This window comes from Streptomyces pseudovenezuelae, assembly GCF_029892565.1.
Lineage (GTDB): Bacteria > Actinomycetota > Actinomycetes > Streptomycetales > Streptomycetaceae > Streptomyces > Streptomyces pseudovenezuelae_A.
In genome coordinates this window covers 288358-374460 of the sequence record NZ_JARXVH010000010.1, presented here as the reverse complement: position 1 = coordinate 374460, position 86103 = coordinate 288358, and the positions used below count along the sequence as shown (strand labels likewise).

Below are 86103 nucleotides of genomic sequence, written 5' to 3'. Positions count from 1 at the left end.
GGCGGGGGGGGGCGGTGGGGGGGCGGGGGGCTCCGGCCAGCCCCCCCCCGGGGGGGGGGGGGGGCCCGCCGGCGGGGCGGGGGGGGGGGGGGGGGCCCCACCCCCCCCCCCCCCACCCCCGATCCAGATCCATCGACCACCGAAGGCCGGGATCCGCCGACCGCCGGAGGCCGACGCACAGGGCCCCGGAACCGGCGCAGGGGTCCCGGGGCCCGGTCAGGGAGCGGGCCGTCAGGGCCCGCCCGTCGCGGCCGTCACACGCGCCGCAGGACTGCCACCACCTTGCCCAGGATGGTCGCGTCGTCGCCGGGGATCGGCTCGTACGCCGAGTTGTGCGGGAGCAGCCAGACGTGGCCGTCCTCGCGCTTGAAGCGCTTGACGGTGGCTTCGCCGTCGAGCATCGCGGCCACGATGTCACCGTTCTCGGCGACCGGCTGGCGGCGGACCGTGACCCAGTCCCCGTCGCAGATCGCGGCCTCGATCATCGAGTCACCGACGACCTTGAGGACGAACAGTTCACCGTCACCGACCAGTTGGCGCGGGAGGGGGAAGACGTCCTCCACCGACTCCTCGGCCAGGATCGGGCCACCGGCGGCGATACGGCCCACAAGGGGGACGTACGACGCGGCGGGCTTGCCGGCGGTGTCGGTGGGCTGCGCGGAGGCGGCCTGGTCGGAACCGCGCACCTCGTACGCGCGCGGGCGGTGCGGGTCACGGCGCAGGAAGCCCTTGCGCTCCAGTGCCATCAGCTGATGTGCGACCGAGGAGGTGCTGGACAGGCCCACGGCCTGTCCGATCTCCCGCATCGACGGCGGGTATCCGCGTCGCTGCACCGAGTCCCTGATGACCTCGATCACCCGGCGCTGCCGGTCGGTGAGCCCTGAACTGTCGGCCCGGATGCCTGGCGGTCGCCCTGGTAGGGAACGCTTGTGTCCCTCGGGATTCACGGCTTCGTTCATCGCATGCACCGGCTCGAGTCGGCCCTGGGAGCGGTCCTGGGCAGTGATGGTGGCACTGTCTGCGGTGGTGGTCACGTCGGCCCCTCTCGATGGTCTCCCTGCTGGACAACGGTAGTTGCTTTCGAAAGGTTGCGCCAAACACACGTTCGAGTGAAAAACCGTGGATAACCTGACTTGATCATGTGTCTGGGTGTATGGCTGACGCGCTTCCTGGCGGACCAAGGGCCCGAGTTCGTGCTCTTCACCGCCGGGGTGGTGACCTCGTGGGTTGTTGGCCCAGTCTGCCACCCGGCATCCCGTCAACCGGGTACCGGCCCCCATCTGTGCGGGAGTCGCACGTCCTCTCCGTGTGGCGCCCACGGTATCTCCGCATGTGTCGCAGCGGTACGGTCGTGCCCGCCCGTTTCCGGCGTGGCGGGTACAGGCGTACGGCACATGCCAATACGTCCGCGACACGCGCGTTCGGCGTGTTTGGCGAGCCAATCCCCACATCTAGTGGTTGGATTGCGACAGCAGCCCAGAAGTTGTGGTCCCCGGGGTCCTCGAACGCTTGGCGATCGCCTATGCTTGGGGCTGCTTCGAGGGTCCAAAGGGCCCGGCGAGGCCATTGAGTCTGCTGTGAGGAGGGTTGGGAGAACCATGCACTGCCCCTTCTGCAGGCACCCCGACAGCCGTGTCGTCGACAGCCGTACGACCGACGACGGCACGTCGATCCGCCGGCGCCGCCAGTGTCCGGACTGCTCCCGTCGTTTCACGACCGTGGAGACGTGTTCGCTCATGGTGGTGAAGCGGTCCGGAGTCACCGAACCTTTCAGCCGTACCAAGGTCATCAACGGTGTGCGCAAGGCATGCCAGGGACGACCTGTCACCGAGGACGCACTCGCCCAGCTCGGCCAGCGGGTCGAGGAAGCGGTGCGGGCCACCGGAAGTGCCGAACTGACCACCCATGACGTCGGGTTGGCCATACTCGGCCCGTTGCAGGAGCTCGACCTCGTCGCCTATCTGCGATTCGCCTCCGTCTACCGGGCGTTCAACTCGCTCGAGGACTTCGAGGCCGCGATCGTGGAACTGCGGGAAGAGACGCCAGGCCCCGACGCGGACGACGAAGACGCGGAATCGGGGAGCCAAGAGGACGACGGCGGGTCCGGAGGGACTGTTCAGGTCCCCGTGCCCGCCCACTCCGCCGACTGACCGGCGGGCCGGAACCGGGCACAGACCCCGGGTCCGGCCGGGCGGCGGTGGACCAGGACTTGTCGCGGAGCCATGAGCGTTTTGGCGGCCGCGACACCAGACAAACACTCTGCCACGGGAACATCGTGGCATTTCAGGGCGTTTTTGCCTGTACAGGGAGGCGGCATGACAGAGACGGCGAGCGGTCCGGCGCGAGGTTCCCGCACGAAGGGCACCAAGACCACCAAGGGACTGCGCATCGAGCGTATTCACACCACCCCCGGCGTGCATCCCCACGACGAGGTGGAGTGGGAGCGTCGTGACGTCGTCATGACCAACTGGCGCGACGGCTCGGTCAATTTCGAGCAGCGTGGCGTCGAGTTCCCCGCCGAGTGGGCGGTGAACGCGGTCAACATCGTCACCAGCAAGTACTTCCGCGGTGCCGTGGGCACCCCGCAGCGCGAGGTGAGCCTCAAGCAGCTCATCGACCGCATCGTGAAGACGTATCGGAAGGCCGGCGAGGACTACAAGTACTTCGCCTCGCCCGCCGACGCCGAGATCTTCGAGCACGAGCTGGCGTACGCGCTCCTGCACCAGATCTTCAGCTTCAACAGCCCCGTGTGGTTCAACGTGGGCACCCCGCAGCCCCAGCAGGTGTCTGCCTGCTTCATCCTGGCCGTCGACGACTCCATGGAGTCGATCCTCGACTGGTACAAGGAAGAGGGCATGATCTTCAAGGGCGGCTCCGGAGCCGGTCTGAACCTCTCCCGGATCCGCTCCTCCAAGGAGCTGCTGTCCTCCGGGGGCAACGCCTCCGGTCCGGTCTCCTTCATGCGCGGCGCCGACGCCTCCGCCGGAACCATCAAGTCCGGTGGCGCCACCCGCCGCGCGGCCAAGATGGTCATCCTGGATGTCGACCACCCCGACATCGAGGACTTCATCCAGACCAAGGTCAAGGAAGAAGAGAAGATCCGCGCCCTGCGTGACGCGGGCTTCGACATGGACCTGGGCGGCGACGACATCACGTCGGTGCAGTACCAGAACGCCAACAACTCGGTCCGCGTGAACGACACGTTCATGAAGGCCGTCGAGAACGGCGACAAGTTCGGCCTGACGTCCCGCATGACCGGCGAGGTCATCGAGGAGGTCGACGCCAAGCAGCTGTTCCGCAAGATGGCCGAGGCCGCCTGGGCCTGCGCCGACCCGGGCATCCAGTACGACGACACCATCAACCAGTGGCACACGTGCCCGGAGTCCGGCCGCATCAACGGCTCGAACCCGTGCAGCGAGTACATGCACCTGGACAACACGTCGTGCAACCTCGCCTCGCTGAACCTGATGAAGTTCCTCAAGGACGACGGCAAGGGCCACCAGTCCTTCGAGGTCGAGCGCTTCGCCAAGGTCGTCGAGCTCGTCATCACCGCGATGGACATCTCCATCTGCTTCGCGGACTTCCCGACCCAGAAGATCGGCGAGAACACGCGCGCGTTCCGCCAGCTCGGCATCGGCTACGCCAACCTCGGCGCCCTGCTGATGGCGACCGGCCACGCGTACGACTCCGACGGCGGCCGTGCCCTCGCCGGTGCCATCACCTCCCTGATGACCGGCACGTCGTACAAGCGCTCCGCCGAACTCGCCGCGGTCGTCGGCCCGTACGACGGCTACGCGCGCAACGCGCAGCCGCACCTGCGGGTCATGAAGCAGCACTCCGACGCCAACACCACAGCCCCGCGCGCGGACGACCTGGACACGCCGATCTGGGCCGCCGCCACGGAGTCCTGGCAGGACGTGCTGCGTCTTGGCGAGAAGAACGGTTTCCGTAACTCCCAGGCGTCCGTCATCGCCCCGACCGGCACCATCGGTCTCGCGATGTCCTGCGACACCACCGGACTTGAGCCCGACCTCGCGCTGGTCAAGTTCAAGAAGCTGGTCGGTGGCGGCTCGATGCAGATCGTCAACGGCACCGTCCCGCAGGCCCTGCGTCGCATGGGCTACCAGGAGGAGCAGATCGAGGCGATCGTCGCCCACATCGCCGACAACGGCAATGTGATCGACGCCCCGGGCCTCAAGCACGAGCACTACGAGGTGTTCGACTGCGCCATGGGCGAGCGTTCCATCTCCGCGATGGGCCATGTCCGCATGATGGCCGCCATCCAGCCCTGGATCTCCGGCGCGCTGTCCAAGACGGTCAACCTGCCGGAGACGGCGACCGTCGAGGACGTCGAGGAGGTCTACTTCGAGGCCTGGAAGATGGGCGTCAAGGCGCTCGCGATCTACCGCGACAACTGCAAGGTCGGCCAGCCCCTCTCCGCCAAGACCAAGGAGAAGGAGAAGGTCGAGGTCACCGAGAAGGCCGAGGCGACCATCCGCGAGACGGTCCAGAAGGTCATCGAGTACCGCCCGGTCCGCAAGCGCCTGCCCAAGGGCCGTCCCGGCATCACGACGTCCTTCACGGTCGGCGGGGCCGAGGGATACATGACCGCCAACTCCTACCCGGACGACGGTCTCGGCGAGGTCTTCCTGAAGATGTCCAAGCAGGGCTCAACCCTCGCGGGCATGATGGACGCCTTCTCGATCGCCGTCTCGGTCGGCCTCCAGTACGGGGTGCCCCTGGAGACGTACGTCTCGAAGTTCACGAACATGCGCTTCGAGCCGGCCGGCATGACGGACGACCCGGACGTGCGGATGGCGCAGTCGATCGTCGACTACATCTTCCGTCGCCTGGCGCTCGACTTCCTGCCCTTCGAGACGCGGTCCGCGCTCGGCATCCACTCCGCCCCGGAGCGCCAGCGTCACCTGGAGACGGGTTCGTACGAGCCGTCCGAGGACGAGGTCGACGTCGAGGGCCTGGCCCAGTCGGCGCCGCGGACCCAGGAGCTGAAGGCCGTCGCCACGCCGAAGGCCGAGGTCGAGGCGGCCGAGCCCGCTCCGCAGCAGGCGCACACCAGCGCCGAGCTGGTGGAGATGCAGCTGGGCATCCAGGCCGACGCCCCGCTCTGCTTCTCCTGCGGTACGAAGATGCAGCGGGCCGGCTCCTGCTACATCTGCGAGGGCTGCGGCTCGACCAGCGGCTGCAGCTGACGGAGGGCGGGACCCGTCCCGCCTGACAGGCAGTCCGTGACACCACATCTTTAAAGAGGAGGGGCACCGGCCACCTGGCCGGTGCCCCTCCTCTTTGCGTCGCCGTTCCTCGGTCAGGGCTGGTGTGCCTGGCCCATGCTTCTGATGAACGTCGCGGGATCGTCCTCGAAGCCATGGATCCCGGGGCGGAACGTCCAGGTGCCGGAGTCCTCACGCACGAACTCCCCGACGGCCGCCGCCGTCGACCCGAGGACGTCACCGAAGTCGTCCTCGGCAAGGACGGTGTAGCCCTCGCGGATGCGCAGCCCCGGATTGATCACGCCGACGAAGGTCCGGTGCGTCGAGGGCTGTTGGATGACGATGCCGACGACCACGCGCGTGTAGCGGCTGTTGAGCCGGTCGAGCTCCAGCGTCATGACCTCGTCCCAGCCGAAGCCCTTGCCGTCCTTGCTGTCCCGGTTGAGATAGATGGTGCCGTCGGGGGACCTGCTGTCGAAATACACGACATAGGAGGGAACGCCGTACGGATCGCTCTCCAAGTAGGTCGCGGCAACGATGTCCAGATCGGTGGGTGGCTCCCCAGTGGGACTCGGATCCCATTTCAGCCCGACCTCGACCTTGCGGATGCCCTTCTTGAGGCCGTTCACCAGACTTCCCCTTCCCCGTTTCCCGTGTGCCTTCTGCGGCCCGAACTACCGGGCGGACAGGGCCGATTGTCCATCCTGCCACGCGCGCGTGTCCGTGTGCGGACGAGCTGTCCGCCCGAGCGTGACCGGCGCCACGCTCCGTGGCCTTACGATGGCGCGGTGCTGGTCAAGTGGATTCGCTGCACCGTGGTGGACCGCCGCGGCTTCGAGCGCGGGCAGCGAAAGTGGGCGGGGCTTCTGGGGGAGCCGGGGTTTCGGGGACAGGGTGGTGGGTGGAGTCGGCAGAGGCAGGGCGTGGCGCACGTTTTCGCGTTCTGGGAGAGCCGCGCCTTCTACGACTCCTTCATGGCCCGTTCGCACGATCGGCTGGCGTCGGCCCAGGCGGGGACTTTCAAAGATGCCCAGGTCAAGCTCTTCGACTACCGCTTCGATGTGAAGACCGGCTTCGAACCGCGCTTCACGGACGCCGATCTGGTGCGGGTGGCCCTGGCCCGTATTCACGAGGAGCGCGTGGAGAACTTCACGCTGATGCAGGAGAAGGTCTGGAACCCCGCCATGGCCGGCTCGCCGGGCATGATCCGCGGGCTGTTCGGCGAGGCGCCCGGGCACGAGTTCCTGGTGCTGTCCATGTGGCGGCAGGCCGCCGAACACGGCAAGTACCGCACCGAACGGGTGGAGCGGCTTGCTTTGCGCGCCCAGACGGAGGCGGACGTGGCGGCCCTCACGGGCGACATCGTGGAGCTGGAGCCGACCTGGACGGTCTGAGACTGGACGCGTGACACACGCACTCTTGTGGGGCGCATGGTGCGGGAATTGTGTGACCTACGCCGTATGGAGCCCGTACGAGTGCTCGATCTGCTCCCATCCGATCTAGGGTTTTGGCATGGCACGACCACGGCGGATCATCCTTGTCCGGCACGGAGAGTCAACGGGCAATGTTGATGACACCGTGTACGAGCGCGAGCCCGACCATGCGCTCGCGTTGACCGAGCGCGGCTGGCAGCAGGCGGAGGAGACCGGCAAACGGATTCGCGAGGTGCTCGGCCGGGAGCGCGTCAGCGTGTACGTGTCCCCGTACCGCCGCACGCACGAGACCCTGCGCGCCTTCCACCTCGACCCCGACCTCATACGGGTGCGCGAGGAGCCCCGGCTGCGCGAGCAGGACTGGGGGAACTGGCAGGACCGCGACGACGTACGCCTCCAGAAGGCCTATCGCGATGCGTACGGTCACTTCTTCTACCGCTTCGCCCAGGGCGAGTCCGGCGCCGACGTGTACGACCGGGTCGGCGGGTTCCTGGAGAGCCTGTACCGCAGCTTCGAGGCCGCCGACCACCCGACGAACGTGCTGCTGGTGACGCACGGGCTCGCCATGCGGCTGTTCTGCATGCGCTGGTTCCACTGGACGGTCGCCGAGTTCGAGTCGCTGTCGAACCCGGGGAACGCGGAGATGCGGATGCTGGTGCTCGGGGACGACGGCAAGTACGTGATGGACCGGCCGTTCGATCGATGGCGGGATCCGGAGCCGTACGGGGTCACCGGATAGGGTCAGAGGGACATGACCTCTGACTTCTCTCCCAGCGGGCGCCTGGATCGCGCCCTGAACAGTCTGCGCGGCCTGGCGGTCGGGGATGCGTTGGGTTCGCAGTTCTTCGTGCCGGAGAACTACCCGCTGCTGCAGCGCCGCGAGCTGCCCTCCGACCTCTGGCAGTGGACGGACGACACGGAGATGGCGTGCTCCGTGGTCGCCGTCCTGGCCGCCCACCACCGCATCGATCAGGACGCCCTGGCCCGTTCCTTCGCCGTGCACCACGACTTCGACCGGGGGTACGGCCCCGCCGTCAACCGGCTGCTGCGGCTCGTGCGGGAGGGCGGCGACTGGCGCGAGCTCTCCGCCCAGCTCTTCAACGGACAGGGATCCTGGGGCAACGGTGCGGCGATGCGGATCGCCCCCTTGGGCGCCTGGTACGCGGACGACCCGGAGCAGGCGGTCCACCAGGCGGAGATCTCGGCGTACCCCACGCACCAGCACCGTGAGGCCGTGGTCGGCGCCATGGCCGTCGCCGCGGCCGCCGCGCTGGCCGGCGCCCCGGACGGCCCGCCGGGCCCTGAGAAGCTCCTGGACGGCGTCGTGGCGCTCGTCCCGAAGAGCGCCGTCGGCGCCGGACTGCGCCGTGCCCGGGACATGCTCGACTACCGCGACGCGGGCACCGTCGCGGCGGTACTGGGCTGCGGCCGTCGTACGTCCGCCCACGACACCGTGCCCTTCGCGCTCTGGTCGGCGGCTCGGGGCCTCGGGAACTTCGAGCGGGCGTTCTGGACGACCGCACAGGTCGGCGGTGATGTGGACACGACCTGCGCGATCGTGGGCGGGGTGATCGCCGCCGGGAAGGCGGGGGCGCCGCCCGTCGAGTGGGTGGAGCGGACGGAGGCGCTGCCGGACTGGGCGCCGGCGGCGGAATAACGGCTGCCGACGGATCGGGTGGTGGCCTGTCGAGTGGCGGCGCCCTGCAGTGTCCCGCGTCCCTCTCCGGTCGTGAAAACTCTCTGTGTTCGTCGGGAACTCTCCGTGACCGGCCGGGCGTTGTGCTGGCAGATGCTGTGCGGCGTATGGGTCCGCACATGCGGGTGATGTGCCAGGGGTCAGGGGCCGGGGGGTGGTCATGGAGTTTCTGCGCGTGTTGCTTGTGTTGCTCGTGCCGTTGTGCCTGTTGTTCCGGCTGGGGCGGTTGGCCGGACCGGCGTCCTCGCCGTCGGTCCCCCGGACGAGGTCCGGCCATCCGCGGTCCTTCGCGGGCTCGGCCGGGTCAGGCGGCCGTGGGACCCGCCGTTCCGGAGAGTGCTTCCAGGTCGCTCTTGCGGACCCGGATCACGAACCAGGCGGTGGCCAGGGCGAGTACGGCCATCGCGGCGGCCGGAATGAAGGCCGTCGAGATGCCGTGGGCGAGGACCTCGTGCCCCCAGGGCGCCGGGAGTTGGTGCGTCTTGGTGAACTCCGCCTTCTGTTCCGGCGAGCTGTCGGTGAGGAAGGAGGGCAGTTGCTTCTTCGCCTCGTCCCTGCTGGCCGAGCCGAACACCGTCGTCAGAATGGACAGACCGAGCGAACCGCCCACCTGCTGCATGGCGTTGAGAAGTCCGGAGGCCGCGCCCGCCTCGTGCGCGGAGACTCCGGAGACCGCGGTGACCGTCAGCGTCACGAAGTTCAGGCCCATGCCGAAGCCGAACACCAGCATCGGTCCGAGCACGCCGCCGACGTAGGAGCTGTCGGAGCTGATGAGGGTCTGCCAGGCGAGCCCGATCATCGCGAGCGTCGAGCCCACGAGCATGAACGGCCTGGGGCCGAGTACGGGCAGGAACCGCTGCGACAGCCCCGCGCCGAGCGCGATCACGACCGTCACCGGCAGGAAGGCGAGACCGGCCTGGATCGGGGTGTACCCCAGCACGTTCTGCACGAAGAGCACGATGTAGAAGAACATGCCGAACATCGCCGCGGCCAGGCACAGCATGATCACGTACGTCCCCGAGCGATTGCGGTCGGTGAACATCCGCAGCGGGGTGATCGGCTCCTTGGCCCGGGACTCGACGAGCCCGAAGCCGACCAGCAGCACCACGGCCGCCGCGAAGGAACCGATCGTCACGGTGTCCCGCCAGCCCTGGTCCGCCGCGCGGATGAAGCCGTAGACGAGGGCTGCCATGCCGGACGTCGAGGTCAGCGCTCCGGGGAAGTCGAAGCGGCCGGTGTGCCGTTCGGACTCGTTGATGTACATCGGCGTGAGCACGGCGATCAGTACGCCGATGGGCACGTTGACGAAGAGGACCCAGCGCCAGTCGAGCCACTCGGTGAGCATGCCGCCGGCCAGCAGGCCGATGGCGCCGCCGCCCGCGGAGACCGCGGCGAACACACCGAACGCGCGGTTGCGCTCGGGGCCTTCGGGGAACGTGGTGGTGATCAGCGCCAGCGACGTGGGCGAGGCGATCGCACCGCCCACGCCCTGCAGGACGCGTGCGGCCAGCAGTTGCCAGGGTTCCTGGGCGAGACCGCCGAGCAGGGAGGCGAAGGTGAAGAGCAGGATGCCGGACATGAAGACCCGGCGGCGGCCGAGGATGTCGCCGGCCCGGCCGCCGAGAAGCAGCAGGCCGCCGAAGGTCAGCGTGTAGGCGCTCACGACCCAGGTGAGGTCGGTGGTGCTGAACTTGAGAGCGTTTTGAATGTGCGGGAGTGCGATGTTCACAATCGTCGCGTCGAGGACCACCATGAGTTGGCAGGCCGCGATGACGGCGAGCGCTATGCCGGGATGCCCGTCCCGGCGAGCGGCACCGGGCTTCCGTTCTTGGAGCACAGGAGAGGTTGTCACTATGGGTCCCCCACGAGAGTTTTAGTGAACGCTGGCGTTCACTGTCGTGGCAACGGTAGTGAGTCCCCACTAGTGAACGCAAGCGTTCACTTATCTTGGAGTTATGTGGCGGGTCCCCCGTCGCTGCCACATGGCGCACACCCGCACCCAACCCGCGCCCCCGTCTGCACGCACCCGCAGCCGAAATCCCCGCTCCCCTTTTTGCTGGAGAAACTCAGATGGTTACCTCGCGCTGGACGGCCGCCCCCGCTCAGGCGGCCTCCCTCCGTCGGCGCGGAGCTGTGCTCGAACGCGCGATCCTCGAGGCCGCGTTGGAGCAACTCGGCACGGTCGGCTGGAACGGCCTCACCATGGAAGGCGTCGCCGCCGGCGCCCAGACCGGCAAGGCCGCGGTCTACCGCCGCTGGCCGTCCAAGGAGGATCTCGTGGCCGACGCGCTGCGGGCCGGGCTGCCGCGCTTCGAGGACGCCCCGGACCTGGGCAGCGTGCGGGAGGATCTGCTCGCGCTGTGCCGGGCGGCCCGGAACGCGATGTTCTCGCGGCCCGGGTTCGCGGTCCGGTCGGTGATTCACGAATGCGATCCGGTGCAGGCGGAGCGCTTCCACAGCGTGATCTTCGACGGGATCGTGGAACCGACCGTCAACCTGCTCCGGGAGGTCATCACCCGTGGAATCGAGCGGAAGGAGGTGCGGGCCGACGCGGCGAACAGCTACGTCATCGATGCCATGCCGGCCATGATGATGTACCGCTCCAAGATGAGCGGAAGCGAATGGGGCGATCGTGATCTGGAGGAAATGGTCGACCAGTTGATGGTTCCGCTGCTGCGGCCCGACGCCGGTTGAGCATGTGCCGAGAGGGCCGTGCCGCCACTTGGGGAAACCGGGGTGTCGCAGGGTGATCCCGGCGGCGTACGCTTAGCTCGCCATGCCGTACGAACCCCCTACTCACACTGTCGAGCGCTCTCTTCGCGCCACGACCGGAGCCAAGGTCATTGCCGGTGTCGACGAGGTGGGGCGCGGCGCGTGGGCCGGCCCCGTCACCGTCTGCGCGGCCGTCACCGGACTGCGCCGGCCCCCCGATGGACTCACCGACTCCAAGTTGATCGCCGTCAAGCGGCGGACCGTGCTCGCCGAGACACTCCGGCAGTGGGTGACCTCGTACGCGCTGGGTCACGCCTCTCCGGAGGAGATCGACCAACAGGGCATGACGGCGGCGCTGCGGTTGGCCGCGGTGCGTGCTCTGGAAGCCCTGCCCGTCCGACCCGACGCGGTGATCCTCGACGGCAACCACGACTACCTCGGGGTGCCTTGGAAGGTCCGTACCGTGATCAAGGGCGACCGGTCCTGCGTGGCCGTCGCGGCGGCGTCGGTGATCGCCAAGGTTCAGCGCGACAAAATGATGGCCGAACTGGGTATGGACCATGCAGACTTCGGTTTTGCGGACAATGCCGGGTATCCGTCACCCGTGCACAAGGCCGCACTGGAGGAGCGGGGCCCCACCCCGTACCACCGGTTGTCGTGGGCGTATCTTGATGCGCTGCCCCAGTGGCGGCACCTGAAGAAGGCCCGCAGTTGGGCGGACGGAAGCGTTCCGGAGATCGAGGGGCAACTCGGCTTCGACTTCTGATGATTCCGCTCGTACTCGTGTGCCACCCGCTGACGCGAGTCGCACCAACGTTTGATAGAAATCAGCCCATGCCTCTCATTCCCGAGGAGCCTCAGATTCACGAGAGTGCCCAGGGTCCCCGCGCCACGCCGGCCAGCGGCCGTACCGCGCAGACCCCTCGTCCCGTACCCGGTCCCCGTCCCATGGGATCGGCGCGCCCCGGTCGTCCCGGTCCGCTCCGGCCTGCGCCGCCGGCGCAACGTACGCCGCGAGACGTGGCCGCGCCGAAGCCCGACCCCTCGGGGCCGGTCGCTCCGGTCGCGCCCGTCGCGTCTTCGGCGACCCCCCAGATCCAGCTGATCCCGGCCTCGGCGGAGGGCGCGCTCGACGCCGCCGAGGAGGCCGTGGACCTTCTCCTCGACGCCGGCCGTGCCCCTGGTGACGTGCTGGTGATCACCACCGGTGAGCAGCATCCGTGGGCCGCCCACGAGCTGTCCTTCGGTGAGGCCGCCTACTGGGCGCAGCACGACGCGGGTGACGACGTCTTCTACGCGGACGCCTCCGTCGCCGAACGTGCCGTGTCGCGTCCCGTGGTCGTGGTCGCCGTCAACGGCGGTTCCGCCGCGACCGCAGCCACCGCTCTGCCGCTGGCCCGTGCCCGGGCCGGTGCCCTGCTGGTCGTCTGCGGTGACCCGCAGCAGATCAACTCGCTGCTGGGCGCGGGCCTCTGAGTCCGCTCCGGTAGGTCCGCGAGGACACATACCGGAGCGGCGAGGGCGTCGTTGTGGCGGTATCGCACGGTGGGCGCTTCGGCGTGCACGGACGGTCGACGGGCCGTCCCGTGTGAGATGGGCGCTGGTGTGAGGTGCGCGAGGGGGACGTGCCGTGCGATCGGCACGGCCCGTCGGTTTCCTCGGCGTTCAGCGGGCCGCCGCGCGCCGCAGTACCTCCGAGGCGGCACCGCCGGTGCGCGGCAGCGGGGGCGGCGCCTCGGACAGGGCGAAGGGCTCCGGCGTCGAGTCCGCGTTGGGGCGGCGACCACCGCGCCCCTCACCCAGGACCTGCCAGCCGTCCCGGGTCAGGGTGATGTACGCCCCGCAGCGCAGACCGTGCAGCGTGCAGGCGTCCCGCAGGCCCCACATCCACGCGCCGTCCTCCTCGGTCCACCGGGCGTCGCCGTCGCGGCAGTAGAGCAGCACGGCCGTGCGGATCGGGGTGCGGCGCCGCAGGTCGTGGGGGATGACCCGGCGCAGCTGGGAGAGCAGCGCGTTGCGGAACATCCAGCCGTCTGCCGGGGCCGGGCGGCGGGTGAAGGAGGCGCTGGCCCGCAGTCGCTCGTCCGGGTCGAGCACGGCAACGATGGCGGTCGCCGGCCCCGGGCGATGCCGGGAGTGGAGGCCGCTGACGACCTCCCGGGGATTGCGCAGCAGGGGGATTCCGGCGGCAGTCCACTCCGCCGGTTCCAGCATGCGGGCGAGGGGGTTGGCGGAAGCGGCGGACAGGTCGGCAGACGTCGACGTGGATGCCGCGGAGGACGGAGCGAATCCGAAGGTCACGGTCCTCCCTTCGGCTACGCGCCCACACTGCGGGCGGGGTCTGAATCGGGGGAGCGCACACCGCGGCAGAGCCCTACCGGATCACGGGCGAGCCATGCGGGGAGCGGAGTTCAATTCTTGCTGTCGAACTGGGATGCGGCAACGAGCAATTGGGGCCAGAGACCGAAATCTGGCGGGATGCGACTTAGATCCCTACCCGGTGATCCCCTACGCGATGCGTGAGACGACCGTTCATCATGTGTTCGTACACCGTTCGACTGTGGCAGGTCCAGAGCGGTGCGGTCGCCGATTGTCAGTGGCATCGGGTTGCATGGGGGTATGGACGAACTGGAACTGCGCGCCGAAGCCGATGCCATCCTCGCCGAGCTGGTCGGCGACCCGGGGGGTTCCGCGCGGTTGCGGGAGGACCAGTGGCAGGCGGTGTCCGCTCTCGTGGAGGACCGCCGACGAGCGCTGGTGGTGCAGCGGACCGGCTGGGGCAAGTCGGCGGTGTACTTCGTGGCCACGGCGCTGCTGCGCCGGCGCGGCTCCGGCCCGACGGTCATCGTCTCGCCGCTGCTGGCGCTGATGCGCAACCAGGTCGAGGCGGCGGAGCGGGCCGGCATCCGGGCACGCACCATCAACTCGGCCAACCCTGAAGAGTGGCACACCGTGTACGAGGAGGTCGAGCGCGGCGAGACCGACGTGCTGCTCGTGAGTCCGGAGCGCCTCAACTCCGTCGATTTCCGCGAGCAGATGCTGCCCAAGCTCGCGGTCACCACCGGCCTCCTGGTGGTCGACGAGGCGCACTGCATCTCCGACTGGGGGCACGACTTCCGGCCGGACTACCGCCGGCTGCGGGCGATGCTCGCCGAACTCGCCCCGGGCGTCCCGGTGCTGGCCACCACCGCGACCGCCAACGCCCGGGTCACCGCGGACGTGGCCGAGCAACTGGGCACCGGCGCGGGGGAGGCCCTGGTGCTGCGCGGTCCGTTGGAGCGGGAGAGCCTGCGGCTGGGCGTGGTCCAACTGCCGGACGCGGCGCACCGGTTGGCCTGGCTCGCCGAGCACCTGGAGGAGCTGCCGGGCTCCGGGATCATCTACGCCCTCACGGTCGCCGCCGCCGAGGAGGCCACCGCCTTCCTGCGCCAGCGGGGCTTCCCGGTGGCTTCCTACACGGGTCGCACGGAGAACGCCGACCGGCTGCAGGGCGAGGCCGACCTGCTGGGAAACCGCGTCAAGGCGCTGGTCGCGACCTCGGCGCTCGGCATGGGCTTCGACAAGCCGGACCTTGGCTTCGTGGTCCACCTCGGCTCGCCGTCCTCGCCGATCGCCTACTACCAGCAGGTGGGCCGCGCCGGCCGCGGGGTGGAGCACGCCGATGTGCTGCTGCTGCCGGGCAAGGAGGACGAGGCCATCTGGCGCTACTTCGCCGACACCGCCTTCCCGCCCGAGACGCAGGTACGACAGACCCTCTCGGCCCTCGCCGACGCGGGACGGCCGCTGTCCGTGCCGTCCTTGGAGGCCCAAGTCGATCTACGGCGCACCCGGCTGGAGACCATGCTCAAGGTGCTCGACGTGGACGGGGCGGTCAAGCGGGTAAAGGGCGGCTGGATCTCCACCGGCGAGTCCTGGGCCTACGACGCCGAGCGGTACGCGTGGGTGGCGCGGCAGCGGGCGGCCGAGCAGCAGGCCATGCGCGACTACGTGAGTACGGACCGGTGTCGGATGGAGTTTCTGCGCCGTCAACTGGACGACGAGGGCGCGGTTCCGTGCGGCCGGTGCGACAACTGCGCGGGTGTGTGGGCAGATCCCTCCGTCTCGGCCGAGTCGTTGACGGGAGCGGCCAAGGAGCTGGACCGGCCGGGTGTGGAGGTCGAGCCGCGCCGGATGTGGCCGACGGGGCTGCCCGCGCTGGGCATCAACCTCAAGGGCCGTATCGCGGCCGGAGAGCAGTGCTCCACCGGGCGGGCCCTGGGGCGGCTCTCGGACATCGGCTGGGGCAACCGGCTGCGCCCGCTGCTGGCCGAGCACGCCCCCGACGGGCCGGTCCCCGAGGCCGCGCTGCGGGCCGCGGTGGACGTCATCGCCGACTGGGCGCGTTCTTCGGGCGGTTGGGCGTCGAACGGTCCGGACGCCTCCGCGCGGCCCGTGGGAGTCGTCGCCGTACCGTCGCTGGCCCGCCCGCAGTTGGTCGGTTCGCTCGCCGAGGGCATCGCGACCGTCGGCCGCCTCCCCTTCCTGGGCGCCCTCGCGTACACCGGACCGGGCGGTGAGCACGCGGCCCGCCGCAGCAACTCCGCGCAACGCGTCAAGGCGCTGTCCGGCGCCTTCGCCGTACCTGATCAACTGGCCGAGGCGCTGGCCGCTTCGCCCGGTCCCGTCCTCCTCGTGGACGACTACAGCGACTCCGGCTGGACCCTCGCGGTAGCCGCCCGACTGCTGCGGAAGGCGGGCAGCGGGCCGGTGCTTCCGTTGGTCCTCGCGGTGGCGGGCTGAGCTTCGGCGCGCAGGGGGAGGGGGCGAGGCATTGAACAGCCAGGAGATCGGCCCTAGTTGGGCTGGTGGATCTGGTGGATCTGGTGGGCCTGGCGGTCCCGGTGGACCGTCAGCCCGCCGACGGGGTCTCCAGGGAGCCCGGTGTGATCAGGCCCGTCTCGTAGGCGGCGATGACGGCCTGGGCGCGGTCGCGGAGTTGGAGTTTGGCGAGGATGTGCGTCACGTGGGTCTTCACCGTCGCCTCGCTCAGGTGGAAACGGGCGGCGAGTTCCGCGTTGCTCAGACCGCGGGCCAGGGACTCGAGGACCTCCAGTTCACGGCGCGTGAGCGTGGACAGGTCGCGGTGCATCGTGGTCGTACGCCCCGTGGGCATGGCGAAGCGCTCCACGAGACGGCGGGTGATCGACGGCGCGAGCAGCGCGTCGCCGGAGCGGACCAGGCGCACGGCGGCGGAGAGGTGCTCCGGGGTGACGTCCTTGAGCAGGAAGCCGCTGGCGCCGACCGCGAGGGCCCCGTAGACGTACTGGTCGAGGTCGTATGTCGTCAGGATGATGACGCGCGGCGGGGTCGAGGGGGAGTCCGGGCCGAGGATGCGGCGGGTGGCCTCCAGGCCGTCCGTGCCCGGCATGCGGATGTCCATCAACACGACGTCGGGGAGCGTGCGTCGGGCGACGGCCACGGCCTCCTCGCCGTCGGTCGCCTCGCCGACGACGTCGATGCCGTCCGCGGCGAGGATCATCCGGAAGCCGGTGCGGACGAGTGCCTGGTCGTCGGCGATCACCACCCGGGGCGGCCCGATGCCGTCGTCGGTGTGCTGTGCCTCGGTGCTCACTCGACCTCCACCGGGATGATCGCCAGGACCGCGAAGCCCCCGTGCGGGCGGCTGCCGGCGGACAGCGTACCGCCGTACAGGGCGAGCCGTTCGCGCAGTCCGATCAGGCCGCGACCGCTGCCTCCGACCCGTGACCTGCGCTGCCCGCCGGTGTCCTCGACCGCCACCCGCAACTCGCCCGGAGCGTGCTCCACGGACACCGTGACCGTGGCACCGGCGGCGTGTTTGACGGCGTTGGTCAGCGCTTCCTGCACCACCCGGTACGCCGCGAGGTCCACGCCCGCGGGCAGCGGGGTCGGGGTGCCGGTGACGGACAGTTCGACGGGTACGCCGGTGCCGCGCACCCGCCCGGTCAGTTCGGTCAGTTGGCCCAGGCCCGGCTGTGGCGCCAGGTCCGCCGTCGCGGCCGGGTCCGGCCCGTCCGACGCCATCGTCAGCAGCCCCATGACGTGCCGCAGTTCCGCCAACGCGGCCCGGCCGCCCGCCTCGACGGCCTGCAGTGCCTCACGGGCCTGGTCGGGGGAGGCGTCGAGGGTCTTGCGCGCGGCGCCGGCCTGGATCGTCATCATGCTGACATTGTGGGTGACGACGTCGTGCAACTCCCGTGCGATACGCGAGCGTTCCCGCTCGACCGCCAGCCGGGTCGCCTCCTGCTGGGCGCGGCCCCGCTGCTGCCAGGCGTGCATCAGGTTGGCGGCGAGCGCCACCGGCAGCAGCACCAGCAGCGGGATCAGACCACGGTCTATCTCCGGCAGCAGGGACAGCGTGCCGAACGCGATACCGCCCGCCGCCAGACTGACCAGCGCCGGCACGCGGTAGGGGCTGTACGTGGCCGCGCTGTACGCCGCGATCAGCGCGCTCGCGAAGGTGAACACCGCCGCGTCCTCGGTGATCTCGCCGAGGTGGAACAGCCCGGTGGCGGCCAGCACCGCCCAGAACGCGGCCAGCGGATACCGCCGGCGCAGCGCCAGCGGGGCCGCGGAGAGCACGGCGAGCGCCAGCTCCCACGGCTCGGCGGGGGGCAGTTTCCGGTCGGTCTGCTGAGCGGGCGTGGAGTCCTGCTCGCGCGGAGGGATCGGGGGAGCCGGCGCCGCGGAGGCCGGAGTCGATGCCGATGCCGATGCCGAGGTTGTGACGCGCGGCGCCCGCGGCCGGTCGTCGTAGGTCGAGCGGCCCAGGTCGGCGGAGACCGTACCCACCGCGAGCACCACGGCCAGCAGCACATCGGCGATCCAGGTCCAGCGTGAGCGCCGCGGCGGCATGCCGGTGGCGCGCAGCACCGAGGCTCCTCGGCCACCGTACGACTGCATGACGCCTGTCCGCAGCCCCCTCCCGGGGAACGGCCGGCGTCGAAGGATCCGCCTCGCTGAATTCACGGCTCCATTGTGGCAAGCGGGCGCACTCCGGGGATCAGTCCACGAGTCGGTCAGGTCTCAACCTCTCGACTACGTCGCTGGGATGAGGCCGCCGGGTCTCCGCCACACACGGTAGGAACCTTCGACACAGCGGCCGACGCGGCGCGGGCCCCCTCACACCTAGCTTTCGGGTACTGGCCGAGATCTGGCACACCTGGAGACGCCGTGAGGGACCTGATCGACCCGCTCATCGAACTGCGTGACGTGAGCAAGGCGTATGACGAGGGCCCGCCCGCGCTGTCCGGGCTGACACTGGACGTGCAGCCCGGCGAGGCGGTCGCCGTGCTGGGCCCGTCCGGCAGCGGCAAGTCGACGCTGCTGAACCTGGTCGCGGGCCTCGACCGGCCGACCCAGGGCGGCGTGACCGTCGCCGGAGTACGGGTGGACGAGCTGAACGAGACCGGCTCCGCCAAGTACCGCAGGGCCTGGATCGGCATGATCTTCCAGTTCTTCAACCTGCTGGACGACCTGACCGTCGCCGACAACGTCCTGCTGCCGGCCCAGCTCGCGGGCATGCCCCGCGCTCGGGCCGCGGCCCGAGCCGACGAACTGCTCGGCTACCTCGGCATCGCCCGGCACCGGCACGCCTACCCCGGCCGGCTCTCCGGCGGCGAACGCCAGCGGGTGGCGGTGGCCCGGGCCCTGATGAACAGTCCCGCGCTGCTGCTGGCCGACGAACCCACCGGCGCACTCGATTCCGCGTCGGGGGCGGACGTACAGGCGCTGCTGCGTGAACTCAACGCGGACGGACAGACGATGATGCTCGTCACCCACGACCTGTCGCTGGCGGAGGCCTGCGCGACCCGGACCGTCGAACTGGTCGACGGACAGGTCGCCCGGGACACCGCGCACAGCATGCCGAAGGTGGCCCGATGAGTGCGCTGGGGCCGGAGGGCCCGACGAGCACCCGACTCGCGGAGCCCGGCGCGATCGCGTCCCCGCCCCCAGGGGGCGTCCAGGACGGCAGAACCGGGCCGAGCGGCGGCGGAGGCGGTGCGCTTGCCCGCGTGGTCCGCGCGGGCGTGGGCCGGCGCCGGGTCCAGACCGTCGTGATGGTGCTGACCACGCTGCTCGCGGTGGCGGCCTCGGTGCTCGGCGCCGGGCTGCTGGTGGCCTCGCAGGGGCCGTTCGAGCAGGCCTTCTCCAAACAGCACGGAGCGCATCTCAGCGCGGAGTTCGACGCGACGAAGGTGTCGTCGGCGCAACTGGCGGCGACCGCGGACGCCGACGGCGTGGCCGCGGCGGCCGGTCCGTTCCCCGTGGCCTCGCTGCGGCTGGAATCGGCGAGCGGCGGGCCCCCGGGCATCGACCCGCCGCCGGTGACGGTGGTCGGCCGCGCCGAGGCGGACCAGCCGGTGGACCAGGTGAACCTCGTCGAGGGCAAGTGGGCCACGAAGTCCGGCGAGATCGTGCTGGAGACCAGCGCGCGCACCCCGGGCATCGCGGCGGGCAGCAAGGTGGAGGCCACCGGCCCGGACGGTAAAGCGGAGTTGACCGTGACGGGGATCGCCGAGTCGGTCGGCGAGAGCGCCGATGCCTGGGTGCTGCCCGCACAGCTGAGCCGACTGGCCGCGTCCGGCGCGGACTCGAGCTACCAGATGCTGTACCGCTTCGACGACGCCGACAGTCAGTCGGCGGTCGTGGCCGGCAAGAAGGCCGTCTCCGCGGGGCTGCCCGACGGCGCCCTGCGCGGTGCGCAGTCGTGGCTCGACGTCAAGCAGATCGCGGACAACAACGTCTCGGCGTTCGTCCCGTTCGTGAGCGCGTTCGCGCTCATCGCCCTTGCGATGTCGGTGCTCATCATCTCCATCGTGGTCAGCGGCGCGGTCGTCGCGTCCACCCGGCGGATCGGCATCCTCAAGGCCATCGGCTTCACGCCGTCGCAGGTGGGCCGGGCGTACGTCGGACAGGCCCTGATCCCGGCCTCGCTCGGCGCGCTGCTGGGCGTGGTCGTCGGCAACCTGCTGGCGATCCCGATGCTGAACGAGGTCGAGACCGCGTACGGCACGAGCGCCCTGCCCATCCCACTGTGGATCGACATCCTGGTACCCCTCGCGGCACTGGCGCTGGTGGTGGCCGCCGCACTGGGCCCGGCCATGCGCGCGGCCCGGCTGCGTACAGCGGTGGCCATCAACGTCGGCCGCACACCGAGCGAGGAGCGCGGGCGACACGTCCGTGGACTGCTGGCCCGGCTGCCGGTACCGCGCTCCGTCAGCCTCGGCCTCGCGACACCGTTCGCGCGACCGGCGCGTGCGGCGACCACCGCGGCCGCCGTCGGCTTCGGCGCGCTCGCGATCACCTTCGCGGTGGGCCTCGGCAGTTCGCTGTTCGCCATCCAGACGCACGGCAACCCGGACTCGGTCGGTGACGTCACCGTCAGCACCATGGGACGGCCCGGGGCGCCGGAGCGCGGCGGAGCCGGCGACCGTCAGGCGCCGACGCGCGGCGACGAAGGCACGGTGCCCGGGACGGACTCCCGCGCGGACGGCGGCGCCACCGCCCGCGACGACCAGGACGGCCGCGGCGCGCCGGGGACGACGACGGGTCCGCAGGACGATGTGAAGCCGGCCGACCCGGCCAAGGTCGCGGCGGCGATCAAGGCGCAGTCCGGCACGGGGTCGTACTTCGGCACCGGCAAGACGTATGTGAGCGTCGCCGGCATCAAGGCCGGTACACCGCTCGTGGTCTACGAGGGTGACGCGAAGGGCGCCGGTCAGGTGATGGTGTCGGGGCGCTGGTTCTCCGCACCCGGCGAGGCGGTGGCGCCGGCCCGCTTCCTGCAGGCCACGGGGGCCAAGATCGGCGACACCGTGACACTGACCGACCAAGGCCACAGCGTGCGCCTCAAGCTGGTCGGCGAGATCTTCGACCTCGGCGACCAGGGCATGGCGGTACGGGCCGACGCCGCGTCGGTGGCGCAGATCGTGCCGGACGTGAAGCTGGATCACTTCACCGTCGAACTCGCCTCGGGCAAGGACAAGGGCGACCATCTCGACGGGCTCAACACCCAGTTGAAGAAGATCGGCGGGGTCGCCACGAGCTCCGACGACGCCCGTACCTCGACCGTCATCGTGGTGATGCAGTCCCTGATCGCGATGCTCACGGCGATGCTGGTGGTCGTGGCCTGCCTCTGCGTCCTCAACACGGTGGTCCTCGACACCAGCGAACGGGTCCACGACGTCGGGGTGTTCAAGGCGCTGGGGATGAGCCCGCGCCAGACCGTCACCATGGTGCTCACCTCGGTGGCCGCCACCGGTCTGGTGGCCGGCGCCATCGGCGTCCCGCTCGGTGTGGCCCTGCACCACCTCGTCATGCCGGCGATGGGCCGCTCGACCGGCACGGAGATCCCGACCGCGGACATCGACGTCTACGGTCCCGGCATCCTGGTGCTGCTCGCCCTGGGCGGCGTGGTCATCGCGGCGGCGGGCGCGCTGCTGCCGGCGGGGTGGGCGGCTCGGACGGGGACGGCTCGGGCGTTGCGGACGGAGTGAGCGGGACGGCGTACGGGGTGAGTTGGAGGCGAATGGCCATTTCGGGGCCGTTGACGCCGGCCGCCAGGCTTGCCGCCGATGCGGCCGCGCTCGCGGCGTCGTCCGCGACCTCTTCAATCAGGTGCAGGGTCAGGGTTCCACCGCGTCGACCGGGGTGCCGAACAGGGTTGCGCGGCGGATGGAGGCGATGCCGGGGGCCTGTTGGGCGAGGCGGTGGAGGGCCATGCCGGGCCAGGTCGTGGCGTCCAGGGCGGGCAGGCGGAGGGAGGAGCGGGTCGCCACTCGGAGATCCGTGGCCAGGAGTGCGTCCAAAGCGGCGCGGCAGCACGCGCCGTCGGCTATGGCGGCGGTGACCGCCGGCAGCCGTTCGAACCGGCGCAGAGAGCGCGCCACTTGCTGACGAGCCCGACCGTCACACCGTCTGTCCAGTCGGGGCCCGGCGGGACTGCCGGTCAATTCGAGGACGACCGGGCCCGCGCCCCGCCGTCCTCCGCAGCGTCGCACACGGAGCCCACCGCGGCGACGGTCTCCGCGCTCAGCGGCCGGCTGCCGTCGATGCGCAGTCTCAGGTGGTCGTTCACCGGATTCTCCTCACCACTGACGAGCGATGCCTCGATGTTGGAGCCCGGTCCCATGGACATCAGGACCCCGAACTCGCCCGCCCGCACGACGCGTTCACGCATCAGCCGCTCGAACGAGAACAGGAAGGAGCCGCCCGACAGGTTGCCGTAGTCGCGCCGCACGCCGCTGGTATGGCGCAGGTCGTGCCGGGTGAGCCCGAGGTTGAGCCGCACGGCGTAGATGACCTTCTTGCCGCCCGAATGCACCAGGCAGTGGGCGATGTTGGAGCGGCGCAGCCCCTCGGCGGACAGCAGGCGGTCCACCACCTGCTCGGCACAGCATGACGGCGGCCCGCCCGGGATTGGCCGTTGCCCAGGGCGAAGGGCGTTGAGCCCCTCGTTGGACATGACTCGCATCCGGCCCGTCGAACAGAATCGCCGGGCGGGGTTCAACTGCGTATTACCGATCTGGAGGCGATCCGGAAGTGACCTGGAAGTGATCTGGAAGTGCGGCTCAGTCCTCGACCCAGCCGTGGCCCTCGCTGAACTTCACCAGCGCGGAACGGATGCCGAGGATCTGTTCCGCGGTCAGCAGCGGACTCGCGGCCAGCAGCAGCTCCGTCACATCACGCCGATACTCCTCGGCGCTGAGCACGTCGCACATCCCGTGGCCGCCCTCGTCGGTCATCGCCGCCCTCGGCGCCGCCTCGTGCGCCCGTCGCGGCACCGGCGGCGCGGCGCCGTCGGGGAGGCGGATGTTCGACGCCTTCAGCCCTCGTTCGCCGCTCTCCACGTCGAATTCCACGACGAGACCGGAGCGCACGTACTCCTCCGGAATGAGGAGATCGTTCACGTGCAGGAAGATGTCCTCGCCGCCGGCTTCCGACGCGATGAACCCATAACCACGCACACTGTCGAAACGCAGTACACGACCCGCGACCATGCGGACCCCCAACTCTTGTAAACCACACCCGTCCGGGGCCCATCCCCGGACACACAGGTCCAGCATGTCAGCCCCGCGGCGCAGGTCAACGCTGCGGCCGGCCCCGACCGACTCCTGACTCCTCCAACCCCCGACCGCGGTCCCCTGCGCGACGGTGAGGCGCACCAGACCGGTCGGCTGCCCCGTGGAGTGCTCCAGACGTACGTTCTCCATGTCGACCCCCGGCCCGGCCGGCATCGGTGAACGACGAGCGCGGCTCGACAAGGCACTGGGCGAGCCGTTCGTGTCGTAGGAGGACACCCTCTAGCGGTCGCCGGAGGGAGCTGTCGCCACGGGCGGTAAGTGGCGTGGGCTCCCTCCGGCCGGACCGGGTTTGTGGTGGGCGGTGTCGCTGTGACTGGTGGCGCCGTGGGCGGTGTTGGCCTGGCCTTGTCGTGTCCCTGGCCCGAGTTATCCACAGGACAAAGCGGAACATCAAGATCCGCGAGATCGTCTGCGCATGACGAATCACGGCGAAACCGCTGGATCCCCCGAAAACGGAACACCACCTCTCGAACCGAGCGCATACGACCATCACGGCGCCGACCACCAGGTCACCCTGCGCACCCCGGCCGAACTGGCGGACGCCCTCCCGTATCTCCTCGGGTACCGCCCGGAGGACAGCATCGTGCTGGTCGCCCTGCACGACAAGGACGCCCGCGGCAGGTTCGGCGGCCGGGCCAGGCTCGGCATTCCGACCGGCGCGGACGACTGGGCGTCCGTGGCCCGGCAGTTGGCCCACGGCCTGGTGACGGGCAGCGAACGCAGGGGCGCCAAGCCCGAGCAGATGGTCGCGTACCTCTGCCAGGAACCGGCGGACGGCGAGTCGGGCCGCCAAGTCATGGAGCGGCTGCGCCCGTTGGCCCAGAAGTTGCGCGTCGAGTGCGGCAACCTGGACGTGCCGGTGATCGAGGCCCTGTGCATCTCGGACGGCCGCTTCTGGTCCTACTGCTGCGCGAACGAGGCCTGTTGCCCGCCCGATGGTCTGCCCATGGGCCTGCCCGGCACCTCCGTACTGGCGGCGGCCGCCACCTACGCCGGCCTCCAGGTGCGCGGCACCCTTCGCGAACTGCGCGCCAGGCTGCTGCCCTGGGAGACCGCGGCGGCTCTGGAACAGGAAGTCGCCCTGGACGCCGCCAACATGGCCGTGGTCCCCAGGATCCTCGACGAGGTCAGCCGCACGGAGGTGGGCAGGGAGACCCTGGAACTGGCCGGCCGAATCATCTGCCGCCTGGCCGAAGTCCCGTCCATGTCCGGCCCGTTCACCTCGGACCTCCGCGACGACGAACTGGTCGGACACGACGAAGCGGCCACTCTGATCCTCGGCTTGCAGGACCGCGCCACTCGCGACCGCGCGGCCGAATGGATGGAGGGCGACGACGCCGCCCAGGCACTCCGGCTCTGGCGCACCCTCGCCCGCCGCTGCGTCGGCCCGTACCGCGAACACGCGGCGGCACCCCTGACCCTCGCGGGTTGGGTCGCCTGGTCCACCGGCGACGAACTGGAGGCCCGCGAAGCCCTCGCCATGGCCCTCGGCGCCGACCCCGACTACCTCTTCGCCCGCCTGCTCCACCAGGCCTGCAACGAGGGTCTGGACCCGGAGTCGATCCGCCGCTGCTTGCGCGCGGAACGGCATGAGCGGGGGCGGGTGGTTGCGCGAGGGCAGCGGGGCGAGCCCGAGGTTTCGTTCGAGGGGGATACGGCGGGGCCTGTGCCGGTGACTGGATCTGCGCCGGCGGCCGGGCCGGGGGCGGCGTCAGCATCCGGGCCTGCGTCGGCATCGGCACCCGCACCCGCTCCCGCACCGGCAGGTTCCTCCCGCTCCCGACGCCGTGTCCGTACGTCCGGCGCCCGCTCCCGCCCTCGCCCGGCGCGGTCGGTCGGCCGCGGAAGCGGGGCTAACGTTCCGCGCCCCCGGGCACCGTTGGCGGACGACGGCGTCGAGGGCAAGGGGTGAGCAACTGCCAGGTGGGCAACGGGTGGTTTCTGGGCAAAGGGCGGTGCTGTCGAACCGACGACAATCGTGGAGCGATGGGCGATCGGCGAGGGGGAGTGGACGGAGGCGTCCCGGGCCACCGCCGCCATTCGGTCGGCTGGGGCCGCTCCGGGCGTGACCAGGAGGAGCCCGGGTCCGTTCACCTGAGTGGCGGAACGCCTGGATGGGCCCTGCCGCAGTACCGCCCACGTCCGTCCGGATCTCCTACGGCGCCGTACACGCCCGAGGTGCACAGAGAGCAGAAGAAGCCGCCCATGTATGAGCCGACTCCGCCCTCATCCTCCGCCGCCGACCGTTCCGGCATCGACCGATCCGAGCTGCCCTCCGGAACGGACGCCGACTTGCCGACGCACGCGGCCCGTTCCGACCGTCCCGAACCCGAACCCGAACCCGAACTGCGGCCCGCGAGCTCGGGCGGGCCCCCACACCCACTCCCGCCCGCACCCCCGCCCCCTCTCTCGCCGCCACCTCCGTCCACACCCCCGCCCCTGTTCCCTCCCCGAGCCGCAGACCAGAGGCGGCACTCACCAGCGTTTCGGTCCGCAGGAGTTGGCGCCGGGCACCCACCCCGCGGCGGTCCGCCACCGCCCGGCCCATCCGGTCTGTCCAGGCCATCCGGCCCGTCCGGTCTCCCGGCTCCCCGCCGACCCTTCGACCTACCCCCCACCCACACCACCCTGATCTGCGTCGCCCTCCCCGCCCTCGCCATCTCCACAGACCAAGGACAGTTGACCGGCCAGGGACTGGAGGGGTTCTACCGAGCGGGCCGGCGCGTCCTCTCCCGTTGCCAGGTCCGGGTCGCCGGACGCGAACCACTCGCGGTCCAGGCCCGGATGACCGCCGCCGACCAGGCCCGCTTCGTGGGCACGCTGCGCGCGTCCCCGCAGGCGGGCCCGGACCCGGACGTCGTCGTCGAACGCATCCGGCACGCGGACGGCACCGAGCGGATCACGCTGCACAGCGCGTCCCTCCGCCCCTTGCGCGTGCCGGTCGAGGTCGCCCTCGCCACGGACCTGGCCGACCTGGCCGCGATCGCATCCGGCGCCACAGGACCCGAACTGCCCGCCAGCGTCCACGACTCGGGCCTGCGCTGGACCGGCGCCACCGGGCGCTCGTCGGTCACAGCGGATCCGCCGCCCGCCGACATGCTGGCCTCGGCGGGGCTGCTGCGCTGGGAGTTCGAACTGCCCGCGGGCGGCAGCCGGAGCCTGGAGCTACGGGTGCGCTCGGACGCGGCGGGGCCCGTCCGAGCCGTGGGCCGCGCCGCGACGAGCCCGCTCGCCACCGCCCGCGCCTCGGGCGACGACCCCAGAGTCGAGCCGCTTCTACGGACGAGCATCGAAGATCTCCAGGCCCTGCTGTTACGGGACTCCGCCCACCCCACCGACACACACCTCGCGGCAGGAGCCCCGTGGCGCTGCGGTCTCGCCCCGGCCGAGGCGCTCGCCGCCGCCCGAATGACCCTGCCTCTCGGCACCCGACTCGCCTCGGGCACCCTGCGCACCCTCGCGCGCACCCAACTCCGGGACGCGGGACCGCGGTCCGGCATGATCCCGGGACCGCGCCGGGACGCGGGCCCTCATCTGCCGCCGGGCTGCACCGGCACGGAAGCCACGCTCCTCTTCCCCGCCCTGCTCGCGGAGGCCCGCCGCTGGGGGCTCCCCGAGCAGGAGACGGAGGAGTTGCTGCCGGCGGCGGAGCGCTGTCTGACCTGGCTGCTGACGACCGTGGGCGACGGCACCTACCTGCACGACCCGCACCCGGGCGGCCCCGTCCGCTGTGAGACCCAGGCCCACGCACACCGCGCGGCACTGCTGGGCGCCGATCTCCTTCAGAGCTTCGGAAGACCGGGCGGCGCCGAACTGCGGCGGTGGGCACAGGCGCTGCGCGGGGCGTTCCGGGAGGAGTTCTGGATCGACGACCTGGGCGGAGGCAGGCCGGCGGCCGCCCGCGCGCCCGACGGAAGCCTGGTGCCCTACCTGGGCGCGACCGTCGTCCACCTCCTGGACACCGGCCTGCTGGGCGGGGGCGAACTGGCCCCGGGCCTGCTCGACAAGGTGCAGACCGAGCAACTCGCGCGCCTGCTCGGCGGCCCCGCCATGGACTCGGGCTGGGGCCTGCGCGGACTCGGCGCGAAGGAAGCCGGATACAACCCCTTCGGTCACCGCAGCGGCGCCGTACGGGTCCACGAGACGGCGATCGCGGTCGCAGGACTTGCCGCCGCCGGCTACGAGAAGGAGGCGGCCTCCCTACTGCGGGGCACCTTGGCGGCGGCCGAGGCCTTCGGCCACCGGCTGCCCGAGATGTACGCCGGCGCGCAGCGCACCGACGGGAGCGCTCCCCTCCCGCACCCGGCGGCCTGTCGACCGGCGGCCACCTCGGCGGCGGCCGGCGTGCTGCTCCCCACCGCGCTCGCGGGCATCCGCCCCGACGCCCCGGCGGGCACGATCACGCTCCGCCCCGTGCACAGCGCACCCCTCGGCGAGCTCGTCCTGACGGGCCTGCGGGTCGCGGGCGCCCCCTTCTCCGTCCGGGTCAGCAGGCTGGGCCTCGCCATGGTCGAGGAGGCGGCCGACGGCCTGCAATTGGGAGTGTGACCTCGAACGACGCACCGGCGCACGCCGGGCGGGAGCGGACCGGAACGGGCAGGAGCGGCCGACGAGACCCATACCGGACCGAAGTGGATCAGCCACCGAAGCGACCGACGAAGGGAGTGTTTATCGTCAGGCAGACGACTATGATCGCCGCATGCCCTACGACCCGTCAGCCTTTCCGCCCTTCGCCGTCACCGTGGACCTGGTCGTGCTGACCGTGCGCCGCCATGCCCTGTGCGCGCTGGCGGTACGGAGGGGCGAACCACCCTTCCAGGGGCGTTGGGCGCTACCCGGCGGATTCGTCCGGGCCGACGAGGATCTGGCGCAGGCGGCGGCACGCGAACTGGCCGAGGAGACCGCGCTGCGCGCCCACGACCAGACCGTCCCCGCGCCGGACAACGGGGCTCACCTGGAACAGCTGGCGACCTACGGCGACCCCAAGCGGGACCCCCGGATGCGCGTGGTCAGCGTCGCCCACCTCGCCCTCGCCCCAGACCTGCCCGCACCCCGGGCCGGCGGCGACGCGAGCTACGCACGCTGGGCGCCGGTCGACGAACTGCTGCAACAGAGCGGCTACGGCCGTGACGAGGAGCCCGTGGCACCGCTCGCCTTCGACCACGCCCAGATCCTGGCCGACGGCGTCGAGCGCGCCCGCTCCAAGATCGAGTACTCGTCGCTCGCCACGGCGTTCTGCCCCACCGAGTTCACCGTCGGCGAGCTGCGCCGCGTCTACGAGGCGGTGTGGGGCGTGGCACTCGACCCCCGCAACTTCCACCGCAAGGTGACCGGCACACCGGGCTTCCTGGTCCCCACCGGCGGTACCACCACCCGCCAGGGCGGCCGCCCCGCCCAGCTCTTCCGAGCCGGCGGCGCCACACTGCTCAACCCCCCGATGCTGCGGCCCGAGGTCTGACGACGGGAGCCCGGGGACAGCGCCGCTCCCCGTTCGTGGGGCGGGCCATGCGATGCCCGGAAAACCGGATATAGCACGCTATCTTGCTACGGGTGATCCAGGCCTTCGGACTGACCAGCAACCCCCGCAAGGACCTTCCGCCCGCCATCGACGACGTCTCGTTCGAGGCACGCGCGGGCCATGTCACCGCGCTGCTCGGAGCGTCGGGGGCGGGCAAGACGACGGCGCTCAGACTCATGCTCGAACTCCAACAGGGCCGTGGCCTCACCTACTTCAGAGGCCGCCCCCTGCACCGCATCGCCCACCCGTCACGCGAGGTCGGCGTGCTTCTGGGCGACGTACCGGGCCATCCGTCCCGCTCGCTCCGCGGCCACCTCCGCATGCTGTGCGCCGCAGCCGGCGTGCCAGGTCGCCGCGCCGACGAAGTGCTCGAAGTCGTCGGCCTGGTCAGCCTGCGCGACGAACGCCTCGGCACCCTCTCGCGCGGCATGGACCGCCGCCTCGGCCTGGCCTGCGCCCTGCTCTCCGACCCGCACACCCTTGTCCTCGACGACCCGGCCGACGGACTCTCCACCCGTGAGGCGCACTGGCTGCACGGCATGCTGCGCGCGCACGCGGAACAGGGCGGAACGGTCCTGCTGACCACGACCGACCCCAAGGAGGCCGCCCGTGCGGCCGACCGGGTCGTCACCCTGGAGCAGGGCAGGCTCGTCGCCGACCAGGAGGCCACGGAGTTCGCCCGCACCCGACTGCGCCCCCGAGTCGCCGTCCGCACCCCGCACGCCGCCCGCCTCGCCGCCCTCCTCGCCAAGGAAGCCCGCACCACGCAACGCTCCGTAGAGGTCGTCCGCGAGAGCGGCAACCGCCTCTCCGTCTACGGCAGCACCTGCGCCGACGTCGGCGAGACCGCGTTCCGTCACAGCGTCCTCGTACACCAACTCGCCGACGAGATCGGAGACATGGGCCCGGGATCGGACGCCGGCCCGTCGCCGCTGCCGCGGATCGCGGAGGTCCCGTACGGTGCCGACGAGTCAGCTGACGTTGACGAACTGCGCGAACCCGAGGCTGAACCGCAGCGTTCGTGCTCGGACGAGCCCAGGGGCCCGCAGACCACCCGGGCCAAGCCGAAGTCTCAGCCCACCGAGCCCGTCGAGCCCATCGGCCCTGCCAGCCCCACCGGTCCTGCCACCCCTATCGGTCCTGCCACGCCTACCGGCACCGTCGAACCCGCCACCACCCCGCGCCCGAATCCCCCGACACCGAAGGCGACCCTCGCGCGAACCCCAACCCCCCGCCCCACCCGAGCCCGCACCCTCGACGCCCTGTCCCCCCTCCCGCCCCCTATCTCGGTCCGCCCCGCCCCCAGCCCCCTCCGGCCCCTGCGCTACGAAATCCGTCGCGCCGCCGGAATCGGCACCGGGTTCCTCACCGGCGCCGCCGTGCTCGTCGTGTCCGCTCTCACCGCCGTACTCCTGGCACGGATCGGCCACACCCCGCAGTCGCGCCTGCTGGCCGCGTGGCCGAGGGAACTGCCGCTGCCGCCCGCCGCACTCGGTGCGGGACTGCTCGGCGCGCTGGCCTTCGGCGACGAGTTCCGCCACCCCGCCCTGGCGGCGGACCGCGGCACCGTGCCCCGCCGACTGGGGCTGCTCGCCGCGAAACTCCTCGTCGCCGCGGCCACCGCGCTGATGCTGGCCTTCCTCACGGTCGGCTGCGACGCCGAAGTGCTCTATCTCGTCTACGGACGGGAGCTCGCACAAGTTCCCGCCGACTGGCTGCCGCTGAGCGCGAGTTGGCTCGGGCTGGTGGTGGGCTGTTCCTGGGCCGGAGTGCTGGCCGCCGGGGTCTTCCGGTCCACGACTGCGGGACTCGCGGCGGTGGTCGCGGTGCCGGTCCTCGTCGTTCCGCTCGTACACAAGGCCTTGGAGGGACCGTCCGTGCGGACGGCGGCCGGACTTCCACTGCGGCTGCGCGAGGCGCTCCTGCTGCAGTGGCCGTTCGGTGGAGAGCGCTATCTGTCCGCCATGGCGCGCGTGGTCGGTCAACCCGTGGGCGGCGCACTCACGTTGTCGCTGACCGCGCTGCTCTGCGCGTATCTGCTCACGACCCTGCGCAGCAGGGTCCGATGACGACCGCCCGCGCTCTTCCGACACACCTTGCGCACAACTCCCCGGGGAAAGCCCATTTCTTTCCGATAAGGCGTCAATTGCGACGGGGTGAGCGATCACCCTTTCGTGTGCTTTTCACCAAAGACCTCAAGGGAGTTGGGGAGAGAGCCGACAAAGGATCCGTGAGTACCCTTGCGCACACCATGATGACCGCCGCCCGCTCCGCAGACTCCGGCCTCGCCGGCCCGGGCGAACTCGACCGCTACCCCTTTGCCGAGGCCCCTGTCGCCGACCGTGTCGGCACCTCCGTCTGGGACGGCGCGGACCACCAGGAGCTGGGCCGCGTGGGCCGGCGTGCCGCGGGCAGCCGCGGACGCGGGCTGCACGGCCAACTCGTCCAGCAGCTGGGGCAGATGATCGTCTCCGGCGACCTGGGCGCCGACCGCCCGCTGGTGCCCGAGGAGATCGGCCAGCGCTTCGAGGTCTCCCGTACCGTCGTCCGCGAGTCGCTCCGCGTCCTGGAGGCCAAGGGCCTGGTCAGTGCCCGGCCGAACGTCGGCACGCGCGTGCGTCCCGTCAGCGACTGGAACCTCCTCGACCCGGACATCATCGAGTGGCGGGCCTTCGGGCCGCAGCGCGACGACCAGCGCCGTGAGCTGAGCGAGCTGCGCTGGACGATCGAGCCGCTGGCCGCCCGCCTCGCCGCCGGGCACGGGCGCGAGGACGTCCAGCAGCGGCTCACCGACATGGTCGAGATCATGGGGCACGCGATGGCACAGGGTGACGCGCTGACGTTCTCCCGCGCGGACGCCGAATTCCACTCCCTGCTCATCCAGGTCTCCGGGAACCGCATGCTGGAGCACCTCTCCGGGATCGTGTCGGCCGCCCTGCAGGTCTCCGGCAATCCGGTCACGGGTTGTGACCGGCCGACCGAGGCGTCGCTGTCGTACCACGGCCGGATCGCCGACGCGCTCGCCACGGGCGACGGCGGAGGCGCCGAGGCGGCCATGCGTCAACTGCTGACCGTCCACCCCGAGGTGGAGCGCGTGGTGCCCGCGCCGCGCGAGCACTGACCGCGATCCGAGGGCGGCGCGGCCGGGGGATGCCTCCCCCTCCTGGGCATCGCTCGGCCGTCGAACCGTCTTCCGTCGGACCCCGCGCGATCCCCGGATCCCGCGGGGTCCGACGGTGCGACGAGGCCGCCCGAGAGCCGCGGACATCCCGGTCGGGGTCATACGTGACCTCCTCTGCCCGTGTCTGACCGTTTTTGAGTGCTTACGGGGTGTGACTCGGGCCACGCAGATTGGGCGTAACGCTCGCGGGAACAGCACGATGACCTAAGAGGTGACTGCCGAGGAGGGAATACGGACGCCGTTCCAGGCGCTGTGTATCTCCCCGGCCCCCGCCCGCGCCGTCGGCCCAATCCCCAAGCCGGCGGTCGGCACCTGTCCTCATGGACGGGGCCGGAAGCCGTTTTCCAACGTTCCGAGAGGTTGTTCGTGTCGGCCAGCACATCCCGTACGCTCCCGCCGGAGATCGCCGAGTCCGTCTCTGTCATGGCTCTCATTGAGCGGGGAAAGGCTGAGGGGCAGATCGCCGGCGACGATGTGCGTCGGGCCTTCGAAGCTGACCAGATTCCGGCCACTCAGTGGAAGAACGTACTGCGCAGCCTCAACCAGATCCTCGAGGAAGAGGGTGTGACGCTGATGGTCAGTGCCGCGGAGCCCAAGCGCACCCGAAAGAGCGTCGCAGCGAAGAGTCCGGCCAAGCGCACCGCCACCAAGACGGTCGCGGCGAAGACGGCGACCGCCAAGAAGGCCACCGCCACCGCCACGCCGGCGGCGCCCGTCGCGGACCCGTCCGTCGAGGACGACTCCGCCCCCAAGGCCGCTGCCAAGAAGGCGGCCGCCAAGAAGACCACGGCGGCCGCGAAGAAGACCGTCGCCAAGAAGGCAGCACCCGCGGCGGCGAAGAAGACCGGTGCCAAGAAGGACGACGCCGAGGTCACCGAAGAGGAAGCAGCCGAGGAGACCCCGAAGACCGGCGACGAGCCCGAGGGCGCCGAGAGCGCGGGCTTCGTGCTCTCCGACGAGGACGAGGACGACGCGCCGGCGCAGCAGGTCGCCGCCGCCGGTGCCACCGCCGACCCGGTCAAGGACTACCTCAAGCAGATCGGCAAGGTCCCGCTGCTCAACGCCGAGCAGGAGGTCGAGCTCGCCAAGCGCATCGAGGCCGGTCTGTTCGCCGAGGACAAGCTGGCCAACGCCGACAAGCTCGCCCCCAAGCTCAAGCGCGAGCTGGAGATCATCGCCGAGGACGGCCGCCGCGCCAAGAACCACCTCCTGGAGGCCAACCTCCGCCTGGTGGTCTCCCTGGCCAAGCGCTACACCGGCCGCGGCATGCTCTTCCTGGACCTCATCCAGGAGGGCAACCTCGGTCTGATCCGCGCGGTCGAGAAGTTCGACTACACCAAGGGCTACAAGTTCTCCACGTACGCCACCTGGTGGATCCGTCAGGCGATCACCCGCGCGATGGCCGACCAGGCCCGCACCATCCGTATCCCGGTGCACATGGTCGAGGTCATCAACAAGCTCGCGCGCGTGCAGCGCCAGATGCTCCAGGACCTGGGCCGCGAGCCCACCCCGGAGGAGCTGGCCAAGGAACTCGACATGACCCCCGAGAAGGTCATCGAGGTCCAGAAGTACGGCCGTGAGCCCATCTCCCTCCACACCCCTCTGGGCGAGGACGGCGACAGCGAGTTCGGCGACCTCATCGAGGACTCCGAGGCCGTCGTCCCGGCCGACGCCGTCAGCTTCACGCTCCTGCAGGAGCAGCTGCACTCCGTCCTGGACACCCTCTCGGAGCGCGAGGCAGGCGTCGTCTCCATGCGCTTCGGCCTCACCGACGGCCAGCCCAAGACCCTCGACGAGATCGGCAAGGTCTACGGCGTCACGCGTGAGCGCATCCGCCAGATCGAGTCCAAGACCATGTCGAAACTGCGCCACCCGTCGCGCTCGCAGGTGCTGCGCGACTACCTCGACTAGGTCGCGGTCGTACGACACCGAAGGCCCGGTTTCCCGTGAGGGAGCCGGGCCTTCTCGTGCTGTCGCGCGGGTGCGGCACGCCGCCAGCTGGATCACTCTGGGTGTCTCATGACCACCCCAGAGTGAGGAACGTGCATGCGCCGTCCTTTTGTCCGGGCCCTCGCCCGGCCGTTGGTCCTTGTGGCCGCGGCGACCGCAATACCACTGCTTTCGGCGGCCCGGGTGGCCGCCGACGACATCGTCGTAGGAGGTTTCCCGGTCGACGTGTCCGAGAGCCCGTGGACGGTGGCACTGTCCAGCCGTGACCGGTTCGGGGGTACCCGTGCGGGGCAGTTCTGCGGCGGAGTGGCGGTCGGTCCCACGACCGTGCTGACCGCGGCCCACTGCCTCGGTGACGACGTCCTCGGGGCGCCGCCGAACAGGGTGCGCGACCTCAAGGTCATCACGGGCCGTACGGACCTGCTGTCGAACCAGGGCCGCGAGATCGCGGTGCGCGACACCTGGGTGAATCCGGACTACGACAGCGGCAGCAATGCGGGGGACTTCGCCGTACTCACCCTCGTCGAGTCCGTTCCCCGGAGTTCGGTGGTCGGGATGGCGGCCGCCGGTGATCCTGCCTACGCGCCGGGGACGAGCGCCGTCGTCTACGGGTGGGGTGATCTCACGGGCGGTGGCGACTACGCGCGCAGTCTGCGTGCCGCGCGCGTGCACGTGCTGCCTGACGCTCAGTGCGAGCGGGCGTATCCGGGCAGCGCCGACGGGGCCTACGCCGCCGACAGCATGCTGTGCGCCGGTGAGACGGCGGGCGGCCGGGATGCCTGTCAGGGGGACAGCGGAGGGCCGCTCGTCGCCCAGGGGAAGCTCATCGGGCTGGTGTCCTGGGGGAGCGGCTGCGGCCGTGCGGGCAGTCCTGGCGTCTACACGCGTGTATCCGCCGCCGTACGGGCCGTGGAAGGGGTTGGAGGGGGCGCCGGGCCAGCGGGCCCGGAGCGGGCCGCTGACGGCGGCTGAGAGCTTTCCCGCCTACGAGCGCGGGCGGCGCGGCCCCTGTGGAAGGGGCCACGCCGCCCGTAGACCGGCCTGGACCGGAGCTGGCTCGTCGTTGACGCGAGTTGTCAGCGCTCTTCTTCGTTGGAGGTTGCCGGCACGGTCGTCAGCCGCTCCGTCTCGTCCTGTATCTCAGCGGCGATCTTCTTGAGTTCCGGCTCGAACTTGCGTCCGTGGTGGGCGCAGAAGAGCAGTTCACCGCCGCTGAGCAGGACCACGCGCACGTACGCCTGGGCACCGCAGCGGTCGCAGCGGTCAGCGGCCGTCAGCGGGCTCGCGGGGGTCAGAACAGTAGTCACGTCGCCTCTTCTCTAGCTCGACGAGCTGTCGTACCAGGGTCAACATCCAACCAGCCCCAAAACGTTCCCGCTCGGGGCTTTCCCTCGAAAAAATCTTTCGAGGCCGGCTGTCTGCTGCCGGTTGGCGGCGAATGTGCCGTATTGCGTGTCTGTGTGTCTTACGGGTTCGCACGGTCTGTCAATGTCTGTCCTCCCGGCTGGGTTGCCGGTTGTTCTTGAGGACGTGCCCGGAGCCTAAATGGTTCATGCCCCGAAGGGAACGTGATATGTACTTCACTCCATCGAGGGATCGAACACTCATGCGACTCTGGACTAGTGTGAACTCAGACGAGGGTGGCGTTACAACGGCTCTACCAGGCCTGGGTACCCTCTTGGCGGCGACCGAAGCCGCGCCCTTACCCCAAAGGGCCCCACTTGAAATTCAGCGAGGAGCGAACCGCGTGACCGCCGAGACGTCCGTGCCGTCCACAGCGCTGCTGGCAGGAGCAGACCGGGACGGTTCCAACTACACCGCGCGGCACCTGCTCGTCCTCGAAGGACTCGAGGCCGTGCGCAAGCGCCCGGGCATGTACATCGGCTCCACCGACAGCCGCGGTCTGCTGCACTGTCTGTGGGAGATCATCGACAACGCGGTGGACGAGGCCCTCGGGGGCTACGGCGACCACATCGACGTGATCCTCCACGACGACGGCTCCGTCGAGGTGCGGGACAACGGCCGGGGCATCCCGGTCGACGTCGAGCCCAAGACCGGTCTGTCCGGCATCGAGGTCGTCATGACCAAGCTGCACGCCGGCGGCAAGTTCGGCGGTGGCTCCTACGCCGCCTCCGGCGGTCTGCACGGCGTCGGTGCATCCGTGGTGAACGCGCTGTCCGCCCGCCTGGACGTGGAGGTGGACCGCAGCGGCCACACCCACGCCATCAGCTTCCGGCGCGGTGTGCCCGGCGCGTTCGCCGGGAACGGCCCCGATGCCAAGTTCGAGGCCGCGAGCGGCCTGCGCAAGACCAAGAAGGTCCCCAAGAACCGCACCGGCACGCGCGTGCGCTACTGGGCCGACCGGCAGATCTTCCTCAAGGACGCCAAGGTCTCCCTGGACACGCTGCACCAGCGCGCCCGCCAGACCGCCTTCCTGGTGCCCGGCCTGACCATCGTCGTCCGTGACGAACTCGGTCTCGGCGAGGGTGGCAGCAAGGGCGAGGAGTCCTTCCGCTTCGACGGCGGAATCAGCGAGTTCTGCGAGTACCTGGCCACCGACAAGCCCGTCAACGACGTCCTGCGCCTCACCGGCCAGGGCACCTTCAAGGAGACCGTCCCGGTCCTCGACGACCACGGCCAGATGACGCCCACCGAGGTCACGCGCGAGCTCGCCGTGGACATCGCGCTGCGCTGGGGGACCGGCTACGACACCACGCTCAGGTCGTTCGTCAACATCATCGCCACGCCCAAGGGCGGCACCCACGTCGCGGGCTTCGAGCAGGCGATCACGAAGACGATGAACGAGGTGCTGCGCGTCAAGAAGCTGCTGCGCGTGGCCGAGGACGACATCGTCAAGGACGACGCCCTCGAAGGTCTCACCGCCGTCGTCACGGTCCGACTCGCCGAGCCGCAGTTCGAGGGCCAGACCAAGGAGGTCCTGGGCACCTCGGCGGCCCGCCGGATCGTGACCAACGTCGTCTCCAAGGAGCTCAGGGACTTCCTGACCTCCACCAAGCGCGACGCGGCCGCACAGGCCCGGGTCGTCATGGAGAAGGCGGTCGCCGCGGCACGCACGCGTATCGCGGCCCGGCAGCACAAGGACGCGCAGCGCCGCAAGACGGCTCTGGAGTCCTCGTCCCTGCCCGCGAAGCTGGCGGACTGCCGCAGCGACGACGTGGACCGCAGCGAGCTGTTCATCGTCGAGGGAGACTCCGCGCTCGGCACCGCGAAGCTCGCCCGGAACTCCGAGTTCCAGGCGCTGCTGCCGATCCGCGGCAAGATCCTCAACGTCCAGAAGTCGTCCGTGACCGACATGCTCAAGAACGCCGAGTGCGGCGCGATCATCCAGGTCATAGGAGCCGGCTCGGGTCGTACCTTCGACATCGACGCGGCCCGCTACGGCAAGATCATCATGATGACCGACGCCGATGTGGACGGCTCCCACATCCGCACCCTGCTGCTGACGCTCTTCCACCGCTACATGCGCCCCATGGTCGAGGCGGGCCGGGTCTTCGCCGCGGTGCCGCCGCTGCACCGCATCGAGCTCGTTCAGCCGAAGAAGGGCCAGGACAAATACGTCTACACCTACTCGGACCGCGAGCTGCGCGACAAGCTCCTTGAGTTCCAGAGCAAGGGCGTCCGGCACAAGGACTCCATCCAGCGCTACAAGGGTCTCGGTGAGATGGACGCCGACCAGCTGGCCGAGACGACGATGGACCCCCGCCACCGCACCCTGCGCCGGATCAACCTCTCCGACCTGGACTCCGCCGAGACGGTCTTCGACCTGCTCATGGGCAATGACGTAGCCCCGCGCAAGGAGTTCATCTCCAGCTCGGCGGCGACGTTGGACCGCTCCCGCATCGACGCGTAGTCGCTGCGCTGGGCTTTGGCGGGGGAGCGGGTTGGCGTCGCGCCGGTGAGTGAGTGAGTGGGGCGGGGTCGGATCGGCGGGGTGGGGTGACTCGGTGTCACCTCACCCTGGCCAGGGTCGACGGCGGCTGTGGCCAGGGCCAGGGTGTCTGGCGTGGCCGAGGCGCCATCGTTGACGAGCGGCGCTGCTGCCGCGTAGGGCTCCGACGCCCGGCCAGCTGGTCCGGGTTGCAGCGGTGCCAGCGGGGGCGCACCTGCAACCGTGCCTCGCGGCCTCGCGGTGCCGGGGCGCAGGGGTACTCCACCCGTGGGTGGAGTCGGCCCGTGTCGAGGATCCACCTGTGATCCACCCCCGCTCCGATCTGCCGGCCCGTGAATTTCCGTAGCTTCGAAGACGTCGGCGGCGCTCGCTGCCGGAATCGTCTTCTCGCACACGGAGGCTCTGATGTCCGGGCTGGTCAACGCGCTGGTGATCGCGGCCGTCGTTTGTCTCGTGATCGTGCGGCAGTTCCGCGCGCAGCAGGTCGGCACCGGGAGGCGCTGGTGGCTGGTGCCCGTGGTGCTGGCCGTCGTGGCGTTGCGCGAACCCGGCATAGTCGACGCCCACCACCGCACGGAATCGGTCGCCCTGCTCTCCGTCGAACTGCTCGTGGGCCTAGCCATGGGAGCCGGCTGGGCCTGGACCACCCGCATATGGGCGGAGCCGGACGGTGTCGTGTGGAGCAAGAGCACCAAGGCGAGCGTGACCGTCTGGGTCGTCGGCATCGCCCTGCGCGTGGGACTCTTCGCGCTCGGCGCCGCCCTCGGCGTGCACCAGGACAGCTCCGCCCTGCTCCTCGCCCTCGCGGGCACCCTCCTGGTCCGCTCCGGGATTCTGGTCTGGCGGGCCCAGTCGTTCGCCCCGACCGCAGGTGTGGCCACGGCGTACGGTGACCACCTGGCCCGGCCCGCGCGGAAGGAGCGCGTGTGACGCGGAACGCCTGGACAAGCTGGCCCTCGCCGGAGGCTCTCGGGCGCAACGGGCTCTCCCGGCCCCGGCGGGTGCTCGCCTGGGTCGTGCGGGGCCTCGTCCTCAGCGTTCTGCTCTGGGGAGCGTTCACCAGCACCCGCGTGCACGGCTGGGACGTGCTCGTGGGCGTCGGGGTCGTGATCGTCGCGGCGGCGCTGGCCTGGACCGTGTACCGGACCACGTTCGCGCACCGGTTGTGGCCGTCGCTGGCGTCGCTCGCGCTGCTGGAGGGGCTCGCCTTCGTCGGCCAGGCCGCGGGGTTCCAGACGCTCGGCCTTGTCCTGTGGTGCGGCTGCGCGGTCACCGCGCTGGAGCGGCTGCCCCTGATGGCGGGAGTGCCCGCAGCCGGGTCGGCGCTCGTCCTCTACGGGATCGTCAACAACGACAACCTGCTGACGACGGCCGTCACAGGCGTCGGTCTCGGCCTCGCCGGCTACACCTTGCGGTTGGACGCCGAGGCCCGGGGCAACGCCCAGCGACTGCTGGCCCAGGAGCGGGCCGCCCGGGCGGCGGAGGCCGAGTCGGCGGCGCTGGGGGAGCGGGCCCGGATCGCGCGGGAGATCCACGACGTACTGGCGCACAGCCTCTCGGCGCAGATGGTGCACTTGGAGGCGGCGCGGCTGATGATCGAGCGGGGAGCCGACCGGGAGCAGATCCTCGACCGGGTGGTGGCCGCCCGGGGCATGGCCCGTGACGGTCTCGACGAGACAAGGCAGGCGCTCTCCGCGCTGCGCGGCGAAATGACACCGCTGGAGGACTTCCTGGGACAGCTCGTCGAGGTGACGGCCGGAGCCGAGGTCACCATTACGGGTGAGCGCAGGCGACTCCCTGCCGAGGCCTCGCAGGCGGTACGCAGGGTCGCGCAGGAGGCGCTGACGAACGTCCGCAAGCACGCGCCGGGGGCCAAGGTGCGGGTCCGGCTCGACTACGGGGCGCACCAAGTGACGCTGGACGTGAAGGACTTCGGCGGTTCGCCGGGCGAACTCGCGGGCGCGGGTGGCGGGTACGGTCTCCTGGGCATGCGCGAGCGTGCCGAGCTGCTGGGGGGCTCGCTGCGGGCGGAGCCGGACGAGGAGGGGTTCGTGGTGACGCTGAAGGTGCCCGTATGACGGAAGGGGCGGAGAAGCGGACCGCGCGGGTGGTGGTGGCGGACGACCAGACCGTCGTCCGTGAGGGCATCGTGATGCTGCTGGGCCTGCTGCCGGGGATCGAGGTCGTCGGCGCCGCGGGGGACGGGGACGAGGCGGTGAAGCTCGTCGGCGAACTCGCCCCGGACGTGGTGCTGATGGACCTGCGCATGCCGCGCTGCGACGGGGTCGAGGCGACCCGGCGTATCCGTGCCGAGTACCCCGGGACGCAGGTCGTGGTGCTGACGACGTTCGGGGACGACGAGTCCCTGTTCCCGGCGCTCCGGGCGGGAGCGCGCGGCTATCTCACCAAGGACGCCGGAGGCGACGAGATCGTCCGGGCGGTGCACAACGTGCTGTCCGGGGACGCGGGACTGTCGCCGAGCATCCAACGCCGGCTGCTCGAACGGCTCTCCGAGCCCGAGCCGCAGCCGACCGCGCCGACGGACGAGCCGCCGGACGGGCTCACCGCGCGGGAGACCGAGGTGCTGGTGCTGATCGCGGACGGCCTCAGCAACCAGGAGATCGCCCGCCGGCTGCATGTGTCCACGGCGACCGTGAAGACCCACATCAACAACCTCTTCGCCAAGACGGGGCTCAAGGACCGCGCCCAGGCGGTGCGTTACGCGTACGGCAAGGGGCTTGTGCGGCCACCAGCGGGTTAGGGTCTGTCATTTCGGATCAGCTCGGTGTCACGCACGCTGCACCGGGCCTCGCAGCCGACCTGATCAGAAAGACAAGCCCTGGTCACCTGATGGGGTGAAGCGGGTGGCGAAGAAGAGTCGGGGATCTTCCCGTTCTGTCCATGCTTGGGCATGCAGTCAAGCAACGGTCGTCCCCGCGGAGGCGGGGGTGGTCCCGAGAGTTCGGCCGGGCACCACGAGGGCAGTGCCCCGGCACCAGCGCCCGAAGGGGTGAGGTACGACGACCCGTGGTACGACGCGCTGGCCTCCGGCTGGGGTGAGTCGGCCGGTGTCGGTGCGCCGGAGCCGGTGCCCGTCCCCGCGGTCGCGGCGCAGCGCAGGACGGGCGCGGGGGAGCGGATCGCCGCGGCCGACGTCTACCTAGAGGTGCAGCGCAGCGCGGCCTTCCAGGAGGTGCGCAGCCGGTACCGGAGGTTCGTGGTGCCGGGCTTCGCCGCCTTCTTCGCCTGGTACGTGGGGTACGTGGTGACCGCGACGACCGCGCCGGGGCTGATGGCGCGGCCGGTGGCGGGAGCGGTGAACGTGGCGATGGTCGCGGGGCTCGGACAGTTCCTGACCACCTTCCTGCTCGCCTGGGCCTACGCCCGCCACGCGCGGCTGCGCAGGGACCGTGCCGCGCTCGAACTGCGCTGGGACACCCAGGAACTGACCCGCGGCATCCGGGGTGGTAGGTCGTGACGGGCAATCACCAGACGTTGGCGTTGCTCCTGTTCAGCGCGTTCGTCGCCGTCACGCTGGCGATCACCACGTGGGTGAGCCGCAACCGGCGTGGTTCGGCTGAGGAGTTCTACGCGGGCGGGCGCCTGTTCTCGCCCATGGAAAATGGTTTTGCCATCGCGGGCGACTACATGTCGGCCGCCTCCTTCCTGGGAGTCACGGGGCTCATCGCGCTGTTCGGCTACGACGGGCTGCTGTACGTGGTCGGCTTCCTCGTTGCCTGGCTGGTGGTGCTGTTCCTCGTCGCCGAACTGGTGCGCAACTGCGGGCGTTTCACGCTCGCGGACGTCATCGCGGCACGGATGAGCGAGCGGCCGGTCCGGATCGCGTCGGGAACTTCCTCGGTCACCGTGTCCGTTCTTTACCTGGTGGCGCAGATGGTGGGCGCGGGCAGCCTGGTCTCGCTGCTGCTCGGTGGGACGAGCGTGGCGGCGCGGGCCTGGACCGTGATCGGTGTCGGCGCGCTGATGGTGATCTATGTGTCGTTGGGAGGGATGCGGGCCACCACCTGGATCCAGATCGTCAAGGCGGTTCTGCTGCTCAGCGGTACGGTCGCGCTGACCGTGCTGGTCCTGGTGCGGTTCCACGGCGACTTCGACCAACTGCTGCTGACGGCGGCCGAGCGCAGCGGGCACGGGAACGCGTTCCTGGTACCGGGGTTGAAGTACGGCGGGGACTGGACCGCCCGCCTCGACTTCATCAGCCTGGGCCTCGCCCTGGTGCTGGGCACGGCAGGCCTGCCGCACATCCTGTCCCGCTTCTACACCGTGCCGACGGCCAAGGCGGCCCGGCGTTCGGTGCTCTGGGCGATCGGGCTCATCGGCGGCTTCTACCTGATGACGATCGTCCTCGGCTTCGGTGCCGCCGCGATCGTGGGACCGGAGGCGGTCCGCGGGTCGAACGCGGCCGGGAACACGGCGGTTCCGCTGCTCGCCCTCGACCTGGGCGGCGGCTCCGACTCCACTGGCGGAACGGTTCTCTTCGCGATCGTGGCCGCCATCGCCTTCGCCACGATCCTCGCGGTGGTCGCCGGCATCACGCTCGCCTCCTCCGCGTCCGTGGCCCACGACCTGTACGCGTCCCTGCGGCACAAGCACGCCAAGCCGCACAGCGAGGTGGCCGTGGCACGGATCGCCGCGGCCGGCATCGGCGTCGTGGCGATCGCCCTCGGCCTGCTCGCCCGCGACCTGAACGTCGCCTTCCTGGTGGGCCTCGCCTTCGCCGTCGCCGCCTCCGCGAACCTCCCGGTGCTGCTCTACTCGCTGTTCTGGCGTGGCTTCACCACGCGCGGCGCCGTGTGGGCCGTATACGGCGGTCTCGTCCCGTCACTGCTGCTCGTGCTGCTGTCCCCGGTGGTGTCCGGCAGCCCCGAATCCCTGTTCCCCGGCGTCGACTTCCAGTACTTCCCTCTGGAGAACCCCGGCCTGGTCTCGATCCCGCTGGGCTTCCTCGCGGGCTGGCTCGGCACGGTCACCTCGGCCGAGGTCCCGGACGAGGCCAAGCACGCGGAGACCGAGGTGCGCTCGCTGACGGGCGCGGGGGCCGTGTAGCTACGGCGCCACCCACGCGTACAGATGCTCCGGGCGCCCCGTGTCGCCGTACTTGAGGGTGAGGCGGAGGCGGCCGGCCTGTTCGAGGTGGCGGAGGTAGCGCTGGGCGGTGGAGCGGCTCAGGCCGGTCTCGGCGGCGACCTCGTGCGCCGACAGGGGACGGTCGGCGTGGTGGAGGACGCGGCAGATCAGGTCGGTCGTCGGTTCCGAGTGGCCGCTGGGCAGACCGGGCGAGGAGGGCACCGGCGCGGTGCGCAGGGCGCCGAAGATGCGGTCGACCTGCTCCTGCCCTGCGACGCCCCGCCCGCCCACGCGGTCGACGGTGCGGCGCAGGGCGGCGTACGAGTCCAGGCGGGTGCGCAGGGCGGCGAAGGTGAACGGCTTGACCAGATAGTGCAGGGCGCCCAGGCGCATCGCGGCCTGCACGGTCGTCACGTCGCCGGCGGCGGTGATCATGATGACGTCGGTGCCGTGGCCCTGTTCCCGCATGCGGTGGACGAGTTCGAGGCCCGTCTGGTCGGGGAGGTAGTGGTCGAGAAGGACCAGGTCGATGGTCCCCCGCTGCACGGTGGCCAGCGCCTGGGCGGCACTGTGTGCGCGGGCGGCGACCCGGAAACCGGGAACCTTTCCCACGTACTTGGCGTTGATCTCGGCAACGCGGAAGTCGTCGTCCACGACCAGGACGTCAATCATCGGGCCTCTTTCTGTCAAGGCCAGGCGGGCGTTAAGCCCATGTTTCGGCTCCGCTGTTGTAGCGCGAGCAAAACGAGCACAACAGGCCACAGGAAGCAAAAGAACGGCATGTGCCCACAAGGCTGATGCTGTGGTCCGCGCCACACCTACCCTCCCGGGCCATGAGCCCAGACACCAGCCCCGCCATCGAACTGCGGGGCGCGAGCAAGACGTTCCGGACCCCTTCAGGGGGACTGCACACGGCCGTCAACGGCCTCGATCTCACGGTCGGGCGTGGCGAGTTCGTGGCGGTCGTCGGCCCCACGGGCTGCGGTAAGTCGACCACGTTGACCCTGGTCAGCGGGTTGGAAGAACCCAGTGAAGGCGAGGTCCTGGTCGCCGGGGAGCCGGTGCGCGGCGTCGGTGACAAGGTCGGCTTCGTCTTCCAGCAGGACGCCACCTTCCCCTGGCGCACGGTCCTCTCAAACGTCATGGCGGGCCCGCGCTTTCGCGGGGTACCCAAGGCGGAGGCGAAGGAGAAGGCCCGTGAGTGGCTGGCCCGGGTCGGGCTCACCGCGTTCGAGGACCGCTATCCCCACCAGCTCTCCGGCGGTATGCGCAAGCGGGTCGCGCTCGCCGCGACCTTCGTCAACGACCCCGAGATCCTGCTGATGGACGAGCCCTTCTCGGCGCTCGACGTGCAGACCAGGGCCCTGATGTCGGACGAACTGTTGGAGCTGTGGGAGGGCACCCGCGCCTCCGTCGTCTTCGTCACCCACGACCTGGAGGAGTCCATCGCGCTGGCCGACAAGGTCGTCGTGATGACCGCCGGACCCGCCACCGTCAAGCAGGTCTACGACATCGACCTGCCGCGCCCGCGCAAGGTCGAGTCGGTACGTCTGGAGTCGCGGTTCATCGAGATCTACCGCGAGATCTGGGAGTCCCTCGGCGAAGAGGTCCGCATCACCCGCGAGAGGGGTGCCGCTCATGTCGCCTGACATTCTCAGCACGCCGGTGGTCGACACGGTGAAGACGCCGCCCGACCGCGCGCACTCACGCGCGCGTGCCGCCCGTAGACGCAAGATCGTCGTCGCGGTCTTCCGGGCGCTGCTCCTGGTCGCCGTCCTCGGTCTGTGGGAGCTGCTCTCCCGGACCAAGGCCATCGATCCCTTCAACTTCTCGATGCCCTCGAAGATCTGGGACCAGATCTACACCTGGCTGACCCACGGCACCGCACTCGGCTCCCTGGGCGAACAGATCTGGTACACGCTCTACGAGGCACTGCTCGGCTGGGTCATCGGTGTGGCCGCCGGTGTCGTGTGCGGTATCGCGCTGGGGCGGATCACCTTCCTCGCCGATGTCCTTGGTCCATACATCAAGGTGCTCAACTCGATCCCCAGGATCGTCCTGGCGCCCATCTTCGTGATCTGGTTCGGCCTCGGCCCCGCCTCTAAGGTCGCCTCCGCCGTCGTCCTGGTGTTCTTCCCGGTGTTCTTCAACGCCTTCCAGGGCGCCCGAGAGGTCGACCGCAACCTGGTCGCCAACGCCCGGATCCTCGGCGCGAGCGACCGCAGGGTGACGCTTCAGGTCGTCATCCCGTCGGCGACCTCCTGGATCTTCACCAGCCTCCATGTGAGCTTCGGCTTCGCCCTGATCGGCGCCATCGTCGGCGAGTACATCGGCGCCACCAAGGGCATCGGCCTGCTCGTCGCGCAGTCGCAGGGCACCTTCAACGCGGCCGGTGTGTACGCCGCGATGGTCATCCTCGCCGTCGTCGCCCTCGTCGCCGAAGGACTGCTCACCTTCGCCGAGCGCCGCATCTTCCGCTGGAAGCCGACGGGCTCCGACAGCTGACCCCGCGGCCCGCCCCGCAGCACGCCTCTCCCCGCACCGCCCTCTCACAAGGACGTGAACCCTCATGCGCACAACCGCCAGATACGCCGCCCTGGCCGCCGCCGGCCTGCTCGCCCTCTCCTCCCTCACCGCCTGCGCCGACGACGCCTCCAGCACCGCCTCCACCGGCTCCGGGAGCAAAGGCGACGGCAAGGGTACGAAGGTCAAGATCATGGTCGGCGGCCTCGACAAGGTCATCTACCTGCCCGCGATGCTCACCCAGCGGCTCGGCTACTTCGACGCCGAGGGCCTCGACGTGGAACTGCTGAGCGAGCCCGCCGGCGTACAGGCCGAGACCGCGCTCGTCTCCGGCCAGGTCCAGGGGGCCGTCGGCTTCTACGACCACACCCTCGACCTGCAGACCAAGGGCAAGGCCGTCGAGTCCGTCGTGCAGTTCTCGCAGGCGCCCGGCGAGGTGGAGATCGTCTCCAACAAGGCGGCGGGGGACATCACTTCGCCCAAGGACTTCAAGGGGAAGAAGCTCGGCGTCACCGGCCTCGGATCCTCGACCGACTTCCTCACCAAGTACCTCGCCGTCAAGAACGGTGTGAAGGTCAGCGACTTCACCCCGGTCGCCGTCGGCGCGGGACCGACCTTCATCGCGGCGCTCCAACAGGGCTCCATCGACGCCGGTATGACGACCGACCCGACCGTCGCCACGATCCTGGACAAGAAGGCCGGCAAGGTCCTCCTCGACATGCGGACGCCCGAGGGGTCCCAGGAGGCGCTCGGCGGTCCGTACCCGTCGTCAAGTCTGTACATGCAGACGGACTGGGTGAATGGACACAAGGACACGGTCCAGAAGATGGTCAATGCATTCGTCAAGACGCTCAAGTGGATGTCCACACACAGCGCTTCGCAGATCGCCGACAAGATGCCCGCCGACTACTCGCAGGGCAACAGCGTCCTGTACGCCAAGTCCATCCAGAGCACGCTGCCCATGTTCACCAAGGACGGCGTGATGCCCGAGAACGGCCCGGAGACCGTCGAGAAGGTCCTCAAGGCGTTCAACCCGAACATCAAGAACACCAAAGTGGATCTCGCAAAGACATTCACCACGGAGTTCGTGGAGAAGGCCACGGGCTGACATCCGTATGTAAGGGGGGCACGGTCCCTTCCCCCGCCCCCACCCGACCGTGCCCTAGGCGCGGGCCGCCCACACGTAACGGTGTTCCGGGCGGCCCGCGTCGCCGTACTTGAGCGTGAGCCGGGCCCGTCCGGTGCGCTCCAGGAGCTTCAGATAGCGCTGGGCGGTCTGCCGGCTCACCCCGGTCCGGTCGGCGATCTCCTGGGCGGACAGCGGCCCTTCGGCGTTCATCAGGGAGCGGCGTACCAGCTCCGCCGTGGTGGGGGAGTGCCCTTTGGGCAGCCCCGGCTCCGAAGGGGCCGACAGCACACCGAAGATGCGGTCCACCTCGGCCTGTTCCGCCTCGCCGCCGCCGTCGAGCGTGCGGCGCAGCTCCGCGTAGGCCTCCAGCTTGGCGCGCAGGCCCGCGAAGGCGAACGGCTTGACCAGGTACTGCAGTGCGCCGTGCCGCATGGCGGCCTGCACGGTCGACACGTCCCGGGCCGCCGTCACCATGATCACGTCGGTCTGGTGGCCGCGCCGGCGCATCTCCTGGACGACCGCCAGACCCGTCTCGTCGGGCAGGTAGTGGTCCATGAGGACCAGGTCCAGCCGAGGCAGCGCCTCCAGCTGACGCAGTGCCTCGGCCGCGCTGTGCGCCTCGCCGGCGACGCGGAAGCCCGGCACCTTCTCGACGTAGGCGGCGTTGACCTGCGCGACCCTGGTGTCGTCGTCCACGACCAGGACATCGATCATCGCGACTCCTCCTCGGCGGACGTGTCCGCGGTTGCGGTCAGGGCCGGTTCCGGCTCGGCCAGCGCCTCCGGCAGGACGACGGTGAACTCCGCGCCGCCGCCGTCCGCCGCGCCCACCGTCGCACTCCCGCCCTGCCGTTCGGCGAGCCTGCGCACCATGGAGAGCCCGATCCCGCGCCTGCGGTGCGCGGGCGGCTCCTTCGTCGACCACCCGTCGGTGAAGATCAACTCGTGGTTCTCGGTGGGGATCCCGGGCCCCGTGTCGCGCACCCGGAGCACGGCCGTACGTCCTTCCGCGCGCAACTCGACCTCCACGCGCGCGTGCGGAGTGCCCGCGACGGCGTCGAGCGCGTTGTCCACCAGGTTGCCGACGATCGTGACCAGGCCCCTGGGGTCGACCAGTCGGTCTGGCAGCCGGGTCCGGTCGGACACCCACAGGGCGACGCCCCGCTCGGCCGCGACGGTCGCCTTGCCGACCAACAGAGCGGCGAGCAGCGGGTCCTGGATCTTCTCGGTGACCTGCTCGGCGGTGGTCCGGTGGTCGCCGACCACCTCTCCGACGAACTCCACGGCGTCGTCGAACATCTCCAGTTCGAGCAGCCCCAGGAGCGTGTGCATGCGGTTGGCGTGTTCGTGGTCCTGGGCGCGCAGGGCGTCGATCAGACCGAGCGTCGAGTCGAGCTCCCGGCCGAGCTGCTCCAGCTCGGTGCGGTCGCGCAGGGTGGCGACGGCGCCGCCGTCGTCGGTGGGCATCCGGTTGGCGACCAGGACGCGCTGGCCGCGCACGGTGAGCAGGTCGGTGCCGGTCACCCGGCCGGCCAGGATGTCGGCCGTACGCCCGCTGCCGAGGGCCTCGTCGGGGGGCCGGCCGACGGCCTGGGCGTCGATGCCCAGGAGGCGGTGCGCCTCGTCGTTGAGGAGCCGTATGCGGCCGGTGCGATCCAGCGCGACGACGCCCTCCCGGATGCCGTGGAGCATTGCCTCGCGCTCCGCCAGCAGTCCCGAGATGTCGGAGAAGGCCAGGTCGCGGGTCTGCCGCTGGACTCGCCGGGAGACCAGCCACGCGGCCAGCGCGCCGACGGCCAGGGCGCCGCCGGCGTAGGCGAGCAGCCCCGGTATGGCGCTGAGCAGCCGGGCGCGCACGCTGTCGTAGGCGATGCCCACCGAGACCGCCCCGATGATCCTGCCGTCGGCGTCGCGCAGTGGCACCTTGCCGCGGGCCGAGCGGCCCAGGGTGCCGCTGTCGATCTCCATGACCTGCTGACCGGCCAGCGCCTGGCTGGGGTCGGTCGAGACGGTCCTGCCGATCTGCTTCGTGTCCGTGTGCGACCAGCGCACCCAACGCCAGTCCAGCACCACGATGTACTCGGCGTTGGTGGCCTTGCGGATCCGCTCCGCCTCCGTCTGGACCGGCCCGTCGACAGTGGGGGCGGTGTTCTGGATGTCCTCCGCGATCTGCGGCTGCTCCGCGGTCGTCTGCGCGATGGCCAGCGCGCGGTGCATCGCCTCGTTGTCGAGCTGGTCGCTCAGCGGCGCGAGAAACAGCCCGGTCGCGAGCACCGCGACCCCCGCGGCGATCGCCACCTGCATCAGCAGCACCTGCGAGAACACCCGCTTCGGCAGACCGAGGCGCAGGCGTCGTGCGGGGGGCGTGGGGCTCATACCCACGACGGTACGTGGACGTGCGGGAACTGCCGTAGGGGGTGTGGTGTGGATCTCTTGATCAATACGTACGGCGACCGACTCGTCTGTACGGGACCGGCTCGCGTCCGCTACCGCCTCAACCCTTTACCGCCTCAACCCGCGAGCGCCGACGCCGTCATCTCGCGCACCGCCACCACGTCCATCCGCGCGGGTGAGCCGAGAACCGACGTGCCGCAGGTCTCCGGACGCGGCGGCAGGGACGCGCCCTGGGCCACCACGACCCGCCAGTGCCGCCCGTCCGTGTGCGCGACGGTCACCTCCCAGCGCGGTGCCGCGCCGTCGGTCCCCACGACGCTCAGCACATCCGCCGCGTACTCGTGCGCGGCCCTGCGCACGGCCAGCTCGGCAGCCTGACCGGGCCGTTCCCACGCGGAGCACCCGCGGCACCCTTCCGCGACGATCCGCCCTTCCTGGGCGCTGTGCAGGATCTCCTTGACGGCATGGGCCTCGGCGCGGCCGTACGCGTACCCGTACGGCAGGACGAGCAGCGTCGGCGAGAAGCGATGACCACCCAGATGGGTGACCTCCCAGACGCCCTCCACCCCGGAGGCGGCGAGCTCGGCCGCGAGCGGACGGCCGAGCAGGGCGCAGCAACGGTCGCGCTTGCCGTTGGTGCAGACGAGCGCGAGCGGATCACCCTCGTGGGGCCGGGCATCGAGCACCGAGTCGAAGGTGCCGTGCTCACCCCGGCCGAGCGCGCCGAAGTCGAGGTCCAGCAGCTCCCGCGGATCGCAGGTCGTGGCGGCGTGCAGCCAGGTGCCGCCGGGCACGGTGTGGGCCGCGTACACCTGCCGCTCCGAGGGCGTGCCGCAGTCGGCGTGCCGTCCGGGGCGGCGGATGAGCGCGATGCGTACGCCCGTGCCCTGGGCGGCCGCTTCCAGGGCGCGGCCCAGTGCCGGATCCAGGTGGCTCGATGTGAGCGCCTTGGCGCCCCACGGGCCGGGCTGTTCCAGCAGCAGCCAGGTGCTCGCGGTCGCGGCGGTGCCCGAAATGGGCTCGTCGAGATTCCGGGAGACTGTTGAGCACGTACTCACAGAGGTGAGCCTAACCTGACTTGAGCCAGGGCGACTTCCGGCCCGCCCGTGGGCTACTCCGGCAGTGGCTGGGGCGGTTTCGGACCGACGTAGTGGCCGCTCGGGCGCATGCGCAGCGGGCGTTCGCCGTACTCCTCCAGGGCGTGCGCGATCCAGCCCGCCGTGCGGGCCACGGCGAAGATCGTCTCGCCTGCCGTGGCGGGCATTCCGGCGGACGCGGTGAGCACGGCGAGGGCTAGGTCGACGTTGGCGTGCAGCGGGGTGTGGCGGGCGGTGACGGTCACGATGTCGCGGGCCGCGGCGAGGGCGGGCGCGGCCTTGGGGATGTCCTCCAGAAGGCCGAACAGGATACGCGCGCGTGGGTCCTCACCGGGGTAGAGCCGGTGCCCGAGTCCCGGGATGCGGCGGCCGGCCCGCAGCTCGTCGGCGATCACGGGAGCCGCGTCGCCCTGGTCGAGCACGTCAAGGAGCAGCCGGTGGGCGAGCCCGCTGGCCGCTCCGTGCAGGGGGCCTTCGAGCACGCCGAGCCCGGCGGAGACGGCCGCGTAGGCGTGCGCGCGGGCCGACGCGGCGACCCGCACGGCGAGGGTCGAGGCGGCGAGGTCGTGGTCGACGAGCAGGGCGAGCGCGGTGTCCAGCGCGCGCAGGGAGGCCTCGTCGGGGTCCCGCCCGCTGAGCCGTGCCCACAGACGGTCGGCCAACGGGCCCGTGTCGCGGTGGCCGCGGCGGGCCGGGGGGAGGGCGGTGACGAGCGTCGGGATGAGGGTGCGCGCGGTGCCCAGCACGGCGTCCTCGGAGAGATCGAAGCGCAGCGGGTCCGCGGTCGCGGCGGCGATCGCCGCGACCCTCAACCGGTCGGTGGGGCCCGCGTGTTCGGGCAGCGCGTCGACGGCACGGCGGGCCACGGCGACGGAGGCGTCGGGCGCGGCGAACTCGACGCCGGGGCGCAGTCGGCCCGTCCACAGCCACTCCGCGACCTCTTCGTAGGAGTACCGCGTGGCCATCCGGGTGGCATCGACGCCCCGGAAGTAGTACCGGTCGGCCTCGATCAGCGTGATGCGCGTCCGGACGGACAGCTCGCTCCCGGAGGCCGAACTCCCGGCGCTCTCCCGTCTGTTGCGCCGTGCGAGCGCCTCCACCTCCTTGACGTCGAAGGTGCTGCCCCGGCCGCCGGGCACGCGTCGGCTGCTGAGCTGACCGCGGCTCACGTACGCGTACACGGTCTCGGACTTCACGCCCAGCAGTTCGGCGGCTTCCTTGGTGGTCAGCCGCCGCTCGGCGGGACCGGCGGCGGGCTCTTGATCGCGCATGGGGTCACCGTATCGGCACAAGGACGCATGGATTGGTTACGTTGACTGAATCAATATTGACAGGAATTCAGTCAAGCATGGACAGTCGAATCAAGTCCAGGGAGGAATCATGTCCGTCAACAGGTCAGCAGCCACCCCCGTCGCCCCCATCACCCCCGTCAAGCCCATCAACGTGCCCAGGGGACTCGCCGGCGTCGTCGTCACCGACACCGAGATCGGGGACGTCCGGGGGCTCGAAGGCTTCTACCACTACCGCCAGTACTCGGCCGTCGACCTCGCGGGAACCCGCGGCTTCGAGGACGTCTGGCACCTCCTCGTGCACGGCGAACTCCCCGACGAGGCAAGGCGATCCGCCTTCGCCGCCGAGACCGCGGCCCTGCGCCGGCTCCCGGACGAGGTGCGCACGGCCCTGCCCGCCATCGCGGCGGCGAGCGGCGGGTCCGGTCCGCTGGCCGGCATGCGCACCGCGCTCTCCCTGCTCGGCGCGGCGAAGGGCTTCCGGCCGGTATACGACATCGACGCGGACGAACGCCGTCGGGACACCGTCGTCGCCGCGGCGGCCGTACCGACGCTGCTCACGGCGCTGCACCGGCTGGGCCGGGGTCTCGACCCGGTGGAGCCGCGCGACGACCTTCCCTACGCGGCCAACTACCTCTACATGCTGACGGGTTCGGAGCCGGACCCGAAGCGGGCCAGGGCGATCGAGCAATACTTGATCTCAACCATTGATCACGGCTTCAACGCATCAACCTTCACGGCGCGGGTCATCGCGTCGACGGGCGCGGACGTGGCCGCGTGTCTCGTGGGGGCTGTAGGGGCGCTCTCCGGACCGCTCCACGGCGGCGCGCCCAGTCGCGCGCTGGACACCCTGGACGCGATCGGCACCCCCGACCGCATCGACGCCTGGATCCGCGAACGCGTCCTCGCCGGCGACCGCATCATGGGCTTCGGGCACCCCGTCTACCGCACCGAGGACCCCCGTTCGCGCATGCTCCGCGAGGTGGCCGAGAGCTTCGGCGGTCCACGGGTCGAGTTCGCCGTACAGGTCGAACGGCAGGTCGAGGCGATCCTCGCCGAGCTCAAGCCAGGCCGTGAGCTCCACACCAACGTCGAGTTCTACGCGGGCGTGGTCATGGAACTCTGCGGCCTGCCCCGCGAGATGTTCACCCCGACGTTCGCGGCGGCCCGTGTAGTGGGCTGGGGCGCGAACATTCTGGAACAGGCGGCGGACTCGAAGATCATCAGGCCGGTGGCGCGGTATGTGGGGCCGGGGGCGCCGGTGGCGGTACCGGCGATGGTCTGATCGGTGCGGCGGCATTCCTCGGCAATGGGCGTCCCGAGGGGGAGGGGCTGTCCTGCGAGGAGAGCTGTCCTGGGCCCCGAGCCCCCTCGGTCAAGGAGGTGGTGGAAATTTCACTCACTCGCAGAGGGATATAGGTCCCACCACATGCGCCGGAGTGGATATCTTGGCCTGGCCCGCTCCGGGCGCTCCGGCGAACACCCTTGCGCGCGGAGAGCGCACTCCGACGCACTGCCGACGAACCACCGCGGATGACTTCGGAGGGCCGATCCCTCTGAACCACAAGGCGGTACATCTCAGTGAAGATCGTGCGACGTGTCGGGGTCTCCCCTCGGGAACGTGGCAGTACCACAGGGCAGACCTGCCCCGACATCTTCGAGCTCAGCAACGGCGACTTCGCCGTGATAGGGCGAGAAGCGACCGCGGAACTCGATCACGAGCTCCCGACGGATGCCGCACGAGCGGACTACGAGCGCATCGTCGTCATCACGCGCGAGACACTCGTCCGCGCCAAGCGGGACATCCCCGACGCCTGACACCTCCTGAACCACACTGCTGCAGTCGCACTGCTTTCCGGGGCCCGGTCGCATGAAGCCGGGCCCCGCGTTCATGCCGACTCGTCGGGCGGCTCGCCCACGACCCACCACTCGTCGGTGTCGGCGTCCGCGAGTTCCTGGATCAGATCGTCCGTCATACGCCCGAGGATGAACTCCTCCGACTCCTCGGGCAGGCTCTTGCGGTGATGGCGGGTCGCCTCCCAGTACTCGCGGAACACCTTGTTCTGGCACATCACCCGCAGATGGCCGTACAACTCCGCCTGGGTCAGGGCGCCGATCCGGTAGAAGTGCAGGTTGTTGACATAGAGCGCGTTGGCGAAGAGGAACTGTCGCTGCTTCTCGGGCGGGATCTCCGACTCGTACGTGTTCAGCACCTCGGCCAGGGCCGGATCGTCCATGGCCTTGCAGAGCAGGTCGAAGGAGAGCCGGTGCTGCTCTGCCAGAGCGTCCCTTTTGCGGCGTCGTGAGCCTGGTGTGCTGACGGAGTCGAGGGCGGCTGTGAAGGTCTCCTTCACAGCCGAAACGATCCTTCGTGCACCCGCACTCTGTGTGGCCATGTCAACCCCCGGTTCAGGCGGCCGTTCCGCCGGTCGTCGGTTTGCGGGTCGACGGATGGGGACCGGCGAGCGGTGGGCGGCGCTTGCCGTCTCCCAGAGTGCCGAGCGGCTCTGATCGGCGGGGGAGGCGGAGAGGAGGCGCACGGAGGGAAGCGAGGGTCGCACGAACCGGCGCCTTCCCCAACGTCTGCCCCGCAAGTGCTGCTAACAATCGTTCACTTCGTAGTGATTGTTCCGGCTCGTATCCTGGGTCGGCAGTCAATCTTCGTACGCGCGCCGGGACCGCGATCCGGCGTGCGCACAGGCGTGAGAGAGGTACGACGGTGAGCCGCAGCCCGCAGCAGATCCCGGTCCTCGTCCTGGCCGGCTTCCTCGGTTCGGGCAAGACCACCCTGCTCAACCACCTCCTCCACCGCAGCGGCGGCAGCCGGATCGGCGCGATCGTCAACGACTTCGGGGCCATCGAGATCGACGCCATGGCGGTCGCCGGCGCGCTCGGCGACTCCACCGTTTCCCTCGGGAACGGCTGCCTGTGCTGCGCCGTCGACGTCAGCGAACTCGATCAGTACCTCGACCGGCTCGCCCGACCCTCCGCCGGCATCGACGTCATCGTCATCGAGGCCAGCGGACTCGCCGAGCCCCAGGAACTCGTACGCATGGTGCTCGCCAGCGAGCTTCCGGGCATCGTCTACGGGGGTCTCGTCGAGGTCGTCGACGCGGCCGAGTTCGACGCCACGCGCGCGAAGCACCCCGAACTCGACCGGCATCTCGCCCTCGCCGACCTCGTGGTGGTCAACAAGCTCGACCGCGCGCCCGACGGCGGCGAGCGTGTCCTCGGGCTCGTCCGGCCTCTCGTGGACCACGCGGCCGTAATTCCCGCCTCTTACGGCCGCGTCGCCCCCGAGTTCCTCTTCGACTGCAGACCGAGCGAGGAGCGCATCGGGCAACTGTCCTTCGACGACCTGCACGCGCGCGAAGAGCACGGCGAGCACGGCGAGCACGGTGCCGATGAACACGCCGGTCATCTGCACAGCGCGTACGACAGCCTCTCCGCCAGCTCCGAAGTCCCTATGGATCCCCGCCGGTTGATGGCCTTCCTCGACAGCCGGCCCGAAGGGCTGTACCGGATCAAGGGGTACGTCGATTTCGGCGCCCATGACGCCCTCAATCGGTATGCCGTGCACGCCGTCGGGCCGTTCCTGCGCTTCTATCCCGAGCCCTGGGTGGCGGGCGACGCACGCCTCACCCAGCTCGTCCTGATCGGCTCCGGCATCGACGCGGCCGCCCTCCGCAAGGAGTTGGAGGCCTGTACGAGCGACGCCCCGCACACCGCCGACGAGCACGGTATGTGGGGCGTCCTGCGCTACGTACAGGAACCGGACCTGGAGAACCCGGACTTGGGCTCGGCGGACGATCTCGTAGAGCCGGGCCAGGCCCGTTAGACCGGTCCCGCCACCACTGAGACCGTCTTCGCGAGGGACACGCCCGAGCCGTCTCGGCGTGGGTCGGTCTCGGGGAGGTCGGCCGGTGTGCCGTTCTTCTGTGCCGCCTTGGCCGGGTTGGGGCCCGCCCAGGCCAGGGACAGGCAGTCCTCGCCCTTGAGGAACCGCTGGCAGCGGACACCGCCGGTGGCGCGGCCCTTGCGCGGGTACTGGTCGAACGGGGTCAGCTTGGCCGTCGTCTGGACGGAGTCGTCGAGCGTGCCGCGCGAGCCCGCGACCGTGAAGACGATCGCGTCCGCGGCCGGGTCCACGGCCGTGAACGAGATGACCTTCGCGCCGTCCGTGAGCTTGATGCCCGCCATACCGCCCGCCGGGCGGCCCTGGGGCCGGACGTGCGCGGCCTGGAAGCGCAGCAACTGGGCGTCGTCCGTGATGAAGACCAGGTCCTCCTCGCCGGTGCGCAGCTCGACCGCGCCGACGATGCGGTCGCCGTCCTTGAGCGAGATGACCTCCAACTCCTCCTTGTTCGAGGGATAGTCGGGGACCACCCGCTTGACGATGCCCTGCGCGGTGCCGAGCGCCAGACCGGGGGACGACTCGTCGAGCGTGCTAAGGCAGACCACCGTCTCGTCACCCTCCAGGGAGACGAACTCCGTCAGGAGCGCCCCGCCGGACAGGTTCGGCGCCGCCGCCGTCTCCGGGAGCTGGGGGAGGTCGACGACGTTGATCCGCAGCAGTCGGCCGGTCGACGTGACCGCGCCGATCTCCCCGCGCGCGGTGGCCGGCACCGCCGAGATGATCACGTCGTGCTTGGCGCGTCTGGCGTCCGAGTCCTCCGGGAAGGGCTCGCCGTTCGCCGTGCGGGCCACCAGGCCCGTCGAGGAGAGCAGTACCCGGCACGGGTCGTCGGCGACCTGGAGCGGGACGGTGGCCGCGGGGGTGCCCGACGACTCCAGCAGGACCGTACGCCGCTCGGTGCCGAACTTCTTGGACACCGCGGCCAGTTCGGTGGAGACCAGCTTGCGCAGCTCCGCGTCCGAGTCGAGGATCCGGGTCAGCTCCGCGATCTCCGCGATGAGGCGGTCCTTCTCCGACTCCAGCTCGATCCGGTCGAACCGGGTGAGCCGACGCAGCGGGGTGTCCAGGATGTACTGCGTCTGGATCTCCGACAGCGAGAAGCGCTCCATCAGGCGCTCCTTCGCCTGCGCGGAGTTGTCGCTGGAGCGGATCAGCCGGATGACCTCGTCGATGTCGACGAGAGCCGTCAACAGGCCTTCCACCAGGTGCAGGCGGTCGCGCCTCTTGGTGCGGCGGAACTCGCTGCGGCGGCGTACGACCTCGAAGCGGTGGTCGAGGTAGACCTCCAGGAGCTCCTTGAGGCCCAGGGTGAGGGGCTGACCGTCCACCAGCGCCACGTTGTTGATGCCGAAGGACTCCTCCATCGGCGTCAGCTTGTAGAGCTGCTCCAGGACGGCCTCCGGCACGAAGCCGTTCTTGATCTCGATGACCAGGCGCAGGCCGTGCTGACGGTCGGTGAGGTCCTTGACGTCGGCGATGCCCTGGATCTTCTTCGCGCCGACCAGGTCCTTGATCTTGGCGATCACCTTCTCCGGGCCGACCGTGAAGGGCAGTTCGGTGACGACCAGGCCCTTGCGGCGCGCGGTCACGGTGTCGATCTCGACCGTGGCGCGGATCTTGAAGGTGCCGCGGCCGGTCTCGTACGCGTCCCGGATGCCCGCGAGGCCGACGATGCGGCCGCCGGTGGGCAGGTCGGGGCCCGGGACGTGCTTCATCAGGGTGTCCAGATCCGCGTTCGGGTAGCGGATCAGGTGGCGGGCGGCCGAGATGACCTCGGCGAGGTTGTGCGGCGGCATGTTGGTCGCCATGCCGACGGCGATGCCCGACGAGCCGTTCACCAGTAGGTTCGGGAAGGCGGCCGGCAGGGCGACCGGTTCCTGCTCCTGGCCGTCGTAGTTGGGGCTGAAGTCGACCGTGTCCTCGTCGATCGACTCCGTCATCAGGCTGGTGGCCTCGGCCTGCCGGCACTCCGTGTACCGCATGGCGGCCGGCGGGTCGTCGTTGCCGAGCGAGCCGAAGTTGCCGTGGCCGTCGACGAGCGGCACGCGCATGGAGAACGGCTGGGCCATGCGCACCAGGGCGTCGTAGATCGACGCGTCGCCGTGCGGGTGCAACTTGCCCATGACCTCGCCGACCACGCGCGCGCACTTCACGTAGCCGCGGTCGGGGCGCAGTCCCATCTCGTTCATCTGGTAGACGATGCGGCGGTGCACCGGCTTGAGACCGTCCCGGGCGTCCGGCAGGGCTCGGGAGTAGATGACCGAGTACGCGTACTCGAGGAAGGAGCCCTGCATTTCGTCGACGACGTCGATGTCGAGGATCTTTTCCTCGTACGAGTCGTCGGGCGGCGGGGTCTTCGTACTACGGCGGGCCATCGCTGCCGGCTCCTCTTTTCTGGTAGCTCGCCTACGGGTCGCTCACGTGGGTGCCGCGCCCCTCCGGCTCACTCTTGCTGAAGCGTGAACGGTATCTGACGCGACCATTGTGGACCGCGGCACTGACAACCCGGACGAGGACCCGACATCGACCCTTGTGCCCGGCGTGCCCGCAGGCTACGCGATCCGCTCTGGGCGTACGTCCACCGGGAACTTCGCCGACCGTCCGCACGCTTGCATACAGTGGCGGGACCGGTAGGAAAACCCCGGTTTCCTACCGCCGCATTCGCGATCGAAGGGACGTACATGCCCATGGGTCACACGGCCACAGACCAGGCAGACACCGGCGGCCTGACAGCGACCGAGCACCGCCTGGCCAACGGCCTGCGCGTGGTGCTCTCAGAGGACCACCTGACCCCGGTCGCGGCGGTGTGCCTCTGGTACGACGTCGGCTCGCGCCACGAGGTCAAGGGGCGCACGGGTCTTGCTCACCTTTTCGAGCACCTCATGTTCCAGGGCTCGAAGCAGGTGAAGGGCAACGGACACTTCGAACTGGTGCAGGGCGCGGGCGGTTCGCTCAACGGCACCACCAGCTTCGAGCGCACCAACTACTTCGAGACCATGCCCACCCACCAGCTGGAGCTCGCCCTCTGGCTGGAGGCCGACCGCATGGGTTCCCTGCTCGCGGCCCTGGACGACGAGTCCATGGACAACCAGCGGGACGTGGTGAAGAACGAACGCAGGCAGCGCTACGACAACGTCCCCTACGGCACGGCGTTCGAGAAGCTGACCGCCCTCGCCTATCCGGAGGGCCACCCCTACCACCACACCCCGATCGGCTCGATGGCCGACCTGGACGCGGCGACCCTGGAGGACGCACGCGCGTTCTTCCGCACCTACTACGCGCCCAACAACGCCGTCCTGTCGGTCGTCGGCGACATCGACCCGGAGCAGACGCTCGCCTGGGTCGAGCGGTACTTCGGGTCCATCCCGGCGCACGACGGCAAGCCCGTCCCGCGCGACGGCGCGTTGCCCGAGGTCATCGGCGGGCAGTTGCGCGAGGTCGTCGAGGAAGAGGTGCCGGCGCGCGCCCTGATGGCGGCCTACCGGCTGCCGGAGGATGGCACGCGTGCGTGCGACGCGGCCGACCTGGCGCTCACCGTCCTCGGTGGCGGCGAGTCCTCCCGTCTCTACAACCGCCTTGTGCGGCGCGACCGTACGGCCGTCGCGGCCGGCTTCGGTCTGCTGCGGCTGGCCGGTGCGCCGTCCCTGGGCTGGCTGGACGTGAAGACGTCCGGCGACTACGAGGTGCCGGTCATCGAGGCCGCCATCGACGAGGAGCTCGCCCGGTTCGCCGAGGAGGGCCCCACGGCCGAGGAAATGGAGCGCGCCCAGGCCCAGTTGGAGCGCGAATGGCTGGACCGGCTCGGTACGGTCGCGGGCCGCGCCGACGAACTGTGCCGGTACGCCGTCCTGTTCGGCGACCCGCAGCTGGCCCTGACCGCCGTGCAGCGCGTCCTGGAGGTGACCCCGGAAGAGGTCCAGGAGATCGCCAGGGCCCGACTGCGCCCCGACAACCGCGCGGTGCTCGTCTACGAACCCCTCGCCGCCGAGCCCACCGAGCCCACCGAGCCCACCGAGAACGAGGAGGCGGCCAAGTGACCGAGCTCGCCGCGATGGAATTCCACCCGCAGCCGCAGGCCGGCGAGGCCAAGCCGTGGGCGTTCCCGGCCCCCGAACGCGGGACGCTCGACAACGGCCTGACGGTCCTGCGCTGCCAGCGCCCCGGCCAGCAGGTCGTCGCCGTGGAGGTTCTCCTTGAGGCGCCCCTGGAGGCCGAACCGGCCGGCCTGGACGGCGTCGGCACGATCATGGCGCGGGCCTTCTCCGAGGGCACGGACAAGCACTCCGCCGAGGAGTTCGCCGCCGAGCTGGAGCGCTGCGGCGCGACCCTCGACGCGCACGCCGACCACCCCGGCGTCCGGCTGAGCCTCGAAGTGCCGGTCTCCCGCCTGACCAAGGGGCTCGGTCTGCTGGCCGACGCCCTCAGGGCGCCCGCGTTCGCGGACAGCGAGATCGAGCGGCTGGTCACCAACCGCCTCGACGAGATCCCGCACGAGCTGGCCAACCCCTCCCGGCGTGCCGCCAAGGAGCTCTCCAAGGAGCTCTTCCCGGCCACCTCGCGCATGTCGCGCCCGCGCCAGGGCACCGAGGAGACCGTCGAGAGCATCGACTCGGCGGCCGTACGCGCCTTCTACGAGAAGCACGTCCGTCCCGCCACCGCCACCGCCGTGGTCGTCGGCGACCTCACCGGCATCGACCTCGACGAGCTGCTCGGCGACACCCTCGGCTCCTGGACCGGCTCCTCTGCCGAGCCGCGTCCCGTGCCGCCGGTGACCGCCGACGACACCGGGCGCGTGATCATCGTGGACCGCCCCGGCGCCGTACAGACGCAGCTGCTCATCGGCCGCATCGGCCCCGACCGGCACGACCGCGTGTGGGCGGCGCAGGTGCTCGGCACGTACTGCCTGGGCGGCACCCTAACCTCCCGGCTGGACCGCGTCCTGCGCGAGGAGAAGGGCTACACCTACGGCGTACGGGCGTTCGGGCAGGTACTGCGGTCCGCCCCGGACGGCACCGGTGCCGCGATGCTCGCCATCAGCGGCTCCTTCGACACCCCGAACACCGGTCCGGCGCTGCAGGACCTGTGGACGGTGCTGCGCACGCTCGCCGAGGGCGGTCTGACCGACGCCGAGCGCGATGTCGCCGTGCAGAACCTGGTGGGCGTGGCGCCGCTGAAGTACGAGACCGCGGCGGCCGTCGCGAGCACGCTGGCCGACCAGGTCGAGCAGCACCTGCCCGACGACTACCAGGCGACGCTGTACCGGCAGCTCGCCGCGACCGGCACCGTGGAGGCCACCGCGGCCGCTGTGAGCGCCTTCCCGGTGGACCGTCTGGTGACCGTCCTGGTCGGTGACGCGGCGCAGATCAAGGAGCCCGTGGAGGCTCTCGGCATCGGCGAAGTCACCGTCGTTTCGGCCGAGTAGGGACTGGCGGAGGCGAAGCGAGCGCCACGCGCGCGCAGGGGCCCTGGTGACGGAAGCGTCACCAGGGCCCCTGTATGTCCGAATTGAGGGAGAGGTTGCCTGTCTGCCCTGTGGCATGCGCTACAAAAGCCGTGATCCGTTTGGGGATTGAAAGTTGTCCCGTTTAGCGTCATCCGGGCTGTCCGTCAGGCACCGCGCCGCATCCGCGGCACCGGGCAGTCATCGCCGAGTCCCCGTCCGGCGCGAGCCAGGGGAGCCGGGGACCCATCGAAGTCCCTGGGGTGAATCGGACGCCCGCGCCCAGCGAGGGGGTCCGTAGGAGACCTTCCTGCTCCGAACCCGTCAGCTAACCCGGTAGGCGAGAAGGAAGGAAAGGACCACCCAGTACATGGCGTTCACCTGCGCCACCGGGAAGCACCGCCGTCCCAGCCGGATGAAGCGCACGACCGCCCGCGCGGCGGGCGTCGCGGCACTCGCCACCACCGGCGTCATCGGCACCCTGGCGGCCCCGGCGCTCGCCGCGGACAACTCCGCGGAGAACTCCGTCGAGCAGACCGGTTTCACCCCTGTCATCACCGTCGGCGACACGATCGCCGCCAAGATCGACGCCCAGGCCGACGCCCAGAAGGAGGCGGCCGAGGAGGCAGCTCTCAAGAAGGCCGCCGCCGAGGCGGCACGCAAGAAGGCCGCCGCGAGGGCCAAGGAGGAGCGCGAGGCCAAGGAGCGCGCCGCCCGCGCCGCCGAGCGCAAGCGCCTCAACACCTTCGTCGCGCCGATCTCGAACTCGTACGTCTCCACGGGTTACAAGAGCGGCGGCTCGCTGTGGTCCTCCGGCAGCCACACCGGCATCGACTTCCATGCGGCCAGCGGCACGACCGTCCACGCGGTCGGCTCCGGCACGGTCGTGGAGACCGGTTGGGGCGGCTCCTACGGCAACCAGATCGTGATCAAGATGAACGACGGCACGTACACCCAGTACGGTCACCTGTCGTCCATCGGGGTCTCGGTGGGCCAGACGGTCACCCCGGGCCAGCAGATAGCCCTCTCCGGCGCGACCGGCAACGTCACCGGACCGCATCTGCACTTCGAGGCCCGGACGACCCCCGAGTACGGCTCGGACATCGACCCCGTCGCCTACCTGCGTTCGCATGGTGTGAACGTCTGACGACGGACCGCGAGATCTTCTTCCGGCCCCGGCTCCCCGAGCCGGGGCTTTCGGTCTTTCTGTCCGTACTCTGTCCAAAAAATATCCCTGGATTCCGGTCCGCCGTCGGAAATTCCCGCTGATTGCAATAGAGTCACTGAACACACGTCAATCGGCGACGTTTCACGGGGATTAAGACGGAGGTCGGACATGCGTATTCCGGCGCACTCGGTGTGCACGGCCATCCGGGACGACATCGTCGCCGGTGTCTACGAGCGCGGCGGCCGGCTCACCGAGGAACTCCTGGCGCGGCGCTACGGCGTCTCCCGCGTCCCCGTCCGTGAGGCCCTGCGCACGCTGGAGGCGGAGGGCTTCGTGGTGACCCGGCGGCACGCGGGCGCGTGCGTCGCGGAACCGACCGAGCAGGAGGCCGCCGACCTGCTGGAGATGCGCATGCTGCTGGAGCCGCTCGGCGCCTCCCGGGCCGCCCAGCGGCGCACCGAGGCCCACCTCAAGGTGCTGCGCGGCCTGGTCAGGCTGGGCCAGGAGCGGGCCAGGAGGGGCAACAGTGAGGATCTGCGCTCCCTGGGGGGCTGGTTCCACGAGACGCTCGCCCAGGCCTCCGGCAGCCACGCGCTGACCTCGACGCTGACCCAGCTGCGCCACAAGATCGCCTGGATGTACGCCGTGGAGGCGCCGGCCAACCCCGTGGAGTCCTGGGCTGAGCACGGCGCGATCGTCGACGCCGTGGCGCGCGGGGACGCCGAGCGCGCCCGGGCGATCACCGCCCTGCACACCGAGCACTCGACCTCGGCGCACCGGCTGCGCTTCGGCACCGGTGAACGCGCGGAGCGTGTGAGGAACTCGCAACATCCCGTAAACATGTCGGGTGTGCGGCATTAACACGGGCGCCGTATACAAAGAGAAGGTAATTCGCGGGGGATTATTTCTGCTGCCCGAATTCGGGAAATTCGAAGGGCTCGCCCGGTAATTCGGGCGAGCCCTTCGGAGTTGTGGGACGCCGTCGCCGAAGTGACGAGTGCCGCATCCCTCAATTCGATTTTCAGACGGTTTCGGGAAGCTCCTCGAGCCCCTCGGAGACCAGCTTCGCCAGCCGGTCGAGCGCGGCGTCCGCGCCCTCCGCCCCGGAAGCCAGGACGATCTCCTCGCCACCCTGGGCGCCCAGGCCCAGGACGGCGAGCATGGAGGCCGCGTTGACGGCGTTGCCGTCGGACTTGGCGATCGTCACCGGGACGCCTGTGGCCGTGGCGGCTCGGACGAAGATGGAAGCGGGGCGGGCGTGGAGGCCCTCGGCCCAGCCGACGTTGACGCGGCGCTCAGCCATGTGATGCTGCCCTTCACTCTCTGAGGTTGTCTAGACCATGTTGTCTAGACCAGTTTTCCATAGCGTGTCGTCGGGCCGCGGCCTCGGCCCGATCACGTCCCCAGACTGCCTCGCGCCGTTGTCAGATGCGAGCCGTACGCTGAGCCTCATGCAGACCTCGTCGGACCGGCACGAGTACCCCGCCCACTGGGAAGCCGACGTCGTGCTGCGCGACGGCGGCACCGCGCGCATCCGCCCCATCACCGTCGACGACGCGGACCGCCTGGTCAGCTTCTACGAGCAGGTGTCGGACGAGTCGAAGTACTACCGCTTCTTCGCGCCCTACCCGCGCCTGTCCGCGAAGGACGTCCACCGCTTCACGCACCACGACTTTGTGGACCGGGTGGGTCTCGCGGCCACGATCGGCGGCGAGTTCATCGCCACCGTACGCTATGACCGCATTGGTCCCGAGGGCACGCCCGCGTCCGCTCCCGCCGACGAGGCCGAGGTCGCCTTCCTCGTCCAGGACGCCCACCAGGGACGCGGCGTAGCCTCCGCACTCCTCGAACACATCGCCGCCGTCGCCCGCGAGCGCGGCATCCGCCGCTTCGCCGCCGAGGTGCTGCCCGCCAACAACAAGATGATCAAAGTCTTCATGGACGCCGGGTACACCCAGAAGCGCAGCTTCGAGGACGGTGTCGTCCGCCTGGAGTTCGACCTCGAACCCACCGACCGCTCGCTCGCGGTCCAGCGCGCGCGTGAACAGCGCGCGGAGGCGCGGTCCGTACGACGGCTGCTGGTGCCCGGCTCGGTCGCCGTGATCGGCGTCGGCCGCACGGCCGGGGGAGTGGGCCGCAGCATCCTCGACAACATCAAGGACGCCGGGTTCACCGGGCGGCTGTACGCCGTGAACAAGGCCTTCCCCGACGACCTCAAGGAGCTCGACGGGGTCGCCGCCCACCGCTCGGTGCGGGACATCGACGGACCCGTCGACCTCGCGGTCGTCGCCGTGCCGGCCGACCACGTCCCCGAGATCGTCACCGAGTGCGGCGAACACGGCGTACAGGGACTGGTCGTCGTCTCCGCCGGATACGCCGAGAGCGGCCCCGAGGGACGCGACCGCCAGCGCGAACTCGTCCGCCACGCGCGCACGTACGGCATGCGCATCATCGGACCGAACGCCTTCGGGGTCATCAACACCGCCGAGGAGGTACGGCTCAACGCCTCCCTCGCCCCCGAGATGCCCCGCCCCGGCCGCATCGGCCTGTTCGCCCAGTCCGGCGCCATCGGCATCGCCCTCCTCTCCCGCCTGCACCGGCGCGGCGGCGGCGTCACCGGGGTCACCGGCGTCTCGACCTTCGTCTCGGCCGGCAACCGCGCGGACGTGTCCGGCAACGACGTCCTCCAGTACTGGTACGACGACCCGGACACCGACGTCGTCCTCATGTACCTGGAGTCGATCGGCAACCCGCGCAAGTTCACCCGCCTCGCCCGGCGCACCGCCGCCGCCAAGCCCCTGGTCGTCGTCCAGAGCGCAGGCTCCGCCCCCCAGGGCCACGCCGTCCAGGCGACCCGGCTGCCGCACGCCACGGTGACCTCGCTGCTCCGGCAGGCCGGCGTGATCCGCGTCGACACCATCACCGACCTGGTCGACGCGGGGCTGCTGCTCGCCCGCCAACCCCTCCCGGCCGGACCGAGGGTGGCGATCCTCGGCAACTCCGAGTCGCTGGGGCTGCTGACGTACGACGCGTGTCTCTCCGAGGGACTGCGGCCGCTCAGGCCGCTGGACCTGACCACCGGCGCGACGGCGGGCGACTTCCACGCGGCACTCCTGCGCGCACTTGGCGACGACGCGTGCGACGCCGTCGTCGTCACCGCGATACCCGCGATCGGCGAGACCTCGGTCGCCGACGCCGAACTGGCCGAGGCCCTGCGGTCCGCCGCCGCACAGGCACCCGGCAAGCCGGTGCTCGTCGTGCACGTGGAGCTCGGCGGGCTCGCCGAGGCGCTGTCGGCGGCCGTCGCCACCGCACCCCAGGTCGAGACCAAGCCGTCCGGCGCCCGCCGCCTGCGCCCCTCGCAGCAACTGCCCCCGCCGGTACAGGCACAGGCCCCGGAGACCGCGGCTCCCGACGCCCCCTCCGCCCGCCTCATCCCCGCCTACCCCGCCGCCGAGCGCGCCGTCCGCGCCCTCGGCGAGGCCGTGAAGTACGCGCAGTGGCGCCGCGAGGCAGCCGAGCCCGGCAAGGTGCCCGAGTACGAGGACATCGACGAGAAGGGCGCCGCCCGCTTCATCGACGGGATGCTCGCGCGCGGGCAAGGACTCACCCTCGGTACAGAGGAGACCTGCGAACTGCTCGGGCGGTACGGGATCGACGTACGCAGGGCGGTCCCCGCGCCCACCCCGGACGACGCCGTCCGGGCCGCCGGGACCGTCGGCTACCCGGTCGCCCTCAAGGCCACCGCCCCCCACCTCAGGCACCGCGCCGACCTGGGCGGCGTACGCCTGGACCTGGCGGACGAGGAGCAACTGCGGCGGGCGTACGCCGAGTTGACCGAGCTGTTCGGGACGCCGCAGGAACTGCGCCCGGTGGTGCAGGGGATGGCTCCGCGCGGGGTCGACACCGTCGTACGGGCCGTCATCGACCCGGCGGCCGGGGCCGTGCTGTCGTTCGGGCTCGCCGGAGCCGCCTCGCAGCTGCTCGACGACATGGCGCACCGGCTGATCCCGGTCACCGACCGGGAGGCGACCTCCGTGATCCGGTCGATCCGGACGGCACCGCTCCTCTTCGGCTGGCGCGGCTCCACCCCGGTCGACACGCCTGCGCTGGAGGAACTGCTGCTGCGGGTGTCCCGACTCGTCGACGATCACCCCGAGGTCGTCGCGGTCACCCTGGAGCCGGTCGTCGTCGCCCCCCGTGGCCTGAGCGTTCTCGGCGCCACCGTCCGGCTGGCCCCGCCACCGGCCCGCGACGACCTCGGCCCGCGCACGCTTCCCGTCTACTGAGACGGTCACGGAGACGGTCGTGACCGGTGCCTCGTAGTCAGTCCACCCCCGTAGGATGGACGTCATGGCCAAGACCAGTACGACGACCCAGGGGCTGCGAGCGGCGATCGAGCGCAGCGGCTACTACCCGGCCCTCGTGGCCGAGGCGGTGGAGGCCGCCCTGGGCGGCGAGCCCATCCGGTCGTACCTGGTCCACCAGGAGACGACGTTCGACCAGAACGAGGTGCGGCGGCACGTGACGGTGCTCGTCCTCACCGGCAACCGCTTCATCGTCAGCCACACCGACGAGCAGGCCGCGGACAGCACCTCCCCGACGCCGTACGCGACGACGTCCACCGAGTCCGTGAAGCTCGGCCGGATCTCGTCGGTCGTGCTCAGCCGCGTGGTCGCCAACCCGGAGCAGTACACGCCGGGCACGCTGCCGCGCGAGGTCGTCCTCACCATCGGCTGGGGTGCCGTCGCCCGCATCGACCTGGAGCCGGCCGCCTGCGGCGACCCCAACTGCGAGGCGGACCACGGCTACACGGGGAACTCGACGGCCGACGACCTCAGCCTGCGCGTCAGCGAGGCCGGGGACGGCCCGGACACGGTGCGGCAGACGCTCGCCTTCGCGCAGTCGCTCTCCGAGGCGACCGCGGACGTCACCTGCTGATGGCGCAGTCCACCTCCTGGGACGCCCACCCGGAACCGCTCGCCGTCGACTCCGCCCCGCTGCCCGAGTACGGCAGCGGCTCCCTCGCCGACCTGCTGCCCACCCTCGCCGCGGGCATGTCCGTACCGGGCACCACCGCCACGATCACCGAGTTGACCCCCGCCGACCGGAACTGCGTGTTCCTGATCGACGGCCTCGGCTGGGAGCAGCTCAGAGCGCACCCCGACGAGGCGCCCTTCCTCACCTCGCTGCTCGGCAGCTCGCGCGGCGGCACCGGCCGCCCCCTGACCACCGGCTACCCGGCGACCACCGCGACCTCCCTCGCCTCCGTCGGCACCGGCCTGCCGCCCGGCGCGCACGGCCTGCCCGGCTACACCGTGCGCAATCCGGCGACCGGCGAGCTGATGAACCAGCTGCGCTGGCAGCCGTGGACCTCGCCGAGCGCCTGGCAGCCGTACCCGACCGTCTTCCAGCTCGCCCACGCCGCGGGTGTGCACGCCGCCCAGGTCTCCTCGCCCACCTTCCAGAACACCCCGCTGACCAAGGTCGCGCTCAGTGGAGGAACGTTCCACGGGCGGCTGACCGGCGAGGACCGCATGGACCTCGCGGCCGAGCAACTGGCCGCCGGCGACCGCTCGCTGGTCTACACGTACTACGCCGAACTCGACGGCGCGGGCCACCGCTTCGGCGTCGCCTCCGACGCCTGGCGCGGCCAGCTCATGTCCGTCGACCGGCTGGTCCAGCGCCTCGCGGAACAACTCCCGCCGCGCAGCGCGCTGTACGTCACCGCTGACCACGGCATGATCGACGTCCCCTTCGACGAGGACCACCGCATCGACTTCGACGCGGACTGGGAGCTGCGCGCCGGGGTCGCCCTGCTGGGCGGCGAGGGCCGCGCACGGCACGTGTACGCGGTGCCGGGCGCCGCCGCCGACGTCGTCACCTGCTGGCGCGAGGTGCTGGGCGAGCAGTTCTGGGTGGCGTCGCGGGACGAGGCGATCGCGGCGGGGTGGTTCGGCCCGCACATCGACGAGCGGGTCTACGACCGCCTCGGCGACGTCGTCGCGGCCGCCCGGGACGACGTCCTGATCGTCGCCTCCGAGCGGGAGCCGAAGGAGTCGGCGATGGTCGGCAACCACGGTTCGATGACCCCTGCCGAACAGCTGATCCCGCTCCTAGAAGTACGCTCCTGACGTCGACCCCTCCGCCTGTCCGCCGAAAGGTGCTCAACCTCCCATGCCCGAGCTGGTGTTCTTCTCCGGAACGATGGACTGCGGGAAGTCGACCCTCGCGCTCCAGATCGAGCACAACCGCTCGGCGCGCGGGCTGGCCGGGATGATCTTCACCCGTGACGACCGCGCGGGCGAGGGCAAACTCTCTTCCCGCCTCGGCCTGGTCACCGACGCGGTGGAGGTCGAGGACGGCCAGGACCTCTACGCCTACGTCGTCGACCACCTCTCCCAGGGCGGCCGCGCGGACTACGTGATCGCCGACGAGGCCCAGTTCCTGGTCCCCGAACAGATCGACCAACTCGCGCGCGTGGTCGACGACCTCGGCATCGACGTCTACGCCTTCGGCATCACGACCGACTTCCGCTCAAAACTCTTCCCCGGCTCCCAACGCCTGGTCGAACTCGCCGACCGCGTCGAGGTCCTCCAGGTAGAGGCCCTCTGCTGGTGCGGCGCCCGCGCCACCCACAACGCCCGCACCATAGGCGGCGAGATGGTCGTCGAAGGCGCCCAAGTAGTCGTCGGCGACGTCAACCAGCCCGAAGACATCGGCTACGAGGTCCTCTGCCGCCGCCACCACCGCCGCCGCATGACATCGGCGACGACGAGAGCGGCAGCACTGTCACCGGACGTACTGCCGGTGTCGTCGGCCTGACCTCCGCTGCGAGCAGGGCTCAGTTGGGGCTCTGGATCAGTGAGAAGCGGGCGCCCTCGGGGTCCGCGACCGTGGCCACGCGGCCGTGTGGGCTGTCTGTCGGGGGCTTGAGGACGTGGCCGCCCAAGTCCGTCAGGCGGGTGACTGATTCGTCTGTGTCGGCCACCTCGAAGTACGTCATCCAGTGGGGGCCGCGGTCGCGGGGGAGGGCGTGGCCCACGCCGTGGATGCCGGCCACCGGGTGGCCGGCGATGTTGAGGGTGACGTAGTCGAAGTCGGTGGAGACGACCGGTTCCGTCTCGTAGCCGAAGACCGTCTCGTAGAACTTGGTGACGCTCTCCGACTCGACGGTGACGAGCTCGTTCCAGGCGGGGGTGCCGGGGACGCCCGTGATGGCGGTGCCGAGGTGGGCCGCCGCCTGCCAGATGCCGAAGACCGCGCCGGAGGGGTCCGAGCCGATCGCGAGGCGGCCCGCCTCGGCCGCGTCCAGGGGGCCGACCCCGATCGTGCCGCCGCACAGCCGTACCGTCTCGGCGGTCACGTCCACGTCGTCCGAGGCGAGGTAGGGCGTCCACGCGATCGGCAGATGGCGGTCGGGCGGCAACTGGCCGATGCCGGCCACCTCGTAGCCGTCCAGCAGGGCACGCGCGTAGGGGCCCAGTTGGTGCGGGCCCGGCCGGAACTCCCAGCCGAACAGCGAACCGTAGAACTCCTGGGTCGCGTCCATCCCGTGCACCATCAGACTCACCCAGCAGGGTGTGCCGGGCGCGCGCAGATCCTGCGTCTCGCCGTTCGGGCCGGCCGACCCCCGTGCCTCGGTCATCGTCACCCTCTCCTCGACCCCTCGCGGTGGTCGTTCGTTTCCGCTCTCCGGATCCCCGAGCCGATGCTCGCACCCCCCGTGCCGTCGCGCGCTCCGGGCGCGCCGCGCCTCGGACTCCGTGCCCGGAGGATGCCCGACACGCGGTTTCTCGCCCGTTTCCGTGCGATTGCCGAAGGATGTCGATCAGCTGTACAGCATGTGCCCGAGCCCGTACGCCTCGTGATCGGGTCTGCCCGGCGGAGCAGACTAGTCGGACATGGACGGCGCGGCCACCCCGTGCGCAAGGATGGGGCCATGAACGCCATCATCTCCGCATCCGAACTCACGAGCGACCTGGCCGGGCGGCGGCCGCCCGTCGTGCTCGACGTCCGCTGGCAGCTGAGCGGGGCCAAGGCAGCAGGTGAGCCGCCCTTCGACGGTCGCGCAGAGTACGCCGACGGCCATATTCCGGGCGCTGTCTACGTCGACCTCGACTCGGAGCTGGCCTCCGCCCCGGGCGACCGCGGCCGGCACCCGCTGCCCGACCCGGAGATCTTCGGCGCCGCGATGCGCCGGGCGGGTGTGTCCGCCGGGACACCGGTGGTCGTGTACGACGGCGGACAGGGCTGGGCGGCGGCCCGGGCATGGTGGTTGCTGCGCTGGACGGGTCACCCGGACGTGCGTGTCCTTGACGGCGGGTTGCCGTTCTGGAAGGGCCCGCTGGAGACGTCCGCGCCCACCCCGGCCCCGGGCGACTTCGCCCCTGTGCCCGGTGCCTCGGGTCGCCTCGATGCCGACGAGGCCGCCGCGCTGGCCCGGTCCGGGGTGCTGTTCGACGCGCGCGCGGGGGAGCGGTACCGGGGCGAGGTCGAGCCGATCGACCGGGTCGGCGGCCACATCCCGGGAGCCGTCTCCGCGCCCACCAACGAGAACGTGGCGTCCGACGGCCGCTTCCTGCCCGGCGAGGAACTGGCCGACCGCTTCAAGACCCTTGGCGCGGGGGACGGTTCACCGGTCGGCGTCTACTGCGGCTCGGGTGTCTCGGGCGCGCACGAGGTGCTGGCCCTCGCGGTCGCGGGCATTCCGGCCGCGCTGTACGTGGGTTCCTGGTCGGAGTGGTCCGCGGACCCGTCCCGACCGGTCGCCGTCGGCCCCGACCCGCAGTAGCCCAGGGAGACGGACCCCGGGGCGCACGAAGAAGAGGGCCGCACCGACCGGCGCGGCCCTCACCCTCGTACGAACTCGTGCTGCTCCCGCTACTCCTGCTTCTTGCGCCGTGTCCCGAACACGATCTCGTCCCAGCTCGGGACCGCCGCGCGGCGGCCCGGGCGGACGCCGTCGGCTTCGGCCTGGCGGTCCGTGGCGCCGACCAGGCGGTCGCGGTGGGCGCCGACGGAACGGGGCATCAGGACATCCGCGTAGGCGGAACCGGCCGAGGCCGCGGGGGCCGGGGGTTCCTCCTCGACGGGCTCGGCGGGGGGCTCCTCCACGGGAGGCTCCGGCGTCGGGCGCTCCGGGACGACCAGGTCGCCACGGAAGCTCGGTACCGCCTCCAACAGGCTGGTCAGCGAGTCCCGTTCGCTCGCCGCGGTGTCCTCGTCGGACTCGGCCGATGGCGCCGGCAGGCTCGGCCGCTCAAGAGCGCGGTCCAGCGGACGGTCGCGCGGTAGCCGGGCGATACGCGGCACGAACGGAAAACTGGGCTCCGCCGCGGCGAGGTCCTCGGACTCGCCGATCAGCGAGCGCGCCTCCTCGTCGACGGCCTGCACGAGCCGCCGGGGCGGGTCGTAGGTCCAGCTCGCCGAGTGCGGTTCGCCCGCGACCAGATAGACCAGCAGGACTTCCCAGGTGCCGTCGTCGCGGCGCCAGGAGTCCCACTGCACGGTGTCTTTTTCGGCACCGCGCAGCGTCAGTCGTTCCTGGACGGCTTCGCCGAGTTGGGGACCGGCCGCGTTCTCGCCGGGCCGGCGGACAGGGGTCTTGCGAGCCCGCTCGGCCATGAACGCGCGCTCCGCGAGGACAGGGCCCTCGAAACGCCGTACACGGTCGACGGGGATGCCTGCGAGCTGAGCGACTTCTTCCGCGCTGGCACCGGCACGTATACGCGCCTGGATGTCGCGCGGACGGAGGTGGCTTTCGACTTCGATCTCGATCTGACCGAGGCGTGGACGATCGCCGCGGACAGCGGCGCGCAGCCGCTCATCGATCGGAAGCGTGTACTCCGTTGAGTCGGCAGCCTTCAGCACCAGCCGTGTGCCGTCATTCGAGACGGCCACGACACGCAGTTCGGGCATGGGAACCTCCCGGGTGGTGCCTGCCGACGTCACGTGCGTCGCTGCTTCCGCTAGTCGAGTGTGGCCTGCCCGGGTGCAGCCTGCCACAACCTTGCCGAGTTGCCCGGCGTGTCGGGCACAGGCCCTGACACGCCGTTATGGCACGGTTACCTATTCGCAACGCTGAGTGACCAACTCCGTCACCCTGTGCAGCAAGCCCCCCTCCGGGCGGTCCAGTAAGGCCGCGGACATCCTGGCGGGAGGCCGGGCCCAGGGCTCGCAACAGTACTCCATTTGGGCCACGTGCGTGGATTGGGACGCGGTCCAACTTCTCGCAAGGGGTGGGAGTTGGCCGTCCGTCACGCGGTTCCGGGATCTTGAACGTGGCGTACTTCACGTAAACCCCCGAAACGGAACTATCGGTTTCGTCTGTACGTCCCTTTCTCGTGCAGTTGGTCGATCGCGGTCGATCGCGGTCGATCAACGTTGATCAAGCAGCAAAAGTCGATCAAGTACGGGAAAGGCAGGCAAGAAACCGGTATGCGTGAAAGGTCGGACGCCGATGTCGTCGAGGTCTCGGGCCCTGAAGTCAGGAAGAAGCGGCTCGATCTGAGCGTCCCTCAAGTCGCGGGCAGTGCGATGGCCGCCGTGGTGGCGGCCAAACTCGCCTCGTACTTCGGGGTCTACGGCACGATCCTGGGCGCCGGTCTCGTCAGCGTCGTCGCGACCTGTGGCGGCTCGGTCTTCCAGCACTTCTTCAGCCGCACCGGCGAGCAGCTCCGGGAGGCCACCGTCACGGACCGGCTCGGGGAGCAGTCGCCGCCCGCTCCCGGCGAGTTCACCGAGGGCACCGTCTACCGCGCGCGGGTCAGCAGCTGGAAGCGGCCGGTGGTCGCGGCCGCCCTGGTCTTCGGGGTCACCCTGACCGGCATCACCACCTACGAGCTGGTGTCCGGCAACAGCTTCAGCGGCGGCGGGGGCACCACCGTCAGCGACGCCGTCACCGGCCACGACCCGTCCACCTCGAAGTCCGGTGACGACTCGCCCACTTCGTCCACGACCTCGCCGACGCCTTCCGCTACTCCCGACGCCGGCACCTCTTCGGGTTCGAGCGGCACCTCTTCGGACGGAAGCGATGGAAGCGGCGGTACGACGACCGACCCGACGCCGACGCCCAGCACCTCGGACGGTGATGGCACCCCGACCCCCACACCCAGCGCGTCCGCTACGACCCCAACACCCTCCGCAGGTAGTCGTTCTGGAACCGCCGATCCGGATCAAGGCGATCCCGCAGCGCCGTGAACTCGCCGAAGCGCGGGTAGACCCCGGCGAAGTACTCGGCGTCCCGGGTGTTGACCTTGCCCCAGTGCGGCCGGCCCTCGTGCGCGGTGAAGATGCGCTCGGCTTCGGTGAAGTACGCCTGGTAGGGCGTGCCCCGGAACATGTGCACGGCGATGTAGGCGCTGTCGCGGCCGGAGGCGGTGGACAGGGTGATGTCGTCCGCCGGGGCGGTGCGGACCTCGACCGGGTAGCTGATCCTGAACTTCGAACGGTCGACCATCGCCTTGAGTTCCCGCAGCGTGTCCACCAGTGCCGCGCGCGGAATGGCGTACTCCATCTCGACGAACCGCACCCGGCGGGTCGAGGTGAAGACCTTGTAGGGGATGTCCGTGTACGTGCGCGAGGACCAGGCCCGGGTGGAGATCTGGGCGATGGTCGGAACGGTCGAGGGCACCGCGCGGCCGACCATGTTGGCCACCTGCCACAGGCCGTTGGCCACGAACTCGTCGTCGAACCAGCCCGCCAGCGGCTTCACGGGTCGCTCCGGGCCCGCGCTGCGGTTGTTGCGCTTGGTGTTCGTGGACGCCGTGTGCGGGAACCAGTAGAACTCGAAGTGCTCGTTCTCGGCCCAGAATTCGTCGAAGCGGCCGGTGACCTCGTCGAAGGGCATCGGCTCCTCGCGGGCCGTGAGCAGGAAGACGGGCTCCACGGCGAAGGTGATCGCGGTGACGATCCCGAGGGCGCCGAGGCCGATGCGCGCCGCCGCGAAGACGTCCGGATTCTCCTTCTCGGAGCAGGTCAGCACCGAACCGTCCGCCAGGACCAGCTCAAGTCCCCTGATCTGCGCGGCGATCGAGGCCGACTCGCGGCCGCTGCCGTGGGTGCCGGTGCTGGTGGCGCCGGAGACCGTCTGCTCCATGATGTCGCCCATGTTGGTGAGCGACAGACCCTCGCGGGCCAGGGCCATGTTGAGTCTCTTGAGCGGGGTGCCGGACTCGACCGTGACGGTCATGGCATCGCGATCAATGTTGCGGATGCCGGTCAACAGTTGAGGACGGATCAACACACCGTCGGTGGCGGCGATCGAGGTGAAGGAGTGCCCGCTGCCGACGGCCTTCACCGTCAGCCCGTCCTCGGCGGCCCGGCGTACGGCGGCGGTCAGTTCCTCGACCGAGGCCGGCGTGACCTCCCGCGCGGGGCGGGCCGTGACCGTGCCGCCCCAGTTACGCCACGTGCCGTTCTTCGCGCTCGCTGTGGTGCTCAACAACGGTGCCTCCCCGCCCCGGTGCCGGTCTGCTGAGCCGGCGATACCCCAGGAAACCGACCGCGACCGCGACGGCCCCGGCGACCACCGGAACCCCGTACCCCGCACGCGCGCCGGCCGCGTCGATCACCCAGCCGGCGACGGAGGAGCCGAGCGCGACCCCGACCGCCAGGCCGGTGCTCACCCAGGTCATGCCTTCGGTGAGCTTCGCGCGAGGTACGTGCTCTTCTATGAGGGACATCGTCGTGATCATCGTGGGTGCGATGGACAGGCCCGCAAGGAACAGCGCCACGGCCAGAAGCGTCAAGTTTCCGACCAGTAGGAGGGGGATCATACTCACGGCCATCGCGCATATGCCCAGCAGCCACCTGCGCGCGGGCGCTCCCCGGAAGCGCAGCAGCCCGAACACGACTCCCGCGGAACAGGAGCCCGCCGCGTACAGGGCGAGCACCACGCTGGCGGCGCCCTTGTGACCCTGCTCCTCGGCGAACGCGACGGTGACCACGTCGACCGCCCCGAAGATCGCCCCGGTCGCCACGAACGTGGCCACCAGCACCTGGAGACCGGCCGCGCGCAGGGCGGAGCCGCCGCTGTCGGCGCCGCGCACGCGCGGGTGCGGCTCGGGCTCGGTGGCGCGCTGCGCGGTCAGCGAGAAGACGCCGAGCGCCAGGAAGCAGGCGGCGAGCAGCGGCCCGGCCTCCGGGAACCAGGCCGTGGACAGCCCGATGGAGATGATCGGCCCGAAGATGAAGCACACCTCGTCGACGACGGACTCGAAGGAGTACGCGGTGTGCAGCTGCGGAGTGCCCCGGTACACGGCCGCCCAGCGCGCGCGGATCATCGCGCCGAGGCTCGGCACCGAGCCGATGCCGGCGGCGCACACGAACAGCGTCCAGTCCGGCCACTCGAAGTGCGCGGCGAGCAGCAGTCCCGCCGAGGCGACGAGCGCCGCCAGCGTCGCCGGGCGCAGCACGCGCCGCTGCCCGTGCTGGTCCACCAGCCGGGAGATCTGCGGCCCGATGGCGGCGGCCGACAGCGCGATGGTGGCCGACAGGGCGCCCGCGAGCCCGTACCTCCCGGTGAGCTGGGAGATCATCGTGACCACACCGATGCCCATCATGGACAGCGGCATCCGGCCGAGCAGGCCCGCGGCGGCGAACCCTTTGGAGCCGGGGGCGGCGAACAGGGCGCGGTAGGGGCTGGGCACGGGGTCTCCGGAGGGGTACGGCCACGCGCGCGTACGGGGCGGCTCGGGCACGGCGTGGACGAAAGTGGCTCAGTAAGGCGCCGAGGCCGGCTCCGTAAGGTGCCAACACGGCTGATACAGCTTACAAGTGAGGTCACCCTAATGCACCCGGGGATGCGCCGGGAATCGGCAGCGCGGTCCGACCCGTTCCCCGCGTCCCCCCGGCCCTTGCCGGGCTGTCGGAGCGGGGTGGCAGGATCGACGTCATGCCAGACGTGCTCGACGCCACCCCTTACGACGCCCTCCTCCTGCTCTCGTTCGGCGGCCCCGAAGGCCCGGACGAGGTGGTTCCGTTCCTGGAGAACGTGACGCGAGGGCGCGGCATCCCCACCGAACGCCTCAAGGAAGTCGGGCAGCACTACTTCCTGTTCGGCGGGGTCAGCCCGATCAACGACCAGAACCGCGCCCTGCTGGACGTCCTGCGCAAGGACTTCGCGGAGCACGGCCTGGACCTGCCGATCTACTGGGGCAACCGCAACTGGGCCCCGTACCTGACCGACACCCTGCGTGAGCTGGTCGCCGACGGCCGACGCCGGATCCTGGTCCTGGCCACCAGCGCCTACGCCTCGTACTCGGGCTGCCGCCAGTACCGCGAGGACCTCGCCGACTCGCTGGCCGCCCTGGAGGCCGAGGGCCTGCCCCTGCCGAAGATCGACAAGCTCCGCCACTACTTCAACCACGAGGGCTTCCTGGAGCCCATGACCGAGGGCGTCCTGCGCTCCCTGGCCGACCTCCCCGAGGACGTCCGCGACGGCGCGCACATCGCCTTCTCGACCCACTCGATCCCCACCGCCTCCGCCGACACCTCCGGTCCGGTCGAGGACCACGGCGACGGCGGGGCGTACGTCGCCCAGCACCTGGACGTGGCCCGGCAGATCGCCGAGGCGGTCCGCGATCGCACCGGCGTCGAGCACCCCTGGCAGCTCGTCTACCAGTCGCGCTCCGGCGCCCCGCACATCCCGTGGCTGGAGCCCGACATCTGCGACCACCTGGAGGAGCGTCACGAGGCCGGCGTCCCCGCGGTGGTCGTCGCGCCCATCGGCTTCGTCTCCGACCACATGGAGGTCCTCTACGACCTCGACACGGAGGCGAAGGCCAAAGCCGAGGAACTGGGCCTGCCGATGCGCCGCTCGGCGACCGTCGGGGCCGACCCGCGCTTCGCCGCCGCGGTCCGCGACCTGGTCCTGGAGCGGGCGGCCGTGGAGCGCGGCCAAGAGGTCACGCCCTGCGCCCTGGGCGCCCTCGGCGCGAGCCACAACCTCTGCCCGGTCGGCTGCTGCCCCGCCCGCGCCCCCCGCCCCGCCGCCGCGGGCGCCGACAGCCCGTACGCGTGAGGAGCCCCGTGACCGACGCCCCGCACCAGGAACTGCTGGAGCTGGCCCTGGAGGCCGCCCGCCGCGCCGGAGCGCTGCTGCGGGACGGCCGTCCGGCCGACCTCGCGGTGGCCGCCACCAAGTCCAGTCCCATCGACGTCGTCACCGAGATGGACATCGCGGCGGAGAAGCTGATCACCGACCTGATCTCCGCCCACCGCCCCGACGACGGCTTCCTCGGTGAGGAGGGCGCCTCCAGCGCGGGCACGAGCGGCGTCCGCTGGGTGATCGACCCGCTCGACGGCACGGTCAACTACCTGTACGGGCTGCCCACTTGGGCGGTGTCCATCGCCGCCGAGCAGGACGGCGAGACGGTCGTGGGCGTCGTGGCGGCCCCGATGCGCGGCGAGACGTACCACGCGGTCCGCGGCACCGGAGCCCGTGCCACCGGCGCCTGGGAGGGCGAGCGCACGCTCGCGTGCCGCCCCGCGCCGCCCCTGGACCAGGCGTTGGTCTCCACGGGCTTCAACTACGTCACCGAGGTCCGCGTCCACCAGGCCGCGGTCGCCCAGCGCCTGATCCCGCTCCTGCGCGACATCCGCCGCAGCGGTTCGGCGGCCGTCGACCTGTGCGACGTGGCCTCCGGCCGGCTCGACGGCTACTACGAACGCGGCCTGAACGCATGGGACTACGGCGCAGGCGACCTGATCGCCAGGGAAGCGGGCGCCGTGACCGGCGGACGCCCCGGAGAGCGCCCCTCACGCGACCTGACGATCGCAGCCACCCCCGGCGTCTTCGAGCCCCTCCAGCGCCTCCTGGAGGACTTCGGCGCCTGGCACGACTGACGGGCCTCAACGACGGCCCCGACAAAAAGGCGGGGCCCGACGCTGGATTCGTCGGGCCCCGCCCTGTCATGCGATACGCGTACGAGCGATCAACGCTAGACGCCGACCTCCACACCGTGCTCGGCGGCGAGGCGGCGCAGGTCGTCGAGTTCGCCCTGCTCCACCTCGACGAGGAAGTCGTCGCCCTCGTTGCGAGCCCGCGTCAGGTCGGACTCGGTCGTCCTTATGCGCTGCAGAAGTCCTGCGGTGAATGCGTCCATGCTGCGCCCCCTCGTCCTGGGTCGTGGGTCGATGGCACGGGGGTGTGCCGTTCGGAAGGGGCGATCACGTCTCCATGAGGTGCCCGGCACAGCCCGCGCCGGGCGGCGACGGTGCCGGACACCCACGTCCACTCTGCGGAAAGCGGATTGCGCCGTGCCGCATGGTGTTGCGGCACTAGCAGAGCGTGATCGCGGGGTATGAACGGTCCTCCCCGCGCTTCCTTCCACGGAAACCTCAACCGGCCGAGAAAATCCGGCATTCCCGAGTCTCACAACTACCCTTCACCCACCGCCCGCCTGCCACCCTCCCGCCTTACAGCCGACTTATGGCCGAAAAGGGCAGGATGGAGGCACACAGCCATGGAGAACTCTGCCCGCGCCTGCCCCAGCGGCGCTACGCGGGTGGACATCAGGAAGGACAAGCGACGTGCGCGTACTCGTCGTCGAGGACGAGCAACTGCTCGCCGATGCGGTGGCCACCGGACTGCGCCGAGAGGCCATGGCCGTGGACGTCGTGTACGACGGCGCGGCCGCCCTGGAGCGCATCGGCGTGAACGACTACGACGTGGTCGTCCTGGACCGCGACCTCCCGCTCGTCCACGGCGACGACGTCTGCCGCAAGATCGTCGAACTCGGCATGCCCACACGCGTGCTGATGCTCACGGCCTCCGGGGACGTCAGCGACCGTGTGGAGGGTCTGGAGATCGGCGCGGACGACTACCTCCCCAAGCCCTTCGCGTTCAGCGAACTCATCGCACGCGTGCGTGCCCTGGGCCGGCGCACCAGCGTCCCGCTGCCGCCCGTCCTGGAGCGTGCCGGGATCAAGCTCGACCCCAACCGCCGGGAGGTCTTCCGGGACGGCAAGGAGGTCCAGCTCGCGCCCAAGGAGTTCGCCGTCCTGGAGGTGCTGATGCGCTCCGAGGGCGCCGTCGTCTCCGCGGAGCAGCTCCTGGAGAAGGCCTGGGACGAGAACACGGACCCGTTCACCAACGTCGTGCGTGTGACCGTCATGACCCTGCGCCGCAAGCTGGGCGAGCCGCCCGTCATCGTCACCGTGCCCGGCTCCGGCTACCGGATCTGATAACCCATGGCCGCAACACCCGCTCTCCCCACGGCACCTCCCAAGCCCACCTGGGACCCCCGCAAGCCCGAGCCGCCGTTCCCCTGGCTGCGCCCGACCATCCGCATACGGCTGACGCTGCTGTACGGCGGCATGTTCCTGATCGCCGGCATCCTGCTGCTGTCGATCATCTACCTGCTCGCCGCCCAGGCCCTGCACGAGGGCAGCGGCCAGTCGTTCTCGGTGTCCGGAACCAACCTCGGCATCACCAGCAGCACCTGCCCCCAGCTCGGCCGGGCGACCAGCAACAACGAGATCAACTCGATCCTGGAGTCGTGCGACGCGGTCAAGCGCCAGCACGCCCTGGACGACCTCCTCAGCCGCTCCCTGCTGGCCCTGCTCGGGCTCGCCGTGATCGCCTTCGCGTTCGGCTACGCGATGGCCGGCCGCGTCCTGTCGCCGCTCGGCCGGATCACCCGCACCGCCCGCGCGGTGGCGGGCTCGGACCTGTCCCGCCGGATCGAGCTGGACGGCCCGGACGACGAGCTCAAGGAGCTCGCCGACACCTTCGACGACATGCTGGAGCGGCTGCAGCGGGCCTTCACCGCCCAGCAGCGCTTCGTCGGCAACGCCTCGCACGAGCTGCGCACCCCGCTCGCGATTAACCGCACGCTCCTGGAGGTGCACCTGTCGGACCCTGGTGCCCCCGTGGAGCTCCAACAGCTGGGCAAGACGCTGCTGGCCACCAACGAGCGCAGCGAGCAGCTCGTGGAGGGCCTGCTGCTGCTCGCCCGCAGCGACAACCAGATCGTCGAGCGCAAGCCGGTGGACCTCGCCGAGGTCGCCGAGCAGGCGGTCGACCAGGTGCTCTCGGAGGCGGACGCCAAGGGCGTGGTGATACGCGGTGAGCAGAAACCCGCGGTCGTCCAGGGCAACGGCGTACTGCTGGAGAGGATCGCGCTGAACCTCGTACAGAACGCAGTGCGGTACAACGTGCCCAAGGACGGCTGGGTCGAGGTGACCACCGAGGTTCAACACGGTCAGGCTGTCCTGGTCGTGTCGAACACGGGGCCCGTCGTGCCGGCGTACGAGATCGACAACCTCTTCGAGCCCTTCCGACGGTTGCGTACGGAGCGGACGGGCAGTGACAAGGGGGTCGGGCTCGGGTTGTCCATCGCGCGGTCCGTGGCACGGGCGCACGGTGGCCATATCTCGGCGCAGCCTCGTGAAGGGGGTGGGCTCGTGATGCGGGTCACCCTTCCTATCTGAGACCATGTCGCCGACACACGGGGATGTTCGCTTTGCGCGGAATTTTCTGGGCATCGAATCGACGAACTCGTGTGTGATCGATCACAACGGCGAATTTCCGGCCATCTACTCTCAGTGATCACATGACCTGCCGGAAAGCCGGGATAATCCGGGTTTTCAGGGGTCTTGATCACGGGAAGTACACGGTGAGACGCCTTTGAAGTGCGGCATTGGGACCGTGTACGGTCCGCATCGCCATCCAAGCCGATCACTCTTGAGGAGTCCGGTTGGGTGTCGATTGAGTAACAGACCTTGATGTGAGGCAAAATCTCCGCCTCGGGTCGGGCACAAGTCCGGCCTCTCACGCGTTACGTGCGCTGGAGACACCGAAGACACCCAGAGGGGGAGAGCGACATGGCAACGGATTACGACACCCCACGCAAGACCGACGACGACGTCGACTCGGACAGCCTTGAAGAGCTCAAGGCCAGGAGGAACGACAAGTCGACCTCCGCGGTCGACGTCGACGAGTTCGAGGCCGCAGAAGGCCTCGAACTGCCCGGAGCGGACCTCTCGAACGAGGAGCTGGCCGTCCGGGTGCTGCCGAAGCAGCAGGACGAGTTCACTTGCATGAGCTGCTTCCTGGTGCACCACCGCAGCCAGCTGGCCAGGGAGAAGAACGGCCAGCCGATCTGCCGCGACTGCGACTGAGGCGGGGTCGGCCGTGACTGGCTCGACCCCTCCTCGGAAGCGCCGCTTCCCCCTGCCGGGAGCGGACAAGGGGCCCAAGGACGGCCCCCACGGCGCGCGTGAAGACGAGCGGGGCTCATCCGGTACGAAAGGATCCACGGGATCGGCCTCGCTCGAACCGGCGGCTGACCGGGGTGACCTCCCGGTACCGACGGAGCAGGAAAGCGCGCCCGTCGCACGGCGACGGGCCGCGGTGATCCGGGACAAGGCCAGGGAAGGCGTCCGCAAGGGCGGCAGCCGCGCCAGGGCGGGACTGGCGTACCTTGCCGACCGGATCATCGAGAGCGCCCCGAGGATCCCCGTACGGGACCTCGCGACGCTCCGCAAACAGTTCCCGGGCCTGGGGCCCGAGGAGCTCGCCGACAAACTCGTCGCCGGCGCGGCGAGCGCCACGGCGACGGTCGGTGCCGGGATCGGCGCGGCGGCGATGCTGCCGGTGCCGCCCGCGATGCCGACCGAACTGGCCGCCGAGATCACCGGCGTGGCCGCGATCGAGCTCAAGCTCATCGCCGAGCTGTACGAGGTGTACGGCATGCGCCCGCCCGGCAATCTCAAAGAGCGCACGACCACGTATCTGAACTCCTGGTCCGGGGAGCGTGGGATCCAGGTGACCAAGCCGTCGACGGTGACGTCGGCGCTGAACGGTCACATGAAGCGCGAGCTGCGCCAGCAGATCATGAAGCGCATGGTCCGCGATCTGCCGAACCTGATGCCCTTCATGGTGGGGGCCGCCGTCGGAGCGGTCATGAACCGCAAGGACACCAGAAAGCTCGCGGCACGCATCCGTGCCGATCTCCGCAAGGTCCAGGTGCCCTGGGACGCGCTGCCCGCGTTGCCGCCCCTGGAGGCCCCGGCCGAGCCGTTGGAGCTGGGGGACGGCCGCAAGGAACTCGGGCCGTAGATGGGGCCTGGAGGCCCGTCCCCGTGCCCTGTGCGGGGCGGCCTAGGCCGCTGTCTCCCGTGCCGTCCGCAGAGCCTCGGCCAGCCGCTCGGGCTCACGCGTCGACAGGTACAGGTACGGAGTCGGGTCCGCGGGGTCGGTGACCTCCACCCGCAGTGCCCCGGGGATGTAGGCACGCAGCAGCAGGAACGCGCGCGTGTCCGCCTTGTACGTGCGCCAGGCGCGGGCCCCCTCCGCGTCCAGGACCTCCGCGTCACCGAGCGCCGCCACCGGGATCCGTGCCTCGCCCGCGATCAGCGAGTCGCCCACCACGCGGATGCGGACCGAGCCGTAGGCGCTCGCGCAGACCGCGGCCGCCGCCGTGCCGCCGACCAGGCCGCCGAGCAACGGCAGTGTGCCGAACGGCAGCAGGATCAGGGCGAAGGAGACCCCGACCAGGAAGGAGATCAGCCACCAGGTGCGGGGGGCGGTGAGGCGTTCTTCGTAAGGGGCGGCGGAGAGCTGCATGGAGCCAAGCTTGGCACGGTGTCCTGATATGGCCGACGCGCGGGTAAGGTCTGCGGCTGTGAGTGGTACTTCCGCGGCTCTTCAGCCTCCCGCCGACGCGGTGAAACCCGTGCGACACCCCGATGCTCCCGCACCCGGTGAGCTGCTCGGTTCGCACTACGAACAGTGTTTCGGGTGTGGCGAGGGGCAGCCCCACGGGCTGCATCTGGCGGCGCGGGCCGGCGAGGGCGTCACCATCACCGCCGAGTTCACCGTGCAGGCCGCCCATCAGGGGGCGCCCGGGCTCGCGCACGGCGGAGTGCTGGCCACCGCGCTGGACGAGACGCTCGGCTCGCTGAACTGGCTGCTGCGGACGATCGCCGTGACCGGGCGGCTGGAGACGGACTTCGTGCGGCCGGTCCCGGTGGGGACGGTGCTGTACCTGGAGGCCGAGGTGACGGCCGTGGCCCGGCGGAAGATCTACTCGACCGCCACCGGCCGGATCGGCGGTCCCGACGGCCCCGTCGCCGTCCGCGCCGACGCCCTCTTCGTCGAGGTGAGGGTCGACCACTTCATCGACAACGGCCGCCCGGAGGAGATCCGGGCCGCCATGAACGACCCGGACCAGGCCCGGCGTGCCCGTGCCTTCGAGGTGAACCCGTGACCCCCGTGAGCCGAGAACCCCTGAACGTGCTGATCCGCCGCGTCGATGCGGACGTACCGCTTCCGACGTACGCGCAACCCGGTGACGCCGGAGCCGATCTGCGTACCACCGAGAGCCGTGAACTCAAGCCCGGGGAACGGGCTGTTCTGCCCACGGGGGTGTCTATCGCCCTCCCGGAGGGGTACGCGGCCTTCGTGCACCCCAGATCCGGTCTCGCCGCCCGCTGCGGTGTCGCCCTCGTGAATGCCCCGGGGACGGTTGATGCCGGGTACCGTGGGGAGATCAAGGTGATCGTGGTGAATCTCGACCCGCACGAGTCCGTGCGGTTCGAGCGCTTCGACCGGATCGCCCAACTGGTCGTCCAGCAGGTCGAGAAGGTCCGCTTCCAGGAGGTCGTGGAGCTTCCCGACTCGGCGCGGGCCGAGGGGGGCTTCGGGTCCACCGGTGGCCATGCCGCCGTGGGCGACGCGAGCGGCACAAGCGGTCAGGTCGCCCAGGGCGGCCTGGCGGGTGGGAATCGATACGCTTCGGTCGTATCCGACCGGGAAGGACAGTGACGTGTTCGGACGTCGCAAGAAGAGGGATGCCGCCGAGGACGCGGCCGGCGAGGCCGAGCAGGTCGTCGACAGTGCCGACACCGAGGCGGACGGCGGAGACGGCCGGCGCGCGCGCGTGCGGCTCGAACCGGAGCCGCGCCCCGATCGGCCCTGGGACGACACAGAGGTGAGCGATCCGGCCGAGGGCCGGGTCGACCTGGGCGGTCTGTTCGTGCCGGGTGTCGACGGCATGGAGCTGCGGGTCGAGGTCGCGGGCGACGCGATCGTCGCGGCCACCGTGGTGCTGCGCGACAGCGCCGTCCAGTTGCAGGCCTTCGCCGCGCCCAAGCGCGAGGGCATCTGGGGCGAGGTGCGCGAGGAGATCGCCACCGGCATCACCCAGCAGGGTGGCATCGTCGACGAGGTCGAGGGCCCGTTGGGCTGGGAGCTGCGTGCCCAGGTTCCGGTGCAACTGCCGGACGGCACGGGCGGTTTCCAGGTCGTGCGGTTCATCGGCGTGGACGGTCCCCGCTGGTTCCTGCGCGGTGTGATCTCCGGGCAGGGCGCGGTGCAGCCGCAGGCGGCCGGTCTGCTGGAGCAGATCTTCCGGGACACGGTCGTGGTCCGCGGCGAGGGCCCGATGGCGCCCCGCGACCCGATCGTCCTGAAGCTGCCGAACGACGCCCAGATGGTCCCCGAGGGCGTCCAGCAGGAGGAGGAGGGCTCGCGCTTCTCCGGCGGCATGGGCCAGCTCCAGCGCGGACCGGAGATCACCGAGGTCCGCTAGTCAGAACCTGACAAGGGCCGTACCCCTCGGGGTGCGGCCCTTGTCCATGTCCGCGTTCGCCTGCCGCCGTTCACACCCCCGCACTCCTCCGTGTGAACGGCGGCCGGCCTCCGGGGCTTACTTCAATGCTTGACGGAAGTCTGGTCTGTACCTATGGTCTCCGCCCAACGCCTGAGTTCATAGGGGCGCCTTTCGTTCACATACGAGAACGGAGTCACTGTGCGTCGTACCCCACTGCTCGCAGCCGTGGCCGCCCTGCTGCTCGGTGCCCTCTCGGCACCCGCCGCCCACTCCGCCCCCGCCGCCTTCGTCCACCCCGGAGTCACCGTCTCCGCGGCCCAACTGGAGTTCGCCCGCACCAAGGTCAACGCCGGCGCCCAGCCCTGGAAGGGCGCCTACGACCAGATGATGGCGAGCAAGTACGCCAGCCTGACCCGCACGCCCGCGCCCCGGGCCACGGTCGAGTGCGGCTCGTACTCCAACCCCAACTACGGCTGCACCGACGAGCGCGAGGACGCGATAGCCGCGTACACCGACGCGCTCGCCTGGTACATCACCAAGGACGCGCGCTATGCCCAGAAGGCGATCCAGCTCATGGACGCCTGGTCGGGCACGATCACCAGTCACACCAACAGCAACGCGCCCCTGCAGACCGGCTGGGCCGGCTCCTCCTGGCCCAAGGCCGCCGAGATCATCAAGTACACGTACACCGGCACCTGGGCCAACTCCGCGCGCTTCTCCACCATGCTGCGCAACGTCTACCTCCCCGTCGTCATCAAGGGCTCCAACTCCAACGGAAACTGGGAGCTGTCGATGGTGGAGGCCGCCGTCGGCATCTCCGTCTTCCTGGAGGACAAGGCGTCGTACGACACCGCCATGGCCAAGTTCCGCACCCGCACGGCCGCTTACGTGTACCTCGCCTCCGACGGCTCGGTGCCCAAGACCGTGCCCAGCCAGAACCTCAACACCACGGCCAAGATCGTCTCGTACTGGCAGGGGCAGTCCACCTTCGTCACCGGGCTCACCCAGGAGACCTGCCGGGACTTCGTGCACACCGGGTACGGCATCTCCGCGATCTCGCACGTCGCCGAGACCAGCCGCATCCAGGGTGCCGACCTCTACGGCACCGACGTCGGCGAACGGCTGCGGCAGGCGCTCGGCTTCCAGTCCAAGTACCAGCTGGGCGAGGCCGTCCCGAGCTGGCTGTGCGGCGGCACGCTCACCCGCGGGCTCGGTCCCATCACCGAGGTCGGCTACAACGCCCTGCACAACCGTCTGGGCATCGCCATGGCCAACACCCAGACGCTGACCCAGAACCAGCGCCCGGCCGGCAGCAACAACCTCTTCGTGGCCTGGGAGACCCTCACCCACGGAGACAACCCGAGCTGAACCGTTGATCGGCCGGGCGTCGGACGGCGATACTGGCGCCCGGTCCACGGGGGAGGCGACATGAACAACCAGGTGGTCACCGAGACCATGGTGCGGGTCGAGGACGTCCACAAGTCCTACGGCCACGGGGCGGCCGCCGTGCACGCGCTGCGCGGGGTCTCCTTCGAGGTCCCGCGCGGGGAACTCGTCGCTCTCAAGGGGCGCTCGGGGTCGGGCAAGACCACCCTGCTCAACATCGTCGGCGGACTCGACCTGCCGGACCGGGGGCGGGTCACCGTCGACGGCCTCGACCTCTCGGAACTCGGCGAGGACGGGCTGCTGGCGCTGCGCCGGGACCGTATCGGCTTCGTCTTCCAGTCCTTCGGGCTCGTCCCGATCCTTACCGCCGCCGAGAACGT

General features: G+C 70.6%; 74 protein-coding genes, 1 pseudogene and 1 riboswitch (1 of these 76 only partly in view). Of the genes and pseudogenes, 51 read left to right on the top strand and 24 right to left on the bottom strand.

Annotated features, from left to right (window positions below):
• Positions 1-254: 254 nt before the first annotated feature.
• Entirely contained in the window at positions 255-1034 is a 780-nt protein-coding gene (gene lexA / locus M2283_RS30980; protein ID WP_280879739.1) for a transcriptional repressor LexA, read from the bottom strand.
• A 564-nt stretch (positions 1035-1598) separates the two neighbouring features.
• On the opposite strand from lexA, the gene nrdR reads away from it, so the two are divergent.
• Complete coding sequence (gene nrdR / locus M2283_RS30975; protein ID WP_280879738.1) at positions 1599-2150, top strand: transcriptional regulator NrdR; 552 nt, start codon at positions 1599-1601, stop codon at positions 2148-2150.
• Positions 2151-2315: 165 nt separating this feature from the next.
• Positions 2316-5210: a vitamin B12-dependent ribonucleotide reductase gene (locus M2283_RS30970; RefSeq protein WP_280879737.1), complete on the top strand. Its 2895-nt coding sequence runs from the start codon at positions 2316-2318 to the stop codon at positions 5208-5210.
• 113 nt (positions 5211-5323) lie between these two features.
• Here the strand turns inward: M2283_RS30970 and M2283_RS30965 are convergent, their stop codons facing one another.
• On the bottom strand, positions 5324-5857 hold the full coding sequence (locus tag M2283_RS30965) for a TerD family protein (RefSeq protein ID WP_280879736.1): 534 nt from the start codon (positions 5855-5857) through the stop codon (positions 5324-5326).
• A 159-nt stretch (positions 5858-6016) separates the two neighbouring features.
• Between M2283_RS30965 and M2283_RS30960 the strand changes: the two genes are divergently transcribed.
• The 3 genes from M2283_RS30960 (at position 6017) to M2283_RS30950 (ending at position 8318) form a co-directional block, all read left to right on the top strand.
• On the top strand, positions 6017-6622 hold the full coding sequence (locus tag M2283_RS30960; protein WP_123997276.1) for a YdbC family protein: 606 nt from the start codon (positions 6017-6019) through the stop codon (positions 6620-6622).
• Between the two features lie 118 nt (positions 6623-6740).
• A complete protein-coding gene (locus M2283_RS30955) occupies positions 6741-7400 on the top strand; it encodes a histidine phosphatase family protein (protein WP_280879735.1) in 660 nt (219 codons plus the stop codon).
• Between the two features lie 12 nt (positions 7401-7412).
• Positions 7413-8318: an ADP-ribosylglycohydrolase family protein gene (locus tag M2283_RS30950; RefSeq protein WP_280879734.1), complete on the top strand. Its 906-nt coding sequence runs from the start codon at positions 7413-7415 to the stop codon at positions 8316-8318.
• 343 nt (positions 8319-8661) lie between these two features.
• Here the strand turns inward: M2283_RS30950 and M2283_RS30945 are convergent, their stop codons facing one another.
• Positions 8662-10194, bottom strand: coding sequence for an MFS transporter (locus tag M2283_RS30945; RefSeq protein WP_432423150.1), 1533 nt, complete (start codon positions 10192-10194; stop codon positions 8662-8664).
• Between the two features lie 233 nt (positions 10195-10427).
• Between M2283_RS30945 and M2283_RS30940 the strand changes: the two genes are divergently transcribed.
• The 3 genes from M2283_RS30940 to M2283_RS30930 all read left to right on the top strand — a co-directional run bounded on the left by M2283_RS30940 (position 10428) and on the right by M2283_RS30930 (position 12545).
• Entirely contained in the window at positions 10428-11051 is a 624-nt protein-coding gene (locus tag M2283_RS30940; RefSeq protein ID WP_280879732.1) for a TetR/AcrR family transcriptional regulator, read from the top strand.
• Positions 11052-11133: 82 nt separating this feature from the next.
• Positions 11134-11835, top strand: a complete 702-nt coding sequence (locus tag M2283_RS30935; RefSeq protein ID WP_280879731.1) for a ribonuclease HII — start codon at positions 11134-11136, stop codon at positions 11833-11835.
• Positions 11836-11903: 68 nt separating this feature from the next.
• Positions 11904-12545 carry a hypothetical protein gene (locus tag M2283_RS30930; protein WP_280879730.1) on the top strand — a complete coding sequence of 214 codons (642 nt, stop codon included), beginning with the start codon at positions 11904-11906 and terminating at the stop codon, positions 12543-12545.
• A gap of 189 nt (positions 12546-12734) precedes the next feature.
• Here the strand turns inward: M2283_RS30930 and M2283_RS30925 are convergent, their stop codons facing one another.
• A complete protein-coding gene (locus M2283_RS30925; protein ID WP_280879729.1) occupies positions 12735-13370 on the bottom strand; it encodes a hypothetical protein in 636 nt (211 codons plus the stop codon).
• A 318-nt stretch (positions 13371-13688) separates the two neighbouring features.
• Between M2283_RS30925 and M2283_RS30920 the strand changes: the two genes are divergently transcribed.
• Entirely contained in the window at positions 13689-15848 is a 2160-nt protein-coding gene (locus M2283_RS30920) for a RecQ family ATP-dependent DNA helicase (RefSeq protein ID WP_280879728.1), read from the top strand.
• 109 nt (positions 15849-15957) lie between these two features.
• On the opposite strand, the gene M2283_RS30915 is transcribed toward M2283_RS30920, so the two are convergent.
• Positions 15958-16680 (bottom strand): response regulator transcription factor, encoded by a 723-nt coding sequence (locus M2283_RS30915; protein WP_280879727.1) that lies wholly within the window; start codon positions 16678-16680, stop codon positions 15958-15960.
• Positions 16677-17990, bottom strand: coding sequence for a sensor histidine kinase (locus tag M2283_RS30910; RefSeq protein ID WP_280879726.1), 1314 nt, complete (start codon positions 17988-17990; stop codon positions 16677-16679). The genes M2283_RS30915 and M2283_RS30910 overlap by 4 nt, the downstream gene beginning before the upstream one ends.
• A gap of 270 nt (positions 17991-18260) precedes the next feature.
• Here M2283_RS30910 and M2283_RS30905 point away from each other — a divergent pair, with 270 nt between their 5' ends.
• Positions 18261-18971 carry an ABC transporter ATP-binding protein gene (locus M2283_RS30905; protein WP_280879725.1) on the top strand — a complete coding sequence of 237 codons (711 nt, stop codon included), beginning with the start codon at positions 18261-18263 and terminating at the stop codon, positions 18969-18971.
• Positions 18968-21586, top strand: coding sequence for an ABC transporter permease (locus tag M2283_RS30900; RefSeq protein ID WP_280879724.1), 2619 nt, complete (start codon positions 18968-18970; stop codon positions 21584-21586). Before M2283_RS30905 ends, M2283_RS30900 begins: the two co-directional genes overlap by 4 nt.
• Positions 21587-21715: 129 nt before the next feature.
• Here M2283_RS30900 and M2283_RS30895 read toward each other — a convergent pair whose 3' ends face one another.
• From M2283_RS30895 to M2283_RS30885, 3 genes and pseudogenes are all read right to left on the bottom strand, one after another.
• Positions 21716-21979, bottom strand: coding sequence for a hypothetical protein (locus M2283_RS30895; RefSeq protein ID WP_280879723.1), 264 nt, complete (start codon positions 21977-21979; stop codon positions 21716-21718).
• 206 nt (positions 21980-22185) lie between these two features.
• A pseudogene (locus M2283_RS30890) lies at positions 22186-22482 on the bottom strand (3-oxoacyl-[acyl-carrier-protein] synthase III C-terminal domain-containing protein); the annotation flags it as partial.
• 178 nt (positions 22483-22660) lie between these two features.
• Positions 22661-23089 (bottom strand): cold-shock protein, encoded by a 429-nt coding sequence (locus M2283_RS30885; RefSeq protein WP_280879754.1) that lies wholly within the window; start codon positions 23087-23089, stop codon positions 22661-22663.
• A 499-nt stretch (positions 23090-23588) separates the two neighbouring features.
• Between M2283_RS30885 and M2283_RS30880 the strand changes: the two genes are divergently transcribed.
• From M2283_RS30880 to M2283_RS30850, 7 genes are all read left to right on the top strand, one after another.
• Complete coding sequence (locus M2283_RS30880; RefSeq protein WP_280879722.1) at positions 23589-25085, top strand: DUF4192 domain-containing protein; 1497 nt, start codon at positions 23589-23591, stop codon at positions 25083-25085.
• Between the two features lie 719 nt (positions 25086-25804).
• On the top strand, positions 25805-27721 hold the full coding sequence (locus tag M2283_RS30875; RefSeq protein ID WP_432423152.1) for a glycogen debranching N-terminal domain-containing protein: 1917 nt from the start codon (positions 25805-25807) through the stop codon (positions 27719-27721).
• Positions 27722-27872: 151 nt separating this feature from the next.
• Positions 27873-28631 carry an NUDIX hydrolase gene (locus M2283_RS30870; protein ID WP_280879720.1) on the top strand — a complete coding sequence of 253 codons (759 nt, stop codon included), beginning with the start codon at positions 27873-27875 and terminating at the stop codon, positions 28629-28631.
• Positions 28632-28723: 92 nt separating this feature from the next.
• Positions 28724-30760, top strand: coding sequence for an ABC transporter ATP-binding protein (locus tag M2283_RS30865; RefSeq protein WP_280879719.1), 2037 nt, complete (start codon positions 28724-28726; stop codon positions 30758-30760).
• Positions 30761-30921: 161 nt separating this feature from the next.
• Complete coding sequence (locus M2283_RS30860; protein ID WP_280879718.1) at positions 30922-31812, top strand: FadR/GntR family transcriptional regulator; 891 nt, start codon at positions 30922-30924, stop codon at positions 31810-31812.
• A gap of 426 nt (positions 31813-32238) precedes the next feature.
• Positions 32239-33783, top strand: a complete 1545-nt coding sequence (locus M2283_RS30855) for an RNA polymerase sigma factor (protein WP_280879717.1) — start codon at positions 32239-32241, stop codon at positions 33781-33783.
• Between the two features lie 135 nt (positions 33784-33918).
• Complete coding sequence (locus tag M2283_RS30850; RefSeq protein WP_280879716.1) at positions 33919-34794, top strand: serine protease; 876 nt, start codon at positions 33919-33921, stop codon at positions 34792-34794.
• A 104-nt stretch (positions 34795-34898) separates the two neighbouring features.
• Here M2283_RS30850 and M2283_RS30845 read toward each other — a convergent pair whose 3' ends face one another.
• Positions 34899-35129, bottom strand: coding sequence for a DUF7455 domain-containing protein (locus M2283_RS30845; RefSeq protein WP_280879715.1), 231 nt, complete (start codon positions 35127-35129; stop codon positions 34899-34901).
• Positions 35130-35569: 440 nt separating this feature from the next.
• Between M2283_RS30845 and M2283_RS30840 the strand changes: the two genes are divergently transcribed.
• The 6 genes from M2283_RS30840 (at position 35570) to M2283_RS30815 (ending at position 42799) form a co-directional block, all read left to right on the top strand.
• The gene (locus M2283_RS30840) at positions 35570-37693 is read left to right on the top strand and encodes a DNA gyrase/topoisomerase IV subunit B (RefSeq protein WP_280879714.1); all 2124 of its coding nucleotides are present in this window, start codon (positions 35570-35572) and stop codon (positions 37691-37693) included.
• Between the two features lie 444 nt (positions 37694-38137).
• Positions 38138-38662 carry a CcdC protein domain-containing protein gene (locus tag M2283_RS30835; protein ID WP_280879713.1) on the top strand — a complete coding sequence of 175 codons (525 nt, stop codon included), beginning with the start codon at positions 38138-38140 and terminating at the stop codon, positions 38660-38662.
• A complete protein-coding gene (locus M2283_RS30830) occupies positions 38659-39810 on the top strand; it encodes a sensor histidine kinase (protein ID WP_280879712.1) in 1152 nt (383 codons plus the stop codon). The genes M2283_RS30835 and M2283_RS30830 overlap by 4 nt, the downstream gene beginning before the upstream one ends.
• The gene (locus tag M2283_RS30825) at positions 39807-40493 is read left to right on the top strand and encodes a response regulator transcription factor (protein WP_280879711.1); all 687 of its coding nucleotides are present in this window, start codon (positions 39807-39809) and stop codon (positions 40491-40493) included. The genes M2283_RS30830 and M2283_RS30825 overlap by 4 nt, the downstream gene beginning before the upstream one ends.
• A gap of 150 nt (positions 40494-40643) precedes the next feature.
• Positions 40644-41210: a DUF485 domain-containing protein gene (locus M2283_RS30820; RefSeq protein WP_280879710.1), complete on the top strand. Its 567-nt coding sequence runs from the start codon at positions 40644-40646 to the stop codon at positions 41208-41210.
• Entirely contained in the window at positions 41207-42799 is a 1593-nt protein-coding gene (locus M2283_RS30815) for a solute symporter family protein (protein ID WP_280879709.1), read from the top strand. Before M2283_RS30820 ends, M2283_RS30815 begins: the two co-directional genes overlap by 4 nt.
• Here M2283_RS30815 and M2283_RS30810 read toward each other — a convergent pair whose 3' ends face one another.
• Complete coding sequence (locus M2283_RS30810; RefSeq protein WP_280879708.1) at positions 42800-43492, bottom strand: response regulator; 693 nt, start codon at positions 43490-43492, stop codon at positions 42800-42802.
• A gap of 161 nt (positions 43493-43653) precedes the next feature.
• Between M2283_RS30810 and M2283_RS30805 the strand changes: the two genes are divergently transcribed.
• The 3 genes from M2283_RS30805 (at position 43654) to M2283_RS30795 (ending at position 46451) form a co-directional block, all read left to right on the top strand.
• Entirely contained in the window at positions 43654-44469 is an 816-nt protein-coding gene (locus M2283_RS30805; protein ID WP_280879707.1) for an ABC transporter ATP-binding protein, read from the top strand.
• Positions 44459-45325, top strand: a complete 867-nt coding sequence (locus tag M2283_RS30800; protein ID WP_280879706.1) for an ABC transporter permease — start codon at positions 44459-44461, stop codon at positions 45323-45325. Before M2283_RS30805 ends, M2283_RS30800 begins: the two co-directional genes overlap by 11 nt.
• 64 nt (positions 45326-45389) lie before the next feature.
• Complete coding sequence (locus M2283_RS30795; RefSeq protein ID WP_280879705.1) at positions 45390-46451, top strand: ABC transporter substrate-binding protein; 1062 nt, start codon at positions 45390-45392, stop codon at positions 46449-46451.
• Between the two features lie 54 nt (positions 46452-46505).
• Here M2283_RS30795 and M2283_RS30790 read toward each other — a convergent pair whose 3' ends face one another.
• The 4 genes from M2283_RS30790 to M2283_RS30775 all read right to left on the bottom strand — a co-directional run bounded on the left by M2283_RS30790 (position 46506) and on the right by M2283_RS30775 (position 51233).
• Positions 46506-47186, bottom strand: coding sequence for a response regulator (locus M2283_RS30790; RefSeq protein WP_280879704.1), 681 nt, complete (start codon positions 47184-47186; stop codon positions 46506-46508).
• Positions 47183-48847 carry a sensor histidine kinase gene (locus tag M2283_RS30785; protein ID WP_280879703.1) on the bottom strand — a complete coding sequence of 555 codons (1665 nt, stop codon included), beginning with the start codon at positions 48845-48847 and terminating at the stop codon, positions 47183-47185. The genes M2283_RS30790 and M2283_RS30785 overlap by 4 nt, the downstream gene beginning before the upstream one ends.
• 134 nt (positions 48848-48981) lie before the next feature.
• Complete coding sequence (locus M2283_RS30780) at positions 48982-49923, bottom strand: sucrase ferredoxin (protein WP_280879702.1); 942 nt, start codon at positions 49921-49923, stop codon at positions 48982-48984.
• Positions 49924-49976: 53 nt separating this feature from the next.
• Positions 49977-51233: a citrate synthase gene (locus M2283_RS30775; protein ID WP_280879701.1), complete on the bottom strand. Its 1257-nt coding sequence runs from the start codon at positions 51231-51233 to the stop codon at positions 49977-49979.
• A gap of 109 nt (positions 51234-51342) precedes the next feature.
• Between M2283_RS30775 and M2283_RS30770 the strand changes: the two genes are divergently transcribed.
• Together M2283_RS30770 and M2283_RS30765 are read left to right on the top strand one after the other, a co-directional pair.
• Positions 51343-52536 carry a citrate synthase/methylcitrate synthase gene (locus M2283_RS30770; protein ID WP_280879700.1) on the top strand — a complete coding sequence of 398 codons (1194 nt, stop codon included), beginning with the start codon at positions 51343-51345 and terminating at the stop codon, positions 52534-52536.
• A 296-nt stretch (positions 52537-52832) separates the two neighbouring features.
• Entirely contained in the window at positions 52833-53069 is a 237-nt protein-coding gene (locus M2283_RS30765; RefSeq protein WP_123997215.1) for a hypothetical protein, read from the top strand.
• A 71-nt stretch (positions 53070-53140) separates the two neighbouring features.
• Here the strand turns inward: M2283_RS30765 and M2283_RS30760 are convergent, their stop codons facing one another.
• Positions 53141-53647 carry a DUF6082 family protein gene (locus M2283_RS30760; protein WP_280879699.1) on the bottom strand — a complete coding sequence of 169 codons (507 nt, stop codon included), beginning with the start codon at positions 53645-53647 and terminating at the stop codon, positions 53141-53143.
• A gap of 323 nt (positions 53648-53970) precedes the next feature.
• Between M2283_RS30760 and M2283_RS30755 the strand changes: the two genes are divergently transcribed.
• Complete coding sequence (locus M2283_RS30755) at positions 53971-55089, top strand: CobW family GTP-binding protein (protein WP_280879698.1); 1119 nt, start codon at positions 53971-53973, stop codon at positions 55087-55089.
• On the opposite strand, the gene M2283_RS30750 is transcribed toward M2283_RS30755, so the two are convergent.
• Positions 55086-57542 carry a DNA gyrase/topoisomerase IV subunit A gene (locus M2283_RS30750; protein WP_280879697.1) on the bottom strand — a complete coding sequence of 819 codons (2457 nt, stop codon included), beginning with the start codon at positions 57540-57542 and terminating at the stop codon, positions 55086-55088. The two genes, M2283_RS30755 and M2283_RS30750, sit on opposite strands and share 4 nt — an antisense overlap.
• Before the next feature lie 306 nt (positions 57543-57848).
• On the opposite strand from M2283_RS30750, the gene M2283_RS30745 reads away from it, so the two are divergent.
• The 4 genes from M2283_RS30745 (at position 57849) to M2283_RS30730 (ending at position 62636) form a co-directional block, all read left to right on the top strand.
• Positions 57849-59204, top strand: coding sequence for a M16 family metallopeptidase (locus tag M2283_RS30745; RefSeq protein ID WP_280879696.1), 1356 nt, complete (start codon positions 57849-57851; stop codon positions 59202-59204).
• Positions 59201-60589 (top strand): M16 family metallopeptidase, encoded by a 1389-nt coding sequence (locus tag M2283_RS30740; protein ID WP_280879695.1) that lies wholly within the window; start codon positions 59201-59203, stop codon positions 60587-60589. Before M2283_RS30745 ends, M2283_RS30740 begins: the two co-directional genes overlap by 4 nt.
• Before the next feature lie 213 nt (positions 60590-60802).
• A riboswitch (cyclic di-AMP (ydaO/yuaA leader) is annotated at positions 60803-60964 on the top strand.
• 13 nt (positions 60965-60977) lie between these two features.
• Positions 60978-61754, top strand: coding sequence for a M23 family metallopeptidase (locus M2283_RS30735; RefSeq protein WP_280879694.1), 777 nt, complete (start codon positions 60978-60980; stop codon positions 61752-61754).
• 189 nt (positions 61755-61943) lie between these two features.
• Positions 61944-62636, top strand: coding sequence for a GntR family transcriptional regulator (locus tag M2283_RS30730; RefSeq protein WP_280879693.1), 693 nt, complete (start codon positions 61944-61946; stop codon positions 62634-62636).
• A 160-nt stretch (positions 62637-62796) separates the two neighbouring features.
• On the opposite strand, the gene M2283_RS30725 is transcribed toward M2283_RS30730, so the two are convergent.
• Positions 62797-63078 (bottom strand): HPr family phosphocarrier protein, encoded by a 282-nt coding sequence (locus M2283_RS30725; RefSeq protein ID WP_280879692.1) that lies wholly within the window; start codon positions 63076-63078, stop codon positions 62797-62799.
• Between the two features lie 148 nt (positions 63079-63226).
• Here M2283_RS30725 and M2283_RS30720 point away from each other — a divergent pair, with 148 nt between their 5' ends.
• The 4 genes from M2283_RS30720 (at position 63227) to M2283_RS30705 (ending at position 68600) form a co-directional block, all read left to right on the top strand.
• Positions 63227-66064, top strand: coding sequence for a bifunctional GNAT family N-acetyltransferase/acetate--CoA ligase family protein (locus M2283_RS30720; protein ID WP_280879691.1), 2838 nt, complete (start codon positions 63227-63229; stop codon positions 66062-66064).
• Positions 66065-66128: 64 nt separating this feature from the next.
• Positions 66129-66716: a DUF5998 family protein gene (locus tag M2283_RS30715; protein WP_280879690.1), complete on the top strand. Its 588-nt coding sequence runs from the start codon at positions 66129-66131 to the stop codon at positions 66714-66716.
• Complete coding sequence (locus M2283_RS30710; protein ID WP_280879689.1) at positions 66716-67909, top strand: alkaline phosphatase family protein; 1194 nt, start codon at positions 66716-66718, stop codon at positions 67907-67909. Before M2283_RS30715 ends, M2283_RS30710 begins: the two co-directional genes overlap by 1 nt.
• Positions 67910-67952: 43 nt before the next feature.
• On the top strand, positions 67953-68600 hold the full coding sequence (locus M2283_RS30705; RefSeq protein ID WP_280879688.1) for a thymidine kinase: 648 nt from the start codon (positions 67953-67955) through the stop codon (positions 68598-68600).
• Positions 68601-68619: 19 nt separating this feature from the next.
• Here M2283_RS30705 and M2283_RS30700 read toward each other — a convergent pair whose 3' ends face one another.
• Positions 68620-69423 carry a VOC family protein gene (locus M2283_RS30700; protein WP_280879687.1) on the bottom strand — a complete coding sequence of 268 codons (804 nt, stop codon included), beginning with the start codon at positions 69421-69423 and terminating at the stop codon, positions 68620-68622.
• Positions 69424-69717: 294 nt separating this feature from the next.
• Between M2283_RS30700 and M2283_RS30695 the strand changes: the two genes are divergently transcribed.
• Positions 69718-70569 carry a sulfurtransferase gene (locus M2283_RS30695; RefSeq protein ID WP_280879686.1) on the top strand — a complete coding sequence of 284 codons (852 nt, stop codon included), beginning with the start codon at positions 69718-69720 and terminating at the stop codon, positions 70567-70569.
• A gap of 89 nt (positions 70570-70658) precedes the next feature.
• Here M2283_RS30695 and sepH read toward each other — a convergent pair whose 3' ends face one another.
• A complete protein-coding gene (sepH, locus tag M2283_RS30690) occupies positions 70659-71696 on the bottom strand; it encodes a septation protein SepH (protein ID WP_280879685.1) in 1038 nt (345 codons plus the stop codon).
• A 519-nt stretch (positions 71697-72215) separates the two neighbouring features.
• On the opposite strand from sepH, the gene M2283_RS30685 reads away from it, so the two are divergent.
• Complete coding sequence (locus tag M2283_RS30685; protein WP_280879684.1) at positions 72216-72977, top strand: hypothetical protein; 762 nt, start codon at positions 72216-72218, stop codon at positions 72975-72977.
• Here M2283_RS30685 and M2283_RS30680 read toward each other — a convergent pair.
• Positions 72901-74220 (bottom strand): D-arabinono-1,4-lactone oxidase, encoded by a 1320-nt coding sequence (locus M2283_RS30680; protein WP_280879683.1) that lies wholly within the window; start codon positions 74218-74220, stop codon positions 72901-72903. The two genes, M2283_RS30685 and M2283_RS30680, sit on opposite strands and share 77 nt — an antisense overlap.
• Entirely contained in the window at positions 74180-75427 is a 1248-nt protein-coding gene (locus M2283_RS30675; protein ID WP_280879682.1) for an MFS transporter, read from the bottom strand. The genes M2283_RS30680 and M2283_RS30675 overlap by 41 nt, the downstream gene beginning before the upstream one ends.
• Positions 75428-75672: 245 nt before the next feature.
• Here M2283_RS30675 and M2283_RS30670 point away from each other — a divergent pair, with 245 nt between their 5' ends.
• A complete protein-coding gene (locus tag M2283_RS30670) occupies positions 75673-76800 on the top strand; it encodes a ferrochelatase (protein WP_280879681.1) in 1128 nt (375 codons plus the stop codon).
• Positions 76801-76808: 8 nt separating this feature from the next.
• Entirely contained in the window at positions 76809-77624 is an 816-nt protein-coding gene (locus M2283_RS30665) for an inositol monophosphatase family protein (protein WP_280879680.1), read from the top strand.
• Between the two features lie 95 nt (positions 77625-77719).
• On the opposite strand, the gene M2283_RS30660 is transcribed toward M2283_RS30665, so the two are convergent.
• Complete coding sequence (locus M2283_RS30660) at positions 77720-77884, bottom strand: hypothetical protein (RefSeq protein ID WP_280879679.1); 165 nt, start codon at positions 77882-77884, stop codon at positions 77720-77722.
• 427 nt (positions 77885-78311) lie between these two features.
• Between M2283_RS30660 and M2283_RS30655 the strand changes: the two genes are divergently transcribed.
• From M2283_RS30655 to M2283_RS30640, 4 genes are all read left to right on the top strand, one after another.
• Entirely contained in the window at positions 78312-78965 is a 654-nt protein-coding gene (locus tag M2283_RS30655; protein WP_003993508.1) for a response regulator transcription factor, read from the top strand.
• Between the two features lie 6 nt (positions 78966-78971).
• On the top strand, positions 78972-80213 hold the full coding sequence (locus M2283_RS30650) for a sensor histidine kinase (RefSeq protein WP_280879678.1): 1242 nt from the start codon (positions 78972-78974) through the stop codon (positions 80211-80213).
• A gap of 393 nt (positions 80214-80606) precedes the next feature.
• The gene (locus M2283_RS30645; RefSeq protein WP_005481602.1) at positions 80607-80903 is read left to right on the top strand and encodes a DUF4193 domain-containing protein; all 297 of its coding nucleotides are present in this window, start codon (positions 80607-80609) and stop codon (positions 80901-80903) included.
• 13 nt (positions 80904-80916) lie between these two features.
• Positions 80917-81843, top strand: a complete 927-nt coding sequence (locus M2283_RS30640; protein WP_280879677.1) for a hypothetical protein — start codon at positions 80917-80919, stop codon at positions 81841-81843.
• Positions 81844-81885: 42 nt separating this feature from the next.
• Here M2283_RS30640 and M2283_RS30635 read toward each other — a convergent pair whose 3' ends face one another.
• Positions 81886-82350, bottom strand: coding sequence for a DUF3093 domain-containing protein (locus M2283_RS30635; protein ID WP_280879676.1), 465 nt, complete (start codon positions 82348-82350; stop codon positions 81886-81888).
• A 58-nt stretch (positions 82351-82408) separates the two neighbouring features.
• On the opposite strand from M2283_RS30635, the gene M2283_RS30630 reads away from it, so the two are divergent.
• From M2283_RS30630 to M2283_RS30610, 5 genes are all read left to right on the top strand, one after another.
• A complete protein-coding gene (locus M2283_RS30630) occupies positions 82409-82993 on the top strand; it encodes a PaaI family thioesterase (RefSeq protein WP_280879675.1) in 585 nt (194 codons plus the stop codon).
• A gap of 5 nt (positions 82994-82998) precedes the next feature.
• Positions 82999-83550, top strand: coding sequence for a dUTP diphosphatase (gene dut, locus M2283_RS30625; RefSeq protein ID WP_280879674.1), 552 nt, complete (start codon positions 82999-83001; stop codon positions 83548-83550).
• A gap of 1 nt (position 83551) precedes the next feature.
• Entirely contained in the window at positions 83552-84316 is a 765-nt protein-coding gene (locus M2283_RS30620; protein ID WP_280879673.1) for a DUF3710 domain-containing protein, read from the top strand.
• A gap of 219 nt (positions 84317-84535) precedes the next feature.
• A complete protein-coding gene (locus M2283_RS30615) occupies positions 84536-85705 on the top strand; it encodes an alginate lyase family protein (RefSeq protein ID WP_432423149.1) in 1170 nt (389 codons plus the stop codon).
• Between the two features lie 60 nt (positions 85706-85765).
• On the top strand, positions 85766-86103 hold the beginning of the coding sequence (locus M2283_RS30610; RefSeq protein WP_280879672.1) for an ABC transporter ATP-binding protein. The gene runs 358 nt beyond the window's last position; only the first 338 of its 696 coding nucleotides appear in the window; it begins with the start codon at positions 85766-85768; the stop codon falls past the right edge of the window.

Bases quoted from the DNA above. Each gene is read 5' to 3' on its own strand.
- M2283_RS30825 (WP_280879711.1), top strand. From the start codon at position 39,807: ATGACGGAAGGGGCGGAGAAGCGGACCGCGCGGGTGGTGGTGGCGGAC.
- M2283_RS30775 (WP_280879701.1), bottom strand. From the start codon at position 51,233: ATGCGCGATCAAGAGCCCGCCGCCGGTCCCGCCGAGCGGCGGCTGACC.
- M2283_RS30870 (WP_280879720.1), top strand. From the start codon at position 27,873: ATGCCCTACGACCCGTCAGCCTTTCCGCCCTTCGCCGTCACCGTGGAC.
- M2283_RS30930 (WP_280879730.1), top strand. From the start codon at position 11,904: ATGCCTCTCATTCCCGAGGAGCCTCAGATTCACGAGAGTGCCCAGGGT.
- M2283_RS30705 (WP_280879688.1), top strand. From the start codon at position 67,953: ATGCCCGAGCTGGTGTTCTTCTCCGGAACGATGGACTGCGGGAAGTCG.
- M2283_RS30750 (WP_280879697.1), bottom strand. From the start codon at position 57,542: ATGGCCCGCCGTAGTACGAAGACCCCGCCGCCCGACGACTCGTACGAG.
- M2283_RS30970 (WP_280879737.1), top strand. From the start codon at position 2,316: ATGACAGAGACGGCGAGCGGTCCGGCGCGAGGTTCCCGCACGAAGGGC.
- M2283_RS30715 (WP_280879690.1), top strand. From the start codon at position 66,129: ATGGCCAAGACCAGTACGACGACCCAGGGGCTGCGAGCGGCGATCGAG.
- M2283_RS30670 (WP_280879681.1), top strand. From the start codon at position 75,673: ATGCCAGACGTGCTCGACGCCACCCCTTACGACGCCCTCCTCCTGCTC.
- M2283_RS30650 (WP_280879678.1), top strand. From the start codon at position 78,972: ATGGCCGCAACACCCGCTCTCCCCACGGCACCTCCCAAGCCCACCTGG.
- M2283_RS30700 (WP_280879687.1), bottom strand. From the start codon at position 69,423: ATGACCGAGGCACGGGGGTCGGCCGGCCCGAACGGCGAGACGCAGGAT.
- M2283_RS30730 (WP_280879693.1), top strand. From the start codon at position 61,944: ATGCGTATTCCGGCGCACTCGGTGTGCACGGCCATCCGGGACGACATC.
- M2283_RS30795 (WP_280879705.1), top strand. From the start codon at position 45,390: ATGCGCACAACCGCCAGATACGCCGCCCTGGCCGCCGCCGGCCTGCTC.
- M2283_RS30635 (WP_280879676.1), bottom strand. From the start codon at position 82,350: ATGCAGCTCTCCGCCGCCCCTTACGAAGAACGCCTCACCGCCCCCCGC.
- M2283_RS30805 (WP_280879707.1), top strand. From the start codon at position 43,654: ATGAGCCCAGACACCAGCCCCGCCATCGAACTGCGGGGCGCGAGCAAG.
- M2283_RS30695 (WP_280879686.1), top strand. From the start codon at position 69,718: ATGAACGCCATCATCTCCGCATCCGAACTCACGAGCGACCTGGCCGGG.
- nrdR (WP_280879738.1), top strand. From the start codon at position 1,599: ATGCACTGCCCCTTCTGCAGGCACCCCGACAGCCGTGTCGTCGACAGC.
- M2283_RS30940 (WP_280879732.1), top strand. From the start codon at position 10,428: ATGGTTACCTCGCGCTGGACGGCCGCCCCCGCTCAGGCGGCCTCCCTC.
- M2283_RS30710 (WP_280879689.1), top strand. From the start codon at position 66,716: ATGGCGCAGTCCACCTCCTGGGACGCCCACCCGGAACCGCTCGCCGTC.
- M2283_RS30745 (WP_280879696.1), top strand. From the start codon at position 57,849: ATGCCCATGGGTCACACGGCCACAGACCAGGCAGACACCGGCGGCCTG.
- M2283_RS30800 (WP_280879706.1), top strand. From the start codon at position 44,459: ATGTCGCCTGACATTCTCAGCACGCCGGTGGTCGACACGGTGAAGACG.
- M2283_RS30950 (WP_280879734.1), top strand. From the start codon at position 7,413: ATGACCTCTGACTTCTCTCCCAGCGGGCGCCTGGATCGCGCCCTGAAC.
- M2283_RS30880 (WP_280879722.1), top strand. From the start codon at position 23,589: ATGACGAATCACGGCGAAACCGCTGGATCCCCCGAAAACGGAACACCA.
- M2283_RS30790 (WP_280879704.1), bottom strand. From the start codon at position 47,186: ATGATCGATGTCCTGGTCGTGGACGACGACACCAGGGTCGCGCAGGTC.
- M2283_RS30820 (WP_280879710.1), top strand. From the start codon at position 40,644: ATGCAGTCAAGCAACGGTCGTCCCCGCGGAGGCGGGGGTGGTCCCGAG.
- sepH (WP_280879685.1), bottom strand. From the start codon at position 71,696: ATGCCCGAACTGCGTGTCGTGGCCGTCTCGAATGACGGCACACGGCTG.
- M2283_RS30885 (WP_280879754.1), bottom strand. From the start codon at position 23,089: ATGGTCGCGGGTCGTGTACTGCGTTTCGACAGTGTGCGTGGTTATGGG.
- M2283_RS30910 (WP_280879726.1), bottom strand. From the start codon at position 17,990: ATGCAGTCGTACGGTGGCCGAGGAGCCTCGGTGCTGCGCGCCACCGGC.
- M2283_RS30645 (WP_005481602.1), top strand. From the start codon at position 80,607: ATGGCAACGGATTACGACACCCCACGCAAGACCGACGACGACGTCGAC.
- M2283_RS30785 (WP_280879703.1), bottom strand. From the start codon at position 48,847: ATGAGCCCCACGCCCCCCGCACGACGCCTGCGCCTCGGTCTGCCGAAG.
- M2283_RS30660 (WP_280879679.1), bottom strand. From the start codon at position 77,884: ATGGACGCATTCACCGCAGGACTTCTGCAGCGCATAAGGACGACCGAG.
- M2283_RS30810 (WP_280879708.1), bottom strand. From the start codon at position 43,492: ATGATTGACGTCCTGGTCGTGGACGACGACTTCCGCGTTGCCGAGATC.
- M2283_RS30835 (WP_280879713.1), top strand. From the start codon at position 38,138: ATGTCCGGGCTGGTCAACGCGCTGGTGATCGCGGCCGTCGTTTGTCTC.
- M2283_RS30770 (WP_280879700.1), top strand. From the start codon at position 51,343: ATGTCCGTCAACAGGTCAGCAGCCACCCCCGTCGCCCCCATCACCCCC.
- M2283_RS30685 (WP_280879684.1), top strand. From the start codon at position 72,216: ATGCGTGAAAGGTCGGACGCCGATGTCGTCGAGGTCTCGGGCCCTGAA.
- M2283_RS30935 (WP_280879731.1), top strand. From the start codon at position 11,134: ATGCCGTACGAACCCCCTACTCACACTGTCGAGCGCTCTCTTCGCGCC.
- M2283_RS30725 (WP_280879692.1), bottom strand. From the start codon at position 63,078: ATGGCTGAGCGCCGCGTCAACGTCGGCTGGGCCGAGGGCCTCCACGCC.
- M2283_RS30760 (WP_280879699.1), bottom strand. From the start codon at position 53,647: ATGGCCACACAGAGTGCGGGTGCACGAAGGATCGTTTCGGCTGTGAAG.
- M2283_RS30955 (WP_280879735.1), top strand. From the start codon at position 6,741: ATGGCACGACCACGGCGGATCATCCTTGTCCGGCACGGAGAGTCAACG.
- M2283_RS30900 (WP_280879724.1), top strand. From the start codon at position 18,968: ATGAGTGCGCTGGGGCCGGAGGGCCCGACGAGCACCCGACTCGCGGAG.
- M2283_RS30920 (WP_280879728.1), top strand. From the start codon at position 13,689: ATGGACGAACTGGAACTGCGCGCCGAAGCCGATGCCATCCTCGCCGAG.
- M2283_RS30850 (WP_280879716.1), top strand. From the start codon at position 33,919: ATGCGCCGTCCTTTTGTCCGGGCCCTCGCCCGGCCGTTGGTCCTTGTG.
- M2283_RS30720 (WP_280879691.1), top strand. From the start codon at position 63,227: ATGCAGACCTCGTCGGACCGGCACGAGTACCCCGCCCACTGGGAAGCC.
- M2283_RS30735 (WP_280879694.1), top strand. From the start codon at position 60,978: ATGGCGTTCACCTGCGCCACCGGGAAGCACCGCCGTCCCAGCCGGATG.